120 protein-coding genes and 4 tRNA genes (2 of these 124 cut by a window edge) are annotated in these 115343 nt (G+C 46.9%); 57 read left to right on the top strand and 67 right to left on the bottom strand.

Going from position 1 to position 115343, the window contains the following annotated elements:
* From GUA87_RS12120 to GUA87_RS12220, 21 genes are all read right to left on the bottom strand, one after another.
* Nucleotides 1-334, bottom strand: the 5' portion of a protein-coding gene (locus GUA87_RS12120; RefSeq protein ID WP_193716809.1) for an NADH-quinone oxidoreductase subunit J. 281 nt of this gene lie to the left of the window's left edge; the window shows 334 of its 615 coding nt (coding positions 1-334); its start codon is at nt 332-334; the stop codon falls past the left edge of the window.
* Between the two features lie 65 nt (nt 335-399).
* The gene (gene nuoI, locus GUA87_RS12125; RefSeq protein ID WP_193716810.1) at nt 400-888 is read right to left on the bottom strand and encodes an NADH-quinone oxidoreductase subunit NuoI; all 489 of its coding nucleotides are present in this window, start codon (nt 886-888) and stop codon (nt 400-402) included.
* Nucleotides 889-923: 35 nt separating this feature from the next.
* Nucleotides 924-1949, bottom strand: a complete 1026-nt coding sequence (nuoH, locus tag GUA87_RS12130) for an NADH-quinone oxidoreductase subunit NuoH (RefSeq protein WP_193716811.1) — start codon at nt 1947-1949, stop codon at nt 924-926.
* Nucleotides 1942-4005, bottom strand: a complete 2064-nt coding sequence (gene nuoG, locus GUA87_RS12135; protein WP_193716812.1) for an NADH-quinone oxidoreductase subunit NuoG — start codon at nt 4003-4005, stop codon at nt 1942-1944. Before nuoG ends, nuoH begins: the two co-directional genes overlap by 8 nt.
* 26 nt (nt 4006-4031) lie before the next feature.
* The gene (nuoF, locus tag GUA87_RS12140) at nt 4032-5312 is read right to left on the bottom strand and encodes an NADH-quinone oxidoreductase subunit NuoF (RefSeq protein ID WP_193716813.1); all 1281 of its coding nucleotides are present in this window, start codon (nt 5310-5312) and stop codon (nt 4032-4034) included.
* The gene (gene nuoE, locus GUA87_RS12145) at nt 5312-5914 is read right to left on the bottom strand and encodes an NADH-quinone oxidoreductase subunit NuoE (RefSeq protein WP_193716814.1); all 603 of its coding nucleotides are present in this window, start codon (nt 5912-5914) and stop codon (nt 5312-5314) included. The genes nuoF and nuoE overlap by 1 nt, the downstream gene beginning before the upstream one ends.
* Nucleotides 5911-7089, bottom strand: a complete 1179-nt coding sequence (locus tag GUA87_RS12150) for an NADH-quinone oxidoreductase subunit D (protein WP_193716815.1) — start codon at nt 7087-7089, stop codon at nt 5911-5913. The genes nuoE and GUA87_RS12150 overlap by 4 nt, the downstream gene beginning before the upstream one ends.
* A complete protein-coding gene (locus GUA87_RS12155; protein WP_193717043.1) occupies nt 7089-7697 on the bottom strand; it encodes an NADH-quinone oxidoreductase subunit C in 609 nt (202 codons plus the stop codon). Before GUA87_RS12155 ends, GUA87_RS12150 begins: the two co-directional genes overlap by 1 nt.
* A gap of 20 nt (nt 7698-7717) precedes the next feature.
* A complete protein-coding gene (locus GUA87_RS12160; RefSeq protein ID WP_193716816.1) occupies nt 7718-8290 on the bottom strand; it encodes a NuoB/complex I 20 kDa subunit family protein in 573 nt (190 codons plus the stop codon).
* On the bottom strand, nt 8260-8625 hold the full coding sequence (locus tag GUA87_RS12165; RefSeq protein ID WP_193716817.1) for an NADH-quinone oxidoreductase subunit A: 366 nt from the start codon (nt 8623-8625) through the stop codon (nt 8260-8262). Before GUA87_RS12165 ends, GUA87_RS12160 begins: the two co-directional genes overlap by 31 nt.
* Nucleotides 8626-8881: 256 nt before the next feature.
* Nucleotides 8882-8958 (bottom strand) — tRNA-Asp (locus tag GUA87_RS12170).
* Between the two features lie 551 nt (nt 8959-9509).
* Nucleotides 9510-9586, bottom strand: a tRNA-Val gene (locus GUA87_RS12175).
* A gap of 117 nt (nt 9587-9703) precedes the next feature.
* Nucleotides 9704-9979, bottom strand: a complete 276-nt coding sequence (locus tag GUA87_RS12180) for an HU family DNA-binding protein (protein WP_193716818.1) — start codon at nt 9977-9979, stop codon at nt 9704-9706.
* Nucleotides 9980-10138: 159 nt separating this feature from the next.
* Nucleotides 10139-12550 carry an endopeptidase La gene (lon, locus tag GUA87_RS12185; protein WP_193716819.1) on the bottom strand — a complete coding sequence of 804 codons (2412 nt, stop codon included), beginning with the start codon at nt 12548-12550 and terminating at the stop codon, nt 10139-10141.
* A 109-nt stretch (nt 12551-12659) separates the two neighbouring features.
* Entirely contained in the window at nt 12660-13925 is a 1266-nt protein-coding gene (gene clpX / locus GUA87_RS12190) for an ATP-dependent Clp protease ATP-binding subunit ClpX (RefSeq protein WP_193716820.1), read from the bottom strand.
* 227 nt (nt 13926-14152) lie between these two features.
* Nucleotides 14153-14794: an ATP-dependent Clp endopeptidase proteolytic subunit ClpP gene (gene clpP, locus GUA87_RS12195; protein WP_321575911.1), complete on the bottom strand. Its 642-nt coding sequence runs from the start codon at nt 14792-14794 to the stop codon at nt 14153-14155.
* A gap of 164 nt (nt 14795-14958) precedes the next feature.
* Nucleotides 14959-16416 carry a trigger factor gene (tig, locus tag GUA87_RS12200; protein ID WP_193716821.1) on the bottom strand — a complete coding sequence of 486 codons (1458 nt, stop codon included), beginning with the start codon at nt 16414-16416 and terminating at the stop codon, nt 14959-14961.
* A gap of 76 nt (nt 16417-16492) precedes the next feature.
* Nucleotides 16493-16576, bottom strand: a tRNA-Leu gene (locus GUA87_RS12205).
* A 226-nt stretch (nt 16577-16802) separates the two neighbouring features.
* Nucleotides 16803-17033, bottom strand: a complete 231-nt coding sequence (locus GUA87_RS12210) for a hypothetical protein (RefSeq protein WP_193716822.1) — start codon at nt 17031-17033, stop codon at nt 16803-16805.
* 106 nt (nt 17034-17139) lie between these two features.
* A complete protein-coding gene (locus tag GUA87_RS12215; protein ID WP_227711846.1) occupies nt 17140-18618 on the bottom strand; it encodes an NAD(P)H-hydrate dehydratase in 1479 nt (492 codons plus the stop codon).
* Between the two features lie 16 nt (nt 18619-18634).
* A complete protein-coding gene (locus tag GUA87_RS12220; RefSeq protein ID WP_193716823.1) occupies nt 18635-20062 on the bottom strand; it encodes an amidase in 1428 nt (475 codons plus the stop codon).
* A gap of 155 nt (nt 20063-20217) precedes the next feature.
* Here GUA87_RS12220 and GUA87_RS12225 point away from each other — a divergent pair, with 155 nt between their 5' ends.
* From GUA87_RS12225 to GUA87_RS12240, 4 genes are all read left to right on the top strand, one after another.
* The gene (locus GUA87_RS12225; protein WP_193716824.1) at nt 20218-20517 is read left to right on the top strand and encodes a hypothetical protein; all 300 of its coding nucleotides are present in this window, start codon (nt 20218-20220) and stop codon (nt 20515-20517) included.
* Between the two features lie 69 nt (nt 20518-20586).
* On the top strand, nt 20587-21027 hold the full coding sequence (locus GUA87_RS12230) for a thermonuclease family protein (RefSeq protein ID WP_193716825.1): 441 nt from the start codon (nt 20587-20589) through the stop codon (nt 21025-21027).
* A 172-nt stretch (nt 21028-21199) separates the two neighbouring features.
* Nucleotides 21200-21391, top strand: a complete 192-nt coding sequence (locus GUA87_RS12235; protein WP_193716826.1) for a type II toxin-antitoxin system HicA family toxin — start codon at nt 21200-21202, stop codon at nt 21389-21391.
* Between the two features lie 13 nt (nt 21392-21404).
* Nucleotides 21405-21788, top strand: coding sequence for a type II toxin-antitoxin system HicB family antitoxin (locus tag GUA87_RS12240; protein ID WP_193716827.1), 384 nt, complete (start codon nt 21405-21407; stop codon nt 21786-21788).
* Between the two features lie 41 nt (nt 21789-21829).
* On the opposite strand, the gene GUA87_RS12245 is transcribed toward GUA87_RS12240, so the two are convergent.
* Both GUA87_RS12245 and GUA87_RS12250 read right to left on the bottom strand, forming a co-directional pair.
* Complete coding sequence (locus GUA87_RS12245; RefSeq protein WP_193716828.1) at nt 21830-22657, bottom strand: DUF2145 domain-containing protein; 828 nt, start codon at nt 22655-22657, stop codon at nt 21830-21832.
* Between the two features lie 4 nt (nt 22658-22661).
* Nucleotides 22662-23066, bottom strand: coding sequence for a hypothetical protein (locus GUA87_RS12250; RefSeq protein WP_193716829.1), 405 nt, complete (start codon nt 23064-23066; stop codon nt 22662-22664).
* A 132-nt stretch (nt 23067-23198) separates the two neighbouring features.
* Between GUA87_RS12250 and GUA87_RS12255 the strand changes: the two genes are divergently transcribed.
* Together GUA87_RS12255 and GUA87_RS12260 are read left to right on the top strand one after the other, a co-directional pair.
* On the top strand, nt 23199-23804 hold the full coding sequence (locus tag GUA87_RS12255; RefSeq protein WP_193716830.1) for a TetR/AcrR family transcriptional regulator: 606 nt from the start codon (nt 23199-23201) through the stop codon (nt 23802-23804).
* 39 nt (nt 23805-23843) lie between these two features.
* On the top strand, nt 23844-24530 hold the full coding sequence (locus tag GUA87_RS12260; protein WP_193716831.1) for a VOC family protein: 687 nt from the start codon (nt 23844-23846) through the stop codon (nt 24528-24530).
* 49 nt (nt 24531-24579) lie between these two features.
* Here GUA87_RS12260 and GUA87_RS12265 read toward each other — a convergent pair.
* A tRNA-His gene (locus tag GUA87_RS12265) sits at nt 24580-24656 on the bottom strand.
* A gap of 50 nt (nt 24657-24706) precedes the next feature.
* A complete protein-coding gene (locus GUA87_RS12270) occupies nt 24707-25876 on the bottom strand; it encodes an aminotransferase (protein WP_193716832.1) in 1170 nt (389 codons plus the stop codon).
* Nucleotides 25877-25971: 95 nt separating this feature from the next.
* Between GUA87_RS12270 and GUA87_RS12275 the strand changes: the two genes are divergently transcribed.
* The 6 genes from GUA87_RS12275 to GUA87_RS12300 all read left to right on the top strand — a co-directional run bounded on the left by GUA87_RS12275 (nt 25972) and on the right by GUA87_RS12300 (nt 30261).
* Nucleotides 25972-27150, top strand: a complete 1179-nt coding sequence (locus GUA87_RS12275; RefSeq protein WP_193716833.1) for a pyridoxal phosphate-dependent aminotransferase — start codon at nt 25972-25974, stop codon at nt 27148-27150.
* A 2-nt stretch (nt 27151-27152) separates the two neighbouring features.
* The gene (locus tag GUA87_RS12280; RefSeq protein ID WP_193716834.1) at nt 27153-27356 is read left to right on the top strand and encodes a SlyX family protein; all 204 of its coding nucleotides are present in this window, start codon (nt 27153-27155) and stop codon (nt 27354-27356) included.
* Nucleotides 27357-27437: 81 nt separating this feature from the next.
* Nucleotides 27438-27755 (top strand): DUF3253 domain-containing protein, encoded by a 318-nt coding sequence (locus tag GUA87_RS12285; RefSeq protein WP_193716835.1) that lies wholly within the window; start codon nt 27438-27440, stop codon nt 27753-27755.
* A 255-nt stretch (nt 27756-28010) separates the two neighbouring features.
* Entirely contained in the window at nt 28011-28349 is a 339-nt protein-coding gene (locus GUA87_RS12290) for a P-II family nitrogen regulator (protein ID WP_193716836.1), read from the top strand.
* A gap of 72 nt (nt 28350-28421) precedes the next feature.
* Nucleotides 28422-29828, top strand: coding sequence for a type I glutamate--ammonia ligase (glnA, locus tag GUA87_RS12295; RefSeq protein WP_193716837.1), 1407 nt, complete (start codon nt 28422-28424; stop codon nt 29826-29828).
* A gap of 148 nt (nt 29829-29976) precedes the next feature.
* Entirely contained in the window at nt 29977-30261 is a 285-nt protein-coding gene (locus GUA87_RS12300) for a 2TM domain-containing protein (RefSeq protein ID WP_193716838.1), read from the top strand.
* 35 nt (nt 30262-30296) lie between these two features.
* Here the strand turns inward: GUA87_RS12300 and GUA87_RS12305 are convergent, their stop codons facing one another.
* Nucleotides 30297-30677, bottom strand: a complete 381-nt coding sequence (locus tag GUA87_RS12305) for an acyl-CoA thioesterase (RefSeq protein WP_193716839.1) — start codon at nt 30675-30677, stop codon at nt 30297-30299.
* A 120-nt stretch (nt 30678-30797) separates the two neighbouring features.
* On the opposite strand from GUA87_RS12305, the gene parE reads away from it, so the two are divergent.
* Nucleotides 30798-32759: a DNA topoisomerase IV subunit B gene (gene parE / locus GUA87_RS12310; RefSeq protein ID WP_193716840.1), complete on the top strand. Its 1962-nt coding sequence runs from the start codon at nt 30798-30800 to the stop codon at nt 32757-32759.
* 13 nt (nt 32760-32772) lie between these two features.
* Here parE and GUA87_RS12315 read toward each other — a convergent pair whose 3' ends face one another.
* Nucleotides 32773-33477, bottom strand: coding sequence for an alpha/beta fold hydrolase (locus GUA87_RS12315; RefSeq protein WP_193716841.1), 705 nt, complete (start codon nt 33475-33477; stop codon nt 32773-32775).
* Nucleotides 33478-33717: 240 nt separating this feature from the next.
* Between GUA87_RS12315 and GUA87_RS12320 the strand changes: the two genes are divergently transcribed.
* On the top strand, nt 33718-35127 hold the full coding sequence (locus GUA87_RS12320) for a DEAD/DEAH box helicase (RefSeq protein ID WP_193716842.1): 1410 nt from the start codon (nt 33718-33720) through the stop codon (nt 35125-35127).
* A 65-nt stretch (nt 35128-35192) separates the two neighbouring features.
* Here GUA87_RS12320 and dksA read toward each other — a convergent pair whose 3' ends face one another.
* The gene (dksA, locus tag GUA87_RS12325; RefSeq protein ID WP_193716843.1) at nt 35193-35609 is read right to left on the bottom strand and encodes an RNA polymerase-binding protein DksA; all 417 of its coding nucleotides are present in this window, start codon (nt 35607-35609) and stop codon (nt 35193-35195) included.
* Nucleotides 35610-35742: 133 nt separating this feature from the next.
* On the bottom strand, nt 35743-36159 hold the full coding sequence (locus GUA87_RS12330) for a flagellar assembly protein FliX (RefSeq protein ID WP_193716844.1): 417 nt from the start codon (nt 36157-36159) through the stop codon (nt 35743-35745).
* Between the two features lie 265 nt (nt 36160-36424).
* Here GUA87_RS12330 and GUA87_RS12335 point away from each other — a divergent pair, with 265 nt between their 5' ends.
* Genes GUA87_RS12335 through GUA87_RS12345 form a run of 3 tightly spaced genes read left to right on the top strand, consistent with a single transcriptional unit; the run spans nt 36425 to nt 38382 of the window.
* Nucleotides 36425-37585: a flagellar basal body P-ring protein FlgI gene (locus tag GUA87_RS12335; RefSeq protein WP_193716845.1), complete on the top strand. Its 1161-nt coding sequence runs from the start codon at nt 36425-36427 to the stop codon at nt 37583-37585.
* The gene (locus GUA87_RS12340) at nt 37585-37893 is read left to right on the top strand and encodes a rod-binding protein (protein WP_193716846.1); all 309 of its coding nucleotides are present in this window, start codon (nt 37585-37587) and stop codon (nt 37891-37893) included. The genes GUA87_RS12335 and GUA87_RS12340 overlap by 1 nt, the downstream gene beginning before the upstream one ends.
* Complete coding sequence (locus GUA87_RS12345; protein WP_193716847.1) at nt 37894-38382, top strand: hypothetical protein; 489 nt, start codon at nt 37894-37896, stop codon at nt 38380-38382.
* A gap of 83 nt (nt 38383-38465) precedes the next feature.
* Here GUA87_RS12345 and GUA87_RS12350 read toward each other — a convergent pair whose 3' ends face one another.
* On the bottom strand, nt 38466-38843 hold the full coding sequence (locus tag GUA87_RS12350) for a flagellar protein FlaG (protein ID WP_193716848.1): 378 nt from the start codon (nt 38841-38843) through the stop codon (nt 38466-38468).
* Nucleotides 38844-39376: 533 nt separating this feature from the next.
* On the bottom strand, nt 39377-39826 hold the full coding sequence (locus GUA87_RS12355) for a MarR family winged helix-turn-helix transcriptional regulator (protein ID WP_321575912.1): 450 nt from the start codon (nt 39824-39826) through the stop codon (nt 39377-39379).
* A gap of 546 nt (nt 39827-40372) precedes the next feature.
* On the opposite strand from GUA87_RS12355, the gene GUA87_RS12360 reads away from it, so the two are divergent.
* The 9 genes from GUA87_RS12360 to GUA87_RS12400 all read left to right on the top strand — a co-directional run bounded on the left by GUA87_RS12360 (nt 40373) and on the right by GUA87_RS12400 (nt 49220).
* Nucleotides 40373-41533 carry a DUF2336 domain-containing protein gene (locus tag GUA87_RS12360; protein WP_193716849.1) on the top strand — a complete coding sequence of 387 codons (1161 nt, stop codon included), beginning with the start codon at nt 40373-40375 and terminating at the stop codon, nt 41531-41533.
* A 63-nt stretch (nt 41534-41596) separates the two neighbouring features.
* Nucleotides 41597-43210 (top strand): PAS domain-containing sensor histidine kinase, encoded by a 1614-nt coding sequence (locus GUA87_RS12365; protein WP_193716850.1) that lies wholly within the window; start codon nt 41597-41599, stop codon nt 43208-43210.
* A gap of 108 nt (nt 43211-43318) precedes the next feature.
* A complete protein-coding gene (locus GUA87_RS12370) occupies nt 43319-44431 on the top strand; it encodes a DUF2336 domain-containing protein (protein WP_193716851.1) in 1113 nt (370 codons plus the stop codon).
* A gap of 92 nt (nt 44432-44523) precedes the next feature.
* Complete coding sequence (moaA, locus tag GUA87_RS12375) at nt 44524-45516, top strand: GTP 3',8-cyclase MoaA (protein ID WP_193716852.1); 993 nt, start codon at nt 44524-44526, stop codon at nt 45514-45516.
* 54 nt (nt 45517-45570) lie between these two features.
* Entirely contained in the window at nt 45571-46338 is a 768-nt protein-coding gene (locus tag GUA87_RS12380; RefSeq protein WP_193716853.1) for an NAD kinase, read from the top strand.
* 13 nt (nt 46339-46351) lie between these two features.
* Entirely contained in the window at nt 46352-47119 is a 768-nt protein-coding gene (locus tag GUA87_RS12385) for an enoyl-CoA hydratase (RefSeq protein WP_193716854.1), read from the top strand.
* A 225-nt stretch (nt 47120-47344) separates the two neighbouring features.
* Nucleotides 47345-48043 (top strand): ParA family protein, encoded by a 699-nt coding sequence (locus tag GUA87_RS12390; protein WP_193716855.1) that lies wholly within the window; start codon nt 47345-47347, stop codon nt 48041-48043.
* Nucleotides 48044-48069: 26 nt separating this feature from the next.
* A complete protein-coding gene (locus tag GUA87_RS12395) occupies nt 48070-48528 on the top strand; it encodes a hypothetical protein (RefSeq protein WP_193716856.1) in 459 nt (152 codons plus the stop codon).
* A 14-nt stretch (nt 48529-48542) separates the two neighbouring features.
* Nucleotides 48543-49220 carry a hypothetical protein gene (locus GUA87_RS12400; protein WP_193716857.1) on the top strand — a complete coding sequence of 226 codons (678 nt, stop codon included), beginning with the start codon at nt 48543-48545 and terminating at the stop codon, nt 49218-49220.
* Here GUA87_RS12400 and GUA87_RS12405 read toward each other — a convergent pair whose 3' ends face one another.
* A complete protein-coding gene (locus GUA87_RS12405; protein ID WP_193716858.1) occupies nt 49221-49568 on the bottom strand; it encodes a Spx/MgsR family RNA polymerase-binding regulatory protein in 348 nt (115 codons plus the stop codon).
* Between the two features lie 105 nt (nt 49569-49673).
* Between GUA87_RS12405 and GUA87_RS12410 the strand changes: the two genes are divergently transcribed.
* Entirely contained in the window at nt 49674-50906 is a 1233-nt protein-coding gene (locus GUA87_RS12410) for a hypothetical protein (protein WP_193716859.1), read from the top strand.
* 256 nt (nt 50907-51162) lie between these two features.
* The gene (locus GUA87_RS12415) at nt 51163-52374 is read left to right on the top strand and encodes an EAL domain-containing protein (protein WP_193716860.1); all 1212 of its coding nucleotides are present in this window, start codon (nt 51163-51165) and stop codon (nt 52372-52374) included.
* Nucleotides 52375-52376: 2 nt separating this feature from the next.
* Here GUA87_RS12415 and tgt read toward each other — a convergent pair whose 3' ends face one another.
* The 7 genes from tgt to GUA87_RS12450 all read right to left on the bottom strand — a co-directional run bounded on the left by tgt (nt 52377) and on the right by GUA87_RS12450 (nt 60421).
* Nucleotides 52377-53507, bottom strand: a complete 1131-nt coding sequence (tgt, locus tag GUA87_RS12420) for a tRNA guanosine(34) transglycosylase Tgt (protein WP_193716861.1) — start codon at nt 53505-53507, stop codon at nt 52377-52379.
* Nucleotides 53507-54544, bottom strand: coding sequence for a tRNA preQ1(34) S-adenosylmethionine ribosyltransferase-isomerase QueA (gene queA, locus GUA87_RS12425; RefSeq protein ID WP_193717047.1), 1038 nt, complete (start codon nt 54542-54544; stop codon nt 53507-53509). Before queA ends, tgt begins: the two co-directional genes overlap by 1 nt.
* 75 nt (nt 54545-54619) lie before the next feature.
* On the bottom strand, nt 54620-55102 hold the full coding sequence (locus GUA87_RS12430) for a peptidylprolyl isomerase (protein WP_227711849.1): 483 nt from the start codon (nt 55100-55102) through the stop codon (nt 54620-54622).
* A gap of 39 nt (nt 55103-55141) precedes the next feature.
* Nucleotides 55142-55654, bottom strand: coding sequence for a pantetheine-phosphate adenylyltransferase (coaD, locus tag GUA87_RS12435; protein WP_193716863.1), 513 nt, complete (start codon nt 55652-55654; stop codon nt 55142-55144).
* Nucleotides 55655-55712: 58 nt separating this feature from the next.
* Entirely contained in the window at nt 55713-58457 is a 2745-nt protein-coding gene (gyrA, locus tag GUA87_RS12440) for a DNA gyrase subunit A (protein ID WP_227711850.1), read from the bottom strand.
* 182 nt (nt 58458-58639) lie between these two features.
* Nucleotides 58640-60052 (bottom strand): TrkH family potassium uptake protein, encoded by a 1413-nt coding sequence (locus GUA87_RS12445; protein ID WP_193716864.1) that lies wholly within the window; start codon nt 60050-60052, stop codon nt 58640-58642.
* A 114-nt stretch (nt 60053-60166) separates the two neighbouring features.
* Nucleotides 60167-60421 carry a DUF6356 family protein gene (locus tag GUA87_RS12450; protein ID WP_193716865.1) on the bottom strand — a complete coding sequence of 85 codons (255 nt, stop codon included), beginning with the start codon at nt 60419-60421 and terminating at the stop codon, nt 60167-60169.
* 138 nt (nt 60422-60559) lie between these two features.
* Here GUA87_RS12450 and GUA87_RS12455 point away from each other — a divergent pair, with 138 nt between their 5' ends.
* The 4 genes from GUA87_RS12455 (at nt 60560) to GUA87_RS12470 (ending at nt 63758) form a co-directional block, all read left to right on the top strand.
* Nucleotides 60560-61012: an Lrp/AsnC family transcriptional regulator gene (locus GUA87_RS12455; RefSeq protein WP_193716866.1), complete on the top strand. Its 453-nt coding sequence runs from the start codon at nt 60560-60562 to the stop codon at nt 61010-61012.
* An 86-nt stretch (nt 61013-61098) separates the two neighbouring features.
* Entirely contained in the window at nt 61099-62136 is a 1038-nt protein-coding gene (locus GUA87_RS12460) for an ABC transporter substrate-binding protein (protein WP_227711851.1), read from the top strand.
* A 61-nt stretch (nt 62137-62197) separates the two neighbouring features.
* Nucleotides 62198-62965 (top strand): ABC transporter ATP-binding protein, encoded by a 768-nt coding sequence (locus tag GUA87_RS12465; RefSeq protein ID WP_193716867.1) that lies wholly within the window; start codon nt 62198-62200, stop codon nt 62963-62965.
* Entirely contained in the window at nt 62958-63758 is an 801-nt protein-coding gene (locus GUA87_RS12470) for an ABC transporter permease (RefSeq protein WP_193716868.1), read from the top strand. Before GUA87_RS12465 ends, GUA87_RS12470 begins: the two co-directional genes overlap by 8 nt.
* A 19-nt stretch (nt 63759-63777) precedes the next feature.
* Here GUA87_RS12470 and GUA87_RS12475 read toward each other — a convergent pair whose 3' ends face one another.
* From GUA87_RS12475 to ssb, 4 genes are all read right to left on the bottom strand, one after another.
* Entirely contained in the window at nt 63778-64278 is a 501-nt protein-coding gene (locus GUA87_RS12475; RefSeq protein ID WP_193716869.1) for an SRPBCC family protein, read from the bottom strand.
* 3 nt (nt 64279-64281) lie between these two features.
* Nucleotides 64282-64683, bottom strand: coding sequence for an ArsR/SmtB family transcription factor (locus GUA87_RS12480; protein ID WP_227711852.1), 402 nt, complete (start codon nt 64681-64683; stop codon nt 64282-64284).
* A gap of 47 nt (nt 64684-64730) precedes the next feature.
* Nucleotides 64731-66608 carry an acyl-CoA synthetase gene (locus GUA87_RS12485; protein ID WP_193716870.1) on the bottom strand — a complete coding sequence of 626 codons (1878 nt, stop codon included), beginning with the start codon at nt 66606-66608 and terminating at the stop codon, nt 64731-64733.
* Between the two features lie 143 nt (nt 66609-66751).
* Nucleotides 66752-67270, bottom strand: coding sequence for a single-stranded DNA-binding protein (gene ssb, locus GUA87_RS12490; protein WP_193716871.1), 519 nt, complete (start codon nt 67268-67270; stop codon nt 66752-66754).
* A 196-nt stretch (nt 67271-67466) separates the two neighbouring features.
* Here ssb and uvrA point away from each other — a divergent pair, with 196 nt between their 5' ends.
* The 3 genes from uvrA (at nt 67467) to GUA87_RS12505 (ending at nt 72850) form a co-directional block, all read left to right on the top strand.
* On the top strand, nt 67467-70388 hold the full coding sequence (gene uvrA / locus GUA87_RS12495; protein ID WP_193716872.1) for an excinuclease ABC subunit UvrA: 2922 nt from the start codon (nt 67467-67469) through the stop codon (nt 70386-70388).
* Nucleotides 70389-70413: 25 nt separating this feature from the next.
* Nucleotides 70414-71754 (top strand): methylenetetrahydrofolate--tRNA-(uracil(54)-C(5))-methyltransferase (FADH(2)-oxidizing) TrmFO, encoded by a 1341-nt coding sequence (trmFO, locus tag GUA87_RS12500; protein WP_193716873.1) that lies wholly within the window; start codon nt 70414-70416, stop codon nt 71752-71754.
* A 127-nt stretch (nt 71755-71881) separates the two neighbouring features.
* Entirely contained in the window at nt 71882-72850 is a 969-nt protein-coding gene (locus GUA87_RS12505) for a hypothetical protein (protein ID WP_193716874.1), read from the top strand.
* Between the two features lie 4 nt (nt 72851-72854).
* On the opposite strand, the gene GUA87_RS12510 is transcribed toward GUA87_RS12505, so the two are convergent.
* Nucleotides 72855-73703 (bottom strand): squalene/phytoene synthase family protein, encoded by an 849-nt coding sequence (locus GUA87_RS12510; RefSeq protein WP_193716875.1) that lies wholly within the window; start codon nt 73701-73703, stop codon nt 72855-72857.
* A 201-nt stretch (nt 73704-73904) separates the two neighbouring features.
* Between GUA87_RS12510 and GUA87_RS12515 the strand changes: the two genes are divergently transcribed.
* The gene (locus GUA87_RS12515) at nt 73905-74498 is read left to right on the top strand and encodes a superoxide dismutase (protein ID WP_193716876.1); all 594 of its coding nucleotides are present in this window, start codon (nt 73905-73907) and stop codon (nt 74496-74498) included.
* Between the two features lie 72 nt (nt 74499-74570).
* Here the strand turns inward: GUA87_RS12515 and GUA87_RS12520 are convergent, their stop codons facing one another.
* Genes GUA87_RS12520 through yajC form a run of 4 tightly spaced genes read right to left on the bottom strand, consistent with a single transcriptional unit; the run spans nt 74571 to nt 77864 of the window.
* Nucleotides 74571-74948, bottom strand: a complete 378-nt coding sequence (locus GUA87_RS12520) for an Mth938-like domain-containing protein (protein WP_193716877.1) — start codon at nt 74946-74948, stop codon at nt 74571-74573.
* 9 nt (nt 74949-74957) lie between these two features.
* Nucleotides 74958-75917 carry a protein translocase subunit SecF gene (gene secF, locus GUA87_RS12525; protein WP_193716878.1) on the bottom strand — a complete coding sequence of 320 codons (960 nt, stop codon included), beginning with the start codon at nt 75915-75917 and terminating at the stop codon, nt 74958-74960.
* A gap of 12 nt (nt 75918-75929) precedes the next feature.
* Nucleotides 75930-77510: a protein translocase subunit SecD gene (secD, locus tag GUA87_RS12530; RefSeq protein WP_193716879.1), complete on the bottom strand. Its 1581-nt coding sequence runs from the start codon at nt 77508-77510 to the stop codon at nt 75930-75932.
* A gap of 15 nt (nt 77511-77525) precedes the next feature.
* Nucleotides 77526-77864 carry a preprotein translocase subunit YajC gene (gene yajC, locus GUA87_RS12535; protein ID WP_193716880.1) on the bottom strand — a complete coding sequence of 113 codons (339 nt, stop codon included), beginning with the start codon at nt 77862-77864 and terminating at the stop codon, nt 77526-77528.
* A 243-nt stretch (nt 77865-78107) separates the two neighbouring features.
* Here yajC and GUA87_RS12540 point away from each other — a divergent pair, with 243 nt between their 5' ends.
* A complete protein-coding gene (locus GUA87_RS12540) occupies nt 78108-78968 on the top strand; it encodes an ATP-binding protein (protein ID WP_193716881.1) in 861 nt (286 codons plus the stop codon).
* Between the two features lie 11 nt (nt 78969-78979).
* Here GUA87_RS12540 and GUA87_RS12545 read toward each other — a convergent pair whose 3' ends face one another.
* The 15 genes from GUA87_RS12545 to GUA87_RS12615 form a co-directional block, all read right to left on the bottom strand.
* Nucleotides 78980-80209 (bottom strand): LysM peptidoglycan-binding domain-containing M23 family metallopeptidase, encoded by a 1230-nt coding sequence (locus tag GUA87_RS12545; protein ID WP_193716882.1) that lies wholly within the window; start codon nt 80207-80209, stop codon nt 78980-78982.
* Between the two features lie 59 nt (nt 80210-80268).
* Nucleotides 80269-80880 (bottom strand): protein-L-isoaspartate(D-aspartate) O-methyltransferase, encoded by a 612-nt coding sequence (locus GUA87_RS12550; protein ID WP_415774796.1) that lies wholly within the window; start codon nt 80878-80880, stop codon nt 80269-80271.
* A gap of 48 nt (nt 80881-80928) precedes the next feature.
* The gene (surE, locus tag GUA87_RS12555) at nt 80929-81684 is read right to left on the bottom strand and encodes a 5'/3'-nucleotidase SurE (protein WP_193716884.1); all 756 of its coding nucleotides are present in this window, start codon (nt 81682-81684) and stop codon (nt 80929-80931) included.
* Nucleotides 81685-81708: 24 nt separating this feature from the next.
* Complete coding sequence (gene serS, locus GUA87_RS12560) at nt 81709-82980, bottom strand: serine--tRNA ligase (protein WP_193716885.1); 1272 nt, start codon at nt 82978-82980, stop codon at nt 81709-81711.
* A 133-nt stretch (nt 82981-83113) separates the two neighbouring features.
* Entirely contained in the window at nt 83114-83998 is an 885-nt protein-coding gene (gene tatC, locus GUA87_RS12565; RefSeq protein WP_193716886.1) for a twin-arginine translocase subunit TatC, read from the bottom strand.
* Nucleotides 83998-84378, bottom strand: a complete 381-nt coding sequence (tatB, locus tag GUA87_RS12570; RefSeq protein WP_193716887.1) for a Sec-independent protein translocase protein TatB — start codon at nt 84376-84378, stop codon at nt 83998-84000. Before tatB ends, tatC begins: the two co-directional genes overlap by 1 nt.
* A 49-nt stretch (nt 84379-84427) precedes the next feature.
* On the bottom strand, nt 84428-84655 hold the full coding sequence (gene tatA / locus GUA87_RS12575; protein ID WP_193716888.1) for a twin-arginine translocase TatA/TatE family subunit: 228 nt from the start codon (nt 84653-84655) through the stop codon (nt 84428-84430).
* A gap of 175 nt (nt 84656-84830) precedes the next feature.
* Nucleotides 84831-85874 (bottom strand): ABC transporter ATP-binding protein, encoded by a 1044-nt coding sequence (locus GUA87_RS12580; protein ID WP_227711853.1) that lies wholly within the window; start codon nt 85872-85874, stop codon nt 84831-84833.
* 4 nt (nt 85875-85878) lie between these two features.
* Nucleotides 85879-87540, bottom strand: a complete 1662-nt coding sequence (locus GUA87_RS12585; RefSeq protein WP_415774797.1) for an ABC transporter permease — start codon at nt 87538-87540, stop codon at nt 85879-85881.
* Nucleotides 87541-87691: 151 nt separating this feature from the next.
* Nucleotides 87692-88291 carry an SMC-Scp complex subunit ScpB gene (gene scpB, locus GUA87_RS12590; RefSeq protein ID WP_193716889.1) on the bottom strand — a complete coding sequence of 200 codons (600 nt, stop codon included), beginning with the start codon at nt 88289-88291 and terminating at the stop codon, nt 87692-87694.
* Nucleotides 88292-88295: 4 nt separating this feature from the next.
* Nucleotides 88296-89102, bottom strand: coding sequence for a ScpA family protein (locus GUA87_RS12595; protein WP_321575913.1), 807 nt, complete (start codon nt 89100-89102; stop codon nt 88296-88298).
* Between the two features lie 38 nt (nt 89103-89140).
* On the bottom strand, nt 89141-89818 hold the full coding sequence (locus GUA87_RS12600) for a site-2 protease family protein (RefSeq protein ID WP_193716890.1): 678 nt from the start codon (nt 89816-89818) through the stop codon (nt 89141-89143).
* An 8-nt stretch (nt 89819-89826) separates the two neighbouring features.
* Nucleotides 89827-90873 (bottom strand): beta-N-acetylhexosaminidase, encoded by a 1047-nt coding sequence (nagZ, locus tag GUA87_RS12605; protein WP_193716891.1) that lies wholly within the window; start codon nt 90871-90873, stop codon nt 89827-89829.
* Nucleotides 90860-91825, bottom strand: a complete 966-nt coding sequence (locus GUA87_RS18235) for an SPOR domain-containing protein (protein WP_193716892.1) — start codon at nt 91823-91825, stop codon at nt 90860-90862. Before GUA87_RS18235 ends, nagZ begins: the two co-directional genes overlap by 14 nt.
* Nucleotides 91825-92823 (bottom strand): hypothetical protein, encoded by a 999-nt coding sequence (locus tag GUA87_RS12615; protein ID WP_193716893.1) that lies wholly within the window; start codon nt 92821-92823, stop codon nt 91825-91827. The genes GUA87_RS18235 and GUA87_RS12615 overlap by 1 nt, the downstream gene beginning before the upstream one ends.
* A gap of 104 nt (nt 92824-92927) precedes the next feature.
* Here GUA87_RS12615 and erpA point away from each other — a divergent pair, with 104 nt between their 5' ends.
* From erpA to GUA87_RS12640, 5 genes are all read left to right on the top strand, one after another.
* Entirely contained in the window at nt 92928-93278 is a 351-nt protein-coding gene (gene erpA / locus GUA87_RS12620) for an iron-sulfur cluster insertion protein ErpA (RefSeq protein WP_227711855.1), read from the top strand.
* 14 nt (nt 93279-93292) lie between these two features.
* On the top strand, nt 93293-94060 hold the full coding sequence (xth, locus tag GUA87_RS12625; RefSeq protein ID WP_193716894.1) for an exodeoxyribonuclease III: 768 nt from the start codon (nt 93293-93295) through the stop codon (nt 94058-94060).
* A 111-nt stretch (nt 94061-94171) separates the two neighbouring features.
* Entirely contained in the window at nt 94172-95821 is a 1650-nt protein-coding gene (locus GUA87_RS18240; protein WP_193716895.1) for a PAS-domain containing protein, read from the top strand.
* A gap of 58 nt (nt 95822-95879) precedes the next feature.
* Nucleotides 95880-96392 (top strand): PAS domain-containing protein, encoded by a 513-nt coding sequence (locus tag GUA87_RS12635; RefSeq protein ID WP_193716896.1) that lies wholly within the window; start codon nt 95880-95882, stop codon nt 96390-96392.
* A gap of 125 nt (nt 96393-96517) precedes the next feature.
* Entirely contained in the window at nt 96518-96880 is a 363-nt protein-coding gene (locus GUA87_RS12640; RefSeq protein WP_193716897.1) for an MmcQ/YjbR family DNA-binding protein, read from the top strand.
* 2 nt (nt 96881-96882) lie between these two features.
* Here GUA87_RS12640 and GUA87_RS12645 read toward each other — a convergent pair whose 3' ends face one another.
* On the bottom strand, nt 96883-97281 hold the full coding sequence (locus GUA87_RS12645) for a gamma-glutamylcyclotransferase (RefSeq protein ID WP_227711975.1): 399 nt from the start codon (nt 97279-97281) through the stop codon (nt 96883-96885).
* Between the two features lie 30 nt (nt 97282-97311).
* Nucleotides 97312-98091 (bottom strand): DUF169 domain-containing protein, encoded by a 780-nt coding sequence (locus GUA87_RS12650; protein WP_193716899.1) that lies wholly within the window; start codon nt 98089-98091, stop codon nt 97312-97314.
* Nucleotides 98092-98324: 233 nt separating this feature from the next.
* Here GUA87_RS12650 and GUA87_RS12655 point away from each other — a divergent pair, with 233 nt between their 5' ends.
* From GUA87_RS12655 to GUA87_RS12690, 8 genes are read left to right on the top strand one after another with little or no spacing between them, the layout of a single operon-like run.
* Entirely contained in the window at nt 98325-98792 is a 468-nt protein-coding gene (locus tag GUA87_RS12655; RefSeq protein ID WP_193716900.1) for an SUF system Fe-S cluster assembly regulator, read from the top strand.
* 3 nt (nt 98793-98795) lie between these two features.
* Entirely contained in the window at nt 98796-100265 is a 1470-nt protein-coding gene (sufB, locus tag GUA87_RS12660) for a Fe-S cluster assembly protein SufB (RefSeq protein ID WP_193716901.1), read from the top strand.
* A gap of 45 nt (nt 100266-100310) precedes the next feature.
* Nucleotides 100311-101051 carry a Fe-S cluster assembly ATPase SufC gene (gene sufC, locus GUA87_RS12665; protein WP_415774798.1) on the top strand — a complete coding sequence of 247 codons (741 nt, stop codon included), beginning with the start codon at nt 100311-100313 and terminating at the stop codon, nt 101049-101051.
* 39 nt (nt 101052-101090) lie between these two features.
* On the top strand, nt 101091-102365 hold the full coding sequence (gene sufD / locus GUA87_RS12670) for a Fe-S cluster assembly protein SufD (protein WP_193716903.1): 1275 nt from the start codon (nt 101091-101093) through the stop codon (nt 102363-102365).
* Nucleotides 102366-102374: 9 nt separating this feature from the next.
* Nucleotides 102375-103607, top strand: coding sequence for an aminotransferase class V-fold PLP-dependent enzyme (locus tag GUA87_RS12675; RefSeq protein WP_193716904.1), 1233 nt, complete (start codon nt 102375-102377; stop codon nt 103605-103607).
* The gene (gene sufU / locus GUA87_RS12680; RefSeq protein WP_227711856.1) at nt 103607-104062 is read left to right on the top strand and encodes a Fe-S cluster assembly sulfur transfer protein SufU; all 456 of its coding nucleotides are present in this window, start codon (nt 103607-103609) and stop codon (nt 104060-104062) included. Before GUA87_RS12675 ends, sufU begins: the two co-directional genes overlap by 1 nt.
* 5 nt (nt 104063-104067) lie before the next feature.
* Complete coding sequence (locus tag GUA87_RS12685) at nt 104068-104433, top strand: SUF system Fe-S cluster assembly protein (protein ID WP_193716905.1); 366 nt, start codon at nt 104068-104070, stop codon at nt 104431-104433.
* Nucleotides 104434-104445: 12 nt separating this feature from the next.
* A complete protein-coding gene (locus tag GUA87_RS12690) occupies nt 104446-104781 on the top strand; it encodes a HesB/IscA family protein (RefSeq protein ID WP_227711857.1) in 336 nt (111 codons plus the stop codon).
* Nucleotides 104782-104786: 5 nt separating this feature from the next.
* Here GUA87_RS12690 and GUA87_RS12695 read toward each other — a convergent pair whose 3' ends face one another.
* Nucleotides 104787-106088 carry a diguanylate cyclase gene (locus tag GUA87_RS12695; RefSeq protein WP_193716906.1) on the bottom strand — a complete coding sequence of 434 codons (1302 nt, stop codon included), beginning with the start codon at nt 106086-106088 and terminating at the stop codon, nt 104787-104789.
* 164 nt (nt 106089-106252) lie between these two features.
* On the opposite strand from GUA87_RS12695, the gene GUA87_RS12700 reads away from it, so the two are divergent.
* Entirely contained in the window at nt 106253-107395 is a 1143-nt protein-coding gene (locus GUA87_RS12700; protein ID WP_193716907.1) for an acyl-CoA dehydrogenase family protein, read from the top strand.
* A gap of 81 nt (nt 107396-107476) precedes the next feature.
* Nucleotides 107477-108181 carry a pseudouridine synthase gene (locus tag GUA87_RS12705; protein WP_193717057.1) on the top strand — a complete coding sequence of 235 codons (705 nt, stop codon included), beginning with the start codon at nt 107477-107479 and terminating at the stop codon, nt 108179-108181.
* Here the strand turns inward: GUA87_RS12705 and GUA87_RS12710 are convergent.
* Nucleotides 108168-109067, bottom strand: a complete 900-nt coding sequence (locus tag GUA87_RS12710) for a GGDEF domain-containing protein (protein WP_193716908.1) — start codon at nt 109065-109067, stop codon at nt 108168-108170. The two genes, GUA87_RS12705 and GUA87_RS12710, sit on opposite strands and share 14 nt — an antisense overlap.
* A 418-nt stretch (nt 109068-109485) precedes the next feature.
* On the opposite strand from GUA87_RS12710, the gene GUA87_RS12715 reads away from it, so the two are divergent.
* The 5 genes in view from GUA87_RS12715 to GUA87_RS12735 are tightly spaced (at most 26 nt apart) and all read left to right on the top strand, a layout consistent with a single transcriptional unit that may run on beyond the window.
* Nucleotides 109486-109785, top strand: coding sequence for an STAS domain-containing protein (locus tag GUA87_RS12715; protein ID WP_193716909.1), 300 nt, complete (start codon nt 109486-109488; stop codon nt 109783-109785).
* Between the two features lie 2 nt (nt 109786-109787).
* The gene (locus tag GUA87_RS12720; RefSeq protein ID WP_193716910.1) at nt 109788-110153 is read left to right on the top strand and encodes a response regulator; all 366 of its coding nucleotides are present in this window, start codon (nt 109788-109790) and stop codon (nt 110151-110153) included.
* Between the two features lie 26 nt (nt 110154-110179).
* Entirely contained in the window at nt 110180-112321 is a 2142-nt protein-coding gene (locus GUA87_RS12725) for a chemotaxis protein CheA (protein WP_193716911.1), read from the top strand.
* Between the two features lie 5 nt (nt 112322-112326).
* Nucleotides 112327-112896, top strand: coding sequence for a chemotaxis protein CheW (locus GUA87_RS12730; RefSeq protein ID WP_193716912.1), 570 nt, complete (start codon nt 112327-112329; stop codon nt 112894-112896).
* 18 nt (nt 112897-112914) lie between these two features.
* A protein-coding gene (locus GUA87_RS12735; RefSeq protein ID WP_193716913.1) for a methyl-accepting chemotaxis protein crosses the window boundary here: on the top strand, nt 112915-115343 show its 5' portion. The gene runs 355 nt beyond the window's last position; only the first 2429 of its 2784 coding nucleotides appear in the window; its start codon is at nt 112915-112917; the stop codon falls past the right edge of the window.

A 115343-nucleotide genomic window follows, 5' to 3' on the forward strand; every position in this document is an offset into this window, starting at 1 on the left:
CACCTACTACCAAAATCAGTTCAACTAGTAGGATGAAGCCGATCAAGGCACCGATAGGCAAATATTCAAGGAAGCCCTGACGCAGTTCGGAGAAGTTGATGTCCAGCATCATCACAACGAACAGGAACAGCACTGCCACCGCACCCACATAAACCACCACAAGGATCATGGCGATAAATTCAGCGCCCAGCAGCAAGAACAAAGCCGCAGAGTTAAAGAAGGCCAGGATGAGGAACAGAACCGAATGAACCGGGTTCTTGGAGGCAATCACCATAAAGGCGGATGCAACCGTCAGAAGGGCAAACAGGTAGAAAGCTAGTGATGCAACTATCATGACTTTCCTCCTCTTAGCGTTGTTGACGTATGTTTGATTACAGGGGTCACTCTTCTCATCCCATCTTATCGATAAGGCGTATCAGCGATCAGGTTTTGGGCAATCTCTTGCTCCCACCGGTCACCGTTGGCCAACAATTTATCTTTATCGTAGAACAGCTCTTCACGTGTTTCCGTTGCGAATTCGAAGTTCGGACCTTCTACAATGGCATCCACCGGGCAGGCTTCCTGACAGAAACCGCAGTAGATGCATTTGGTCATATCGATATCATAACGGGTCGTCCGACGGCTGCCGTCTTCACGTGGTTCCGCATCAATGGTAATCGCCAATGCAGGGCATGCTGCCTCACATAGCTTACAGGCAATACAACGTTCTTCACCATTCGCATAGCGACGCAAGGCGTGCTCACCACGAAAACGTGGGCTAAGTGGCCCCTTTTCGTATGGGTAGTTCACCGTTGCTTTCGTCTTGAACATGTAACCGAAAGTTTTCGCCATACCAACGACGATCTCTCCCAGCAACAGACTGCGTGCTTGTTTGTCAATTAAGCCCATAATATTTACAGCCTTCTACCTTTAACCATTCATTCTTAAGCAGGAACCATGTCGAAAGCGACAAGGAAGCCAGCCGTTGCAATCACCCAGAAAAGGGAGATCGGCAGAAATACTTTCCAACCCAGACGCATCAGCTGATCGTACCGGTAACGCGGTAATGTTGCGCGTACCCAGATAAAGACGAACAGCAATGCAGCCACTTTAATTCCGAACCAGATGATGCCTGGGATCCAGTTGAAAGGTGCAATATCCACTGGAGGCAACCAGCCGCCCAAGAAGAGGATTGTGCACATACCGCACATCAGGATCATGTTCATGTACTCACCCAGGAAGAACAGGGCGAATGTCATGGAGGAATATTCGGTCTGATAACCTGCAACCAGTTCCGCTTCAGATTCTGGCAAGTCAAATGGATGACGGTTTGTTTCAGCCAGGATCGACACGAAGAAGATCACGAACATCGGGAATAATGGAATGAAGTACCAGTTCAAAATGCCAAGATCACCTGATTGCGCGCGAACGATATCACTGAGGTTCAGGGAACCTACACAAAGAAGAACGGTGATAATCACAAAACCGATGGAAACTTCGTAAGAAACCATTTGCGCCGCAGAGCGAAGTGCGCCCAGGAACGGATAACGTGAGTTGGATGCCCAACCAGAAATGATAATGCCGTATACACCGAGTGACGAAATAGCAAACAGATACAGAATACCGACGTTAATGTCAGCCAACACCCATCCATCATCAAAAGGAATAACCGCCCAAGCGATCAGCGCCAGGAAGAAAGTGATCATTGGCGCCAGTACAAACAGGAACTTGTTTGCGCCGGTTGGAATAATCGTCTCCTTGAAGAACAGCTTCGCACCATCGGCAAACGGTTGCAGCATACCGAAGATACCAACAACGTTGGGACCACGGCGAAGCTGCATGGCACCCATAACTTTACGTTCGTAAAGCGTCAGATACGCCATCGCGATCAGCATTGGTACGACAATTGCCAAAATCTGCGCCAAAATGATCACAGTTGGCAGCAAGTATGTTTCCCAAAACTCAACCATTTGTGCCTGTTCCCTCTACTGCACCAGAAACGAACTGCTGGCTGCATTCAGCCATAATGCCGCTGGCACGTGAAATTGCGTTGGTGAGGTAATTGTCAGCAATCGGGTTTTTGAACGGTGCATCGCTCAAGTCACCTGCTGTTCCAAATGCGCCCCACTCGGCTGATGTCAGCATGTCCACATCAGCAAGATGCGGCGCGACCTCAACCATTTTTGCGCGAAGCTCATCAATGTTGTTGTAAGGCAGTGTTTTGCCTGCGACTTCGGACAGGGCCCGAAGGATTGTCCAGTCTTCGCGGGCATCACCCGGACCAAACACTGCGCGGTTACCAAGCTGCGGGCGACCTTCTGTGTTGACCCAAATGCCATCTTTCTCGGTGTAGGCAACACCTGGCAGAATTACGTCTGCAACATGTGCCCCTGCATCACCGTGACTGCCCTGATAAATCACAAAGGATTTTTCCAGCTTGGAAGTATCCAGTTCATCAGCACCCAGCAGATAAACAACATCCACGTCACCGGCTTCGGCGGCTGCCAGAATGCCTGCAACATCTTTTCCGCCTTCACCCGGCACCAGACCAAGGTCGAGACCGGCAACACGTGATGCGGCTGTATGAAGAACGTTAAATCCGTTCCAGCCATCGTTCACCACACCAAAGTCATCTGCCATTTTCTTGGCAAGAGCCAGAACTGCAGCCCCGTCTTCACGGGAAAGCGCGCCCTGTCCGATGATGATCATTGGGCGTTCAGCTTTTTTGAGGACGTCAGCGAAAGAATGTTTACCTTCTGCGACTTCCTGCAGGGATTTTGTGCCCGCACCAACATATTCGTGCTTGTAAGTCAGATCAGCTTCCTCACCGATCAGTGCGATCGGGAAGTTGCCTTTCTTCCAACGTTTACGAATACGTGCGTTGATAAGGGAAGCTTCCTGACGTGGGTTAGATCCGATAATCAGAAGCGCGTCTGCTTCATCAATGCCAGCAATACCGGAATTGAAGATGTAAGCTGCACGGGAAGATGCATCCAGTTTCGCGCCGTCCTGACGACAATCGATGTTCGCAACCTCGTAGGCGTCCATCAGATCTTTCAACGCTTTCATGCTTTCCGCACAAACAACATCACCTGAGATTGCTGCGATCTTGGAAGCTTCCGTTGCGTTTAGCTTGTCAGCAACCACTTGCAGGGCTTCATCCCATCCAACTGCCTGTAACTTACCGTCTTTACGAACATAAGGTGTATCGAGGCGCTGACGCTTTAAACCATCGTAAGAGAAACGGGAGCGGTCAGAGAGCCACTCTTCGTTGATATCTTCGTTAAGGCGTGGAAGGATACGCATCACTTCCTGACCTTTACTGTCGATCCGGATGTTAGCGCCAACCGCATCAAGGGCATCAACACTTTCTGTCTTACGAAGTTCCCAAGGGCGTGCTGTGAAAGCGTATGGCTTTGATGTCAGCGCGCCAACCGGGCAAAGATCAATGATGTTACCGGAAAGTTCTGAGTTCAGAGCTTCTTCCAAATAAGTCACAATTTCCGTGTGTTCACCGCGATTTAGCGCACCCAGCTCATCCACACCGGCAACTTCAGTGGCAAAACGCACGCAACGTGTACAGTGAATACAACGTGTCATGGTCGTCTTGATGAGCGGTCCCATGAACTTTTCTTTAACGGCACGCTTTGATTCAAGGTAACGGCTGTTACCGGAACCATATGTCATGGATTGGTCCTGAAGATCACATTCACCGCCTTGGTCACAGATCGGACAATCAAGCGGGTGATTGATCAGCAGGAATTCCATGGCGCCTTCGCGCCCGTTTTTAACTTTTTCGGTGTTTGTATGGATGACCATGCCATCGCCCGCAGGCATCGCACAGGAAGCAACCAGCTTTGGCGCTTTTTCCATTTCCACAAGACACATGCGGCAGTTCCCCGCAATGGAGAGCCGCTCGTGATAACAAAAGCGCGGGATTTCTGCTCCTGCTTCTTCACAGGCTTGCAGAATGGTTGCGCCATCTTCAACAGTGACTTCTACACCATCAACCGTAAGTGTCGGCATTCTTCGCTCCTCAAGTAGCGTGCCAATCAGGCCGCGTTCACGGCCTTACCGTTTTTAATTCGCTCTTCAATCACAGGACGGAAGTGACGAACCAGACCCTGGATCGGCCATGCAGCTGCGTCACCGAGGGCGCAGATTGTATGACCTTCAATGCGTTTGGAAACGTCGATCAACATATCGATCTCTTCCAGATCCGCATCACCCGTTACAAGACGCTGCATCACACGCCACATCCAACCCGTTCCTTCACGGCAAGGCGTGCACTGACCACAGCTTTCATGTTTATAGAAGTGTGAAAGACGCTCAATCGCGGCAATCACATCAGTGGATTTGTCCATAACGATCACAGCCGCCGTACCAAGGCCACTTTGAACCTCGCGCAGACTGTCAAAGTCCATCAGGACATCATCACAAATGCTTTTTGGAAGCATGGGAACGGAAGAACCGCCCGGAATAACCGCAAGAAGATTATCCCAACCACCACGAACACCGCCGCAATGCTTTTCGATAAGTTCCCGAAGCGGGATACCCATTTCTTCTTCTACGTTACATGGATTGTTTACATGTCCTGAAATACAGAACAGTTTTGTTCCTGTATTGTTTGGACGACCAATACCGGCAAACCACTCAGCACCACGGCGCAGGATTTCTGGACCTACTGCAATGCTTTCCACGTTGTTTACTGTGGATGGGCAACCCCAAGCACCAACGTTAGCTGGAAACGGAGGTTTCAGACGCGGCTGACCTTTATTGCCTTCAAGGCTTTCGATCAGGGCTGTTTCTTCACCACAAATGTAAGCACCTGCTCCGCGGTGAACATAGATATCGAAATCATATCCACTGCCACAGGCATTCTTACCGATCAGGCCATCTGCATAAGCTTCCTGAATGGCTTCATTCAAATGAATTGCTTCGTTGACGAACTCACCACGAATATAGATGTAAGCTGCAACGGCGCGCATAGAGAAACCAGCGACCAGACAACCTTCAAGAAGACGGTGAGGATCAAAACGCATGATCTCACGGTCTTTACAGGTACCTGGCTCAGATTCGTCGGCGTTGACGATCAGGTAATTTGGACGACCATCAGATTCTTTAGGCATAAAGGACCATTTCAGGCCTGTCGGGAAACCCGCACCACCGCGACCACGAAGGCCACTGGCTTTCACCTGCTCAATAATCTCGTCCTGACCAATTTCCAGAAGCTTTTTGGTGTTATCCCAAACTCCGCGGCGCTTGGCACCTGCCAGACGCCAGTCATCCTGACCATAGAGATTGGTAAAAATACGATCCTGGTCTTTCAGCATCAGGCGTCTCCCGTTTTCTCTAGCAGAGTTGTTGGACCGCCTTCTGGCGCTGAATTGATACGATCAATCTGCGGACCATGTGGAGGCACATCATCTTTCGCCAGCTTGTCCAGCAATGCTGAGAAATTATCGGCGTTTAGATCTTCATAGAAATCGTCGTTCACCTGAACGACCGGTGCGTTCACACAAGCACCCAGACATTCAACTTCAAGCAATGTGAACTTTCCGTCTTCGGAAGTCTCCCCATTGTGAATGCCCAGCTTATCTTCACATACCTTTACAAGGTCGTCGCAACCACGAAGCCAGCATGGTGTCGTCCGGCAAAGCTGCAGGAAGTATTTACCAACTGGTTTGAGGTTGTACATTGTGTAGAAAGACGCGACCTCGAGAACACGCATATACGGCACATCAAGATATTTGCCGACATATTCAATGCACTCTTTAGAAAGCCAGTTTTCATTCTGTCTTTGCGCCAGATCCAGCAGAGGCATAACAGCACTTTGCTGGCGACCTTCTGGATATTTAGCAATAAAGACAGCTGCCTTATCTTTGTTTTCTGGGGTAAATTCGAATTCTTTACCCGTTGCAATAACCTGACTCATCGGTCCACCTCACCGAACACAATATCCAAACTACCCAGGATGGCTGAGGCATCAGCCAACATATGTCCGCGGGTCAGGAAGTCCATTCCCTGCAGATGCGCAAACCCTGGCGCCCGGATTTTACAACGATATGGCTTGCTGCTACCGTCTGCGACCAGATACACACCGAACTCACCTTTTGGCGCTTCGATGGCGGTATATGTTTCTCCTTCAGGGACACGAACACCTTCGGTGTAGTGTTTAAAGTGATTGATCAGCGCTTCCATAGAAGTCTTCATGTCTGTGCGACGTGGCGGTGCAATCTTTGGATCTGTTGAAAGAACAGGACCTTCTGGCATTTTATCCAGACATTGTTCCATAATTTTCAAAGATTGACGCATTTCTTCCATGCGCATCAGATAACGGTCAAAACAGTCACCGTTCAGGCCAACAGGAACGTCAAAGTCCAACTCGCCATAAACATCATATGGCTGGGCTTTACGGATATCCCATGGCAAACCTGTCGAGCGAAGCATAACGCCTGAGAAGCCCCAGGCCATCGCTTCTTCCTGCGTTACCACACCGATATCAACATTACGCTGCTTAAAGATACGGTTTTCAGTCAGCAGCGTGGAAATATCTTCCAGAACTTTCGGGAAGTCTTTGATGAAGGTACGAATATCTTCTTCAAGGCCTGCTGGCAGGTCCTGATGAACACCGCCCACCCGGAAATATGCAGCATGCATACGGGCACCGCATACACGCTCATAGAATTCCATCAGAGTTTCACGTTCAACAAAGCCCCAGAGCATTGGTGTCGTCGCACCAACGTCCATGGCCTGAGCACAAACGTTCATCAGGTGGTTCATAAGACGGGAAATTTCCGCGTAAAGAACACGGATGAACTGACCGCGGCGCGGCACTTCACATCCAAGCAGTTTTTCCGCTGCCAAAACAAAACCATGCTCCTGCGCCATTGGCGCGGAATAGTCGAGCCGATCGAAATACGGCATAGACTGCATATAAGTTTTGTTTTCGATAAGTTTTTCTGTACCACGGTGAAGAAGGCCAATATGCGGATCAACGCGCTCAACCAATTCACCGTCCAGTTCCAGCACCATACGAAGCACACCGTGAGCGGCTGGATGCTGTGGACCAAAGTTCAGGGTATAGTTTTTAATCTCTACTTCAGCCATTAGCCCTGCTCCGTCGCTTTTTCATCGCCAGGAAGAACATATTCAGTTCCCTCCCAAGGGCTTTGGAAATCGAATTTACGGAATTCCTGTGTCAGAGAGACCGGCTCATAGACCACACGTTTTTCTTCTTCGCTGTAACGAACTTCCACATAACCCGTAAGCGGGAAGTCTTTGCGAAGCGGATGGCCGTCAAAACCGTAGTCTGTCAGCATACGGCGAAGATCCGGGTGACCGGAGAACATGATACCATACATATCCCAAGCTTCACGTTCGAACCAGTTCGCCGCAGGATAAATAGACACAGCGCTGTCTACAGGTGTACGTGCATCTGTCTGCACTTTCACTGTGATGCGCTGATTTTGTTTCAGACTAAGAATATTGTAGACCACATCGAAACGCTTTTCGCGTTCAGGATAATCCACACCGCAGATATCACACAAAACCTGGAACTTGCAGCTGGGATCATCACGAAGGAAAGTCAGAACCTTTTGAATGGCTTCTGCTTTTACATCAACAAACAATTCGCCATGAGCGACCGTTGTGCCTTCTACGTCCGATGCAAGCTCACCCTTGATGTGGGCTGCTAATTCATTGAGAGCATTTTCCATGAGATTACCGATCACCGCTGCTATCTAACGAAAGTACCGGTACGGCGAATCTTCTTCTGCAATTGGAAGATACCGTACACCAGTGCTTCCGCTGTTGGTGGACAACCTGGAACGTATACGTCCACTGGCACAATCCGGTCACAGCCGCGGACCACTGAATAGGAATAATGATAATAACCACCGCCATTGGCACATGACCCCATAGAGATCACATAACGAGGCTCAGCCATCTGGTCGTAAACTTTGCGAAGCGCTGGCGCCATCTTGTTGGTAAGCGTACCTGCTACAATCATCACGTCAGACTGACGAGGAGAACCACGAGGCACAACGCCAAGACGTTCCATATCGTAACGAGGCTGCCATGCGTGCATCATTTCAACCGCGCAACAGGCAAGACCAAATGTCATTGGCCATAACGAGCCTGTGCGAGCCCAATTTACAAGCTTATCGACCTGAGTAACGACAAAACCTTTATCGTCTAGTTCCTGGCTGATGCCGCGGAAGAAATCGTCTTGATCTCCGCCCAGCTCAATACCACCTGCAGCAGGCACGTTTGAAGGACTTACTCCCATTCCAGGGCTCCCTTCTTCCATTCATAAACAAAACCGATGGTCAGAATTCCAAGGAAGACAACCATTGACCAGAAACCGAACATACCTATATCCCCAAGAGACACAGCCCACGGGAAGAGGAAGGCAACTTCAAGGTCGAAGATGATAAAGAGGATCGCAACCAAATAGAAGCGCACGTCAAACTGATTACGCGCATCATCAAAAGGTTCAAATCCACATTCATAAGGAGACAGTTTTTCCGCATCTGGATGCTGTCTTGCCACAATCATGGAGGCTAGAACGATAACGGCTGAGAGACCGCCCGCTACGCCCAGGAAGATAAGAATGGGCAGGTATTCAAGTAGCAATGCTTCCATCTTTATAGACCATAGCGACAATACCGCTCACAGGACGTGACCGGACTGCGCTACTCCCTTTAGCTCAGTTCATCTGCATTATAGTGTGGGTTATAAGGAAAAAAAGCCAATTAGCAACCAAATTTAACCAATTTTTTTTACCTGTAACCAATTGGCACACGTATAGAAAAATAGACTTAATTTCTGATTAACTTTGAAATTTCAGTGGGGAAGGTTTTGAAGCCTAGGGGCTGTACAGCGGGGCTTCTAAAAGAAGTGGCGGGAGTGACGGGACTCGAACCCGCGGCCTCCGGCGTGACAGGCCGGCGCTCTAACCAACTGAGCTACACCCCCGCTGTGAGGCCGTGTTTTATTGAAGGAGCCCCAATCTGTCAAGCAACATAAATGCTTTTTTTTCAGTTTTTTTTCGGAGCCTTTAAAAGGCTAGAAAAACTGCCAATCTGACGGAAATTTTTATCCCCATTTTGAGGAAATTTAGATGACCTTCGGTAAGTTTTAAAAAAAATGTCACCAGCACTTTCTAAAATTCGTCGATTTAGATTCATAATCTGAAGATTGAATCGTTTTTCTCACGCTTAAACCATTACCCTGAATTCATATTAATCTAATAGAATCAATATTTTATATTCCACAAACAAAATTATATGATTCATTGAAAGTGGAATCTCTTCAAATCAGGAAAGACCGATTCATCTTAAAAAACACTCACCCCCTCCCCCTTCCCTGAGGCCGTATTAAGATAGTCAGAAAGTGCACCTTATTACCCTGCTGTAAAACCACTGTCATAGGAGACAGATATGGTTCAATGCATCTGTGATTTACTGGGTGGCGGGAGATTGGCTAGGAAAGCAAAAAGGCTCGCAGAAGCGAGCCTTTTGAGATGATGGTGGGTGATGAGAGATTCGAACTCCCGACCCCTTCGGTGTAAACGAAGTGCTCTAACCAGCTGAGCTAATCACCCATCGTTGTTGTTGCGAGGCAGTGTATAACAGGCCCTTTTGACAAATGGAAGTAAAAAAAACGGGTCAGACCATTTTTTTTGATCTGACCCGAATATTAGGTAAAAAGCCTATATAAATTAGCTATTTACTGCGTCTTTCAGAGCTTTACCAGCTTTGAATTTAGGTTGTTTTGACGCCGCGATCTGGATTGTTTCACCAGTACGTGGGTTACGTCCCTCAGAGGCTTTACGTTCAGACACACTGAATGTGCCAAAGCCGACGAGACGAACGTCATCACCGCTGGATAACGCGTTAGAAACAGCTTCTAGGACTGCATCAACACCTTTAGCGGCATCTGCTTTACCAAGGCCGGAAATTTCAGCCACTGCGGCAACGAGATCGTTCTTATTCACTTTAAAGCCCCCTTCGAATTAGGATAACACATTTTCAAAATTCCAAAATATGTCCAACAAAAGACCTGTGAATACTAGTAGCGACATTCCCTGCGGTCAAAGAGAAAATTGAGGTTATCCCCAGCTTTTCTGCGCATTTCAGACATATTTCAGAAAATTTTAGTGAGTTGTGACCCCATCCGTTACTTTTTGGCCAGATGCTGCACTTGCGAGCTCTTGCGCAACACGCTCTTCACTCCAGTCAAGTGGCTCCAGAGGCTTGGTCAAAGCAATTTTCAACACCTCTTCAACGTCAGAAACAGGTATAATTTTCAATCCCTCTTTCACATTGTCGGGAATCTCTGCCAAATCCTTTTCATTCTCTTTCGGAATCAGGACGGTTTTGATACCACCGCGCAAGGCGGCCAGAAGTTTTTCCTTCAGTCCACCAATTGGAAGTACTCGACCACGAAGTGTTACCTCGCCAGTCATCGCAACATCATTGTGAACCGGAATGTTGGTCAATACAGAGATGATAGATGTCACCATTGCAATGCCAGCAGAAGGACCATCTTTCGGAGTTGCCCCTTCCGGGACGTGAACGTGAATATCATGACGATCAAAATCGGTGGGTTTCACGCCCATTTCCAGACAGCGAGATTGGACAAAGCTTTTCGCAGCCTGAACAGATTCCTGCATCACATCACCGAGCTTACCGGTAATCTGCATACGTCCTTTACCGTATAGCTTGACGGCTTCAATATTCAAAAGCTCACCGCCCACTTCGGTCCACGCAAGTCCTGTGACCATGCCAACTTGATCATCTTCTTCGATTTCACCAAAGCGATGACGACGAACTCCAGCGTAATCTTCAAGATTCTTTGGTGTCACCTCAATTGTTTTGGCCTCGCCAGTAACAATTTCCTTCACCGCCTTACGCGCCAATTTTGCAATTTCGCGTTCCAGATTACGAACACCAGCTTCTCGGCAGTAATAACGGATCAAGTCACGTATTGCGTCATCAGTTATAGACCATTCGTCTTTTTTCAGGCCATGATTCTTAACCTGTTTTTGAACCAAATGACGTTTGGCGATTTCAACTTTTTCATCTTCCGTATAGCCGGACAGTTGAATGATCTCCATACGATCCCGCAGCGGACCCGGCATATTCAAAGAGTTTGCCGTACAGATAAACATCACTTCTGAAAGATCATATTCGACTTCCAGATAATGGTCTGCGAAATGCGTATTTTGTTCAGGGTCCAAAACTTCCAGCAATGCGGAAGATGGATCACCCCGGAAATCATTACCCAGCTTGTCGATCTCGTCAAAGAGGAACAATGGATTGATTGATTTTGCCTTCTTCATGGACTGAATGACTTTACCTGGCATTGAACCAATGTAAGTCCGGCGGTGACCACGAATTTCTGCTTCGTCGCGCACGCCACCCAAGGCAACGCGTACAAAATTACGCCCAGTTGCTTTCGCAACTGATTGGCCAAGAGATGTTTTACCCACACCAGGAGGGCCTACGAGGCAAAGAATGGAGCCCTGATTCTTACGAACACGCTGCTGAACAGCAAGATATTCAAGAATACGCTCTTTCACCTTCTCCAGACCATAATGATCATCATTCAGCACAGTTTCAGCGTGGTTCAGATCTTTCTTCACGCGGGTACGCTTTCCCCAAGGAATGGTCAGCAACCAATCCAGATAGTTACGCACAACTGTCGCTTCCGCTGACATGGGACTCATATTGCGAAGTTTTTTAAGCTCCTGCTGACATTTTTCTTCAGCTTCTTTAGTCAGCTTGGTCTTAGAGATTTTCTCTTCCAGTTCGGAGAGTTCATCTTTGCCCTCTTCCCCTTCGCCGAGCTCTTTCTGAATGGCCTTCATCTGCTCATTCAGATAATACTCGCGTTGAGTTTTCTCCATTTGCCGTTTCACGCGACTACGGATTTTCTTTTCAACCTGCAGAACGCCTATTTCATCTTCCATAAGACTGTAAACGCGCTCAAGACGTTCTGACGCGGTATCGATCTCCAAAAGCTCCTGCTTTTCGGTGATTTTAAGCGCCATATGAGACGCCATTGTGTCTGCAAGTTTTGAAGGCTCGTCAATCTGGTTCAAAGAGACAAGAACCTCAGGCGGAACTTTGCGGTTCAGCTTCACATATTGCTCAAACTGCGTAATCACTGACCGTGCCAAAGCCTCAAGCTCAGGTGTTTCCTGATCTTTTTCCTCAATCAGTTCAGCATGAACCTGAAAGAATTCTTCGTTATCAATGAAGCTGTCGATACGGGCGCGCTCAACACCTTCAACCAGAACCTTGACGGTTCCATCAGGTAGTTTCAGAAGCTGCAAAACTGAAGCGATCGTCCCCACACGATGAATATCATCTTCGCCTGGGTCGTCCTGACTAGCATTCTTCTGTGCAACAAGCAGGATTTGCTTGTCATCCTTCATTACATCTTCCAAAGCACGAACGGATTTATCCCGGCCAACAAAAAGCGGAACAATCATGTGCGGAAAGACAACAATGTCTCTCAACGGAAGAACAGGGAAAATCTGAGTTTGTGGTGTCTCGAGCATCGATAGAACCTATCAGACCTGCGCCACCGACCGAATAACTCCAGTAATGTGGACACAGGTCCTGTATTTGGAAAGTACGGGGTGACGAACACCCCGATAAAAATATTAACTACGCGCTATTGCCGCTGGCATCTTTGCGATCAGCATAAATGTAGAGCGGTTGCCCCTCACCTTCAACAACGTCTCCATTAATAACAATTTCTTCAACGTTTTCGACGGTAGGTAGATCATACATAGGATTTAGCAGGATCGCTTCAAGAATAGAACGAAGACCACGGGCACCTGTCTTACGCTCAATTGCTTTTGTTGCAATGGCTGAAAGCGCATCTTCGGTGAAGGTCAGTTTCACTTCTTCCATCTCAAACAGACGTTGATATTGCTTCACCAGAGCATTTTTCGGCGCCGTAAGAATTTCGATCAGGGCCTCTTCATCCAGATCTTCAAGTGTCGCCAAAACAGGCAGACGACCAACAAATTCTGGAATCATACCAAATTTCGTCAGATCATCAGGTTCCACACCTTTCAGCAACTCACCTGTTTTGCGATCGTCTTCAGACTGAACATCCGCACCAAAACCGATGGAGGAATCCCGACCACGTGAAGAGATAATCTTATCAAGGCCAGCGAAAGCCCCGCCGCAGATAAACAGAATGTTTGTTGTATCAACTTGCAAGAACTCTTGCTGTGGATGTTTACGGCCACCTTGTGGTGGAACGGACGCAACTGTCCCTTCCATGATTTTCAGCAAGGCCTGCTGTACCCCCTCACCAGATACATCACGTGTGATGGATGGATTATCAGATTTGCGGCTGATTTTATCCACCTCGTCAATATAAACGATACCGCGCTGAGCGCGTTCAACGTTGTATTCAGCAGACTGAAGCAATTTCAGGATAATGTTTTCAACATCTTCACCAACATAACCAGCTTCGGTCAGGGTTGTCGCATCAGCCATAGTAAATGGCACATCTAGGATACGTGCCAATGTCTGCGCCAGAAGTGTCTTACCACAACCAGTTGGACCGATCAGAAGGATATTGGATTTTGCCAGTTCTACATCATCTGACTTTGAACCGTGATGCAGGCGCTTATAGTGGTTGTGTACCGCAACAGACAGAACTTTCTTCGCGTGCTTCTGACCAATCACATAATCATTGAGAACGTCATTAATCTCAGAAGGTGTCGGTACACCATCACTGGATTTCACCAAAGTGCTTTTATGTTCTTCGCGGATAATATCCATGCAGAGCTCAACACACTCGTCACAGATAAAGACAGTCGGCCCTGCGATAAGTTTGCGCACTTCATGCTGGCTTTTGCCGCAGAAGGAGCAATACAGGGTGCTTTTTGAATCTCCGCCACTTAATTTGGTCATAGATACTCCAATATCTCGATGGACTTTCCATATTAGCCGCCGACCGGCGGACCGACAACAAGAATGTGAACCTCTTCTTTTACGTCGTAGCCGAAAAGCAGATTTCAACGCCCCTTGGATCAAATATTACAATCCATGCAGTCAACATTCCGTTAACAACGCAAATGGGGCTGCGAATTTCTTCGCCGCCCCACCTTGACTAATTGATCAGTGAATCAGTCAGAAGATCAGGATTTGCTCCCTTCCCCTTCTGCTGCTTCTGGACGGCTTGAAACCACTTCATCAATCAAACCAAATTCCTTGGCCTCATCAGCGGTCATGAAGTTATCGCGCTCCATGGAGCGTTCAATGACGTCCAGTGGCTGGCCTGTGTGTTCAACATACAGGTCATTCAAGCGGGCACGAATTTTCAGGATCTCACGCGCCTGAATTTCGATGTCTGTTGCCTGCCCCTGCGCACCACCTGAAGGTTGGTGGATCATCACCCGCGCATTTGGCAATGCAAAGCGCTGACCTTTCGTTCCTGCTGTCAGCAGGAATGACCCCATAGAGGCGGCCTGACCAACACAAACTGTGGAAATTTCAGGTTTGATATACTGCATTGTGTCATACATCGCCAAACCGGACGTTACAACGCCACCGGGAGAGTTGATATACATGTAAATCGGCTTGTTAGGATTCTCAGCTTCAAGGAACAGAAGCTGGGCAGTAACAAGGCTCGCCATCCCATCATGGACCTGCCCGGTCACAAAGATGATACGTTCCTTCAAAAGACGTGAAAAAATATCATATGAACGTTCGCCTCTAGCTGTCTGCTCAACAACCATCGGGATCAGTGTGTTCATATAAGTATCAATCGCATCAGCCATAGTGCTGTTTCCTCAGTTGAATTTGTATTATTTCCAATGTGCATATGATTTGGAAAATTACCACCCAAAAACGAATTTTCTTCGATTTCTTGTTCATTTAAATCAAAAAAGGCGACCGTTATTCTAGCAACGGTCGCCTCTTTAGAATTGTTTAGATGACTGAATTAGTCGTCTTTTTTCTTCGCTGCTGCTTTCTTTTTAGGAGCAGCCTTTTTCTTTGGGGCTTCTTCCTTGTCTTCAGCCGCTTTTTTCTTTGGAGCAGCTTTCTTTTTAGCAGGAGCTTTTTTCTTTGGCTCTTCTTCTGCGTCCGGATCAGCAGTCAGTTCTTCGAAAGAAACTTTCTTTTCTTTCACGTCAGCCAATTCTGCGATGAAATCAACAACTTTGTCTTCAAAGATTGGTGCGCGAAGAGAATTCTGCATTTCAGGATTTTGCTGGAACATCTGGAAGATTTGCTGTTCCTGACCTGGGAAGTTACGTGCCTGAGCCAGCATTGCTTGCTGAACTTCTTCCGTTGTCACGTCAATGTTGTTGATGCGACCAACTTCTGCAAGCAACAGACCAAGACGAACACGCCGCTCGGCAATTGAGCCATATTCTTCACGAAGCTCTTCTTCGCTCTGATCTTGGTCTTCCAGTTTTTCGCCAGTGCGTTCAAGTTCTTTCTGGAACTGCTCCCAGATACTGTCAAACTCAGCTTGCTTCATTCCTGGAGGAACTTCAAAATCGTGGTTGTCGGACAGAGCGTCAAGCATGTTGCGCTTCAATGTCTGGCGTGAAAGCTGACCATAATCGGCTTCAATACGTTCGCGTACAGCTGTTTTCAGAGCTTCCAGATCATCAAGGCCAAGTTTCTGAGCGAACTCGTCATCGATTTCGACGTCAGCAGCTTCCTGAACTTCATGGATCTTCACTTCGAAAACCGCATCTTTACCTGCAAGGTGCTCTGCACCGTAGTTTTCAGGGAAAGTGACGTTCACTTCAACTTCATCGCCACCTTTTTGGCCGATCAACTGATCTTCAAAACCAGGAATGAACTGACCGGAGCCAAGTTCAAGCTGGTGACCTTCAGCAGCACCACCTTCGAATGCCACACCGTCAACTTTACCGAGGAAGTCCATAAGAACGGCATCACCGGCTTTCGCTTTACGGTTACGTGCAACTTTTTTGAAGTTTTTCTGTGCACCTGCGATTTCAGTCAGAGCTTCGTCAACTCTGCTGTCTTCAACGTCAGCAACCAGTTTTTCGAGCTTCAGTTTGGAGAAATCCATTGGCTCAAATTCTGGCATCACTTCAACTTCGATTGTAAATTCCAGATCGGAACCCTGATCGAATTTTGTGATTTCAATTTTTGGCTGCTGTGCTGGACGCAGATCGTTGTCGTTCAGCGCTTTCTGGCTACACTCGTTTACGGCTTCTTCCAGAACTTCGCCCATTACCTGGTTACCGAAACGCTGACGTAGAATTGACATAGGGACTTTACCAGGACGGAAACCTGGAAGTCTTACCTGTTCGCCTACAGTTGTCAGTTTTTCTGTTACCTTGGAGTCGATTTCCGCGGCTTCAACTACAACTGTGAAATCCCGCTTCAGCCCTTCAGAGCTCGTTTGTGTAACCTGCATGAACGATTGCCCGTCATTTATCGTTAAAGTTCTTAAAACTAAGTCGCAAGCGGCCGGTCGCCGATTGCAAGAATTATGGTGCGGGTAGAGGGAGTCGAACCCCCACACCAAAGGTACTGGTACCTAAAACCAGCGCGTCTACCAATTCCGCCATACCCGCATAATGTAGCCCATCCGGACACATGTGCTAACTTGATGTTTCACACCGTTTCCCTCAGGAGCGGCGTTCTATAGCACATGATTTCCGGCTATGCCTAGACTATTTCTGGCAACTTTTGAAGAAAAATTCTCAATTCAGATAAATTAAATACAAAAATGGCAGAAAACTAACGTTTCTGCCATCGAAAATAATTTGAAATCTGACCTCCCCCATGGCCGAAATTTCTCTAATTTACATGAAAGTCTTTTGCAAAGGCGTCCAGAGCCAGAACACGAACACCTTGAGGATCTTTAAAACAGCTGCCAACAAGAGTTCTCTCAAATCGTACATGTGGGATGCCTTGCTCGTCATCCATGATACTCAGAACTTTTGCTTCTTCACGTGCGTTCACACGCATATTACGATGATAAATTTCGCCGCAGGAAATCTTCTCTTTAAGGTTAGCCCGTTTAAACATAATTCTGTACCTAGATCCTTCAAATACCCCTTCAATCTATTGGAATTTAACGTAAAAAAGTAAATAAACTCTTTACAGTAGAATAAGGCACAACTTCCTTCAAAATTTACGAATAATCTACATAAAGTTTTTGAAAAATATAAGGAATTTGCTGCTCTATATCTTCGGCAACAAGCCCCTGTCCAACGACCGCTCCGGCCTCTGAGTGGATCCATACGGCGGCGCAAACAGCCGCAAAAGGATGTTCCGCCCCAATGACTTGGCCTCCAATAATACCTGCAAGCGCATCCCCTGATCCGGCTGTTGCCAGATAAGGTGGCGCATTTGTGTTTAAGGTCGCGCGGCCGTCAGGCGCCGCAATAACCGTTGTCGCCCCTTTCAGCAAAACAATAGCCCCGGACTTGGCCGCTGCTTCACGGCATCTCTCCAGCGCGCTTCCCTCAACATCAAAAAGTCGCGCAAATTCCGCTTCATGCGGGGTGAGGACAACAGTACCGTTCGCCTTCTCCCAGATCGCATTAAAAAGCGTGTCTGGATCTTCCTGAAATACTGTAATGGCATCGGCATCCAAAATAACGTCGGCATTACTGGCGAGGGCTTTTAAAACAAAGCTGCGGGTGCGGTCATTCACACCATTGCCCGGCCCAATAATAACCGCTCCAATACGCCGATCAGCTATCCAGCTCTCAAAGTCATCCTCACTGTCAATGGATTTCACCATCACAGCTTCCAGCGCGGTGGCATAAACCATTAATGCTGACGGCGGTGTTACAACAGTGACAGCCCCTGCTCCAGCGCGCAGACCAGCCCGCGCGGAGATACGAGCCGCACCGGTGGAGCTGACACCGCCCCCATTTACTGCCAAATGCCCACGTGAGTATTTGTGTCCGTCCAGTACAGGCTGAGGGATCAGATCAAACCAGTCGGCCGGATTATTTTGCCGTACATCAATGGCGATCTCATCCAGAACTTCTTCGGGGATGCCTATATCGGTTACCACCAATTCCCCCACATAGGCACGACCCGGCAACAGATAATGCCCGGTTTTGGGACGGAAAAACGTCACCGTAAGATCTGCTTCCAGTGTGCCAGCGGAAGCTGTTCCATCTGTGCCCTGCACCCCGCTTGGGGTATCTACAGCAACCACGTGGGATCCTTGAGAGGAAATTGCATCGAACAGATCCCGGATAGGCTCTGGCAGGTCCCCCTTAAATCCAGCGCCAAAGATCGCATCCACGATAAGAAGCTCATCTTCGAGATTATCTGCGCCTGCTAAAGCCTCAATGTCACCGGTGTAGCGACGATACATTTCCAGCGCATCGCCCTTTAATTTCTCAGGGTCGCCAAACACCACAACACGAACGGGCCAATCTTTCTCTGCCAAGGCGCGGGCGATGACATATCCATCGCCCCCGTTATTACCGGGACCGCATAAAACCAATACAGGCTCCGGTGCCCAGCGGGCTTCTATCTCCCGAACGATACTTTGACCGGCATTTTCCATCAGGGTAAGGCCGGGAACACCGCCTTCCATGGCGGCTTTGTCCGCCGCATACATTTGCTCTACAGAAAACAGCTCGGTCAAAATATACCTCTTTTACTTATCCCAGCTTGGAAAGGTCCGGACGTTTGCCCGTTGCTGGTGATATTTTTTCAAAGGCCGCCGCCGCACGCAAGACCATTTCGTCTTTATGCATTGGGCCTACGATCTGCAGTCCGATCGGCAGGCCCTCTGGAGACAATCCACATGGCACGGAACAGGCCGGTTGCTGCGTTAAGTTAAATGGATAAGAGAACGGGGTCCAATCTACCCAGTTTTCATCCTCTGGCTTTCCATCACGATCCCCCGGTGCCATCTGCCCGGCTGTAAAGGCCGTGACCGCCAAAGAAGGTGTCAGCAACAGATCATACTTTTCATGGAAGGCGCGCATATGTGCACCAAGTGCCGTACGGCGAACGCTTGCATCAAAGAAGTCGGTCATCGTGAACTCTTCCCCTGATTTCACAACTTCCTGCAAAGCCGGATCCATCAATTTCCGTGTTTCTGCTGGAACGTCTTTCACTGCGTAAGCTGCCCCCGCATACCAAAGCACACCAAAGTCCTTTAATGGGCTCTCAAAACCGGGATTGACCTCCTCCACGTCACCGCCTGCGTCCCGGATCAGCTCAATGGCTTTATCAAACGCCTCCAGAATGGCGGGTTCAATATTGTCTACATATCCAAGATCACGGCTATAAGCGATTTTCAACCCCTTGAAGCCGCCTTCCAGATTATTGCGATACTGCATATCCGTTGATGGAAGCGCGTACCAGTCGCGGGCATCAAAGCCCTTCATCACATCCAACATAAGTGCCGCGTCCGCGACGCTACGGGTCATTGGCCCTACGTGAGACACCGTTCCGAAAGCTGAGGCCGGCCAAACCGGCACACGCCCGAAACTTGGTTTAATGCCGAAGATACCGGCAAAGGCTGATGGAATACGAATGGACCCACCACCGTCTGAACCCGTATGGAAAATCCCCATACCCGCAGCACAGGCCGCGGAGGCACCGCCGCTTGATCCGCCCGGTGTGCGATCTGTATTCCATGGGTTGCGGGTGATACCGGATAGCGGACTATCGGTTACCCCTTTAAAGCCGAACTCAGGTGTGGTGGTTTTGCCCAAGAAGACAACACCACTTTCACGAAGGCGTTCCACAGCAGGGGAATCATCTGACCAATCTCCCTTGGGGTCCACAAGCTTTGATCCTTTCAAAGTGGGGAAGCCTTTCATCAACATGATGTCTTTAACTGTGGTCGGCACACCATCGACAAGCCCCATAGGCTCACCCTTCATCCAGCGGGCCTCTGACGCGCGTGCCGCCTCCAGTGCGCCTTTATGATCCACAAAGACAAACGCGTTCAGATACTGGTCATAGGCATCAATTTGATCCAGCGCCGCTTGGGTCGCTTCGACCGGAGAGATTTTCTTGTTCTTATAAGCCTCTAACAGATCCGTTGCTGAGATATAGGCGAGTTCCTGGTCCATTCTGTCCCCCTTGGTTTTCTTTTCAGGTTATGAGAGCTTTTGTTGGTAATCAACCTTTCTAAAGCCGTGACTTTGTGAAACCTTGTTTACAATGCTGCCACAATTGTCACATATGTGGAAAATTCAGTGATTTAACAGGGCACCCATCAGCCGAGATGATCAAAGATATCGATTTCAGTAATTTAAAAAGCAAAATCAAGATCCCGGCGAAGAAATGGCAACGCACATTGCTTGGATGGGCGCTTATATTCGGGGGAATCTTCTGGTTCTTACCTGTAGTGGGTTTCTGGATGCTCCCCTTGGGCATTATGGTCCTTGCTATTGACAGCGCGTTCTTCCGCCGCCTTCGCCGTAAGATGGAAGTTTGGTGGGGCCGCAAGAGACAGAAGAGCCGCCGAAAAGATCGACCGAGGGCCAAAGGCAAACGCACCCTGCCCCGATCTTTTCGCGATTAAATAATAATATTTGTCACAGTTTCTGGTCTATACTCGTCTATACATCATCTAACGACAGAGAGATGACTTATGCGCGTAACGATCCTTGGCTTATTGATCCTCCCCCTCACATTTTTCAGCGTCCACGCTGAAGAGATCACCAATAAATATGCGGGCATCGTCACTGATGTGTATGACGGCGACACGGTGACCATGGAAGTGCTCATCTGGAAGGGACAGCGCGTCGAAGCAAAGATCCGTTTAAAAGGGATCGACACACCTGAAATACGCGGCAAATGCGAGGCAGAGAAAATCCTGGCAATTGAAGCCCGTGATCTGGTCAGAGAAAAAACCTTAAACAAACTCACCATTCTGGAAGCCATCCCTTACGAAGGTAAAGCCGACGGCAAATACGGCCGTATCATCGGCGTGCTTTATACCCCCACCGGGGAGAATATAAACGATCTCCTTGTCACCCGCGGCCTCGCCCGTTCATATGATGCAGGTGCACGTCAGGGATGGTGTGAATAACTATAGCGATAAATAAAAAGACGCTTTGGATCTACAAAATTAAGATTAATTAAGGGCTTAGATGAATATCGTTGCTCTTCTCTGATTCAATCCGCTTTTCTTCTGCTTGTATGAAAACATTGACAATACACACTAGTGTGTATAAATTCACATCAAAGAGACAAGCACGTTTATGAATAGTCGTGATATTCTGAAGGCTCTACTTGCAGATGGATGGTATGAAGTGGCGCGGCGAGGGTCTCATATGCAGTTGAAGCACCCCACAAAGAAGGGCAAGGTGACTTTGCCCCATCCGAAGAAGGAGCTTCCCAAAGGCACTGTCAAGAGTATCGAAATTCAAAGCGGCCTTAAGTTACTGAATTGAGTGCGGTGAAATCATGAGCTTAACAAAATACCCCGGTGTCATTCATAAAGAAGACGACTCCGCCTTTGGTATTCACTTCCCTGACTTTCCCGGTTGTATCTCCGCTGGAGATACCATTGAAGAAGCGCTGGAGATGGGAGCGGAAGCCCTGCAACTTCATGTGGAAGGCATGGTGGAGGATGGCGATGACATACCAACTCCGTCCCCTATGAAAAAAGAAATGGCGGATGATGACGGTATTCTTGTTTTTGTCTCTGTCACTATTCCTGGGAAAATGAAGCGATATAATGTGATGTTGGATGAAAAGCTTGTATCAGACATAGACGCCATCGCCCCCAATCGAAGCGCTTTCCTGAATGAAGCCGCCCGCGCCGAACTGGAACGCCGCACGAATTAGTGTGGTGAATAAAAAAGCCCCGCAAATTGCGGGGCATAATATTATCCAGCGAGTTCGTAGTTTCGTTCGATTTGACCGCTTTTCATCAGGTATTCGACAACTGACTTCACACTGACAAATTCAAAACGCCCCTGCTCTTTTGAAGCGGTGGGATGATCTTTGAAGGTCACGTTTTCCTTGAATAGTCCGCCAAACAGAGCTTCAAAAAAACGCACCCGAATAACGGACCCTTTAAAGGCATTTTCTTGCAGAACATCCTGGGCATCTTTCCGATCCATAATTTGCCTGCCGTTAAGCCGCCCCTGAGCCATGCCAATCATTTCCAAAATAAACTGATTTGAATTGGCATATGTCTCGCTCCTTGGGTTGGCGATCATATTGTATTTTTTAACAACGACTGTTTTGTAATCCCCCGTGCGGATAATCTCATGCAATTCTTTACGCAGTTTTTCCTGTGGGATGGTAATCAACGTGTCGTACTTAAACGGATCATCCATATAGAAATCAAGAATTCCCTGCTCATAAATATCGGAATTTGAGCTTTCACAGAAATTCAGCAGATGAGTGACTTTCCAACTGTCTGAAACGTCCCCCCGCCAAAACACACCCATATGCGTGTATTTCAAACCTTTGCTGCTGATATCACTTCCGATACGAGATACGAGCACCAGATTGGTGTTGGAGTTGTTCAACTCCTTTAAAAGCGATTGCGATTGCTTATTCGCCTTTAAGAAAGCTTCTGTCTTGATTTCAGGTGGCTTACAGGGAGCTTCATTCGCCGCGGCGGCTGAGGCCAACCCTATAAATGAGATAAAGAAGAGAACAATCATTTTGCCCAAAAGGGACGATCTGGATTTCAAATAAGCCATCGACTTAGTCCTTCGCCGTTGTCAGGGCTTTACCAACTTCATTTGGAATAAAGGCAATTACCTGCCCCGCTTTTTCAAGCAAATATCCTGTGGATAGGGTTATCACCTTGATAACCTGCCCCGCCGCGAGGGAGGCATCTTCCGCGACCTTGCCCGAGATTTTAACAGCAACCGAAGCCGCCTCACCTGAACCTTTGAGGACAACAACCGCGCCTTCACCTACGGCTTTGACACTTTCAACTACTAACTCAGAGCTGGCCTCCAATAGCTTTGAAGTACCATAAACAACCAATGAACCTGTTAGAACGGATGCTTCTGATGCACCGTTTGAAGCCTGAGAGGCGGACGCCTGCACTGGCTGCATTAACAAAGCTGACAAAGAAATCACTGCAAATAGTTTTTGAAACATCTTGTGTCTCCCCATTTTTAATTTAACAGCGCTCAATTAAAGTTTAAATGAACACTGCTCATTTGCAAACATATTGACTTCTTCGACGAAGTCAAGCATTAATTGATCACTGTTCAATAAAGAGTAAAAGTTATGGCAAGACGTTACGATCACAGCCGCGAAGAACTGCGGCAAATGATACTGGATAAGACGCAGGCGCATATTGCCGAGTTTGGCGTACAAAACTTGTCTCTTCGAAAAGTGGCCAAGGAAATAGGCTACTCCGTCGGTACCATATATAACTTCTTTAAGGATCTTGATGATTTGGTGATGCAAATGAACGGTGTAACACTGGATCGTCTGCGTGACCATTTGAAGTCAACAAAGATCACTGGAACATCTGAGGCAAAGCTTATCCAACTTGCCCGCGCCTATGTGGATTTCACGCGATCCAATATGAATTTGTGGAACAGCGTTTTTGAACATCATCTCCTCCCCGGGGAGGAACAACCAGACTGGTATCAGACAAAAATCCAGAACCTGCTTGCCATTATTCAAGAAGTCATCACCCCTTATTTTGATGATCAGGAAGCGGATATGCTACGAAAATCTACCTGGTTACTGTGGAGCTCCTTTCACGGCATATGTACTTTCACCAATTTGCAAAAGGACGATAAGGTTGCCAAAGCAGAGGCCTATGATCTTTCAGAATTACTGATTTCGAATTACCTGTCTGGCATTTCTTCAGAAAAAAGATAAGACAAAAAATAAAAACGAGCCAAAAAAGAAAGAAAAACAATGAAACTCGCGAAGCAACATCTGGATATCGGCCTTTATACAAATAACAAGGATGCCATGCTTGAGTTCTGGCAAACAGTTGTTGGGCTTGAATTTGATCATTTAGGCAAGCTGGGGGGTGGTATTCATCAGCATCGTCACTTTCTGGGGGATGGTCCCACCGGTCCCATTTTAAAAATCAATCACAGCCGAGGCGAATTGCCTGATGTTGGCCCAAGTGGGTACCGTCGCTTGTCCATCGTCCGCGACGGAATAGATGAAGCCAAATTGCTTGTCGATCCTGATGGGAATGAAGTGGCACTTATCCCCCCTACTCCTGATCACCCAAGCGGGATTGCGATTGAAATGGGGGTTCGTGATCTTGCTGCCTTTGACAGATATTTTTCTGAGGCGCTGGAGTTTACCCCGGCGGGAGAGCATCGTTGGAAATGCGGTGACACAGTGGTTATCGGGGTGGCAGATCCGGCTGCGAAAGATGATGTTCCTCTACTGGGTTTGGGGTATCGGTATCTAACAATGCAGATCTTTGATGCGGATGGATGCTATCAGCATGTGCTTGAAAATGGGGGTCAAGGCGGTAAGGCACCAGAAACATTGGGAACGACAGTGCGTTACGGTTTTGTTCGTGATGCAGATGGAAACTGGATAGAGCTTTCACAACGGGCGACCCTGACAGGCGCGCTCTAACCTTTCATCCCAGAAACAAAAAAGCCCCGCAAACTGCGGGGCTTTTTGATGGGGCGAATGACCGGGATCGAACCGGCGACCTCCTGAGTCACAGTCAGGCGCTCTAACCAACTGAGCTACATTCGCCACAAGAGGCGCCCTATTTACCGCTCTAATTTCGCTCGGTCAAGGCGCTTTTAATCATTTCCGTTAAAAAATTCTTCCAAACGGCGGATCGCGGTGGTCAGCACGTCCTCGCGTTTACAGAAACAGAAACGGACAAAATGGTTTACCGCTCCTTCTGTCGCGTAAAATGCACTTACCGGAAGGGCCGCAACACCGGCCTTTGTGATGATTTCCTGACAGAACTCCACATCGGTGCCTTCATATCCAATGGACCGGATATCCGCGTTGATGAAATAGGTTCCATCGCAATCGGCCGTCTCAAACCCAATGTCATTCAGGGCATTTCTGAAGAAATCCCGTTTGGCCTGCATACTATCCTGCAGGTCATTATAGAACTCGTCATCTTTCTCAAGACCAAAGGCCACCGCATTTTGAAGCGCAGGCGGTGTTGTAAAGGTGACAAACTGATGAGCTTTGGCGATTTTGCCAATAAGCTCTGTGCAGCCGGTGATATAACCCACCTTCCAACCCGTCAGGGAGAATGTCTTACCTGCCGACCCAATACGGACGGTACGGTCTCCCATCCCATGCAAGGTGCACAGGGGAATATGACGGGCCAAACCGAAGGTAATATGCTCATACACCTCATCACAGACTGCGTAAGCATCATATTTCTGAACATAGTCAGCAAGAAGCTGCAATTCTTCTGCGGTGAACACTTTACCCGTTGGGTTCATTGGGGTGTTCAGTAAAAGAAGTTTGGTCTTCTCTGAAAAAGCGGCATCCAGGCGTTCTTTTGACAATTCCCAATGGGGTGGGTCCAGTCGGACGAATTTTGGAATGCCCCCCGCCCTCAACACAAGGGGCAAGTAACAGTCATATAAAGGCTCAAGCAGAACAACTTCATCGCCCGGGTTAATAAGGGCCATCAGGCAGTCATTCAGCGCCTCTGTGGCACCTGAGGTGACAATGATATCTGTATCAGGCTCCACCGCGATCCCATAAAAGCGATGATTGCTGTGGGCCACGGCATTTCGAAGCTCTTTTGTACCCATCATGGGAGGATACTGATTTGGTCCTTCAACAAAGCCTTTGGCCGCCATAGCGCGCACATCTTCCGGCCCGTCCTCATCCGGAAAGCCCTGCCCCAGATTAATCGCCTTGTTCTCCATCGCCAGTTTGGACATCACTTCAAATACAGTGGTTCCAAATCTGCCCAGCACCTCATTTGTCTGCTTCACGCGTCTATCCTCAGTCTTGACTTGCAGTACCGTTATTGTTGGGCATATCTTCTGATGGCCTCGCGCCGAAGTAAAGGGAAAAGGAAAAGCAATAAATGAGTGTTTCTGCAAAAATGTCCAAACTGGGAACGGAAACCGCCTTTGATGTTCTGGCCCGGGCCGCCGCACTTGCAAATACGGGAATGGATGTGATCAATCTTGGTATTGGCCAGCCCGATTTCCCAACCCCTGCCCCCATTGTTGAGGCGGGAATTCAGGCGCTGAAAGACGGTCATCATGGATATACAGCCGCGACCGGTATTCCGGAACTTCGCGAAGCCGTCGCCGAGGATATTGCCGCCCGCCGGGGTGTTTCCGTAAACCCGGATCATATTCTGATCATGCCGGGCGGTAAAATGACCATGTCTTTTGCCATCGAAATGTTTGGTGAAGAGGGTGCAGAAATCCTCTACCCCAATCCGGGGTTTCCCATTTATGAAAGCATGATCCGATACAGTGGCGCGACACCTGTTCCGATCCCCCTCCTGGAAAGCGCGGACTTTTCCTTCAAGGCGGAAGATGTTCTGACGCTTGTGAATGAAAATACCCGATTGATCATCATTAATACGCCCGCCAACCCGACTGGTGGCGTTATCCCCCGAGAAGAACTTGAAAAGCTCGCCAAGGGTCTGAAAGACTGGCCTGGTGTATTTATTTTATCTGACGAGATTTACAGCCGCATGACCTATGACGGGCTTAACCATTGTAGCCTTCTGGAATTTGCAGAAATCCGCGATCGCTTGATTTTATTGGATGGCTGGTCCAAAACCTATGCCATGACTGGGTGGCGCCTTGGGTGGGGCTTGTGGCCGGAACAATTGATCGAATATGCCAAACGGCTTTGCGTGAATTATCATTCCTGTGTCAATTCATCCGCGCAATATGCAGGCATTGCCGCCCTTAAAGGGGATCAGTCCCCGGTTGATGAGATGATGACCGCCTTTAACAGACGCCGAAAACTGATTGTGGCGCGTCTGAATGAAATGGCCGGTGTATCGTGCGTAATGCCAAAAGGTGCGTTTTACGCCTTCCCTAACATCACCGGCACTGGCCTTACCGCCAAGCAGATGCAGGATCTATTGCTTGAGAAAGACGGCATCGCCACCATTGCCGGCACGAGCTTTGGTAAAGATGGCGAAGGATATATCCGTTTTTCTTACGCCAACTCAGAAGAAAATATCGAGCGGGCCATGGACCGTATGGAAAAGCGAATGCGAGAGATTATGGGAGCCTGAGCATGAGTGAGGAAAGACTGGTCAAACTGGAAATGACCATTGCCGAACAGGATCAAACCATCCAGGACTTAAGCGACATGGTCAATCGACAGTGGCAGGAAATTGAAAAGCTGCAACTTAAATTGAAGCAAACCCATTCCAGAGTAGTTTCTTTGGAAGAAAATATACCTACGGGTGGTCAGGACGAAAAGCCGCCCCATTATTAAGGGAATGCTTGCCAATTCGGTGGCAACTGGATAAAAGCCAAACAGCTTACCTCCGGATAATCCGGACTTTAAGGATACCATATGACTAAAGACGTCAAAGCGAACAATAAACCTGAAAATGATGACAACGAACGTGATGACGATCCTGTTGTTGGTTACATCATGCGCGCCCTGCAATATGGTGACGAGGTTTCCCCAAACCATATCGCGCAGGCAATTGCCCGCGACCGAGCCAAAGAGCACTCTCCGTCTGACTTCTGGCGCAAGTTCATGACAGCTGTTCGCCAGCAGGCCATCCACCTTGCCCGTAAAGGAGAGATCGAAATCGTTCGTAAAGGTAAAGTTGCCGATCCTAACGACTTTAAGGGCCTGTATAAACTTCGTCTGCCTAAGAAATAGCCAAGAAAAAGCGGTTTTAATCAGTGGTGTGAATTAGCATTTTTCCTAATTCGTCCATTTTTTAGTCATTTGATTAAATTTTAGGCATTGTTTTTGATCATTTTTTTAGCACTTTCAGATATGTACTCTGAATTTTGCGCAGAAAAGCTACTTTTCAGAACAAGCCAACTGCAAATTTGAAACTGGCACGACTTATGCTTTATGAGAAGCGGACATCAATGCCACGATCTGACGCAGCAACTGAAGAAGTGACACATGAAGAAAATTGAAGCCATCATTAAACCGTTCAAACTGGACGAAGTTAAAGAAGCCCTGCAGGAAGTTGGCCTGCAAGGTATTACAGTTACCGAAGCCAAAGGCTATGGCCGCCAGAAAGGTCACACGGAACTTTACCGTGGTGCCGAATATGTTGTGGATTTCCTGCCTAAGGTGAAAATCGAAATCGTTCTGGAAGACGAAATGGTAGAGCGCGCTTTAGAAGCTATTCAAAGTGCTGCCCGTACAGGACGTATCGGTGATGGTAAAATCTTCATTTCTACCGTTGAAGAAGTGATCCGGATTAGAACAGGTGAAACCGGCGCTGACGCCGTTTAAGCCAACCCAACAATAACTAATTGGGTGCGAAGAGCACCCCCCCTTTGAATTCTAGATAACAGAGAGACTGAAATGACAATTGCAGACGTTCTCAAACGCATCAATGATGAAGAAATTGAATATGTAGATCTTCGCTTCACTGACCCTAAAGGTAAGTGGCAGCACCTTGCGATGCACGCTGACGCGGTTGACGAAGACATGTTCGAAGACGGCATTATGTTTGATGGCTCATCCATCACAGGCTGGAAAGCAATTAACGAATCCGACATGACACTGATGCCAGATGTGACAACAGTGACTGTTGATCCGTTTGCAGCTCGCCCAACATTGGTTATCTTCTGCGATATTCACGACCCAACCAGCGGTGAGCGTTACGAGCGCGACCCACGCTCCGTTGCGAAAAATGCTGAAGCGTATCTTGCAAGTACAGGTATCGGCGACACTGCATACTTTGGTCCAGAAGCTGAATTCTTCATGTTCGATGATGTACAGTTCAGCAATGACAGCCACCACACATTCTTCAAACTGGACGACGTTGAAGCCCCACACAATACTGGCGGCGAAATCGAAGGCGGCAACACAGGTCACCGCCCAAGAGTTAAAGGCGGTTACTTCCCTGTACAGCCAGTGGACAGCGGTGCGGATATCCGTTCTGAAATGGTTTCCATTGCTAAGGAAATGGGTCTGCTTGTTGAAAAGCACCACCACGAAGTGGCACCTTCTCAGCATGAACTTGGCTTCAAATTCAAAACTATGGTTGAAGCTGCTGACGACATCCAGCGTCAGAAATATGTGATCCACAATGTGGCACACGCTTATGGCAAAACAGCGACATTCATGCCAAAACCAGTTGCAGGTGACAACGGCTCCGGTATGCACGTTCACCAGTCCATCTGGAAAGACGGCAACCCAACATTCGCAGGCTCCGGCTACGCAGCGCTTTCTGAAACTGCTCTTTACTATATCGGCGGTATCATCAAGCACGCGAAAGCCATCAACGCCTTCACAAACGCTTCTACAAACTCCTACAAGCGTTTGATCCCAGGGTTCGAAGCGCCAGTTCTTCTTGCATATTCTGCGCGTAACCGTTCTGCTTCTTGCCGTATTCCGTTTGCACCATCACCAAAAGGTAAGCGTGTTGAAATCCGCTTCCCAGACTGTACAGCAAACCCATACCTCGCTTTTGCTGCAATGATGATGGCTGGTCTCGACGGTATCCAGAACAAAATTCACCCAGGTGATGCGATGGATAAAGATCTGTACGATCTGCCACCAGAAGAATTGAAAGACATCCCAACAGTTGCAGGTTCTCTGCGCGAAGCTCTACAAGCTCTGGACGCTGACCGTGACTTCCTGACAAAAGGCGACGTATTCACAAACGACATGATCGACGGATACATTGCAATGAAATGGGAAGACGTATACCGCTTCGAACATGCTCCACACCCAGCAGAGTTCGACATGTACTTCTCTTGCTAATTATGTTTTAGTATCAAGTACAAATCAGGGTCGCTTCGGCGGCCCTTTTTTGTTGCCCCTTTTTCGTAAGCTTGGTCACATTATCTTATTCTGAACAAGACATTGGGCGTTTCCTGAATATATAAAAAAGAACAAAGGGGTGACGAAAATGACTGACTTTGATCCGAAAGAAGAAAAGGCTGCCCGCAGAAAAGTGCGGGAAATGCGGCATTTCTATTATCACTTGTCGATGTATGGAATTATCATCGCGTTCCTGCATATTCTGAACTGGATGACTTCTTCATATTATTGGGCGATTTGGCCTACTCTCGGTTGGGGTGTTGCCATCGCCATGCACGCCGTCCGCACCCACGGCATGCTCAACTTCTTCGACGAAGAATGGGAGGAGCGAAAAGTGCAGGAACTTTTGGCCAAAAAAAGAGAGCAGCACTAAGTACCGCCCTGCTTCACTTATCAAAATTTCTAGAATTAATCTTCTGCAGGAACTTCTCTTGGGCGGCCTTCTTCGTCGATCGCCACGAAAATATAGGTTCCTTCTGTCACCTTGATTTCTTCTGGATCCAGCTTGCGCACCACAATGGTTGTGAGTTTGACATGCATGGAAGTGCGCCCTACTTTTAAAATCTCACCGTAAATACTGACGATATCACCAACCTTAATAGGTTGATGGAAAGTCATCGCCTCAACGGCAACGGTAACAACACGGCCCTTCGCGCGGCGGGCAGCCATGACGCCACCGGCGATATCCATTTGCGACAGCACCCACCCACCAAAGATATCACCGTTATTGTTTACATCCCGCGGCTGCGGGGCGGTGCGGATGATAGGATCTCTCTTGTCGTAACTCATGGGATACTCACCTTTTAAAAACATTGGAAACTTATAGAAATAATACACGTTCCTTGGTAATAAAGTATAGCAATCTATAGATTTTAATTACGCGTGTTTATCAGGGGCCGTCTTTAGTTCATGTCCGACCTATTTCAGCAAAACAATCCAGAAAATACCGAATACTCCGCTAAGGATATTGAAGTCCTTGAAGGGTTGGAGCCGGTTCGCAAACGCCCCGGCATGTATATCGGCGGCACAGACGAGCGGGCCCGCCATCACCTTGCCGCGGAAGTTCTGGATAACTCCATGGACGAAGCCGTCGCCGGATTTGCAAACAGGATTGAGGTCGAGCTTTTCGCTGATGGATCTATCTCTATTCGCGATAATGGCCGTGGAATCCCCGTTGATCCGCATCCGAAATTCAAAGATAAATCCGCGCTTGAAGTGATTCTGACAACCCTTCACTCAGGCGGTAAATTCTCTAACAAGGTCTATGATACCGCGGGTGGTCTTCATGGTGTGGGTGTTTCCGTTGTAAACGCCTTGTCTTCCAAGACCATAGTAGAAGTTGCCCGAGATAAAGTTCTGTGGCGTCAGGAATACTCCCGCGGCGTTCCGGTAACTGCGCTTGAAAAAGTGGGTGCGGCCCCTAATCGCCGCGGCACCATGATCCACTTCCGCCCAGATGATGAGATCTTTGAAGAAGGAACCGTTCTCCGCCCGGCCCGTCTTTACAAGATGGTGCGCTCCAAGGCGTATCTTTATCGCGGTGTAGAAATTCGCTGGAAGGCAGCGCCAGAACTTATCAAGGACGACACGCCCGCAGAAGCCACCCTGCACTTTCCGGGGGGGCTTGTTGACTTCCTTGCAGCCGCGACGGATGGCAAACAAATGGTGACTGCTGAACCATTTGCAGGACGCGTTGAAAATGAAGGCAATAAAGGCCGTATTGAATGGGCCATTGCCTGGCCTGCGGATAATTCCACCTTCTTAAGCTCCTATTGTAATACCGTTCCCACACCAGAGGGTGGCACCCATGAGAGCGGCTTTAGAACAGCGCTTGTACGCGGCCTGAAATCCTATGGTGAGATGGTCAACAACAAGAAGGCAGCCCAGATCACTGCCGATGACATCCTTGGCGGCGCAAGTGGTGTGCTTTCCATTTTCATTCCTGAACCGCAATTCCAAGGGCAGACTAAAGAAAAACTTGCAACCCCTGAGGCCACACGCCTTGTGGATACAGCCATTAAAGATCACTTTGATAACTGGCTGGCCTCCGCCCCGGATCAGGCAAATAATCTCCTTAACTGGATTATCGCCAAATCAGAAGAACGCCTGCGTCGCCGCGCTGAGAAAGAAACAAGCCGGAAAACAGCAACCAACCGTGTTCGCTTGCCTGGTAAGCTTGCTGACTGCAGTAAGCACGGCACAGAAGATACTGAGATTTTCATCGTTGAGGGTGATAGTGCGGGTGGTTCGGCAAAACAAGGCCGAGACCGCAAAACACAAGCGATCCTTCCTCTTCGCGGTAAAATTCTGAACGTGGCATCAGCGGTAAGTTCAAAAATCAAGGCCAATCAGGAATTATCCGACCTGATGCAGGCACTGGGGTGCGGGACGCGGGACAAATATAGTCGTGATGCGCTCCGATATGACAAAGTTATCATCATGACCGATGCGGACGTGGACGGCGCGCATATCGCAACGCTCCTGATGACCTTCTTCTATCGGGAAATGCCCCAGCTTATTCGGGATGGTCATCTATACCTTGCGCAGCCACCGCTTTATCGTATTACACAGGGCGGCAAGACGGCCTATGCCATGGATGACGCCCACAAAGATCGCCTTCTGGAAACTGATTTTAAGGGGCGCGGTAAGATTGATATAAGTCGCTTTAAAGGGTTGGGTGAAATGCCACCTGCTCAGCTCAAAGAGACAACGATGAACCCCAAAAACCGCACCCTTTTACGTGTTCAAATTCCAATGGAAGAATTTGGGGAAACAGCTGACCGTGTTGAAAGCCTGATGGGTAAAAAGCCGGAGCTTCGCTTCACCTTTATTCAGGAAAATGCCAAATTTGCGGATAATCTGGATATCTAATCCAGGTTATCCGCTACCAGCTTAACCATTCCCGCAAAATTGTATTTGTCTCGAACGGGCGCTCCATTGTCGGAAGATGGCCACATTCATCAATGATGTGAAACTCCGCATCCGGGAAATGGGATGCCATTTTTTCCTGATGTGGTGCTGGGATCAATGCATCTTCATTCCCGGAAAGAACAAGAGTTGGACAAGTGATTTTTGACAACTCATCTGTTCGATCCTTGCGGTTCATGATCGCTGTTTCCTGTCGAATAAATCCTTCTTTTCCAATATCTTGCGCCATTTTATAAATGCGGCTTGTAAGCTCTACATCTTTGAAACGGCTTGGATGAATTAAGATTGGTAGCAGGCTTTCGGTTACCCCTTTAAAGGTTGATCCACGCTGTACCAGGCGAATAAAATCCTGTCGTTTCTTCTTATCAGAGGGACTGTCCGGATCGGCACGCGTATCCAACAACGCAAAATGCGTAATTCTTGAGGGATCCCGAAGCGCTATTTCTAACGCGATATATCCCCCCATAGAAAGACCAGCCAAAGCAAATTTTTCTGGCGCATCTTTAAGGATATGGTCCGCAATCTCTTCAATGTTATCGTGCAGATGATGCTCCGGTACAGTCATGTCAGCAATATCAGACAGGGCCAGCAATTGATCACGCCAAAGCTCATCTGTACAAAGAAGGCCAGGAACAAGAATAAGCGGGATTTTTTCAGACATGGAACTTAACGCCTAGAGACAGAAAAGAAGAATCTCAATTACTTAAAAACAAAGAAAATAAATATGGGTTGAAACAATTGAAATCGTAAAGACACATTTTTGTAAAAATAGACCACTAAATATAGTCCAGCCCTTGATTTCAAAGGCGAAACTAAAGGAAAAAATTGACAGAGCAACATATTTCACTAAATTGCCTCTGGATTTTGAGTATTGAAGATTATTGGTGGTAATACACACAGCATGACATTTGCAGATCTTGGCTTAAGCCCAGAAGTACTGAAAGCCGTTGAAGATTCCGGCTATACGCAACCGACTCCCATTCAGGAAAAAGCTATCCCGACAGTTCTGATGGGTCGCGATGTGCTGGGCACTGCTCAGACTGGCACAGGCAAAACCGCCAGCTTTACTCTTCCAATGATTGATATTCTGGCTTCCGGTCAGACTAAGTCCCGTATGCCGCGCTCTCTCATTCTTGAACCGACACGTGAACTGGCTGCACAGGTAGCAGATAATTTCGAGAAGTATGGTAAATACAGCAAGCTCAGCATGGCATTGCTGATTGGTGGTGTTTCTTTTGGTGACCAGGAAGCAAAACTTGATAAGGGTGTAGATGTTCTCATTGCAACACCGGGGCGTCTTCTGGATCACTTTGAACGTGGCAAGGTTCTTTTGAACGGTGTTAAAACACTGGTGATTGATGAAGCGGACCGGATGATGGATATGGGCTTCATTCCGGATGTAGAGCGTATTGTTTCATTGATGCCCCCTCTGCGCCAGACTTTGTTTTTCTCTGCTACCATGTCAAAAGACATGCGCAAACTGGCAGACAAGTTCCTTATGAACCCAAAAGAAATTGAAGTTGAATCCCCCTCGTCCACAGCGTCTACTGTAACACAGGGTATGGTCCGGGTGTCACGTCATGAAAAGCGCCCTGCCCTTCGTGCAATGTTGAAAGACGAAACAGTTAAAAACTCCTTCATTTTCTGCAACCGAAAAAAGGATGTTGATATCCTGCTGGGATCCCTCAATAAACACGGTTTTAATGCAGGTGCCCTTCACGGTGACATGACGCAATCTTCCCGTATGGAAACACTGGCAAAGTTTAAAAGTGGTGAAATTGCCCATCTGGTTTGTTCTGATGTGGCGGCCCGCGGCATTGATATTTCAAATGTCAGCCACGTCTTTAACTTCGATGTACCCATGCATAGCGAAGACTATGTACACCGTATTGGCCGCACAGGACGCGCAGGCCAAGAAGGTCACGCCTACATGCTGGCGACAAAATCTGACGAGAAGTTCCTCGATTCCATTTATAAAACAATCGGCAAAGAAATTCCGGTTATTACGCTGGATGCTATGGACGACATCAAAACGGAAGCAAGAGAAATTGCAGAACGCTCCCGCAATGGTAAAAGAGGCACCAGTAGCCGTACTTCCCGTCGTTCAGATAGCAAAGAGAATGAAGGTCGTAGTAGCGAGCGTAACCAGACAGAAAGCAGGCGCGCGATGAGTGAGAACAAAACTCCAAGTAATCAAAATCGCAGACGCCGTAATAAATACGACAGAGACGAAGATGATACACCTGTATTGGGTTTGGGTGATCACGTCCCGGCATTTTTCAACATTCAATTGAAAAAAGCATCCTCATAAAACTGAACAACAAAAAAAGCCCTCACAAATGCGAGGGCTTTTTTCATGACTATTTCAACAGGGCTTTAATCATCCCGATAAACTTTTTCGCGGCGCTCATGCCGTTCCTGCGCCTCAAGACTTAGAGTAGCAACGGGACGAGCTTCCAACCGTCTTAAAGAGATCGGTTCACCCGTTTCATCACAGTAACCATAGTCACCTTCATCAATCCGACGAAGGGCAGCGTCAATCTTGCCAATTAACTTACGCTGACGATCTCTTGTTCTAAGTTCCAGTGCACGTTCTGATTCTGTAGATGCACGATCGGCGATATCCGGTTCTTTCACCGTTTCTTCCTGAAGATGTGCAATTGTCTGGCTTGCGTCCGCTAAAATTTCAGACCGCCACTGTGTTAGCTTCTTTCGAAAATACTCCAGCTGACGAGGGTTCATAAACTCTTCGTCCTCAGAAGGGCGATAATCTTCAGAAATATGAACATTCATTACGCAACTCCGGTTAGCGCATTAAATTTAGTTAATAGATTATAGTTGTGCCGCCAAATATGGGCAACATTAGTTTTAAGCATTTTGTAGAAACATCAAGAAAGATTTATGACTGTTCACGTGACGGGGCGCACTAAAATCCGAGCTTCGCCAGTTCTACCGCCGCACGCACTTCAATATCTTTAATAATTTCCGCCAGTTTCGGGTCTTCCACCGTACTATCAAGCTGCTCTAACGTTGCTTGAAGGTTCCGCAAGCCATCTATAGGGATGGCACCGATCAGCAAACCATGACGAATTTCTTCTAGTCTCTCTAGAATATCCATCCCTTTTTGCAGGGCTTTTTTATTGCTGGAAACGGAATCATCCATTCCCTGCAACGCAACAATCGCATCAACAGACGCAATGGGAGAGGCGGAAGCCACATTAGTTGGGGTTGCAACTTCCGGCATCTGATTTGGAATTGAAAATTTCGCGCCCGCGCTTGAAGCAGACTTGGTGCCTTTGCTTTTCTGGGTTGTGCTAACGCGACCTGGACCGGTTACTCGCATATTCAATCCTGTAAAGGTGTGTATTCATTCCCAAATGGGGCGCTACAACTGATTGTGGCAGCATTTTCCCGATTTTCAAGAGGTTATTATTGCCCACTCACCCGGTACATTCTACCCACGAGGCACTTTTTCACTTCTTCACTAACATTATTTCTATGTTTTTCAATAACTTAGATGAACTGCATTTTTGGCACAGTTTTCGCATTAACTACAGCAAGACGATCCACGCCTTTAAAGAGAAGGCACAAGATACGGGTGAAGCAGTATGAGATTTGATACCATTCAAAAGCTTGTCAGCAACAAAAGCAGCGTTATTGTGGCCGCCAAAAAAACACTGGCTGCCATAACACTCCTTTGCTTTACATTCAGTAATGCGCAGGGCGCATCTCGTATTAAGGACATTGCAGATTTTGAAGGTGTTCGCGACAATATCCTTGTGGGGTATGGATTGGTCGTTGGCTTGGATGGTACAGGCGATGGCCTCAACAACTCCCCGTTCACACAACAAAGCCTTGAAGCCATGTTGGAACGCCTTGGTGTCAACACCCGAGGCGCAGATGCTAAAACAGACAATGTGGCGGCCGTTGTCGTAACGGCTACACTGCCTCCGTTCGCCCGACAGGGAACTACCATTGATGTCGCTATCAGTTCCATAGGTGATGCGGAAAGCCTGCTTGGCGGCACATTGATCGTCACTCCTCTTATGGCTGCTGATGGTGAAGTCTATGCCGTCGCACAAGGTTCGGTGAATGTTGCCGGTTTTAGCGCTGGCGGCGAAGCTGTTACAGTTACAAAAGGCGTACCAACTGCCGGACGTATCGCAAATGGCGCCATTGTGGAGCGTGAACTAAGTTTCGATTTGGCAAGTATGTCTTCTTTGCGCATCTCTCTGCGTAATCCTGACTTTACAACGTCTCGCCGTATTGAGCAGGCCATTAACAAGTTCGCAGGCAACAATATTGCCAAATCAACTGACCCTTCTACTGTGGTGCTTAACCTGCAAGGCAGCAAACGCAAAGATATGGTGTCGTTAATCACGGACATTGAACAACTAAAAGTTCAACCGGATCAAATCGCCAGAGTGGTAATTGATGAACAATCCGGGATCATTGTCATCGGTCAGGAAGTGAAAGTCGACACGGTGGCAATTGCTCAGGGAAATCTCACCGTCAAAATCACCGAAACACCCCAGGTCTCTCAACCCACTCCTTTCTCTGAGGGAGGTGAGACAGTTGTTGTCCCTCGAACAGAGGTTGAGGTGACAGAAGATGAGGATCGGAAATTAACCGTACTCAGCTCAGGTGTTCGCCTTCAGGATCTCGTTGATGGTCTTAATGCTCTTGGCATTGGCCCACGTGACATGATTTCAATACTGCAAGCCATCAAGGCTGCAGGCGCCCTCCAAGCAGAAATCGAGTTGATGTAATGACTGATCAAATTCACACTACTGGTCAGATAAGCCTTGTGAAGACGCAAGGCCCTACTGGCACTAAACAAAATGATCTGCAAGCCCGCAAAACGGCAGAAGAATTTGAAGCCTTCTTCCTAAGTCAGGTCCTCAACAGCATGTCAGCGGGCATCGAAACCGATGCAACCTTTGGCGGAGGCGAGTCCGAAAAGATTTTCCGCTCAATGCTCAATGATGAATACGCAAAATCAATGAGCAGATCAGGTGGCGGCGTGGGCATTGCAGATGCGGTCTACCGTGAAATCCTTGCACTGCAGGAGGTTTAAATGAACCAGATTATTCAACAACAGCACACTCAACAAAGAGCACCTGCTCTTTTGCCCCCAAAAGAACTTGCTGAAAAAATTGCGCGTTTGAAACAAATCCTGGAGTTTGAAAACGAACTGATTTCCTTGCGAAACGCAAAAGCAATGACTGAACACCAGTCTGAAAAAACAAGATTGGTCGGCATTTACAATCAGCAGATGACGCTCATCAGCCGCAACCCGGAACAATATAAACGCTTTCCAAAGTCCGATGTGGATTATTTAAAAGAGGTAAGTCAGGAGTTTTATGAAGTTCTGGATACTCACTTCAGAAAGCTGTCTTCAGTGAAGAGTGTAACAGAAGGTATTGTTAAAGCCGTGGCAGAAGAAGCCGCCAAGAAAAAAGCGCCGCCGCCAACGTACAATGCTTCCGCGGCCATTAATAGTACCGTGTCCTCTACCAATCGACGAACTCTTGGCAGTGCCATTTCATGCAATGAGGTTGTATGAACAATATTTATGAAAGCTGCTCAAGCCATCAAAAAGGCGAGCACAAAGAAAGATGTGTGAGAACAGTCAGCTAACTGCTGTTCTCACACTTCGCTATCTACAGCAATTCCTTCGAGCTCACGATAGTAAGCCACACGGCGAAGCACATAATCGCCAGGAAACTGCTTAACAACTTCACCAGTTTCAGAATTAACCAATCTGTAAACAAAGCGACCGCTGTCTCTATCTCTATCAATCGAAAACCGGCTATTAGGCTCACTCTCTTCTTCAAAGAAAACCCCAATAGCTTGCTCCGCACGACGAACAGGATCCTCAATCTGAGTTTCAGATGCCTGTTGTTCTATCGCCTGCAAAGCGCCTGCTTCACCCTCTCGACGACTTCCGAATGCCTGGGTTCGACCCTCAGAACTCTTCACCTCGATCGGAGAAACCCCCGGTTTTGAAATCGGGGCTACGTCCATTATCGCAACTCCTCTCTTCAAATAAACGCGTAATTATACGCAGGATTTCGTTACCAAATGGTAAAAGTCACGGTCCCCCGCTCCTTTCCCCCTTAAAACAGGGCCATATTTAGCAAATTCACGAACAACACACAATATACTGTCTTGTCACATAAATAATGCAATTTGGTAACAACGATTGGGAGAAATATCTGAAACAAGTCAGACTTAAGGAAAGGAATAGCCAGACTAGATAAATAATCTGCCTCGGTACAAACAACTTTAAGAAACTTCCCTATTCTTAGGTCAAAGCTACAGCTTCAGGTATTTTACCCGGTATACAATTTGCAAAAATAGTGCCAATTTAGAAATCAGCGTAAACTATTGTTTTTATTGAATTTAACACTTAATTAACCGCACCTCATCTAGGCAATATTTGCCTATATCGGCAAATATTGCCGAGGCATATCCAAAAAGCAGGCAATAATTGCCACAAAAAACCCGGCTGATCCAATGATCAAATACCGGGTTAGGTTCTGCTGTTTTAGGAACTTTTAGATGCCGAAATGAATCTGATCTGCCCAAATTCTTTCAATTTGCCTCAACGCACTCCGAATAAGCTTCATATCAGGTGCCGGATCCGAATTTGCCAGTTTTTGCGCCTGAGCTTCTTCGGACTTGTTCAGACGCTCAATAAGATCTAATCCTTTTTCAGAAAGACGGATCATTGTCGCTCGGCGATCTCTTTCAGATTTTTCCTGAATGAGATAGTGTTTCTGCTCCAACTTCTTAAGGTTATATGAGGCATTAGATCCTTGATAATAACCCCGTGCCATCAACTCACGCACATTTACTTCTTCTTCACCGATATTAACCAGAAGAAGCGCTTGCACTGCGTTAATATCCTTCACACCGATCTGATCTAACTCAACGCGTACCACATCAAGAAAACGTCTGTGAAGACGTTCAATCAGCCGTGTCATTTCGCGATAATCTTCTACCACTGGATCCCCTTCGCAATCTTTCTTTGGGCATCAGCCCGCAATAAGTCCCTCGTAACTTCTCTCAACAACATTAAAGAATAGTAAAACAGAACTGTTTTTCGCGAGAAAAGAGTCATGAGTAGAGAAAAACGAAATTACCCTAATCAATTTTCATCTAAAAATGCATTTCTAAGGCCACACATTAAGCAGTTAATTAATATTCAAATATAAAAGGGTTTTCTATTACCCAAAAACAAGACAACAAAAACAATATCTAGATTGCCCCGTTAACCATACCACTAATCATAGTGCTGTATTCACATTTATCTCCAACACGCGTCTAATTTCTGATGGTTAATTCACACGAATCAACTGTGGCATTTTCGCACACATTTCGCGATAAATTGATTAAAATTGAAATTTGAGTTGCAAAAACAAGCCGTTCAAAGGGTTAATGATTCTGCAAGAAAATTATGAATCACAACGGTTTATTAGCTTTTGCAATATAAATCTGAGGGGTCGATTCGCATAAAACTGCGACAAATGCCTCCAGAAGGAAGTGGTCTTATGGCTTTGAGTGAAGGTTTAGGTTTGAACGATCTGATCGCGCTATCCCGTAATGATAGCCGGGCCGCTCGTAGACGCCTTTTCGAAGATATGGGAAGTTTATTCCTCTCTGAAGAAGAGCGCATGACCGAGCAAGAACGCGCACATATTTCAGACATCATGACCAAGCTGATTAAGGAAGTAGAGATGTCAGTCAGACTATCTCTTTCAGAGAAACTCTCTGACCTTGAGGAAGCCCCAGAAGAACTTGTCACACTGCTTGCCAATGATGAAATTGACGTCGCCCGTCCGCTTCTAGTCAAAAGCCGCGTCCTTAAAGACCCGGATCTCCTCATGATTATCGAGCGGCGCAGCAAGGAACATATGCTTGCCATCACTGAACGGGATAGCATTAGCCCCCTTGTGAGCGACATGCTGATTGAACTGGGTGATGAAGATGTTATGGAACAACTTATCCGTAACAATGATGCAGAGATTTCTGAAGAGGCGCTCGCCTTATTGGTTGAGGAAAGCAGGCGTGTCGACGGTTTTCAAGAGCCCCTACTCGCAAGACACGACTTACCAACCGAACTTGCTCACAAAATGTTCTGGTGGGTATCCGCTGCTCTTAGAAGGCACATTATTGAGAATTTTAAAATCAATCCGGATTTCCTGGATCGGCAAATTCATAGATCAACTCAAGCAATATTGGACGACGATAGCATTCCGGAATTTGGGGAGACACACGCTGATAGGCTGGCAGCACATCTTGAAGCACGAAATGATCTGACAGAGCGTACCTTGATCCAATCTCTCAAAAGCAATCAGATCAGGTTGTTTCTTGCGGGGCTTGCGATCAAATCAGGGCTGCCCCCGCAAACTCTGGGAGATTTCGTCCATAACCGAAATGCTGAGTCCATGGCGGTTGTCTGCAAGGCATTGTCATTTGATAGAAACAGTTTTTCGGCAATTTTTCTGCTCACTCGCCGTGGTGGAGCATCAACGTCAGATGGACGCGCCGCGATCCAGCCGGCCGAGGTCGAGGCAGTTATGAAATTTTATGACAATCTGAATGTGGACAATGCACAGCTTGTGCTGGAACACTGGCGCATGAACACAGGATATTCAGAGGCAATAGATCAAATCAACGGTAACGACAATGATCAGATGGTTTATCTATGAAGGCTGTTTTTAAGGTGAATTTGACAGGTGGGGAGTAATCAGCAGAAGCTGGTTGAAAACTAAATGACAAAGAAAACATCAGGAAGTGTCGTATCATTGCGCGGTAGTGTTAAAAACACTGACAGTGCAACGATATCAGGTATACAAAGCGCCATAAGCAGGGACTTTTTCGATGCTGTATTCGATCAAGCACAGGCGATGTATATTGCACGACCAGATGGATCAGTCCTTTATGTAAACTCCGGTTATCAGGAAATCTTCTCCACCTCTTCCAACAGTCGCGCTAAAGACAAGTTATTCCCTTCCCTAAGCTCCGATCACCTTGAAATCATCAATCGCATTGCCGTCAGTAAGGAAGCGGAAACCAAACAGGTCGCTATAGAGACCGTAAAAGGGACGGAATATTATCTTTCTCGCCACTTCCCAATTACTGACAATAACGACAACTTTATTGCAATTTGCGGCTCGTTTATTAATTCAACGCGTCAGGTAAATGCCGAAATACGTCTTCGCCTTGAAAAACGGCGTTTCTTGGATATTACTCGGGCAGCATCCGACTGGATTTGGGAAACAGATGCTGATGGCAGCCTCACCTATGTTTCCGATCGCGCTGTACAAGCCGTGGGCCTCCCTCCGCTTCTTCTGAAAGGGAAACAGCTTACAGATCTTGGTACCTTTAACGCAGAAACCGGCCGCTTGAGTAAGGCAGAAGCAGCTATTGCAAAGCATATCCCGTTTCGCGCTGTCCCCATGACAATCATAGGGCGTGAGGGAGATAAAAAAATCTTCAATATCAGCGGTGTACCTGTCTTCAACGAAAAAGGACGTTTTGTTGGCTACCGGGGAACAAGCGATGATATAACAGCGCGGCTTGTGGCGGAAGACGAAGCATCTTCTTCAAAAGCCGACCTTGAAATGGCCATAGCTGAAATTACCCGCAAAAACATGCAGCTGGAAATGACCGCCAAGAAAGCTGTCGCGGCTGCACGGGCCAAAGATGAGTTTCTGGCAACCATGAGCCATGAGCTTAGAACACCTTTAAATGCAATTATTGGTTTTGCAGAGGTGATGGGCATGGAGACCTTCGGCCCTCTTGAGGGGAAATACAAGGAATATGTGAGCGATATTCTTAATTCTGGCCGACATCTGCTGTCGTTAATTGAGGACATCCTCGACATCGCACGTATTGAGAGCGATCGTATTCCAGTGGAAATTGAGAAAACATCTCTGCGCCAAATGATCGAAGACGCCACTTCTTTGGTCAGCAAGCACGCCGATGAAAAGTCCATCGATATCAGTGATTTTGTCGTAAATGAAGACTTTGACCTTAAGGTAGATCCGACACGCTGCTTACAGATTATCGTCAATATTTTGGGGAATGCTGTTAAATTTACCCAAAGCGGAGGAAGTGTCGGACTCGAAACACGTATTGATGGTTCTAGCATTCTTCTAACTATTTGGGACACCGGTCCAGGTATCGATGCGTCTGAGCTTGATAATATCTTTGAAGCCTTTAGACAGGCGCATAACGGCATCTACAGCCGAGGAGAGGAAGGCGTAGGCCTGGGCCTAACTCTTTCCCTTAAATTGGCACGTCTAATGGAGGGCGACATCACCGTCGAAAGTGAAGTTGGTGTAGGAAGTCGCTTTACAATTCGCTTACCACTAATGCTTTAATTCAGCTTAATTCTACATTGCCCGAAATTCATCTCGTCGATTTATCATTTATTAAGATTACGGGGCGATCATCGGGGAATGGTATGATTTAAGTATTAGGCAAATAAATTGAGTGCTCAAGGCTCTGATAACATAAACCAGATTTTGGGTCTGGTAGAACTAGCTGAGGACAGGTCTCCGACACAGCGAAAGTTCTTATACGAAAAAATCGGAAATTTTCTGATCGAAGATACTCACTCCTTCTCAACTGCAGAAAAGGAGTTGATGACGGATATTCTATGTAGAATCACGTCAGATGTTGAACATTCTATCCGTGCTCATTTTGCAAAACACATCGCCAACAAGGAAGGTATTCCTCATGACCTTCTTGTTTTCCTGGCTAATGATGAGATTGAAATTTCGCTCCCAATCTTGAAAGATTGCGGATTGTTAGATGAAACTGATCTCATTCAGGTAGTGCATACACGTTCAGTTCAGCACCAGTTAGCAATTGCTGCACGATCCAACATAAGTGGAACAGTATCAAAGGCTCTTTGCGATACTGGAAATGAAAAAGTCTGTATTGAACTTTTGAATAATCATACAGCAACCATCAACGAGAGCGAGCTCGAGTTTCTTGCGTTAAAATCAGAAAATATCGTCCCCTATCAACGCCCCCTTCTAAACCGACCATTTCTACCAGAACATATCGCCATCAAAATGTATCGTTGGGTATCGATCGCCCTGAAAGAGTTTATTAGTGAACATTTTGACATCGATCCCAGCCTTCTCCAAGTTGATCAAGCGGAACGTGAAGAAACCATTCGCTCTATTTCTGCTGAAAGCGACCCTTCGCAAATGCTTGTCAACAAATTGCACCGTGCAGGCGAACTCTCAAATGGTTTCTTGATGAAATCTCTCAGGCAGGGCGAAATTGACCTGTTTGAAATAGGCTTTGCAAAATTGCTGGATGTAAGCAGATCAGAAATTCAAAAAATCCTATATAGTGAAGATATGCAGGTTATAGCTGTGGCATGCCGCGTTATTGAGCTGGATAAAGCCGTCTTTTCGACCCTGATTGATCTGGTATCAAGCATCCATGAGGAGAGCGCCCCACTTGAGACAGAGGAGAAACAGGATCTGATTGCATTCTTTACGCTTCTCAAGCCGGAAGCCGCCGCGCGCGCCATTGTGAATAAATCCTTCATCAATGGTGATATCCGTTACTACGAGACAAATTAGCCAGCAGCATTCACTTGCAAAAACCACATTTGATTGTACCTTGTATTTAGTCCGTATTGAATCGCGACTTAAGAATGTAAGGGAAAAACAACGTGATTGATCCGTTTGGCAGAGAGGTTTCATATCTTCGGGTATCCGTAACAGACCGTTGCGATTTCCGTTGCACCTACTGCATGGCGGAAAATATGACCTTCCTGCCAAAAAAAGATGTCCTTTCACTTGAAGAATTAGAAGCCATTACCGCTTCCTTCATCCGCAAAGGGGTCAAAAAGGTACGCCTGACCGGTGGAGAACCTCTGGTTCGAAAAGGAATTATGGAGCTCATCAATAATTTGGGTCGCTATATCGATAGTGGCGAGTTGCATGAACTCACCCTTACAACAAACGGCAGCCAACTTTCCAAATATGCGAAAGATCTCTATGCTGCCGGTGTACGCCGAATTAACGTCTCTGTAGACACGCTTGATCCTCATTTATTCACGATGGTAACGCGATGGGGAGACCTGAGTAAGGTTCTAGAGGGACTGGATGCCGCTCAAGAGGCAGGATTAAAAATTAAAATTAATACGGTTGCCGTCAAAGGGGTGAATGATCACCAACTTGACGAAATGGTTGAGTGGGCTGGCGGCAGAGGTATGGATCTGACATTTATCGAAACAATGCCAATGGGTGCAATAGATGAGCTGAGATCAGAGAAATTCCTATCGCTTGAGGAAGTAAAAAAATCACTTTCTCAAAACTGGACTTTCCAAGACACTGACTACAAAACAGGTGGTCCAGCCGATTACGTCATTGTTCAGGAAACCGGTCAGCGTTTAGGATTTATCACCCCCCTCTCCCATAATTTCTGCGAAAGCTGTAACAGAGTGCGCCTGACCTGTACCGGAATGCTGTATATGTGCCTCGGGCAAAATGACAATGCAGACCTTAAACAGGTTATTCGTAGTACAAATGGATACGAGAAACTGGATGCGGCGATTGACGAAGCCATTGGCCGCAAACCTAAAGGCCATGACTTCATGATCGACAGGAAAAATGATCAAAAGCCAGCTGTGGCCCGTCACATGAGTGTCACTGGGGGTTAAACACCTAAATCAGGTTCGATACGCAACCCGCCCAGATGGCAGGGAATAATAAAGATGCAAAAACACCGTATTCATTTTACAGCCAGTGACACTGATGATGCCCAATCGGCCTGTAGACGCCTGATCCATCAGTATGGCCAACATCGCTCTAATGAAGCGTCTGTTATCGTCGCCTTGGGTGGTGACGGCTTCATGCTGGAAAGTATGCACCGCTTCATGGAAAGCAAATTGCCTATTTATGGTATGAACAAAGGCACAGTTGGCTTCCTGTTGAACAACTATGCTGAAGAAGACTTGTTCGACAAAATTGAAACAGCAAAAATTACGCGCCTTCACCCTTTGAGAATGATTGCAGAAGACACCCGAGGCGAAATCACTGAAGCTTTGGCTATCAACGAAGTGTCCCTACTAAGAGAAAGCCGTCAAACAGCAAAAATTCAGATCTCAATTGATGGAAATGTGAAGGTCGACGAATTAACATGTGATGGCGTACTGGTGGCAACACCGGCCGGCAGCACAGCATATAATCTGTCTGCACACGGTCCCATTCTCCCAGTTAATGCCGGTGTCCTTGCCTTAACCCCCATTAGTGCCTTCAGACCCAGAAGATGGCGTGGGGCAATCTTACCGAGGGAAGCACATATCCAGTTCGACATTCAGGATAGCCTTAAAAGACCAGTAAGTGCTGTGGCTGACGCTGTAGAGGTTAGAGATGTCAAAACTGTGAAGGTGGAAGAAGCGCCTGAAATAACGATAAATCTGCTGTTCGACCCGGAACATAATCTGGAACAACGGATTCTTGATGAACAGTTCATGCTATAAAAAGGAAATAAACATGAGCCAGTATGTAGATGTAAAAACAGAAAATGGCATTCAACTCATTACACTGAACCGCCCTGATAAGAAAAATGCGCTTCTACAAGAAATGTATGCAGTAATGGCAGACAGCCTGATTGCCGCGGATGACGATCCTAATATTCGTGTTACGGTGATAACTGGAACAGCAGATAGTTTCACTAGTGGTAATGATCTGGGAGATTTCTTGAATAATCCCGCTCAGAACGATGAAACTCCAGTCGCTCGATTTATCCGTTGCCTGGCTGAAATCAAAAAGCCCCTTATCGCTGCTGTGAATGGCCTTGCCGTTGGCGTGGGAACGACCATGCTGATGCATTGCGATCTGGTTTACGCCTCAACAAATGCTAAATTTTCGCTTCCATTTGTAAATCTGGCGCTCGTCCCAGAAGCATCCTCGAGTTATTTGATGCCAAAAATGCTCGGCCACCAGCGTGCATCGGAATTACTATTACTTGGGGAACCCTTTGACGCTGAGAAAGCGCAACGCTATGGCGTCATTAATGAAATCACGTCAACTGAAGATCTCCTTCCCAAAGCAATGGAAGCTGCTGCGAAAATCGCCTTGAAGGCCCCCGAAGCTGTGCGCTTGGCAAAAGCTCTGCTTAAGAACGACCAGGAAGCGGTTTTGAATCAGATGAATGTAGAGAGTGAAGTTTTCCGTGATCGCCTTCATTCTGCAGAAGCCAAGGAAGCATTTATGGCATTTATGGAACGTCGCGCCCCGGACTTCAGCAAATTCAACTAACCGACTTATTCAAGTATAGAGACAGGAAGGGCCTTAACCGGCCCTTTTTTATTGCCTTTATTGAAAATTTTATATTTTATTTATTAAAAAAATACTCAAGTAATTGTACATTTTTACTTTATAAATATTTACTTTCTAAATCTAAATTAATTTTTTTATTTAATACTCATCGGATAGTTCTAAAAACAACTGCTGTATCAGCGGTGAACATATTGGAGAAATTCGATGAAAGTCATTGCAGTTGCGTCACAAAAAGGTGGATCGGGTAAAACGACACTTGCAGGACATCTTGCCGTTCAAGCTGAAGCCGCTGGCGCAGGTCCGGTAGCCCTCGTTGATACAGATCCTCAAGGTAGTTTGTCAGAGTGGTGGAACGAAAGGGAATCAGAAACACCTCTATTCGCCAGAACCACAATTGATAAGCTGCAAGGTGATATCGCCCGTATGGCACAAATGGGCATCAAATTGCTGATCATTGACACACCACCAGCAATTACAGACACAATTGCAAATGTCATTCGACTATCAGATCTACTGATTATTCCAACCAGACCCAGCCCACACGATTTGCGCGCTGTTGGGGCAACTGTAGAGCTTGCTGAAGGATTGGATACCCCTCTTGTATTTGTTGTCAATGGTGCAACGCCACGTGCTCGCATCACCGGAGAAGCCGCAATTGCCCTGTCCCAACATGGCACCCTTGCCCCTTCCATTCTGCATCAAAGAGTGGACTTCGCCGCCAGTATGATTGATGGCCGCACTGTTATGGAACTTAATGCGAGTTCTCGTTCTAGCGAAGAAGTTGTCAAACTGTGGGATTACATCAGAACACGAATTGATCGTCCAAATCGCGGTTGGCACGATCAGAGATCACCTAGCATGAAACCTCAAACTGCTTATGGCCACAGCATGGCACAAGCTTAAGTTTCAAGTTCAAGAAAGCAGGTACCATGAAAGAAGCAGCATTTCTATCTAGCTCACTTATAAGTGCTAAAGGCATGGCCGGTCCGGCAACAAGGGCTCAGCCGCCGCAAGAAATTTTAGCTCGGAAAAGTCATCTTTCGCCGTCAACTATGGCAAAAGAAGTTCGTCCTTCTTCAAATGTAATAGAAACGCCTTCCAGAAAGCCGGTGGCCCAGGCAGCACCGATTGGCAAGTCAGCGTCAGAGCAAAATGTAAGAAAACTCCAAGCTGAGAATAAAAAGCTCAAACGAGATCATCTGGGGCGCGTCCGTATGAGTTTGCGCCTCTCACCCGATGAACATTTGACGCTCAAACTACTGAGCGCCTACGCAAACGAATCCGCACAGCATATTCTGGAAGAGGCACTGAAAGAATATGTCATCAAACATGGCGATAAAATTCTTCCACAAACATGCCATTGCATACGTGATCGCGTATTCAAATAACCGAGGGAAAAACCATGCAGGAAACAGTCAGAGGAGATGAGTACGAAGTTGCCAGTAATGCTGCATCCCTGGCCCGTATCCAAGTGCGCAAATCCAAAGGAATGGAATTTGGATCAGTGCGCAAAAAAGCAGGAGACATTACCGATAGATTGGCAATCCTCGCCAATGAACTGGAACAACAGGTCTCTCAGCCGGATCCTTCTCCAGATTTAAAGGGGTATTATCATGCAGAAGCATCGACTGTAGCTCCCCTACCACGGCAAATTGGTCCTGTACCAAAGGATATTCTAGAATATTGGATGCAAATCAGGGATGGGCGCAGATACCCGTCTTGGTCTGCCTTGAACCCAGATATTATTGGCGCCAACTGGCCCAATTGTGTGCTGATCCACATAAACAAGGAAATTGGCCGCCTGCAGGTCAAGTACGAATTTACTAACGCAATCAGGAAAGCAGCTACCGAATTGGTGCCCGAAGAAGCCATTCTGGGCCACATCGAATTTACACCCATGGTAATAGACTGGATACTCGCCCAAAGCCGGAGCGTGGCGGCAAACGGGAAACCCTGTCATGATACAGACTATTTCCCGTCGCTCACCGGTGAAGATCCCCTGAGAGTGATTGCACTGCCGCTTAGTGATAACAACCGCTCAGTGGATCATGTTCTCTGCTATTTGCAGAAATTAAACTAGTCAGCTTTCCAGCAAAGCCTGCTTCTCAATTTCTGTAAACCCAACCATAATAGACGTCCCGTCGTCAAAAACGGGACGTTTCATCAATGTCGGGTTATCGGACAACATCTGAAACGGTGTATCACCTTCCAAAACAGATTTTTCATTCTCCGTTAGCTTTCGATAAGTTGTGCCGCGTTTATTAATCAACTTCGCACGCCCAATAACCTTCTCCCATCGTTGGATGTCTTCCGAAGCAACAGGGTCCTTCCTGAAGTCCTGAAATTCAAAACTAAGGTTGTTTTCTTCTAACCATTTCAGAGATTTGCGAACCGTATCGCAGTTCTTAATTCCATATACCTTTAGCATCAACCTACCCTGTTTTTTTCCTAGTTTATGTTTATTCCCTAAGGATTTGCAACGCAATCAGCTTTCACAAACTTTAAACCCTGGCGTCCACAAACTGGAGGCGCCATGAAATTTTTACATCTTCTTCTGTCAAAATTTGATCATTCAATTGATGAAGCCAGTATTGAAAAGCTAAACCTATCTACCGCATTTCAAAATATTCGATTGATTGTTATTTCTTCCTCTGAGAACAGCATTCATCTGAACAAAGAGGATCTGTATATACTTATCAAGGCCCAAAAAAAATACGAGGACGGCTCTCTAACACCAGAAGAAGAAGTTGAGTTCTGGATTGCTTATCGGCAAGTGTCCGCTCAGTTGAAACCCATTACCATCAGCAGCATCAAAGCGAATTTCGAGTCCGGCGTAGCTCAGAGCAAGTTTTTCATCCCCTTTATTTATGATAAACGTCCATTGTCGCGAAAATGCGCTTCCAACTACAAACTCCTCTCTCTGGTGACTTTGGTTCTTTTAATAGGAATTCAAATCTATTGGTATATCGGTTGGACACTGACCAATGACATTAGCGCACAGGCAAATTCCGTCCTCAAGATGCAACGTCAGTTGGCACAAATTGAGTCGGAATATGAGGCCTCAAAAGCAGTTAGTGAAAGAGTTGTCCCTGACGCCCGTGTTCAACAAATTGCAGAATTGAGACAAAGAATCAAAGAGCATAGTGATTGGAAAGACGCTGCCTCAAACCATTTGGAAAACTGGAATGAGGTCTGGTCAAACCTTGATCTTCTTACGTTGCAGCCATGGCAAGTCGATCAGTATCTGACATTACCTGAAGAGGTTCAAAGGCGCATCCAGTTTGTAGCTGCGGACAACATCTTGGCAGCTATCACAAGCTATATTCTGCCTATATTGTATGGATTAATAGGGGCGTGCTTCTATATCTTACGGCAATTACCAAAAGAGATAGAAAACCTGACCTTCTCCATGAATTCCTATATTGAATACAGTCTGCGCATGGCCCAAGGCCCGCTGGCCGGAATGATGGTCAGTTTCTTTTTCGCCTCTGAGGATGCGGACCCTGCAACAATAACGAACAGTATACAAACGCATTCTGTAGAGACGAATCTCTCTACGCTAAGTCCGTTGGCTCTGGCCTTTTTAGCCGGGTATAGTGTGGAGTTCATCTTTAAACTGATTGACCGAATGCTTTCGACAGAAGAAATACAATCAGAAAAATCTGCTAGCACAGCCGTAAATAAAAATTACTACAGCATTGAAAACAATACCAAAAAAGAAGGTATCAAACCTCGCTCGAATAGCGAGAAAGAGAGTAATACTTAAGTAAGCCATTGTATTACATTTTAATAATTTTTTAAGTTTTTGCGTTGATTATGAAAACTGTCCAAGGTTGATCGAAGTCGTTGCTACCTATTTCCAAGCCCCCCCTACTGGAGTAGCAGCGGCTTCGGTTGCTTTTTTTCAGCAGAAAAAACCTTCCAACATTTTCCACTTCTAACTTAACGAAATGGTAATAGTAGCAGTGCAAGTATACCGTCACATTATTGTTTTATGAACGCCACGAGTGGAATAAAAAAAATTGCATCGCATTGAAATCAAAAAAGGGGATTTGGTTTTAGCCGATCAGGATAACGCTACATGTGCGTATATTGTGGAAGCTGGAAAAATTGCGATTGATGATCGCGCATCCAGCACTCCCACCTATTCGGTTGGTCCCGGTGAAATGTTTGGAGAATACGGCATCATTGGAGATGCGGTACATTATTCCACGGCAAAAGCGCTTGAGGACAGCATTCTCATGGTTGTCACTCAGGAAGAAATCGAAGAGAAGAGCGAGCAAGCCGATCCAATGGTGCACCTCTTCCTGAATTTCTTTATGGATCGTTGCCACAGTTTAACGGTTCGTAGTTTGGGAAGTGACGATCAAGTCCAACATTTCACATCTCGCCGTAAACACTGGCAAAACAACATTCAAACAATCCAAGAACAACTTCTTGAGCAGTTCAAGTTGAAAGACGAACTTGAACGCGCTCTCGCAAATGAAGAATTTGTTCTGCACTTTCAGCCGATTATTTCCCTAAGGGGAGGCTTTACGGCAGGCTTTGAAGCCTTGATCCGCTGGCAACATCCAGATCGCGGGCTTCTTTCGCCTTTTTTCTTCATCGACACAGCTGAAAACACAGGGATGATAAACGCGATCGGTCAATGGGTTTTCAAAGAATCATGTCGTTTCAGTCGCATTTTTAATGAAAAAGCTGCCAATAGCAGAAGCCCTGAAATCTTTATCAGTGTGAATATTTCTGCGCGTCAATTCGAAGAAGACGACATGGTAGAAAATTTTAAAGCTAGTCTGGAAGAAACCGGTGCAGATCCGGCAAAAATTCAGCTGGAAATCACGGAAAGTGTCTTGATGACAGATACTGACCGTGCGCAAAAAATGTTGTACGAGCTGAAATCAATGGGCTTTCAGATTGTACTTGATGACTTTGGAACAGGGTACTCTAGCCTCAGCTACCTCCACAAGTTCCCTATCGACAAATTGAAAATCGACAGGTCTTTCACCCATTCCATGCTGGATGATCAGGACAGCCAGGAAATTGTCCGCGCGATTGCTGGCCTTTCCCATAACATGGATATCGAAGTCGTTGCCGAAGGTATCGAAACCATGGAGCAACTTTCAATGTATCGGGATCTTGACTGCCACTATGGGCAGGGCTTCTTGATCGCGAAACCGCTGCCAGTGGACGAAGTTTATGGCATTCTCGGTACAAGAATGAAACTGAACGGATAAGATTATAGGGGATCTATATCCCCTTGCTCTTGCGCGGCATGAAACTCCAAAGCGAAATCCGCCAAAGCCCCCGCCTCAATTGCATTTCTCATACCTTCCATCAAATCCTGATAGTAGTGCAAATTATGCCAGGTAAGTAGAACCGAACCTAGTATCTCCTTCGCTCGGAATAGGTGATGCAAATAAGCCCGTGAGTAATTCGTACAGGCAGGGCATCTACATTCCGCATCTAACGGCCTTGGATCTTCCTGATGGCGTGCATTGCGCATATTAATAGTGCCGTAACGTGTAAAGGCTTGTGCATTTCTTCCAGAACGTGTCGGAAGAACACAATCGAACATGTCTACGCCCCGCATAACACCACCAACCAGATCGTCCGGTTTACCAACGCCCATCAGGTAGCGAGGCTTGTCAGTCGGCATATAAGGTGTTGTGACCTCAAGGGTACTGAACATATTATCCTGCCCCTCACCCACTGCGAGACCACCGATTGCATAGCCTTCAAAGCCGATATCTGTAAGGGCATCAATGGATTCGCTTCGAAGGTCTTCATAAATGGATCCCTGCACGATGCCAAATAACCCATAGCCAGTACGATGTTCAAACGCATCACGTGATCGCTTTGCCCACCTCATGGAGCGTCGCATACTATCAGCGGCAACCTCATGGGTGGCTGGAAACGGCGTACATTCGTCAAACGCCATGGTAATCGTCGCATCCAGATCATTTTGGATCTGCATCGAACGCTCTGGTGTCAGTTCAAATTTCCTACCGTCAATATGGGATTTGAACGTCACACCATTTTCATCCAATGTGCGCAACTCATTAAGGGACATAACCTGAAATCCACCTGAATCGGTCAGGATAGGCCGTTCCCAATTCATGAATTTATGAAGACCGCCCATTTTGCGTACCCGCTCAGATCCTGGGCGCAGCATCAAATGGTAGGTATTCCCGAGAAGGATATCCGCGCCTGTCTGACGAACAGCTTCAGGTGTCATGCCCTTCACAGTCGCAACAGTACCGACCGGCATGAAGGCTGGCGTACGGATATCACCGTGAGCAGTCTTCAAAACACCGCGTCTTGCCGCGCCATCCTGTGCCAGTACATTAAATTTGAATTCCTGCGTCATTATTCCGGGTCTTTCTTGAACAATAATGAACTATCGCCGTAGGAATAAAAGCGGTAGCTGTTATCAATGGCGTGCTGATAGGCATCTTTCATTTCAGATAGGCCACTAAAAGCAGAGACCAACATAAACAAAGTTGACTTAGGCAGATGGAAGTTTGTCATCAGGACATCTACTGCTTTAAACTGATAGCCCGGGGTGATGAAGATATCTGTCTCCCCTCTGAAAGGTTGAACAACGCCTTCGTCATTTGTTGCGCTTTCCAGAAGGCGTAAACTTGTTGTTCCAACGGAAATAATGCGCCCACCGCTCTGACGGATTTCATTTAGCTTTGCCGCAGCCTCTTCTGTGATCTCACCATATTCGGCGTGCATTTTGTGATCATCAGTATTGTCCGCCTTCACAGGAAGGAACGTCCCTGCCCCTACATGCAACGTTGTCGCAACTGTTTGCACCCCTTTTTCAGCAATGCGTGCCAACAATTCAGGTGTAAAATGCAGTCCCGCAGTTGGCGCAGCTACCGCACCTTCTTCACGCGCAAACACGGTTTGGTAGTCTTCTTTATCCTGCTCATCTACAGGACGGATCGAACTGATATAGGGTGGCAGCGGGATCTCACCATAGGTAACCAGATTTTCCATGAGTTTGGCACCGGCAACATTAAAGGCAAGGACAACCTCCCCGCCTTCCAGTTTCTGAGAAACCATTGCATTAAAACCATCTGCGAACTCAATAACATCACCAGCTTTCAGTTTCTTAGCAGGCTTTGCAAATGCGTGCCATGTATCCAAACCAACATTTTTATGAAGTGTCACTTCGATTTTGGCGGTTCTCCGCATCCCCCGAAGCCGGGCAGGAATTACCTTTGTGTCATTAAACACAAGTACATCCCCTTCTTCCAGAAAGTCTGGAAGATCACCAACGGTTGAGTCAGATAGTCCCCCATCCACGATAAGCATCTTCGCTGCTTCGCGGGGAGTTACAGGACGATCCGCAATTCGTTCATTTGGAAGATCGAAATCAAATTCTTCAACAAGCATAGCTTTAAACAGCAAACGAACGGCGCTTCAAAAATGAAGGCCGTTCGCTGCATCCCATTATGGAAATTTCTATAGTTAAGCTACGTCAGCCGCGACTTTCATGCTGACAATTTTGTCAGGATCAGTCACAGAACCATTCATCATACCATCACCTTTTTTGATGCTATGAACATGTTCCATGCCTTCTGTAACCTGACCCCAGATTGAATACTGGCTATCCAAATGAGGAGCAGGCGCGAACATGATAAAGAACTGGCTGTCAGCACTGTTTGGATGTGCAGCACGCGCCATAGAACACGTACCTTCTACATGTGCTTCACCTGAAAACTCTGCATCCAGATTCTGACCGGAACCTCCAGTACCATTTCCAAGCGGGTCACCAGTTTGAGCCATAAAGCCGTCGATCACACGATGGAAAACAATTCCATCATAGAAGCCTTCACGTGCCAATTCCTTGATACGTGCGACGTGATTTGGGGCCAGATCGGGGCGCATTTCGATCACAACACGTCCATCTTTCAATTCAAGATACAGCGTGTTTTCAAGATCTGCAGACATTTCGTTGCTCCTGTTTGCCATTAACGGGCAATGTTTAACTTAACCTTTTTCGGTGCGGATTTTTGCCACCCGCTCCACAATACTCTTGGCTGTCTCAGGCGAGACAAATTTTGTAATATCACCATCCAGAAATGCGATCTCTTTCACAAGGCTGGAGGCAATAAACTGATGTTGATCAGATGCCATCAGAAATACTGTTTCAATTTCAGAATTCAAGCGGCGGTTCATTCCGACCATCTGAAATTCATATTCAAAATCTGAGACAGCCCGCAGACCACGGACAATAATGCTGGCGTTGCATTCCTCCGCAAAATGCATCAGCAGATTATTGAAGGGTCTCACTTCAAAGTTAGTTCCTGGAAATTCCAAGGTCATTTTCTTGACCATCTCAACCCGCTCTTCGACAGAGAAAAGTGGGTTTTTTCCAGGGTTCATGGCGACACCGATAACCAATGTATCGACCAATTTCGCCGCCCGTTTGATAATATCATAATGTCCCAAAGTTATGGGATCAAAAGTACCGGGGTACAGTCCTACGCGTTCTGTTGACATGAGGGGGTTCCTTTCAGATTCGCTATTTCTATGCTAGCTTCAATCAAATTCGCACCAATTACTCTTCGGCAGTATCGCCATTATCAGGGGCTTCTGTCATAGCCCCATTTTCCTGCTCATAATCGTCCCCATTTTCATCATCAGAGTCAGATTTCGCCTCTTCCAATGCGGTTACAGATACGACTTTTTCTCCCTCGGCAGTCTTGAACAGGGTTACACCCTGTGTGTTACGTCCCGCAATGCGGATGTCTGTTACAGGTGTCCGGATCAACTTGCCACCATTTGTAACAAGCATGATCTGATGGTCCTCAGTGATCGGGAATGTCGCGGCAACCTGTCCATTGCGCGCGGATGTTTCAATATTGATAATCCCTTGACCACCGCGGTTTGTCACCCGGTATTCATATGCATTTGTTCGCTTGCCATACCCATTTTCAGTAATGGACAAGAGAACCTCTTCTTTTTCCAGAAGTTCCTGATAACGCGCTTCATCAAGGCCTGCGTAATCAGTGACGTTACCGTCTTCATCGACGGAGCGGCGTGCCTTCAGATATGCATCACGCTGTTCTGTTTCCACGTCAACATGCCCAAGAATAGACATGCCAATAACACTGTCGCCAGCGGCCAGCTTCATGCCGCGGACACCAGATGAGTCGCGACCTTTAAACAAACGAACATCGGTAGCCTGGAAGCGAATACACTTACCGCCCTGAGCCACCAGTAGAACGTCTGATTGATCCGTGCAAAGTTGGACGCCGATAAGTTCGTCATCATCATCCAGCTTCATCGCAATCTTACCGTTGGATTTCACGTTAGAGAAATCACTCAGACGGTTACGACGGACACCACCTTTGCCTGTAGCGAACATAACCTCGTAATCATTCCAAGTCTCTTCATCTTCCGGCAACGGCATCATGGTGGAGATGACTTCACCATTTTCAAGCGGCAACAGATTGATAATCGCTTTGCCAAGGCTCTGCGGAGAACCAAGTGGCAGGCGATACACCTTCATCTTGTAGACGCGACCGAAGGAGGAGAAGAAAAGAACAGGTGTGTGAGTATTCACCACAAAGACCTGCGTTACAAAATCCTCATCGCGGGTCTGCATACCTGCCCTGCCCTTACCACCACGGCGCTGTGGACGATATGTGGAAAGTGGTACACGCTTGATATAACCCTTGTGGCTCACTGTCAGAACCATATCCTCACGCTGGATCAGGTCCTCAATATCATGCTCGAACTCGTTTTCTTCGATAACTGTCCGACGAGGTGTTGCGTACTTCTCTTTCATTTCGAGAAGCTCATTTTCAATAATGCCAATCAGTCGGGCACGGCTTGACAGAATATCAAGATAATCCAGGATCTTGGTTCCAAGACCTGTCAGTTCATCACCAATTTCATTCTGCCCAAGAGCCGTTAGGCGTTGTAGACGCAGATCAAGAATGGCACGCGCCTGAAATTCAGACAGACGATATGTTCCATCATCATTGATAGGATATTCTGGATCATCTACAAGACGGATCAGGCTTTCAATTTGAGTTGCCGGCCAATCTCGGGACATCAATTCCGCACGCGCTGTCGCCGGATCTGGCGCACCGCGAATAACCTTGATGATCTCATCAATATTGGCAACTGCAATTGCCAAACCGATCAATACATGGGCCCGCTCCCGCGCTTTGCGAAGGAGGTATTTTGTACGGCGAGTTACAACTTCTTCACGGAAATCAATAAAGGCTTCCAGAAGCTGCTTCAGGTTCATTTGTTCAGGTCTGCCGCGATTAAGCGCCAGCATATTAACGCCAAATGATGTTTGCAGTGATGTGAAACGGTAAAGTTGGTTCAAGACAACTTCAGCAACCGCATCACGCTTCAATTCAACAACAACGCGCACACCATGACGATCAGATTCGTCACGAAGGTCCCCAATACCTTCCACTTTCTTGGAGCGCACCAGATCGGCAATTTGCTCTACAAGACGGGATTTGTTTACCTGATACGGAATTTCAGTAACAATCAGGGCATGGCGGTCTTTGCGGATTTCTTCGATATCCACTTTGGCGCGCATAATTACTGAGCCGCGGCCCGTTGTCAGACCACTGATAGATCCTGAACGTCCAAGAATTGTACCGCCTGTTGGGAAATCTGGCCCTGGAACATATTCCAGAAGATCTTCTGGTGTGAGTTCTGGTTTTTCCAGCAAAGCAACACAGGCATCCACCACTTCACCCAAGTTATGAGGTGGAATATTTGTTGCCATACCAACCGCAATACCGCCTGCACCATTTACCAGAAGGTTCGGATAACGCGCTGGTAGAACTGTGGGTTCTTGTTCGGAATCGTCGTAGTTATTTGCAAAATCGACAGTTTCCTTGTCGATATCATCAATCAGGCTTTCCGCAGCTTTCTGAAGGCGTGCTTCAGTATAACGCATGGCGGCGGCTTTATCACCGTCCATGGAGCCGAAGTTACCCTGCCCTTCGATAAGGCGAAGGCGCATGGAGAAGTCCTGCGCCAAACGAACCATTGCATCGTAAATCGCGCTATCACCATGAGGATGATAACGACCCATTACGTCACCGACGACACGAGCAGACTTGCGGAATGGCTTATCAGAAGTATAGCCGTTCTCATACATCGCATAAAGAATACGGCGGTGAACTGGCTTAAGACCATCACGTGCATCCGGAAGAGCACGTGAGACAATCACGCTCATGGCATAATCCAGATAGGATTTGCGCATTTCCTCTTCGATTGTGACAGGAACGATATCTTTATCGGTAGGTGTCGCGGTTGTGTCGTTCAAAGCAAACTTCCAGATCGTTAAAAAGACCCGGATCTCCCTCGACCGGATCTTGCATTTCTACTCTTTAGTCTTTTTCCGCCATGTGGCGTTTATTGACCTTAACTTCTACAAGATATTGAACGGCATCGCAACCTATTGCAAGTGCGAATAGCCCATCCGAAAGGGGCTTTTTACTGTCAAGGTTATTCGCGCCAGAAACGGGGCGTTAAAAAGATGAGAAGCGTGAAGATTTCAAGTCGTCCCAAAATCATTTCAAGGGATAGTATCCATTTGGCTGCCGTAGGAATATCTGCAAAATTTCCGGCGGGGCCGATAATGTTACCAATTCCCGGCCCCACGTTGGTAATCGCAGCCGCGGACCCGCTAACCGCTGATTTAAAATCCATCCCCAATGCCATCAGGATAACGGCAAACACCGCAAAAGTTGCGATGAATACGAAAACAAAACTAGCAACACCCGTAAAAACGCCGGTTTCAATTTTCTTACCCTCATATTTCTCAGCAAAAATACCGTTTGGGAAGACTTGCTTTCGAATGATCTGACGGATCATTTTTGCACTGATAATAAAGCGTAGAACCTTAATACCGCCCGTTGTCGAGCCGGTACACCCGCCTGAGAAAATCAGGAAAAAAAACAGCAACGCAGAGAAACCGCCCCATGCAGAGTAATCAGAAATACCGAACCCGGATGTTGTCACCACAGAAATGACACTAAATGTGGCATGCAATAGCGCATCATAGAAAGTGAAATCTTTGCGAAACACCAACCAAAGCACCAGCATCGTAATGATGATGACAAGTGAAATGGAATAAAGTTTTAGCTGTTCACTATTGAAGCGTCGCACCCGAATGGCCCGGATATACCAAAGGAAAGGCACGCTTCCCAAGAACATAAATAAAATACAGGTCCAGTAAATCCAGTGATTTTGGAAATACCCGATTGACGCATCGTGGGTAGAAAAGCCGCCCGTTGCCACCGTTGTAAACGAATGGGCAATGGCATCAAAAACAGTCATACCTTCGACCAAGTATGCCATCGCACAGGCAACTGTCAGGCCTATATAGACCCATAATGTGGTGGACGCGAGTTTCGCCGCTGACGGCAGCTCTTTTTCAGAGCTTTCGGAGCTTTCAGTCCTGAAAAGCTGCATACCACCGATACCCAGAAACGGCAGCATGGCAATGGCTGTCACAACGATACCGATGCCACCCAGCCATTGCAGGAAAGCGCGCCACATCAACAAACTATGGGGAAGGTAGTCCATCCCCTCAAGAACGGTTGCCCCTGTTGTGGTGATCCCTGATGTCGCCTCAAACACGGCATCCGCCAAAGGCATACCATACATATAAAAGGGCAAGGTTGCGGCGGATGTAAGGACCAGCCAAATTGAAGCCGTGAGGATAAAGATCTGTTTGTGGGAGAAGTTGACCTGCCCACCACGCGCGGCGAGCATCAGACCAACACCGACAAAAATGATAACCGTAAAGGCCTTGAGGAACGGCAAATCCGCCCCTCTGTTCAGTGTTTCAATCAGCAACAAAGGCAGAGATATGATTGAAAGAACCGCGCCATTTACAAAAAGGATAGGTCGCATTGACTGTTTATCGATCCAATGGATTTAGGATCGATTAATCCCCCATTTAATTCATTTCCATGGGCGATTTATGCGATGTATGCCGCTGCAGGTCAACGGCTTTCATCTTGAGCTTTAAGAGCTGACGACTTTACCGCGCTCTTCAAATGGCGCTTTTACAACGCGGTTTGTCACCATTCTAGCGTGCAGTTTGTTGATGATTCCACTTGCAGTTTTCTCAAACATAAATGGAAGTATAGCATGAACCGTTGCACAAAATGCGGCGGCGAAAAGAGAGATCGCAAAGCTGCCTGACATATACATGTGCTCAGTATAGGTCTCATTTACAGAATTTGGGTGCTCGGTAAAAATATTTTTAAGACCAGACATTTTACGCTCCATCACGAGATAATTTCTAGAATTAGTTTCCCGCATCTCATCTGAAATTATTTCCTTATTCTTGACAAACAACACACCTAAATGGGAATATTTTCACAATATATTTTAATTATTAGGAACAAACGTTTCATGGATGCACTTGATAAGAAAATTCTGAGACAATTGCAGACCGATAACAGAACACCCGTCAATGATCTTGCGGAAATTGTCGGTTGTTCCCGTACTGTTTGCTGGAGGCGGATCAAATCTTTAGAAGAAGCAGGCATCATTCGCGCCAATGTTGCTCTGCTCTCACGGGATAAGGTTGGGCTTCCCGTTACAGTTTTTGTAAACGTCAAAACAGCGTCTCATGAAACGGGATGGCTTGAGAAATTTGCCCGCGCCGTTGAAACCTTTCCGGAAATTACCGAATTTTACCGCATGAGCGGAGACGTAGATTACCTTCTGAAAGTCGTTGTGCCAGATATCGCATCATATGATGAATTTTACCGTCGGTTGATCACTGCTATTCCTTTAAGTGATGTCAGTTCCAACTTTGCCATGGAAGAAATCAAATTCACGACTGCCCTGCCCGTACGTTGATCCACCTCCGCCCACGAATTTAATTGATTGACCTCCACCTATTTCGTAGGCTCGGGGAAAATTAATCGAAGTATCGGGAGGAAAAAATGAACCCCTTAAAATCTATCTCAATGACACGCCGCCTTGTTTTGGGTGCCGCCGCTGGCGCTGCAACAATGGTTGGCTTGATGAGCGGTGCAGTTGCCGCTGATAAAATCACCATCGGTGCCCTTCGTTTCACATCACACTCGCCTTCTTTTATTGCCGTTGAAAAAGGTTACTTCAAAGAAGAAGGACTGGATGTTGAACTGAAATTCTTCCAAGCTGCTCAGCCAATTGCCGTCGCTATTGCATCTGGTGACATTGATTTTGGTGTGACAGCTCTTAGCGGTGGTTTTTACAGCCTGGCGGACAAAGGCGCACTTAAAGTTATTGGCGGACTGATGTCAGAGAAAAAAGGTGCCCCTGGCAACACCATCATCGTATCGAACAAAGCCTATGATGAAGGCGTTAAAACACCTGCTGACTTGAAAGGTCGTAGCTGGGCCATGACCCAGCAAGGATCATCCTTCCACTACATGGCAGGTATTATTTCTGAAGCAAATGGCTTTACCACGAAAGACATGCAACTGAAACCACTTCAAAAAGTGGGTGCCATGATCGGTGCCTTGAAGTCTGGTCAGGTTGACGGCATGGCGATCGTTCCGCATATCGCATCCGCACTTGCTCGTGGTGGAGCCGTAAAAGTTATCGGCAAAATTCAGGACATGAGTGACTATCAGGTGACAACGATCTTTACTTCCACGAAAAATACAACAGACCGTAAAGACGTTGTGCAACGTTTCTTGAAGGCCTACTCGAAAGGTATCGCGGATTATCACGCTGTTATGCAAAATCAGGATAAAGACCCAGCCGCGACCGAAGCAATGGTCGATCTGATCCACAAATATGTATACACAAGCCGCCCACGTGAAAAAGCAGCTCCATCCATTAAAGCAGGTGCAGTTTACCTGAACGAAGGTGCGGCCTTGAACGTTAAAGATGTAGAACGTCAGCTTAAATGGTTCCAGGACAACAAACTGGCACCTAAAAGCCTAACAATCGACAAAATGGTTGATGCAAGTTTCGTAAAAACAATCAACTAATCCAAACTCCAAGGGGGCTATCAGCCCCCTTCTCCTTACCAAGTAAAGCGGCAGTTTTTCCATGGATCTTCGGCTTGACCATATTACCCATCGTTACGATACGACGGATGTACTTAGCGATATCGAACTTGATATTCAGTCTGGGCAAATTGTTTGCATCATTGGGCCTTCAGGCTGCGGAAAATCGACGCTTCTCCGGTTCATTGGCGGCCTTGAACAGCCAACTGAAGGAAAGGTCTTTCAAATCGGTGACGCGCCCGAGGATAGTTTAAACCCCCTCACCTACATATTTCAGGACTTCGCGCTTCTACCGTGGCGAACCGTTTCCGGGAATATCAGCTTGGTGTTGGAAGATCATGGGATCAAGGGGAGCGCCGCAGATGACATTATTTCTGATGTCCTGAAACGCACAAAGCTCTCAGATTTCGCGAACGCCCTTCCCAAACAACTCTCCGGCGGAATGAAACAACGTGTTGCCATTGCCCGCGCTCTTGCTGTTCGCCCTGCATGTTTGCTGATGGATGAGCCCCTTTCCGCCCTCGACAGCCAAACACGTGAACTCTTGATGGATGATCTTGTCGATCTATGGCTTAAAGAAAAATACACGGCCGTTTATGTCACTCACAATCTGAATGAAGCCGTTCGCTTGGGCCATAAAGTTGTTGTTCTGTCACGCCGCCCAGGTCGCATCCGGGAAATTGTGGATATCGACATCCCACTTGATCAGCGCCAAGACAATGAAGCCTTGTTGAGCGACAAACAATCCTATCTTTGGGAACTCATGCGCGAAGAAGCCATCGCCGCAGATCAGGAGCTGACGAATGCCTGACACAAAACACTCCAAACCAGTTCCCTATCGGGGTGGTGGCTTTAATCCGCGCCAATCCAGATGGGTTGCGCCAGTTGTTTTTGCGTGTCTACTCACCTTTTGGGAAACAGGGTCCAGACTTGAATGGATCAGCCCCTTGATTCTGCCCGCACCTTCTTCTGCCTTTATAGCCTTTATGGATCTGGCAGAAAGTGGTGATTTGGGAAAACATATTAGCGCGTCATTGCAACGATTGATCATAGGCTGGTTTTTCGGAACCCTCCTTGGTGTCACATTTGGTGTCGCTGCAGGGCTTTTTACCCTTGCTCGCGGGGGGATCGTCCCCTTTGTAGCCGCGATCTTCCCGATCCCAAAAATTGCCCTTCTGCCGTTATTTATTATCTGGTTTGGGATCGGTGAAGAATCGAAGATCGCAACCATTCTGTTTGGTACGTTCTTTCCAACTGTGATTGCTGTTTACGGGGGCGTAGATAACGTTGACCGCGGCCTCATTCGGATGGGTCAGTCTTTTAATCTTAGCTGGTGGTCGATCGTCAGGAAGATCATCTTACCAGGTGCCCTGCCCGCCATGTTATCGGGTTTCAGGATTTCCGCCTCTATCGCCATTATTCTTCTGGTAGCCGCAGAAATGATTGGTGCTGAGTATGGTATTGGCGCCTATATTCTGCTTGCAGGTAACCTGATGGCTATGGATCAGTTAGTGGCTGGCGTGACCATGCTTTCCATTATGGGACTAACCGTCAGCTGGCTTATTGGGCGCGCAGAGAAGTATCTACTGAAATGGCGTGTATAAAACCCGCCACCTCAAATAGTTATTGTCCAATTTTCATCTCTTCCAACAACTCATCTATAAGGGAATAACCTGCCCCCCAACCGCCTTTCATGCCTTCTTTCATTTGGGCAAAGCATTCTATTTCACCAGGTGTCGCATCCACCGGCACCTGAGACAAGGTTACAGATGTTTTGCCTTCTTTTTCGGCAAAAGTAACTGTTGTCAGAAGAATACGCGGCCAATTTGGCATCATGGGGTTTGCAGTCACGTTCCAGTTTTCATCCGCAGAACAATGATGCCAAACAAGTTTTTGTTCAGGCACTATTTCTTTGAAGATCACTTTTTGAAAGTTTGACCCATTTGGAAACTTCATTTCGTTCAGCCATTCCCCATCCGGCTGAAGATCGAATTTGTGGATAACAGTTTCCAGATTTGGGCCATACCATTTTGCCAAATACTCAGCTTCGGTCCACACTTTCCATACCAGCGAAACCGGAGCATCAAAATCCCGCGTAAAACTGAAAACAGGCAAGTCATTCATAGTTTATTCCCCCTCATTTTGTTTCGAGTTCATTTGAATAAGCAGTTCATCAAGTTGGTCGAAACTGGTCCCCCATAACGGTCTGAAATCTACAAGCCAGCCAACCGCAGTTTTCAAGTTCTCAGCCTTCAGTTTAGCGGGACGCCGCTGCTCGTCGATATTCCGCTCAACCAAACCTGCTTTTTCCAAGACTTTTAAATGTTTTGAAATAGCAGGCTGACTAATATCAAAAGGCTCCGCAATTTCGCTTACGGACGCTTCCCCGTTCATAAGACGAGTTAAAATTGCCCGCCTCGTTCCATCCGCCAGAGCATGAAATACAGCATCTAGATTTACAGATGCCTCTACATAACCATTTTGTTCCATAACCATATGGTTATTATTAATTGAAAATTCAGTCAACAAATAAAAAGGCCCTTCTAGTGAAGAGCCTTTTCAAAGAAAGTCGCTGATTAAATCCAGTCTATCTCGTGGTGGAATGTGTAGGCGCCAATTTTATGGTGGATTTCCTTTTCCAACTCTTCATTTTTCCCACCGCTGACTTTAAGGCGGGCGGTTAGGCCAAAGTTTGGATGGTTTTCCATTTCCACATCGATATTGCCGCTACTATTTTCGAAATTCGCAAGCTCTAGCTTTACAACACGTTCTGTAGCCTCCATCCGCAAGGCGGGCTTAAATATTTTACCAACACCTGTAAGCGGCATTTCATCGATGATGTTGATCTCAGCTGGGTTGCCGGCACGCTCAACAATGCGTTCTCTCGCAAATTCTTTCAGCTCATCTTCCGTTACAGACATGCCCGGTTTTAACTGAACATAAGCAATGGGCATCTCACCAGTGTAGTTATCAGGGCGACCGATAGCCGCTGCAAGTTCAACTGCTGGATGCTCATGTAAAGGCTCTTCAATCAAAGCAGGGTCAATGTTATGACCGCTTCGAATTATCAGGTCTTTGGCGCGACCGGTCAGCCAGATGTAACCATCTTTATCAACACGCCCGAGGTCACCACTATTGATCCATCCGTCACTGGTAAAGGCTTTGGCATTGTGCTCTGATTGCACGTAACCCGGCATTACAGTCGTGCCTTTCATAACGATAACACCAATTTCGTCCACATCTGCATCACGCACAATATTGCCAGCATCATCAAGAATGACAGCTTTGACATCTACATAAGGTTGGCGCACACCGATGGAACCAAATTTTGGCTCTGCATCACGTGGCATAAGGGTGGTGAATGACGTCACCTCTGTCATGCCATAGCCTTCAGCCATCATCACACCAGATTTTTTAGTGATTTCTTTCAAGACTTCAACCGGCGCGGCGGATCCGCCTGTTGCGCCAATACGCAAAGTACTGACATCCGCATCCCCAACAGGAATATTCAAAAGCGCCGATAGTACAGTCGGGACTGCTCCTAAGACAGTAATCGAAAACTTATCAACCAGATTCCAGTAGTTCCCTACGACAAGAGGATCCCTAAATCCAATAGGGCTTGGTACCACAAGGGTAACGCCGATAAGTAATGGCACCATGCCAACGACAATTGATCCACTGATATGGAACAGTGGAAGGGCCCCGATCATGGTGTCCTTCTCGCTATATCCAAGAAGGAAACCCGTACCAGCCCTTTGCAGCAGTTGCATCCGGTTGGTATGCGGAGCCAATTTTGGAACCCCCGTTGTTCCTCCTGTGTGATAATATCCAACAATGTCATCCAGACTGCGGGCTGGCAGACCTTTTATCCTTTCAGATCGTTGAACTTCCATTGTTTGGGTAAATGGCTTGATAAACTCGCCATCACATTCAGAACTTCCACCCAGCAGGATCACAGCTTTCAGCTCAGGAAGATGCCTAATGATATATTCAACTTTTTCCCAGATCTCTGCGCTAAGGGCACGTCCTGGGGCGACCAGAATACGGCTTTTGGCCGCTTGCATAATGCCAACAATATGTTCTGGCTCCAGCATCGGATTAACAGAATTGATAATCCCAACACTTTCGGCCGCGAATAGGGTGTAATACGCCTCAGCAGTCAGGGGGAGGAGGTTTGTTACAGACTCATCTGGCGCCAAGCCAGCTTCCAAAAACATGTTGGCGGTCTGATGAATTTTACCCTTCAGTTCCCTAAAAGTAATGTGCTTCCCCTCTCCTAAGGGATCACCCATTGGCTGAATGATCAACGCATCCTTTGTTGGAAACCTTTCTGCAGTTTCACAAAACGCATCATAAACAGTGTTGTTTCTCAGCCAGTTTTCCTCTGGAATTTCCTCGAACTTTTTGACGTCCTCAATTCCACGAAAGGGAATATCCAGTCGTTGTGAAGCCATTTTATCCTCCCCTAATTCTGCTGATTACCCCGTTTGTCTCAGTCGGGATTTTCTTTTTATTATGAGGATAGAATAACAAGGATCAGATCAAAAAAAAGCCCGCATTGAAGTGCGGGCTTTTCTTTTGTTTTCTATACAAAATCCTAAAACGGGATATCGTCGTCGAAATCGCCGCCTGATGGGCCACCACCGAAACCGCCACCTTGACCGCCGCCGCCAAAGCCACCGCCCTGATTACCACCACCAAAACCGCCGCCCTGGTTATTGTTATTTCCGCCGCCGAAGCCGCCGCCCTGGCCACCACCTTGCCCCCCCGCACTGTCAAGCATGGTAAGGTTTGAATTGAAGCCCTGCAGAACAATCTCGGTTGAGTATTTAGTAATGCCATCCTGTTCGTACTGACGGGTCTGAAGTTGCCCTTCCAGATAAACCTTGGATCCTTTACGCAGGTAGTTTTCTGCTACACGGCACAGGCCTTCGTTGAAGATAACAACACGATGCCACTCTGTTCTTTCTTTGCGTTCACCCGTTGCCCGGTCATTCCAGTTTTCAGATGTGGCAATTCTCAAATTACAGACAGGTTTCCCGTTCTGCATGTGCCGAACTTCCGGATCTGCCCCCAAATTACCAACCAGAATTACTTTATTGACGCTGCCTGCCATATCTTTCGTGCTTTCAGTTTCTGAATAAACAAATTTTCGCCTACTTTACCTTGTGAAGGACAGACTGACCAGCCAAAATTGACCCGTTTGTAGCATAGAACAAAATAGAAACTTTTTTTAATGTAGAGACTGGAAATTTGCGCCGAACAAAGCTACATTCCCCGTCAAATAACATTAAACCCCAGGCTCATCCATCATGCTTAAAGAAATCAGTATCCGCGGCGCAAGAGAACATAACCTGAAGAATGTGAACGTGGATATCCCACGGGACAAGCTGGTTGTGATTACCGGACTTTCAGGATCAGGTAAGTCGTCCCTCGCCTTTGATACGATATACGCTGAGGGTCAACGCCGGTATGTGGAAAGTCTCTCTGCATATGCACGTCAATTCCTTGAGATGATGCAAAAGCCGGATGTAGATCATATTGATGGTCTGAGCCCGGCAATTTCCATTGAGCAGAAAACCACATCGAAAAATCCGCGTTCTACGGTTGGTACTGTTACTGAGATATACGATTACTTGCGACTGCTATACGCACGTATCGGTATTCCATACTCCCCTGCGACAGGGCTTCCTATTCAAAGCCAAACAGTGAGCCAGATGGTGGATCAGGTGATCGCGTTGGGTGAAGGAAAACGTCTATATTTGATGGCCCCAATTGTCCGGGGACGCAAAGGCGAATACCGCAAAGAATTTCTGGATCTTCGTAAAAAAGGTTTTCAACGTGTCAAGGTAGATGGAGAAATCTACGACATCGAAGACGTTCCAGAACTGGACAAGAAACTGAAACACCACATCGACGTTGTTGTAGACCGAGTTGTTATCGCAGAAGATATACAAAGCCGTCTTGCTGATTCCATTGAAACTGCGCTTGAACTTGCTGATGGGTTGTTTGTTGCGGAAGATGCAGACAGCAAGGAACGCAAGATGTTCTCTGCCAAGTTCGCTTGCCCGGAATCAGGCTTTACCATCGAAGAGATTGAACCACGTATTTTCTCCTTCAACAATCCTTATGGTGCATGTCCGGCATGTGGTGGTCTTGGAACAGAAATGATGTTTGATGCGGAACTTATTGTTCCGGATGTAACCCTATCCCTTCGCGAGGGTGCAATTGCCCCTTGGTCGAAATCTGCGACACCGGCCCCCTATTATATGCAAACGCTGGAAGCATTGGGTCGTCACTACGGATTTAACACCACAACACCATGGGAAAAAATACCGGAGGAACACCAAGATAAAGTCCTCCACGGTACAGGTGATGAGAAAATTCAGATCACCTTTGATGATGGTATGCGTACCTTTAAAACAAACAAACCTTTTGAGGGTGTTATTCCGAATGTGGAACGTCGCTATCGCGAAACTGACAGTAGCTGGGTTCGCGAAGATCTCGAGAAGTATCAAGATAAAACCCATTGTAAGACCTGTAATGGCCATCGCCTCAAAACTGAGGCCCTTGCAATCAAGATTGATGGTTTGAATATTGGTGAGGTGGTTTCCAAATCCATTCTGGATGCACAGAAATGGTTTGATAATCTCAAGAGTACACTTTCATCCAAAGATCTTTCAATTGCTGAGCGAGTTCTAAAGGAGATTAACGAACGCCTGGGGTTTCTGGTTGATGTGGGACTTGAGTATCTGACATTGTCCCGCAACTCGGGCACGCTATCTGGTGGTGAAAGTCAACGTATTCGCCTTGCCTCGCAAATTGGATCAGGTCTTACAGGTGTTCTCTACGTTCTGGATGAACCTTCTATTGGTTTGCATCAGCGGGATAATGCGCGACTATTGAAAACGCTCGTCAACCTTCGAGATCAAGGCAACACTGTGATTGTGGTTGAACATGATGAAGAAGCCATGACTATCGCAGACCATGTTATTGACATGGGGCCGCGCGCAGGCGCACTTGGTGGTCGTCTGATTGCACAAGGCACGCCTGAAGACATTATGAAGGTCGAGGAAAGTATCACCGGCAAATATTTGTCTGGAGAAATGGAAGTTCCTCTTCCTGAGAAACGCCGTAAAGTCATTGACGCCCGTCAGCTTCGTATTGTTGGTGCACGCCACAATAACCTCAAACGTGTTAATGTAAATGTTCCACTCGGCACATTCACTTGTGTTACTGGTGTATCTGGCGGTGGTAAATCTTCTTTGATTATTGAAACCCTCTACAAGGCGATTGCGAAAAAACTCAATAGAAATCGCAACCATCCGGGGCCACATGATCGTATCGAAGGCATTGAATGGCTTGATAAAATTGTTGATATTGACCAAAGTCCAATTGGCCGTACACCACGCTCAAACCCTGCCACTTATACCGGTGCCTTTACGCCAATTCGTGAGTGGTTCGCGGGTCTTCCAGAAGCCAAAGCCCGTGGATATAAATCCGGTCGTTTCTCTTTTAACGTAAAGGGGGGCCGCTGCGAAGCTTGTAAGGGTGATGGCGTTATTAAAATTGAAATGCACTTTCTGCCGGATGTTTATGTTCAATGTGATGTCTGTCAAGGTAAGCGCTATAACCGCGAAACTTTGGAAGTCACCTTTAAGGATAAAAGCATTTCCGACGTTCTGGATATGACCGTTGATGAGGCTGCTGAATTCTTTAAAGCAGTTCCTGTTGTTCGCGAAAAGTTTGAAACGCTACAACAAGTGGGACTTGGCTACATACATGTGGGCCAACAGGCAACGACCTTGTCAGGCGGTGAAGCACAACGTGTAAAACTCGCCAAAGAGCTTTCAAGAAAAGCGACAGGCCGTACCCTCTATATTTTGGATGAGCCGACCACAGGTCTTCATTTCGAAGATGTCCGGAAATTGATGGAAGTGTTGCAAGCGCTCGTTAATGCCGGAAATAGCATTCTCGTCATTGAACATAATCTGGAAGTTATCAAGACAGCTGACTGGGTTATCGACATGGGACCAGATGGTGGCGATGCCGGTGGATATTTAGTGGCAGAAGGCACACCAGAGCAAGTCGCCGAGGTTGAAGCAAGCCACACAGGACGTTATTTGAAAGAAATCCTTTCCAGACGCCCTGCTGTCCCTGTAGAAGATGGCAGCGATAAACCTGCCAAGAAAACAGGCAAAGCAAAAACTACACGGAAAAACAAAGTGGCCTAGTGGCCACCTCTGATTGGTAAAAGTTATGACTGAGAAAACAGCTCCGGTTCACGTAATTGGTGGTGGCCTTGCAGGCACCGAAGCCACATGGCAACTGGTATCAAAAGGCATCCCTGTCATTTTGCACGAAATGCGTCCTGAAAAGGGAACCGATGCCCATATCACCAATACATTGGCGGAACTGGTCTGCTCCAACTCTTTCCGATCAGATGACGCAGAAAATAATGCGGTCGGTCTCCTCCATAAGGAAATGAGAGAACTTGGATCTCTCATTATGGAGAGTGCAGATATTAACAAAGTGCCTGCGGGCGGTGCTCTTGCTGTCGATCGACATGAATTCTCCGGTTACATTCAGAACAAACTGGAAAACCACCCATTGGTTACCGTGGAGCGCGGTGAAATTGCGGGTCTTCCACCAGAAGAATGGGGTAATTGCCTGATTGCAACCGGTCCCCTCACCTCAACACCGCTTGCCGAAGCAATCCACAGTGCCACCGGTGCGGATGCCTTGTCTTTCTTTGATGCTATTGCACCCATTATTTACAAAGACAGCATTAATTTTGATATCGCCTGGTTTCAATCCCGTTACGACAAAGGTGAAGGCACAGACTATATCAACTGCCCTATGACAAAAGAGCAGTATGAAGAGTTCATTCAAGACCTTCTTGAGGGCGAAAAAACTGAATTTAAGGAATGGGAGAAAGACACTCCTTACTTTGACGGCTGCCTTCCCATTGAAGTTATGGCAGAACGTGGCCCGGAAACACTACGCTATGGCCCGATGAAGCCGGTTGGCCTCACTAACCCGCGGGATCCGGAGGTTAAACCACACGCGATCGTCCAATTGCGCCAGGACAACAAACTTGGAACGATCTACAATATTGTCGGTTTTCAGACAAAACTGAAATATGCCGACCAAAAGCGTGTCTTCCAGAAAATTCCTGGGCTTGAAGGGGCAGAATTTGCGCGTCTCGGTGGTTTGCACCGCAATACCTTTATCAACAGCCCCGAAGTTCTGGATAACCAGCTTCGCCTAAAAAATCTCCCACGTCTGAGGTTTGCTGGTCAAATCACAGGAGTTGAAGGATATGTGGAAAGCACAGCTGTTGGACTAATGGCCGGCAGGTTAATGGCTGCCGAAGCTTTAGGAGAGAATTTCTCCATCCCTCCACAAACAACTGCATTTGGTGCGCTGCTGGGTCACATTATGGGAGGGGCAGACGCCAAAACCTTCCAGCCGATGAACGTTAATTTCGGACTATTTCCACCATTAGAACAACGAGTTAAGAAAAAAGAACGTAAACAGGCATACACAAAACGGGCCTTTACAGACTTTGAGATGTGGAAAGAAACTATTTCCGCCTAATTCTTAATTCAAAACGTGATCTGGTAACCATTTGAAAACCATATCCGGTTTATCTTGATTCACATATTGGGCTTTTGCAAAATAGCCTTGTAGATTTGGTATCGTTGAACAGAACCTCAGGACTTATATGTCTGAAGCAGAAGAAAAAAGCAGTGAAGCTGGAGAAAAATTAGATCCAAGCACTCACTTTGCGTTCGAGCACAAGATTTTCTCCGTCCCTGGCGCGCATTTTAAGCTCACCCACGGATCGCGTGAACCCGCGCTTTATGTCAAGCTGGGCGAAATTCAGGGTGCCGTACCCGTCTCTTCGATATGTAATGAATTTAACATCGACGAAGAAAGCAACGATGCCGAGCTTCTGCGCACCATCACGGGTTCACTTAAGTTCGTCAAAGAGATTCATCCTGGCGACAGCATTCCTACAGAACTTTTGACCGGAGAAGCCTCCTGGACAATTGAAGAAGTGCACCGCATGGTCGCACGCGGACGTATTACGATGCAATTGGTTTCCTGGCTTTCAGGGTCAGAAGAAATCATCACAAATTCGGGTGAACTTGAAGCCATTGCATCAGATCCTGAAACAAAAGAAAAAGTACAATCTGCGTTCAAGGAAATTGCTAAAAAACTTGGAATTACCAAGGACGATGTTATCGAAAAAGTCGATGACATCATCCGCGAGCTCTCCTACATCGAAGCACTTAGAGATCACTACAACCTGATCCGCAAAATCAACAGTAACATTGACACCCTCAAGGTAGTTTATCGTCGAGATCGAGGCATGATGGAAGATCTGAGCCGCATTCACGCCCTCATTACGCCTGTCATACAGGCCTTTGACAGATCCTTTGACGAGGTTGACGCGCAGACTTGTGAAGTTCTGACGATCCTGAAAAATTTTGACCCAACCGTTGAATTTGTTCGTCGTACTCGCGATGATCTACACCAGCGTTTTATGGTTTGGGATGAGATGGTCAAAGGGTGGAAAAACCTGATGCCAGAAGAAGGTCCTCAAGTGGAACGCCAACTGAAAGAAACGTATCGCTTCTTGGCTCAGAACTTTATGCAAGGCCAATCCTGGCGCCTTGGCAATATGTGATCCATTAAAATCCGAAAGTACGGTATCGGTACAAGGCCAGAACTTTACGTGTTGGCCCAAGCCTCCCTGCAATCTTTTCTGGATCAAAACCATGCTTTCTGAACATTCCAAGGAGCAATGGCCCATAGGCGTTTGGTAATAGGGCTGTTCTGCCCACCCCTTCTATGCTTTTGGCAAGCCTTCTGGCGTCTGACAACTCGGAGGCCGCGAGATCCGTCATGCTCTCAACAATGTTATATAAACTGCTGGCATGCTCTTTGGTCAGCAGACTGTTTTCAGTAACCCCATATTTCGCCATCCGTTGCTTTGGAACCAATACAAGGCCATTACGGCCATGAAAAGGGATTGCCTGTAATATTCCAAAAAGCCCATAAGCGCGGCCAGCAAGCGAAACAGCTTCGATAGACTTGCTATCCTCACAACCGACCAATGCGCGGTATAAAAGACGCTGCACAGCACCGGCTGTCATATCAACATAAATGATCAACTGTCCGTCTGTCGTGTTGGGGACAGGATCAAGGTCTTTTGCCCGCATATCGACCATCCCCTGCATCAGGGCAAGATCTAAGGGTATTTCCTGGTGAAGGCGATACAAAGCTTCGACGGTTGGATGTTTCTTCACCGCCCCTGTGTCAATACCGGCAAGCGCATCTCGCCACCATTGCAGGCGTATATCCCCAAGTAGAGGCTCGCTGACTGTTTCGCGAATACGTGAAATCTCGCTATTGAAAGATAGCAGAGCAAATAGATGCTCTCGCTTTTCTGCAGGAGCAAAAAGGCAGGTCAGCCAACGGTCATAATCATATTGTTTCACTTCTTTTGAAAGCAATGATTGGTCGTTTTCGGTTGCCACGTTGCCTATCCCTACAATAGCACCAGATGAGTATAAGGACTGTCTTAGCAGAAAGCTTCTTTGGAATAATTAAAAAAATGGGTGAACGGCGAACAAAAGTTGCTATATAAATCTCATTGTAGTCACGGTGATTAACATCACGGGTGCAGGCATACATAAAAATATACGGTTTGAGACTGTAATTACAGGCAAGAGGATAAAATGGCTTACGAACTTCCAGATCTTCCATATGCAAAAGACGCATTGGCTCCACACATCTCAGAAGAAACTCTGAACTTCCACCATGGCAAACACCACAACACTTATGTTGTGAACCTCAACAACCTTCTGGATGGCGATGACAGCAAATCCTTGGAAGAGTTGATGAAAGAAACAGCTGGCGATGCTTCAAAAGCGGGTATCTTCAACAACGCAGCTCAGGTTTGGAACCACACATTCTATTGGAACTCCATGTCTCCAAATGGCGGTGGTAAACCAACTGGCGCGATCGCAGCAAAAATCGACGAAGATTTCGGTTCTTACGAAAAATTCGCTGAAGAATTCAAAACAGCCGGCGCAACTCAGTTCGGTAGTGGCTGGGCATGGCTGGTTCTTGACGGCGGTAAGCTGAAAGTGACAAAAACACCAAATGCTGAATGCCCACTGACAGATGGTGCCACACCACTGATCACAATGGACGTTTGGGAACACGCATACTACCTGGACTTCCAGAACCGTCGTCCAGACTACATGGGTGCCTTCCTTGAAAGCCTCATCAACTGGGACTTTGCCAACGAAAATCTGGCAAACGCTTAAGTTTCAGATCTAATTGATCAAAAGAAAAGGCGCCGATTTCGGCGCCTTTTTTATTACCTGAATGAAAGACCGTTATACGGCAATCAATGCAGCTGCAACGCGGCGCCCTTCAAGAAGAAGGACATTATATGTTCGCATGGCCGCCCCACTGTCCATACTGTCAATGACGATACCCGCAGCACGGAAATCATTGCGAATAGCTTCATCAATAAAGGCCATATTCGCGCCACAACCGATCAGAAGGATTTCAACGGCAGGGTCCGCCTCCTTCACCGCCTTAAGGTGATCTAGCGTCAGCTCTTCAATAGATGTCAGATCCCACGCTTGAGTTTCCTTTGGGAATACCAGAACACTTCCTTCATGCCGAACACCACTGATCCGGAAACCACCGTCCCCATATCCATTGATCAGTTGTTGCCCGGCTTCGGGAAGGCCTGAAATATCCTGCATGACGTTACCTTATGCCTTCGTTTCAAACGCATCATCATCTGATGGTTTGAACCCGTCCTCTTCTTCGTTGTGATGGTCCAGACCAACTTGCAGCAGAATTGGAGCCGCCACAAAGATGGAGGAATATGTACCAACAACAACACCAAAGATCATTGCGGCTGCGAAACCACGGATAACCTCACCACCGAACACAAACAGAGAAACCAATGCCAGCAATGTGGTGACAGAAGTGATCACTGTACGGGACAGGGTCTCGTTAATGGAAAGATCCAGAAGGTCTTTGACTTCCATTTTCTTGTAACGGCGGAAGTTTTCGCGGATACGGTCATACACAACCACCGTATCGTTGATGGAATAACCGACAATGGTCAGGATCGCCGCAACGGAAGCAATGTTAAACTCAATACCCGTAATGGCAAACATACCGATCGTCAGGATGACGTCGTGCACCAAGGCCGCAATCGCACCAATGGAATAGTGCCATTCGAAGCGCAGCCAGATATAGATCAGGATTGCGAGAACCGCGACTAATACCGCTTCAAAAGCTGTTTGAACAAGTTCACCTGAAACGGTTGGTCCTACAAATTCAATACGGCGATAGGAAATCTCTTTTCCATATTGGCTTTCAAGCTGCACTTTGACCTTCTCCACCGCCGCAGTCTGGGCTTCACTGCCCCCTTCCTGACGCTGTACGCGGATCAGAATATCGTCTGGTGCACCAAATGTCTGAAGGTTAACCTGACCAAGCCCCAAGCCACCAAGTGATGACCTCATTTCACCAAGATCAGGGGATTCAGGGAAGGCAACTTCCAGCATGATACCGCCTTCAAAGTCGATGCCCTTATTGAGACCTGGCCCAAAGAACATAACCGCAGACAAAATCATCAGAACTGCTGAAATGCCAAATGCGATAAATCTGCTTTTCAGGAAAGGCAGGTTTGTACGCTCTGGAATAATTTTGAACTTCATCCTCGCCTCCCCTTATACGTTTAATGTCTTTGGACGTGTCTTCAACGCCCACATGGAAATAAGCATGCGTGACAGCAGAATTGCTGTGAACATGGAGCAAACAATGCCGATCCCCAAAGTGACGGCGAAACCCTTAATCGGCCCAGTACCCATGACAAACAGGATTACAGCGGCAATACCGGTTGTCACGTTCGCATCCACAATGGTGGTAAAGGCACGTTTGTAACCCGATTCAATGGCGTTAAATGGCGTCTTACCATTTCGCGTTTCTTCACGGATACGTTCAAAGATCAAGACGTTAGCATCTACCGCCATACCAATGGTCAGGATAATACCGGCAATACCTGGAAGAGTGAGAGTTGCACCCAACACAGATAACAGCGACATGATCATGAAAATATTCATGGTAAGCGCTACATTGGCAACTAAACCAAACAATCCGTATGTCACGATCATAAAGATCACAACTGCGACCAGACCAATGATACCCGCGATCTCACCAGCGGCAATACTGTCAGCACCCAAGTCCGGGCCAACTGAGCGTTGCTCCAAAACGGTAAGAGGTGCAGGCAATGCACCTGCCCGAAGCAACAATGCCAGGTCTTGCGCTTCCTGCACAGAGAAGCCGCCGCTGATAACTGCGCTACCTGTCAGGATCGGCTCGTTAATGCGTGGTGCGCTAACGACTTTACCGTCCAGAACAATGGCAAAAGGACGTCCTACATTTTCCTGTGTTACACGAGCAAACTGCTTACCGCCGAGGCTGTTAAAGCGAATAGAGACAACTGGCTGTCCTTGCTGGAAAGTCGCCTGTGCATCTTCCAGATTTTCACCAGAAACCATCACGCGGTTTCGAACCGCAACAGGGCGCTCTCCTTCGGTATGGGGTGGTAAAATCTTCGTTCCCGCAGGCGCGTTTCCTTTAAAAGGATCAACCGAGTTATTGACAAGATGGAAAGTCATCTGCGCGGTTTTACCGATCAGATCGATTACACGCTGAGGATCACCAAGGCCTGGAATCTGGATCAGGATCCGATCCTTGCCCTGCCTCTGAATGGTAGGCTCGGTGAGACCAATCTCATTCACTCGGTTATTCAGAATTTCAATCGTCTGATCCACCACCGAACTGATACGATCCGCGACCGTTTGCTCACTAGGTGTAATTGTGATCCGGCCATCATCAAATGTTTCGATAAGATGGCTCCGTTGGCCTGTTGGAGTAATTGACGAAATAGACGCAAGTTTTTCACGCGCAATTTCACGGTCAGCGATATTTCTAAGCGTTAAACTCACAACACCATTTGTTGCTTTCAGATTACGATAACCAATACGGTCGTTACCGCTTCTGAGGTTGGAACGAACGGAATCAATGAGGCTTTCACTCATTTTTTCCTTCACACTTTCCGTTTCAACCTGCATCAACAGGTGAGAGCCCCCCTGCAGGTCGAGCCCAAGGGTAATCTGATCTTTGGGTGCCCAGTCAGGCAGCCCTTCCATCGATTTCTGGTCCACAAAATTGGGGATGGTGTAAACCACCCCCAATAGGCACACCAGAATTACCAGTGCGCTCTTCCATTTCGGGAAGCTAATCATCTAAAAGCCTGTAACTTATTTCTTGAATTTTCCGAGGAAACCGCCGGACTCTTTTTCTTTGTTGTCAGCCACGCCGTCTGCTGGCTCGCTTTTACTGCGAACATCAGAAAGCGTAGATTTAACAACATCAACACGCACATCAGGGGCAATTTCCACCTGAACCATGTTATCATCGCGAACTTTGATCACTTTACCGGCGATACCGCCTGCGGTAACAACGCTGTCGCCACGGCGTACGGCTTCAATCATCGCCTTATGGTCCTTAACACGTTTCTGTTGCGGACGGATTAGCAGGAAGTAAAAAACCACACCGATCAGGATCAGCGGCACGAATTGCGCAAATTGTTCGTTCATCAAATAAACCCTTAAACTTATGCCTGATAAATCAAGCTGTATGGCGGGGATTTCCTGTCATGATAGCCCCCGCAAAAATCATGAAGAACTTTTATAGTTGACCTGTCTGTCAATGCAAGTGCCAATCAGAACAGCCCGTACGCCAACTTCAAATTCAATGTAAAAACATCCGGAATTTTATGTTGGGCATTTTCCTCAAGCCAGATAGATTGGGATTCAATTCTTACTTTTCAATCAGGTCTCATGAGTACAAAAAAAGAAATTCTTGCCCAGCTAACACGCATTGCAGATACACTGGATCGTATCGCCCCGGAAGATCAGCATGATATTGACCTTTCTACCGGAACAGCCTTCGTTTGGCATGCAGAGGAAAATTCACTTCGCGACATTCCAAAAGTCAATCACGTCGACATGGGAATGCTCAAGGGTATCGATCAGGTCAAAGATATTCTGATAGATAACACCATGCGGTTTGCCAAGGGTTTTCCTGCGAATAACGCCCTTTTGTGGGGCGCGCGCGGTATGGGGAAAAGCTCCCTGGTGAAGGCGGCACATGCGCTTATCAACGCAGAACTTGGCGACAGCTTGGTGCTTGTTGAAATTCATAGAGAGGACATTCCCTCCCTCCCCGACCTGCTACGTATCCTTCAGGTGAGCGATCGACGGTTTATTCTTTATTGTGATGACCTGTCTTTTGATGGCGATGACGACACATATAAGTCCCTGAAGACTGTTCTGGATGGCGGTCTGGAAGGCAGACCTGATAATGTTATATTCTATGCAACATCAAACAGACGTCATCTTATGCGCCGCGATATGATTGAAAATGAGCGGTCAACCGCTGTTATGCCGTCAGAGGCCATAGAAGAAAAAGTCTCTCTCTCCGATCGTTTCGGGCTTTGGCTGGGCTTCCATAGCTGTTCTCAAGATGAATATCTGGATATGATTCGTGGCTATGTCGCCCATTTCAGCATCCCCATTGAAGAGGAAGAGCTCAAACGTGATGCTATTGAATGGACACGGACACGCGGCTCTCGTTCAGGCCGTGTGGCGTGGCAGTTCGTTCAGGAGCTCGCAGGGCGCACTGAAACACACATCAAATAATCTTTAGAGAATTAGCGTTGCGCCAAATGCAGGGTGGGGTTTTTGGCGCGACCATTTTTTCTGATTTCAAAGTGAAGCTGCGCACGATCCACATCGCCAGTAGCACCCGCCACGCCGATCACATCTCCTTTTAAGACCTGATCGCCTTTTTTGACCCACGCCTCCCCCAAATGGCCATATGTGGTCACATATCCATCAGCGTGTGAAATCAAAACCAAGTTGCCAAAAGAACGCATTTCATTCCCAACATAGGAAACAATTCCGTTTTCAGCGGCATGAATTGGTGTGCCAGGATTCAGTTTAATATTAATACCGTCATTCTGCAGTCCGCTGTCTTTTTTACCAAATGACGACAGCAAGGGCCCTTGCGCAGGCCATCCGAAAATCTTACCAGCCCGCGCAGGGGGATGTTTGATACTGTATTTGTTTCTCGGCAGCGGCGGCAACTCTGCGGTTGGAATTGCGTCCCCACCCAACACTATTGGTGTTTCTTTTGGTAAAGAGGCAACAACGGTTTCTTTCGGGGAAGGTGCAGGTGGCTCAACCGCCCTGACGATTGGTTTAGGAGCCGGTGCGGGTGCAACTACTGGAGGTGCTGCCAACTCACTTTTGGCGACACCAGCTTTTGACGCCCAATCTGTTTTACCCTGAGGGGTAGAAGATATTTTTGGTTCTTCTTGAGCTTTGGGAACAACCCACCCGCTATTCCCAATGGACGCAACCCTTGTTGTACCTTGATCGATATCCGACGGGATACGCAAGGCAGTACCGGGTTGCAGTGAATTAAGTGAAGCGATCTGATTGAAATGCAAAACCTCGTTCACTTCCACATCATACAGGCGAGAAATTGCATACAGTGTCTCCCCTGATTTCACCTTATGCTGACGGAAAACAGGAACTTTGATTTGCTGGCCCGGGTAAATCCGATTTGGGGAAATAGAAGAGTTAAGTGACAGTACTGCTTCAACAGGAATGCCGTGACGACCCGCGATAAGGGACATACTGTCCCCCCGCCTCACAGTTACATGAGTATATGACAGCTTCTTGTAATAACCGCTCTCCATAGGAAGAGACGCTGTGCGAAGAGTGTTATCTGTCTTAGGTGAGGCCGTATTCACTACAACCGGTTTAGCGCTTTGAGATTGATTGAGATAGCGATCATACATGCAGCCTGAAAGGCCCAGTGACAGAGCACTAGCCATCAAGACGGGCCGACCAAATTGTATCAATACCGCTTTCATAATCGGAATCTTATACCAAAAAACAGGAGAATCGCAAGGATAATCGTTTCAGCAAAGACTCAAGACTCTACTGCAAGCCCTTGAAGTAGTGGCACGAATCTAACAGGAATAAGTTCTTCCTCCGCCATCATACCGTGATGATCCTTTGTGATTTTGAGGATTGTCTGATCCCCCGACTCAGGGCCAACAGGAATTATCATGATGCCATTATCATCTAGCTGATCAACGAGCGCACCAGGCACATCTTCAGCGGCTGCTGTGACAATTATGTGTTTAAACGGTGCCTGTTCTTCCCACCCTTTGTAACCATCCCCCAGCTTGGAGGTGATATTGGTTATCTTAAGTTTTTCAAAGAGTTGCATGGCTTCAAGATGAAGAGATCGGTAACGTTCAATCGAATATACCCGGCGGAATAATTTGGAGAGGACCGCCGCCTGATAGCCTGAACCGGTCCCCACCTCCAGCACTTTATGACGCTGGTTAGGTTCCAGCATTTGAGTCATATAAGCGACGATGTAAGGCTGGCTAATTGTTTGCCCATTATTAATTGGCAATGCCGAATTTTCGTAAGCATGTTCCCTGAAAGGGCGCGGTATAAAAGCCTCACGAGGCACACGCTCCAGTGCCGAAAGAACTTCCGTATCAGTAATTCCCAGGCGCCGAAGCTCCATAATCAGTTTTATTTTTTGTGCCGAGTAATCGTTCACACCGCAATCGCCTTAGCTTAGCGCCTCATTCAGATCGCCCATAAGACCTTTATCAGTCAAGTTCAGGTTAAGGGGGGTAATGGCCACTTTACCAACACTGACCGCATGAAGGTCTGATCCCTCCCCAGGCTCACCCAGTGAAGGGCGATATCCCAACCAATAGTAATCACGCCCCCGCGCATCCACACGTGAATCAATCAATAGATTGGAAAGGTCACGTTGTCCTTGAACAGTAACTTCTGTTCCCCTCACTTCCTCGACCGGTACGGGCGGGAAGTTAATGTTGATCAAGGTGCCTGCACCCCAATCTTTTTCGAGAAGCTTTTTAATAATTTCTGGCGCCAGTTTCTCGGTTGTTTCCCAATAGATCTGTTCAGCATCCAAAATGCACTGACTGATAGCGATGGATTTTACCCCAAGCAAAGTGCCTTCACTGGCAGCGGCAACAGTTCCGGAATAAAGAACATCTTCACCCAGATTGGCACCACGGTTTACGCCAGACAGGATTAGATCCGGCGGATTATCTTTAAACAAATTGTTGAGCGCCATCATAACACAGTCAGTTGGCGTTCCTTCAACAGCATATTCAGTATCAGAGAATTTCTGTATTCTGATCGGGTCATGCAGTGTAAGAGAGCGCGATGCCCCACTTTGCTCTTTCGCCGGAGCAACAACAATCACATCGTCAGACAATTTCGCAGCAATGTTGCGAAGGACCTGCATACCCGGAGCGTCATACCCGTCATCATTACTAAGCAGAATTCTCAATTCACTAATCCTATCTTTTTGTTTTTATTTACTAATTTCTTCCAAACCGCCCATATATGGACGCAATGCCTCAGGAATAACGATAGATCCGTCTTCCTGTTGATAATTTTCAAGAACAGCAATCATGGTTCGCCCTACAGCAAGCCCAGATCCGTTCAATGTATGGACGAATTTGTTTCCTTTGCCTTCTTCCGGACGGTAACGCGCTTTCATGCGGCGGGCCTGAAAATCACCACAGGTGGAACAGCTTGAAATTTCGCGATACTTGTCCTGACCCGGAAGCCATACTTCGATGTCGTAAGTTTTGCGGGCGCCAAAACCTGTATCACCGCTGCATAGGGTGACAACACGGTATGGAAGCTCAAGACGTTTCAGAACTTCTTCGGCGCAACCGACCATACGCTCCAGCTCATCATCTGAAGTCTCTGGTGTCGTGATAGAGACCATCTCGACTTTGGCAAACTGATGTTGACGTAACATACCAGCAGTATCTTTACCTGCAGAGCCCGCCTCAGAGCGGAAGCAAAGAGTGTGCGCAGTAAAACGAAGCGGCAATTCTGCTTCCGTCAGAATGCTATCTGCCACAAGATTAGTAAGCGGCACTTCTGCTGTTGGGATCAGGTAACTTCCTGTATCCAACTGATAGAGATCTTCAGAGAATTTCGGAAGCTGGCTGGTACCAAATAACGCCGTATCACGAACAATCACCGGAGGTGAGACTTCCTGATACCCATTTTCCGTAGTATGCAGATCCACCATGAAAGCAGCCAATGCGCGCTCAAGACGGGCCAACTGACCGCGGTTTACGACAAAGCGGCTACCGGATAGTTTGGCTGCACGCTCAAAATCCATAAGGCCTAGATCATTGCCAAGCTCATAATGCTCTTTCGGCTTGAAATCAAAGGACTTAGGTGTTCCAACTTTACGAACCTCAACATTATCTTCTTCGTCAGCACCATCAGGCACTTCATCTTTCAAGATGTTAGGAATGGAGGCAAGTTCCTGATCCAGTTTCTCCGCCAGCTCCCGATCGAGCGCTTCCATCTTCTGAACGGCACCCTTAAGATCTGCGACTTCCTTAATCAGCGGTTCTGCATCCTCGCCAGAAGATTTTGCTTTACCAATGGCTTTGGCGGCTTCATTTCTGCGGGCTTGTGCCGTTTGCAATTCTGTCTGATTTTCGCGTTTCTTTTCATCCAGTTCCAGCAGGGATGAAGACAAAGGTTCCACACCGCGGCGCGCAAGCGCCTTATCGAAGTCTTCGGGGTTTTCGCGGATCCATCGTAAATCTAACATTTTCCAATATCCATCAGGATTAAAGAGGTTGGTGGTTGATGTATAAGCACCAGGACCACTGGCGTCCAGTGGTCCTGTGAATTGAGGAGAAGTAATTGGTGATCAAACGGTATTTTGTTGCTTAAAAGCCCGTTTAGTCATCATCTTCCGCGTCGAGTTCTGCCTGGCGCTCGGCCCGTTTCTTCTCGACCACCTTCACGCTTAAGATCGACAGTCCGTAGAGAATGATAATTGGGATCGCCAACGTGATCTGCGACAACGGATCAGGTGGGGTCAAAATGGCCGCCGCGATAAAGGCAAACACCACGGCATATTTAAATTTGGCCTTCAAACCGGCAGAGGTCACAAGCCCAACACGCCCAAGCAAAGTGAGTAGCACAGGCAACTGGAAACAGAGACCAAAGGCAAAGATCAGCTTCATGGAAAGACTTAGATATTCCCCTACCCTTGTCTCCGCCTGAATAGGCAGTGCCACTTCAGCTGAAGGCGCTGGCAGATAATTTTCCATTGCAGGCCATTGAGCCACCAGAGAGCTGAAAGCCTGCGAATAAAGAGATGCTTCCCCATTGCTTTCAAAGCTGAGCAAAAACTTCCAAGCAAGTGGCATTACCAACTCATAAGCCAAAGCACCGCCAAGGAAAAACAGAATAGGTGTCATCACCAAAAATGGCAGGAACGCTTTCTTTTCATGCTTGTAAAGCCCCGGCGCGACAAATGCCCAGATCTGGGTTGCTATCAACGGGAAGGAAACAAATAGCGCTACAAAAAACGCAATCTTGATATAGGTAAAGAAGGCTTCGTGCAGACCCGTAAAGATCATGCGGCGCCCTTCTACATCATCACCAAAAGCCTGTTCCAATGGCCTGACTAGGAACGCGAAAAGCTCTGCTGAAATGAGATAACAAAGAATGAAGGCGACGAGTAGCGTAACAACCGAGTAAACCAAGCGGTTTCGAAACTCGATAATATGCTCCATCAAAGGAGCCTTGCTGTCATCAATTTCACTGTCAGAATGCATCAGGATGGAACTTTTGTCTCAGATGAACCGGTCTCGCCGGAGGAAGAAGTTCCTGAAGTTTCTGCATTTTCCACCTGATCTGTAGAGGTTTTCTTTTTCTCACCATCAAACACAACGCCAAAGTCGCCGGTTGGATCAACCGCGTCTTCAACCTGTTTTTTGATATCAAAATCTTCACCTTTGATGGTCTTTTTCAGATCATCCAGATCGGCTTCGCGAGCGATGTCATCAATGCCTGACTGAAATTCCCGTGCCATACCGCGCAACTTTCGCACATATTTGCCGACAGTCGCGATTGCACGAGGAAGATCTTTTGGGCCAATCACCAGAACGGCAATGATGGCCACGAACACCATCTCTGACCAGCCAATATCAAACATGGCTCACCATTAACTTCATAAAATGGAACTAAACGATATAGCAGCCCGATTAGCTCTGGGCTGCTTTATCCTTATCGTCGGCCGTTTCTTTGGCAGACGCATCTGAGCTGATTTCCTTTTTCTCTTCAGCAGCGGCGGTATCTTCGTCATTCATACCTTTTTTGAAGTTCTTGATACCTTTTGCCAGGTCACCTGCAACCCGTGGCAATTTACCTGCGCCGAAAATAATGAGCACAATGACAAGGATCAAGACGATCTGCCAAGGACCAATACTCATGATAACACTCCTGGTCTCAATATAAGAGACATCGAAAAACTAAAATCTCCGCAGCGCCCCGGCTCCCAGCCCGTATTTGAGCGCATGCGACTCCCATGGACTTATATAACCATGAATTACCGAAGATACGACAGTTATTTTTTTTATTAGTTGGATATATTGACGCAGAAAAAGATCAAAACAGGAAAATCTGTTTTCGATCAAGGGAAATAGCGCATTTCTCACCCACTTCCGGGGTTAGAATACTTGCAGCTCGTGCGGTCACTAACGCGCCGGACGGCATCCGCAAATCAATAATGGAAAATGGCCCGAGATTCCGAGTTGTTTCCACCATACCAAAACTTTCCCCCTCATCTTTGAAAGGAGACAGACGAATAGCTTCAGGGCGCACCAGAATATCGGCAGTTGCCTGAAGATTATGGGTATCTGGCCAGGCTATTTGTCCAAGTTCGGACACCAAGATCCCCTCTTCCACTTTTGCAGGCACTTTGTTCACGTCACCTAGGAACGAGGCCACGAATTCATTTTTGGGCTGGCTATACAGTTCTGCGGGCGTTCCCTGCTGGACAACTTCACCATCCTTCATCAGGATAATTTGGTCTGCCATGCGCATGGCTTCTTCCGGATCATGGGTCACCAAAAGAGTTGTCGTGTTTTGGCTTTTCAATATCCGAAGGGTCTCATCCCTAACATGATTGCGAAGCACTGTATCCAGGCCTGAAAAAGGCTCGTCCATAAGAATAACACTTGGATTGGGTGCCATGGCTCGGGCCAGGGCAACGCGCTGCTGCTCACCGCCTGAAAGTTCATGGGGGAATTTCGCGACATAATCGGCAAGACCCAATTGTCTCAGGATCGCAACCGCTGCATTTTCTTTCTCTGTCCGATCACCAGACCTGAGCCCAAACATCACATTATCCAGAACATTCAAATGCGGAAAAAGTGCATAATCCTGAAATACGAGGCCTACATTCCTGTCTTCTGCCGGTACAAATGAACTGCCGCCTGCGACTTGTCTGTCGCCGATCTTAATCTGGCCAGCGTCTGGCATTTCAAGCCCTGCGGCAAGACGAAGTGTTGTAGATTTTCCGCAGCCCGATGGCCCCAACAAACACACGATATCACCGGATGCCAGATCCAGCCTGTCGATTTTGACGACAAAATCCTCGCTATTTCGATGCAGGATATTGGTTAGTTGGAGCGTGTTCATCATCACCATTGAATTATTTTGAACCCGGCCGTGAGCGGCTAATGGCCCGGCTTAATATAATTACGGGAATAATACCAGCCAAAACAATAGAGATGGATGGACCCGCAGCCTCCGCAAGTCTTTCATCAGAGGCAAGTTCATAAGCACGTACCGCCAATGTTTCAAACCCAAAGGGTCGCATGATGAGGGTTGCCGGTAATTCTTTCAGCACGTCCACAAAAACAAGAAGCAATGCGGTTAAGACACTTCCTGACATAATGGGTATATGCACTCTGAACAGGGCTTTCAGGCCAGTTACACCCATTGTCTGCGCAGCCCGCTCCATATTTGGCGTAATTTTTTCTGCGCTCGCTTCAACGGTGTTCAACGAAATAGCTAAGAACCTAACGACATATGCAAAAATCAACGCCACCATTGTACCGCTCAAAATGAGCCCGGTTGAAACGCCGAAACTTTCTCGCATGAAATGATCGACACTGTTATCGATAAATCCAAACGGAATCAGAATACCAACCGCCAGTACTGGCCCCGGTATCGCATACCCCATCGCAGCGGTACGAATACAGAAATAGCGAATTTTTGAAACTACTGCACTGGCCGCTTGGCGCTGTGCAAAAACTAGGAATATCGCGACCACCAACGCAATGAAACTTGCCGCAACAGCCACACTCAGACTGCTTGTAAGTAAAGCCGGAAATTCAGAGTTGAGAACTGTTTCGGGGTACAAAAAGCTTTTGCTGAGAAGCCACATGACAGGCAACAAAAACCCGAAAAATACCGGCAAAAAACACCCAACAAAAACTGCGAGGCTTTTTAACGGAGGCAGTTTAACGCGCCTGATTTCCTGATATCGGCTTCCTGTATGATAGAATTTTTTCTTACCGCGATATCGGCGTTCCAGCATTACCAGAAAAAACACAAATGCCATCAGGACACCTGCCAACTGAGCTGCAGCAGCAGGCTCCCCGAGGCCTAACCAAGTTCGATAAATGCCCGTAGTAAAAGTATCCACTGCAAAATACTGAACAGTGCCGAAATCCGCTAGCGTTTCCATTAATGCTAAGGCGAGGCCTGTCACGATGGCTGGACGTGCAAGCGGCAGGGCGATCTCAATAAACACCCTAAACGGGCTCCGCCCCAATGTACGGCCTACTTCCAAAGCAGCCACTGATTGTTCCAAAAATGCAGCGCGAGAGACCATGTAAACGTAAGGATATAAAACCAATCCGAACATAAGTGCCGCACCGCCCACCGATCTCACTTGTGGGAACCAATAATCCTGCCGTCCCCAATCAAAGGTTTCCCGCAAAAAAGTTTGCACCGGCCCGGCGAAATCAAACATTCCTGTATAGGTATAGGCAATGATGTAAGCCGGCATGGCAAGGGGTAGGAAAAGCGCCCACGTGAATATTTTTCTGCCCGGAAATTCATACATGGTGACGAACCATGCAGCCCCAACACCGATGGACAGTACCAAGAAAGAGACAGCGACCATCATAAAAGCTGTATTGGAAAAATATCGCCACAGAACAGTATCTATTAGATGGGACCAGATTTCCGTCGCGGGAATAAACATGAAACCAGCAACCACCAAAATAGGTGTGGCGACACAAGCCGCGACGATAAGTGCGCCTATTGCAGTCGCCCAGCCACCACTTTGTCTCCGGATATCAATCCAGCTTTTGCTAACTTCAATATTTTCGGTGACTGCCAATTAAGTGACCCACTGGTAATTTACTTCTTTCCCTGAAATAAGGCGGTCAAGCAAAGATGTAAATAATAATCACTCGCATGGGCGAAAATGACGCAGATTCATACGTGAACTATTAATCTTCGTTTTCTTCAACATCCAATGGTGTCGCTGCATCTTCTTCGAAAGTATCAAACAAACCTGTAGGTTCAGTATTTAGAAGCCCACTTGCCTTCATCTCATCAAAACCAGGCAAATCACGCACATCATCAAGGCCAAAGTGGATCAAGAACTCTTCTGTTGTTCCGTAGGTGACCGGCTTGCCTGGTGTTCTACGCCGCCCCCGCGGACGGATCCAGCCAGCTTCAAACAAGACGTCCATCACCCCTCGGCTTAGGCCTACGCCCCTGATCTCTTCAATCTCGGTTCTTGTTATGGGTTGGTGATAGGCAACAATCGCAAGGGTCTCCAACGCCGCTCGGCTAAGTTTGCGGCTGGTTTCTTTCTCCTCCTGCAGCAGCCAGGATAAATCCGGCGCTGTCATAAATAGCCATTTCCCTGCCACTTGGGTCAGATTAAACCCTTTATGCTGATATGTTTTCTGAATTTGCTCCAATATTTCAGGAAGTTCCGCATCTTCAGGAACTCTCGCGGCGATGGATTGAATGTCCAGAGGTTCCTTTGCGGCAAACAGCAATGCTTCCACCATTCTCATATGTTCGGGGTTAATACTCATAACTTTAATCCTCCCGATGCCTTGCACGTACCTCAATAGGGCCGAAAGTAGTCGCCTGACGCAACTCCATCTCCCCCTCTTTCACTAACTGAAGGCTTGCAAGCAATGTGGACGCTTGAGCGGACCGAATTGAAAAAGGGTCTTTCAGGTTTGCGGGTAAATATTCCCGAAGGTCCGACCAGTCAGGGATTTTACCCAGCATATTCTCCAACCGCTCCAGCGCAGCTTCAACGGAATAAACAGCAGCCCGCATCAATCGCAGCGGATTTGAGATCCCTTTGCGCTCCTCATGCTGAACGTATGCCTGCAACAGCTCACGAAGGCTGCAATCGTATTTTGAATGACGGACAACGGTCACGCCCTCCGGCATACCCCGCCGAACTCGATCACGCCCTGTCACGATACCATTGATGAGTTTTTCGGCTGCACCTCGCATGGCTTCCAGCTTTCTAAGCTGAAACGCCAATCTATCAGCAAGCTCCTGCCCCGATGGACCTTCAGCCTCTTCTTCAGGGGGAAGCAATAATCTGGATTTCAGATAAGCGAGCCACGCCGCCATAACCAGATAGTCAGCAGCTATTTCGAGGCGAAGTTTTCGAAGCTCCTCGATAAACGCGAGATATTGTTCAGCTAGCTCCAGGATAGAGATTTTTAAAAGGTCTACTTTTTGGTCTCTTGCAAGCACAAGAAGGATGTCCAACGGCCCTTCAAAACCATCAAGATCAACCACCAAGGCATTTTCAGACGGGATTTGAGAAACCTCGCCGGCAAATTCACTCTTCTTATCAAACAGACCTTTTTCTGATGTCACTCCTCGCCCCTTGAGCAGTCAGATTACGTGCCGAAAGCCTAATTCAATCCCGCCATTTTCGCAATGAAAGATACAACAGAGGAAATGGGGCCTTCAAAAAGCCAATCCATAATACTCACGTTATACCCTAGTTGCCGGCCGATCATGGGGATTAGAAAAATTGCAGCGATCAAAATCAAAAATCCATACTTTTCAAGTCTTGCAAGTGGCAGTGCAAGTGCGTTGGGCAAAATACCAACCGCAATACGCCCTCCATCCAATGGTGGGATTGGCAGCAAATTGAAAACACCAAGCACCACATTGAGCAGGATCCCCTTGTAGAAGCACTCAATTGCCCATTGTCCCACCTCGAAGGGGAGCAACGGAATAATGTGCATTGAAAGCGCAAAGAGAAATGCCAGCAGGAAATTCATGGCGGGACCGGCGAGTGCCACCCAAACCATATCTCTTCGAGGCTGATGAAGTCTGCCAAAATTGACGGGAACAGGCTTCGCATATCCAAATAAGAATGGGGCCCCAATCAATAGCAGTGCGCCAGGGATAAAAATTGTTCCCATAGGATCGATGTGCTTAATAGGGTTCAGTGTCACACGTCCTAAAGACTTTGCTGTAGGATCTCCCAGTTTCCATGCCGCGTAAGCATGACCAGCCTCATGCAGTGTGATACCCAAAAGGGCGGGAATGACCCATGTTGACGCGGTATACAAAATTTCCATATTGAGACCTAATCAAGAAGCTCTAGCAGTGAAGCAAGCTCATCTTTTTTCTGAGAGATGTTATTCAGCACAGGAATACTATCCTCATCAGGAAGTTGAGCAGCACCCTGCTTAACGCGATATATAACTTTTTCGCTCATTTGCGGAATAGCAGATGCAATGTCCTTCATTTCGTCCATCTTACCTGAGCAATGAAGAAGAATATCAATGCCCGCATCGAAGGCTCTCACCGCCCTCTCCCTCAAACTTCCCTTGAGGGCATTCATATTCAGATCATCTGATAGCAAAAGACCATCAAAACCGATTTCACCGCGAATAATCTCTTCAATTACTTTTTGAGATTGCGTTGCAGGGTTATCAGGATCGATCTGATCAAAGACAATATGTGCCGTCATCCCCCAAGGCGCCGCCGATAGCGACTTAAATGGCTTAAAATCAGATGCTTTTAGTTCTTCGAGCGTTGCGCTGACCGTAGGTAATTCATGATGGCTATCAACGGTTCCCCGCCCATGCCCGGGAATATGTTTAATAACCGGCATGATGCCATTTTCGACATAGTAATCCATGATAGTTGCAGCCAATTTGACAAGAACATCATTGTCCTGATGCAGCGCGCGGTCGCCTATTACATTGGATGTTTCTGCGCGTGGCAGATCAAGACACGGACTGCAATTCACATTAAATCCGACAGATTTCAGATCATTGATAATCAGTTCAGTTGCTAGAACTGCTGCTCTTTCCGAAATGGCAGGATCTATATCGTAAAGTGCACCAATTTTCCCGAGAGCAGGTGCCTGAAACCAATGGGGCGGACGCATGCGCTGCACCCTACCCCCTTCCTGATCCACAAGAACCGGGGCGTCACTTCGCTCTACGCAACTGCGCAAGTCTGAAATCAACTGTCTAAGTTGATCTGGATTATCAACACTTCGGGCAAACAGAATAAAGCCGAAAGGCTTCTCTGACTGAAAGAACGATTTCTCCTCCGCCGAGAGTTCTGTCCCCGCAACGGAGAAAATGATCGGCTTTACACCTGAAAGATCAGTTTCGTGCAATGAGGCAGTCCTGTTTAACTTTTTTCAGGTTTGTACAAAGCTCATTTGCTCCGCCGCGATCTGCGTATGCACCTGCCTGCAATCTATAGAACATGCCCTTGCCGGAGATTTCGATCGACTGAACTTTGTGCGGTAGCCCTTGAAGCAATGCATCATGTTTCTTTTGCAAGTCCAACCATGCTTTTTCTGCGGCATCAGTGGATCTGAAAGCCCCAAGCTGAACACGGTATGCAGGGCCCTTAATCGCAGGTTCTTTTGGAACTGCGACAGCTACTTTCTTCGCTTCTTTTTCAGCCTCGATTACTTTTTCAACTTTTGTCTCAGAGGTCGGGGTAGAAGAAGATGAAGTACCTGTTACAGCTGTGGCAGTGTCTGTCACTTCTTTGACGACATCTTCCACCTTCTCCTTGGCAGTGGTCGCGACGCTTTCTGTTGCTTTTGCAACTTCGGTTACTTTTTCTTCAACAGCAGAATTTACTTCTTCTGCTTTCTTCTCTACCGATTTTGCAACATCAGCGGCTTTTTCCTCAGCCTTCTTCATAAGATTTTCTGCTTTGCCTACCAACGAAGATGCAGGTTTCTCATCTTCCGAAATCTCAACAGGTGCAGGATCTTTCACCGGTGTTTCCGGAGCCTTCATCAGTTTTTCAACCTTCTCTTCTTCTTTTTCAGCATTGAGAACGTTAAAAACCTTTTTATCCTGATGAGGGATTTCCATACCGCCGGGATCTTCAGGCTTTTCCTTTACCGGGCTTGTGTCAGCCTTAATAATGGGCGGGGCAAGCTGTACGCCTTTTTTGACACCTTGGTCATAAGCATACCAAATCCCGATACCAAACCCGGCAACAATTAAGACCGCCAGTCCCGCGCCAAGCAGTTTCCAGCGATTTACAGTCGGCACATATTCATCTTCGAAGAAATCGCCATCATCAAATTCCTGATTATCACTCACTAAATGAACTCCTCGCCCCTGTCGTAGCCCAAAATCTCCAGACCGCCAATTAGCAATGATCTCAAAGATTTAAACAATTGTCTTCGCAACAAACCATGTTCCTCATCTAGGAGATACTCCGAAGATTCCGGTCGTTGGGTTTTGTATATTTCAAAAAATAGCAGGCTTGCCCGTTGCAGGAAACCCGTCAAATTAACCATGTCTTTCTCAGTGAAGCATTTTTCTGCGGCGATAGGCCAGGAAACAAGATGCTGGCAAAGCGCCTTCTCTTCCTCAAATAGCAACGCACCACTTGAGGCTTTTTGCACCACGCCGCCCAGATGGAGCACACCTTCCGCTTCTGCTTTGTTCAATAAGCGCTTAATCGTGGCTTCCGCATAGGGAAGCGAAAAAACCGGATTTTCATAGGACCGGTCCAGCGCTTTTACTGAGCTAAAATGGATTGCAAATTCATCATTATTGGAAAGTAAGGCAATTTTGAGGGACTGTTCTCCGCATTTGGATATGGCAGCATCACTTCTAAACCCCTTTAGCTCGCTCGCCTGATCTGCCACTGCAGTAACTTTGACCCCAAGAATTTTACCAAGCTGTTCGAGGGCTTCCCCATTCCACCGGCTTTTTAAAGACAATAAATCCTCTTTGGAGCTTGCAACACAAAGAGAAACATTATCTGTTGTTATTAAATCCTGGCCATAATGCAGACCATTTTTTTCGATACTCTCCAATTCCCCACTCCAGAAAGAGGGTCGAAAATGAATATTGAGATCAAGACTGCTTGACACCTCAATTTTTTGCACTTCTGATATTTCTTCCAGGCGCTTAATCAGATCTTCTGCTTTAGAGACATTATGTGGAAGAAGTTGCAACACATTGCTGCATACATCTCCCCACTTAAGATCTCGCGGCGTGCGGAGTTTTAATTGGTCCGGATCCCCTCCGTTTTCTTGCAAAAACTCAGATAATAAATTGCGAAGCCGGTCTGCAGTTTGGGTTTTCATTCTTGATCTTAAAATCCGCACCAATTGACAAAAGACGTGATGATAAATACATCATTACTACATATGGTGTTCCGAAACAGTTTTATTTTGATGGATGGGTTTAAATGACATTGCAGATGACAGAAGAGACACCGGTTAAATTGACCGACTCAGCTGCTGATCGGATCAATGCGATCGTCGATGAGCTCAAAAGTGAGAAAAAAATGCTGCGTGTTGCCGTAAACGGTGGTGGCTGCTCTGGTTTTCAATACAGTTTTGATCTGGAAGACACTCAAAATCCAGATGACCTAGTGGTGGAAAATAAAGGAGCGACTCTGCTGGTTGACAACATCTCCCTTATGTATCTCGCTGGATCAGAGGTAGATTATGTGAGCGACCTGATTGGCAGTGCTTTCCAGATTAAGAACCCAAATGCCACGGCATCCTGCTCTTGTGGCTCCTCCTTCTCCATTTAGGGAACGAAATTCACATGAAAATTGCAAGCTGGAATGTGAATTCCGTGAAAGCCCGCCTGCCTATCCTGCTGGATTACTTAACGACAACTCAAATTGACGTGCTTTGCTTGCAAGAGCTCAAATGTATTGACGAGAATTTCCCTCGCGAAGAGGTAGAAGCCCTTGGGTATAATGTCGAAACCCATGGGCAAAAAACATATAACGGTGTTGCTATCCTTTCTAAGCACCCCATTGAAGATGTGATGCGCCGTCTTCCGGGGGATGATGCAGATGAACAAGCCCGCTATATTGAAGCCACTATTAAAGGCGTCCGTGTTGCATCAATTTACCTTCCAAATGGCAATCCAATTAACACTGAGAAATTCCCCTACAAGTTAGGTTGGATGGAACGCCTGTTTGATCGCGCGACCCATCTTCTTTCGCAACAAAAACCTGTGGTTCTGGCGGGAGACTACAATGTTATCCCTCAGGATGAGGATTGCTATGATGTAAAGGCATGGGAAGGTGATGCCCTGACCCAGCCTGAAAGCCGTCAAGCGTTTCGAAAAATTCTGAATGCCGGATATGCGGACGCGTATCGAACCTTTACGCCCGAAGTAAACTACACTTATTGGGATTACCAGCGTGGTGCCTGGCAAAAAGACAATGGCATTCGCATCGATCACCTATTGCTATCTCCACAAGCGATGGACTGCTTGACCGAAGTTGGCATCGACAAGAAGCCACGTGGTATGGAAAAACCTTCTGATCACACCCCAATCTGGGTGAACCTCTCAGATTAAATAATAATCACTTTAGTAATTCATTAGCTTTTCCTAGGTATTTTGCGCTGCTAAGCAAAGTACAAGGTGGATGTATGTATCGTCGATTATTGTCTTTGGGATGGGGGATAAGTGATAAACAAGCCGCTAAATATCAACAGCTTAACTGCAAGCTGTTTCGATTATCTTGACCAAGGCATCAGCGTGACTGATGCTGAGTTCAAACTTGTTTTCTGCAACAAGCAATTCATGGAAATTCTTGAACTACCGGAAGAAATGTTCCTGTCAGGCGATACCACACTTGAAGATGTGTTTCGGTATAACGCATTGCGCGGTGAATATGGTGAAGGTAATATCGAAGATCAGGTAAAAGAGCGATTAGACCTTGCGCGATTGCGCAAAGCCCACTCATTTGAACGCATTCGCCCAGACGGAACCGTCATCAAGGTAGTAGGCAACCCTCTTCCCGATGGTGGATTTGTCACCACTTATACCGACGTAACTGACAACTACAATGATCGCCACGCCTTGGAGATTGCAAATCGATTGCTGGATGAGCGAGTACGGCAAAGAACTGAAGAGCTTAACAATAGCAAACAAGAGCTTTCAGACAAAGCGATGACTCTAGAAATGGTAATGGCTAACGTTACTTCGGGATTGGCGTTATTCGACAAGGATCACAAACTATCTGTGTGGAATGATCAGTTCTTTGACATGACTGATTTCCCTTCCTATTTAAGCATTAAGGGCACCCCAGCGCGAGAGTTTATACAGTTTGATGTAGACAAGTATCAATATGGATTGAACGCGACCATCGATACGACTGACAAGATCCTTGAACATTTTGATACAGATATACATCTGCAATTTATGCACCATCGTAAAAACGGGCGCATCTTTGACATTCACTATTTGCCAATCGCCGCAGGTGTTCTGGTTTCTTTGACAGATATTACAGACCAGAAAAAGGCGGAGGACTTTCTGCGCCGTAACAACGAAATTCTGGAAGAGCACGTTCAGGAAAGAACGGCTGCTTTGCAAACTGCAAAAGAGCAGGCAGAAAATGCCAGTGCATCAAAATCTGCATTCCTTGCAAATATGAGCCATGAACTTCGGACACCTCTCAACGCCATTATTGGCTTTTCCGAACTGCTAATGATGAATGACTATGAGTTGATCAATAAAGAAAAGCGCCACGAATATTCTGAAGGTATCAATTCCGCAGGTGTCCATCTTCTGCAGGTGATCAACGACATTCTTGACGTTGCAAAGATTGAGGCCAATCAGGTTAACCTGATGGACCAGGAACTGGAACTTCATTCCCTCCTTGAAAGCTGTAAGCAATTGGTAAGTGTCGCTGCTGAAAAGAGGAACCTTTCCGTAACCACGATAATGCAGGAAGGTCTGCCCTATATACTGGGTGATCCGACTCGCTTGAAACAGATCATTGTAAACTTACTATCCAATGCCGTTAAGTTCACTGACCCCGGTGGTGAAGTTAAGATCGATGTGGGCAGGTGTGATCGCGGCGGTGTCCGAATTAGCGTTATTGATAGCGGTATCGGTATTGCTAAGGAAAATATCGCCCATGTCCTGACACAGTTTGGGCAAATCCATTCTGCATATAACCGCGAACATCAAGGAACTGGTTTGGGCCTTAGCCTGGTACGATTATTGACCGAAGCGCATGATGGTTTTTTCAAACTGGAAAGCGAATTAGGCGTTGGAACGCGCGCGCATGTTCACCTTCCGGCTGAACGGCTATGTATACAACAGGCTTGATTTAAACATTAGAAATTTAATATCCTAAGCTTGTGTGTCTGGTGTAGAGATTTGAGTTATGTTGCATTTCAAAGGGTTCGAAAATTCGTCATCTCTGATTAAGGAGGGATATGCGTATTGGAAGTCTAAATGCACCAATAATCAAATCCCAAGCTGGTCAGATATAAATCCTTCGGAAATTAAGGCCCTGCTGCCGAATGTGGTCATTATTCACGTAAGCCATGAACCACTTGATTTTGTGGAGAGAATTACCGGCGACGCGATCCTTTCCCGTAGCGCTCAAAACAGTATGGGAAAAAGCTGGCGCGAATATGAAGGCCGCGGCCCTGACAGCCAGATCTGGAAAGTTATGGAAGAGGTAATCAACTTGGAACAACCAAGTTTCCATAGTATTCCGTATGTAGGTCCCCATCAGGAATTTATGAAAGTTGATACTGTCGCCTGCCCCCTAGGAGGTAAAGATGGTCAAATCACGCGACTTTTGGTCTTTGTAGATTATTTACCAACAGACGATTCTGACGATATTTCCAAATTTTTTGTTCCTGAATCAACCAAACGTTTTACTATTTAATTTTCTATTCCACCCCAAATCACGACATTCAGTAGAATTAGTATGATCAGCGGTTGATTTCGCTCCCACGTACAAGTTTAATCTAGGAACTCAACTCCTCAACAAAAAAGCTCGATTTTCCAGAAATGACACGTGAAGAATTTAACGCTTTTTGCGACCAACTAACCGCAACAACAAATGTTGTTCAGTGGGGAAACTCAAGCGTATGGAAGGTGGGCGGAAAAATCTTCGCTATCTGTACCACATGGTCTGATGACCGAAGCGATTGCATATCGTTCAAATGCAGTGATTTATCTTTTAGTATATTGACTGAACAGGACGGCATTATCCCTGCCCCTTATCTCGCCCGTGCCAAATGGGTTCAGCTAGAAACTCCTACTGCCCTGAAAGATGAAGATATCAGAGATTATGTTCGTGAAGCCCACCGTATAATTTCTGGAAAACTTACAAAAAAGCAGCAGAAAGAGCTTGGCCTGTTAAGTGCTTAACCTCAACGTTTACGCGCCAAATAGTCTATATAATCACCCTCAGGAATAAATGTGGCATCCGACACATCTCTATTGTAAATGTAAACCCATGCCTTCCCCTTACCGCCATTAGGAAAATAAACATCCAGAGCTTCGCGGATGTATAGATGTGGTTTGGGAAAATCGTCTGAGCATTCCTCGTAATAATCAAACTCAGAGAGAACTTTCCGCTCGTCTTTCAACAGAAACAGCTGTCCAAACACTTTTCCTGTATACTCATCACCCGTTATGACACCGGGATATGTCCCAAGATCGTACAGACTGCCGTGAATGTAGGCCTCACCAATAAGGTCGCAATACTCGTCGATTATGTGTGCCATTGGTGAGGTCGAGTCTTTTCTCAATGTCCCATACACAAACATTACATTACTGGGCAATTCAGGATCCTTTGTTTATTTCTTGCCATAGCTGAAACCTAACCCTGCTCTTGCATCATTCTGAACCCCATAAGGTGGGATCGGATAACGCAGGCCATTGGCGCTCAGCTTTGCAAGTCCTTCAATGGTCTTGGGAAGAAATGCTGGCGGAATAGCCATCAGTAACTCATCCTCCATAACCCCTCCATAACGTCTTTCAGCGAAACAAGGAAGAGACAAACTAGGCTGACCTGTGGAGAGAGCCCTTCCCCAACTATCGGCACAGGAACTTTCTCCAACGACGGAGAAATCAAATTTCTTAAATCCAGCCCATTGAAGCCCATTGATAAACAATATCATCTGCGCTGGTGTCATATAGAGCAGGCAAATATCAGGCGGATCCAGGCGTCCAGTAGCCAACGGAGAAACAGCCATCGCTTTATATTGCCCATAAGGAACAACTGACATTTCTTCCTGATGCTTTTTTGTATCCTCTGGTGTTTCCCACCAGACGCCAACATAACGTTCGCCTTTTTGCCATTCTTCATCTTGAGGATGCAGGCCAAGAACCGCACCACATTGAGAACCGACAAAATCTTCTGCGGTTGCGCCAACAGTCCATCCCAAGCGGCACGCCTGCCCCACGATCTGATCCGCCGTATGAATATCTGAGGGCCGTCGAATTTTTGGAATGGCTTCCATTTCTTCTACTGTTTCAAACAGTTTCATGCCAATGGGTGTTGCGCGTACCCGCAAATACTTATTCAGTCCATCCAAGATCGCTTCCCAGTCGTAATGACCTTCCAAAATGCTCATGCCCCGCTCCCTAGCTTTGTTATTCTCATTGATCAGCGTTTCGCTGCTTGGGTATGTCTCACATTGTACTTTTCTTTTTAAGAGGCGCCAGTCCTATAAAAAAATACAATCAGATACACCAATTGGCATATTCGCTGTTGCAGCAATTTAGTGGAGTTTGTATATACAAGACCAAATTTGTCTGTTATAAATTCTTGAAATCAGACTGAATTAGTACGATATAAATTGTCATCATGTTTAAAATCAGCAAAATGACAGATTATGGCGTTGTTATTATGAGTGAAATGGCCAGAATACCGGGCCGCACCATGACCGCACCTGATCTGTCCCTACATACCGGCTTGACTGTCCCGACCGCAGCGAAAATCCTGCGCCTCTTGGCAAAAGGAGATTTGCTGACGTCCATTCGTGGTGCGCACGGCGGTTACCGACTGGAAAGAGACCCGGGTGAGATTGTTATCGCTGAAGTTATTCGCGTTCTGGAAGGCCCCGTCGCGGTGACCTCCTGCGTAGATGACAGCCATGAAGACTGCTCTGTTGAAACCTGCTGCCCGATGAAGGGTGGATGGGAGAAAATCAATCGAGCAATTAATCTGGCACTGGAAGAAGTAACCTTAGCGGATATGCTTCAAAGTGTACCTGCAACCGGAACGCCATCTCCGATTGTTGCTGGTAATGAAGAACATATAGTAGCGGAGTAGAAAATGGCCGTTCAGCAGGAAACCATTAATCAGGTCAATTCCGTTTCGGAAAAATACAAATACGGTTTTGTCAGTGATATTGAATCTGAAACCGCCCCTATTGGCCTAAGCGAAGATATTGTTCGCTTTATATCCGCCAAGAAGGAAGAGCCTGAATGGCTTTTGGAATGGCGTCTGAAGGCGTATCGTTATTGGCTTAAAATGGAAGAACCCGATTGGGCCAAAGTGAATTATCCTAAGATCGATTATCAGGATATCTATTACTATTCTGCTCCAAAGGTGAAGGAAAAACTGAAAAGCCTGGATGAAGTCGACCCTGAAATTTTGGAGGTCTATAACAAGTTAGGCATTCCTTTGAAAGAACAGGAAGTTCTAGCCGGCGTTGAAGGCGCAGCAAACGTTGCTGTGGACGCCGTTTTTGACAGTGTCTCTGTTGCGACTACATTCCGTGAGCGCCTTGAAAAAGAAGGAGTGATTTTTTGTCCGATTTCAGAGGCCGTCAAGAACCACCCTGAATTGGTGAAGAAATATCTAGGGTCTGTAGTCCCTTATACAGATAACTTCTTTGGCGCCCTCAATAGCGCCGTCTTCACAGATGGCTCATTCGTTTACATTCCAAAGGGTGTTCGTTGCCCAATGGAGCTGAGCACCTATTTCCGCATCAATGCGGCGCAAACAGGGCAGTTTGAACGCACATTGATCATCGCTGACGATGAAAGTTATGTTAGCTATCTGGAAGGCTGCACGGCACCAATGCGTGATGAGAACCAACTTCATGCTGCCGTCGTTGAACTTGTCGTTCTGGATAATGCTGAAATCAAATACTCAACCGTTCAAAACTGGTATCCCGGTGATGAAAATGGTGTTGGTGGTATTTATAACTTCGTGACAAAACGTGCTGCCTGCCGCGGCATTAATTCGAAGGTTTCATGGACGCAAGTTGAAACAGGGTCTGCGGTAACATGGAAGTATCCTTCCTGCATTCTGCAGGGTGATAATTCTGTTGGTGAGTTTTATTCCATCGCCATTACCAACAACCTGCAGCAGGCCGATACCGGCACCAAAATGATCCACTTGGGCAAAAACACCTCAAGTACGATCATTTCAAAAGGTATTTCCGCCGGTAAAGCGCAAAGCACCTATCGTGGTTTGGTTCGTATGGGACGCAAAGCCGATAATGCGCGTAACCATACCGTTTGTGACAGCCTGCTGATTGGTGACAAGTGTGGTGCGCATACAGTTCCGTATATCGAGAACCAAAATCGCAGTGCCAAAATTGAACATGAGGCAACGACCTCTAAAGTAAGTGAAGAGCAACTGTTCTATTGTCAGCAACGGGGACTTTCCGAAGAAGAAAGCATGGCGCTGATCGTGAACGGTTTCTGTAAGGAAGTCTTGCAGAAACTCCCAATGGAATTTGCTGTTGAAGCCCAGAAACTGGTAGGGATCAGTTTGGAAGGCAGCGTCGGGTAACGCTTAAGCAGCTACAGTATTATTTAAGACAAGAGCTAGACAATGTTGGAAATCAAAAACCTTCACGCCACAGTTGGCGGCAAGGAAATTCTAAAAGGGATTAACCTGACAATTAACCCAGGTGAAATCCACGCGATTATGGGACCAAACGGTGCCGGTAAAAGCACGCTGTCTTATGTGCTGTCGGGCCGTGATGGATATGAAGTGACCGAAGGGTCCGTCACTTATAAAGGCGAAGATCTGCTAGAGATGGATCCGGATGAGCGTGCCAATGACGGGATTTTTCTGGCCTTCCAATATCCTGTTGAAATTCCAGGTGTTGCGTCAGCGACTTTCCTGAAAACAGCCTTGAATGCAAAACGCAAATATCAGGGTAAAGAAGAACTGGACGCAATGCAGTTCCTGAAACTGGTTCGCGAAAAAACCAAGGAACTTGGCATTAAAGATGACATGCTGAAACGTGCGGTCAATGTGGGCTTCTCTGGCGGTGAGAAGAAACGGAATGAAGTCTTGCAGATGTCTCTGCTTGAGCCAGATCTGATGCTTCTGGATGAGACGGATTCCGGTCTTGATATTGATGCCTTGAAGGTCGCTGCGGAAGGTGTGAACCGCCTTCGCAGCCCAGAGCGATCTGCGTTGGTAATCACGCATTATCAGCGCCTATTAGACTATATCGTTCCTGATTTTGTCCACGTATTGGCTGATGGTAAGATCGTTAAGTCCGGTGATAAAAATCTGGCACTTGAGCTTGAGGAGAAGGGTTACGCAGAAATCAGTGCAGCATAGCACCGAGCCATTTCTGCCCCTCTTAATGAAGGAATTAAGATGAATTCTCTCTCTCCCCTCGCCCAGCATTATGTAGAAGGCTTTGAGCAGGCCCTGGAAAACCTTCCGGGTGCGGATGACCGCAGCATTTCAACACTGCGCAAAGCCGGTATTGATAAATTCTCAGTATTGGATTTTCCGACCAAACGAATTGAAGAGTGGCGGTTTACAAATCTTGCCCGCCTCACCAAGGGCGGACCCGAAGAAGATCAACCATCAACACCGAGCCTGCAGCAGGACAGCTTTGATGCAGCTTATGAAATGGTGTTTGTAAATGGCCACTTCTCTCTAGAAAAAAGCAATTTGGATAGTCTTCCTGAAGGTGTTCATCTCGCTCCGCTTTCACAAGCGCTTGGAAATGGTGCCGTTTTCTTTCTGGACGAGGCTGAAAACCGCTCTCTGATGGCGCTGAATACAGCGTATATGCAAGATGGTGCGTGCCTGTATGTTGATGAAAATGTGAGTGTTCCCGGCATTCTGAAAATTCGCTATGAAACTGATGGCGATGAAGGGGAAAATATTCACCTTAGAAATCGAATTTCCATGTCTTCAGGTGCTGAGCTTACCATTCTGGAAGAATTTGAGGGGCACGGCACATATTTCATGAACCCGGTCACTTTGCTGTCTCTCGAAGAGGGAGCAAAGCTGAACCACTATCGTTTTCAAAATGAAAGCCAGTCAGCCTTCCACGTTTCCCTAACGGATGGTGAGATTGCAAAAGGTGCGGAATATAAAAACTTTACGCTCTCTGTTGGCGCTCGCCTTAGTCGCAATGAGCTCAAAACAAGCATTCTTGGCGAAGAGGCCTTGAGTAAACTGGACGGCGCCTATCTGATTGATGGACATCAGCATTGCGACACAACAACCCTTACTGAGCATAAGCATGCCGGTAATGTCAGCGAACAGGTTTACAAGGGTGTTTTGGCAGGCAAATCCCATGGCGTTTTCCAGGGAAAAATCCATATCTTCCCCGATGCACAGCAAGTAAACGGGGATCAATTGAGTAAAGCATTGCTTTTATCTGATGACGCACAGATTGACTGCAAGCCTGAGCTTGAGATTTATGCAGATGACGTAAAATGTAGCCATGGCGCCACATCAGGTGAATTGGATGATGACGCCCTCTTTTACATGCAAGCCCGCGGTATTCCAACGGACGAAGCCCGGAAAATGCTCGTCGGAGCTTTTCTCGGTGACGTGTTGGAAGAAATTGGCAACGACACAATCAAAGAGTATTTCACCAAACTAAGTACAGCCTGGCTGGAGCGGGTATAAGGTGCTGGAATGAGCGAGCTGATGACATTCGACGTAGAAAAAATTCGCAGCGATTTTCCTATCTTCAAGGAAAAGATCCATGGCAAGCGCCTGACATTTTTGGATAGCGGTGCCTCCGCCCAGAAGCCACAGGCCGTTCTGGATGCCGTCCAAAGCGCCTATAGCAAAACCTATGCAAATGTTCACCGCGGCGTTCACTATCTCAGCCAAAAGTCGACGGAACTGTATGAAGGAGCCCGTGAGACAGTTCGCGCGCATCTGAATGCTGAAAGCGTGGATGAGATCATCTTCACCAAAAGCACAACAGAAGCAATTAATCTGGCAGCTCAGTCATTTGGCCTAATGGCCCTGAAGCCTGGCGATGAGATCTTGCTTTCTTATCTGGAACATCATTCCAACATCGTTCCTTGGCAGTTGATTGCTGAACGTACTGGTGCGACTGTGAAAGCGGTTCCCATCAATGAAGCTGGTGAGCTTTTGATGGACGAGTATGACAAGCTCCTGACAGACAAGACAAAAATTGTTGCGATCACCCACGTCTCTAACGCCATTGGCACCGTTACACCGGTTAAAGAGATTATTTCCAGGGCTCATGATAAAGGCATCCCAGTTCTGATTGATGGGTCGCAAGCTGTTCCACATATGAAAGTGGACGTGAGAGATCTAGACGCTGATTTCTATGTCTTCACAGGCCACAAAATTTTTGCGCCTACAGGTATTGGTGTTCTGTATGGCAAAAATGAATGGCTTGAAAAAATGCCGCCCTATCAAGGTGGCGGAGACATGATCAATCGCGTCACGTTTGACAAAACCACATACGCCACTGGCCACAGCAAATTTGAAGCGGGCACCCCACCGATTGTTCAGGCCATCGGCCTTGGTGCGGCCATTGACTATGTGAACAGTATTGGATTTGATGACATCGGCGCACACGAACAGTCCTTGCTGGCATACGCAACTGAAGAAGTTCGTAAATTGAACAATGTTCGCATCTTGGGTGAAGCCTCGCATAAGGCAGCGATCGTCTCCTTTACAATGGATGGTATTCATCCGCATGATATTGGAACCATCATTGATCAAGCTGGCGTAGCCGTTCGGGTGGGGCATCACTGTGCCCAGCCATTGATGGATTTTTACGATGTCCCTTCAACTGTTCGCGCTTCTTTTGCCATGTATAATAACAAAGAAGATGTGGACGCACTGGTGGATGCCATTCAAATGGTTCAGAGGTTCTTTGCCTAATGATGGATGATTTGAAGGAACTGTATCAGGAAGTTATCCTGGATCACTCCAAAAGTCCCCGGAATTTTGGAGTGATAAACCCACATGGCCATGAAGGTCATGGGCACAATCCACTGTGCGGTGATACGGTAACCCTCTACACAAACATCGACGAAAACGGCATAATCATTGACATTTCTTTTGAAGGAAAAGGATGTGCGATTTCAATAGCTTCCGCCTCACTGCTAACACAACTTGTTAAAGGCAAAACCGTCCAGGAAGCAGAGAAGCTATTTGAAAAATTTCACACCATGCTGACCGAAGATGGTAAGGAGCCAGCGAGTATTCCAGAAGAATTACGTGTATTGGCCGGCGTTAAACAATTTCCCATGCGCGTCAAATGCGCAACGCTTTCCTGGCACGCCTTGAAAGAGGCAATGCCAGCGAAAAAAAATCTTGTAACAGAACAAGAGTAGTCAACATGACAGTATCTGAAATTGATCGCCCCGTAGCGACAGGCCCGTATCAGGAAGGCACTTGCACCTCTTCATTTGAAGGGGCTGTGATCGATGCCTTGAGAACAGTGTTTGATCCGGAAATTCCGGTTAGCATCTATGACCTTGGACTGATTTATGTAATTGATATCAAGGACAATGGGCATACATATATAGGGATGACCCTGACAGCACCGGGATGCCCGGTTGCTGGAGAAATTCCAGGATGGGTGCGCGATGCCGTCATTCAGGTTGAAGGGATTGATGAGGTGGAGGTTGAGATCCTTTGGGATCCGCCTTGGACACCTGAGAATATGTCTGAAGCTGCCAAACTTGACCTAGGTATGTTTTAAGGGTGATGGAAAATGAGTGAAAACACGGTTATGACATTAACGGACAAAGCCGCCGCGCGCCTTAAGTCCCTCCTTTCAAGTTCCGATAACGCTATTGGGCTTCGCATTGGTATCACCAATACAGGCTGCAACGGCCTCAGCTACACTATGGATTACGCCAGTGATCAACGGGACGATGACATTATCGTAGAGAAAGACGATGTCAGACTTCTGATAAATGCTGATGCGCTTGAATATGTGGAAGGGACCGAGATGGATTGGGAAGAAAAAGGTCTCGAGTCTCGCTTTACTTTCGAAAATCCAAACGAAAAAGGCCGCTGTGGTTGCGGCTCTTCTTTCCACGTTTAGAGTAATTAATCGGCGAAAATCACCCGATCTCGCCCCTGCTCTTTCGCTTGATAAAGCGCACGATCAGATGTTGTCAGCATGTGGTCAATACCTTTGGAAATATTAGATGTCACCCCAATACTGGCGGTGACATTTATTTTTTCGCCATTGAACACAAACTCTTCCTCTGAAATAGCGTTGCGTAACTTGTCAAAAAACTGTTCCCTGAATTCTGGGTCCAGATCAACCGCGACGAGACAAAATTCCTCCCCTCCCACGCGCGCTAACAAATCTGATTTTCGAACACTGTTAAAGAGTTTATTTGAAATCCTGGTTAGGACTTGATCTCCCGCGTCGTGTCCGTATGTGTCGTTGATCCGTTTAAAGTGATCAATATCCAAGGTTGCCAAGCTCACAGGAATGGATTGTTTGCTAGCCGTATTTAAAAGAATGGGTCCCTGCTCGTGGAAATAACGACGGTTCCAAAGGCGTGTCAGTGGGTCTGTTGTTGCACTCACTGAAAGCTCGTTCAGCATATCCATTTTGTCCATGCACATGGAGACACGCGTTGTAAATTCTTCTTCACTTAGGGGTTTATGCAAAAAGTCATCGGCCCCATATCGCATAAAGTTGACAGCAAGTTTCGCTTCACTATCCGAAGACATCCCAATAATGGTGAGGTCTTTGGGATTACGGATCCCTCGCAACTTCTGAACAAGTTCATAACCGTTCATTTTTGGCATATGATAATCCGTAATCACCAATCTAATCTGAGGATCTTCTGCAACCATTTCTATGGCTTGCCCACCATGCGTTGCTTCTTCCACGGAAAATAGTTGATGTTCCAGAATTTTGCGCATTTGGAACCTAAAAGAACTGCTATCATCAACGACCAGCGCTTTAACACGCCTGTTTTGATCAAGTCTTTTGATAAGTTTGCTCACCAACCCCAAATTGGAAAGACTTTCCTTGATGATATAATCCGTCACTCCAATCGACTTGTATTCAGTGATTTTCTCTTCGTCCGAAGAACCGGTAAAAACAATTGTTGGAATGTCATTTTCGCGCGCGTACCTGACACCTTTTCCCTCTTCCACATCAGGCAAAACAAGGTTTGAAAGTGTCAGGAAATATTCCTCTTTATGTTCACCGACGAGACGTTCCAGGTCGGCAAATGTATATGCCAGATCAATTTCACCCTCAAAAGTCTGGCGAACTTCATTCATAATCAGGCTGGCATAGAACAGAGAGTTTTCAATAATCAGGATCCTATTTTTTTCAGACCAATTTTGATCAGGCTGAAAATCTCCGGCCACAGTCTCCAACATTTATGTCACTCTCCAACAAGAAACGGTTAAGGTACACCACCTTAATATTAGAATATTGTTAATTTTGCATTATTCAATTTTGATTTTAATGAGCTTGCTTATTATTTAATCAAAGGATACCGTTGATTGACCCCAACAAAGAACAAAAATCAGGGTGGATTTTAATGAAACGCACCATTTTTAATGAAGAGCACGACATCTTTCGCGCCTCTGCTAGAAAATTTGCAGAAACAAGAATTGCTCCTTTTCATGACCAGTGGGAAAAGGATGGGCAAGTCCCGAGGGAAATCTGGAAGGAAGCCGGCGAAAATGGCTTTCTTTGCTGCACTGTTCCTGAAGAATATGGAGGTCCTGGTGTAGACTTTCTCTTTAGTGCGATCTTCTGTGAGGAAATTGCGCGAGTTGGCGCAACCGGCCCTGCTTTCCATCTTCATTCAGAAATTGTCGCGCCCTACCTTATCCACTACGGTACTGAGGAGCAGAAAACCAAGTGGTTGCCCAAGCTCGTTAGCGGCGATGTCATTTCAGCTGTTGCCATGACGGAGCCCGGTGCAGGTTCAGATTTACAAAGTATCAAAACCACAGCCATTTCCGATGGTGATGACTATGTTATCAACGGCCAGAAAGTATTTATCAGTAATGGTCAGTTGGCAGATCTTGTCGTTGTTGCCTGTAAGACGGATCCATCCGCCGCTGGTAAGGGCGTCAGCCTTATTCTAGTGGAAGGGGACCGAGAAGGCTTTGATCGAGGACGAAATCTTGAGAAAGTGGGTTACAAAGCTCAGGACACTTCCGAGTTATTCTTCAATAATGTTCGTGTTCCAAAATCAAACCTCCTAGGTGTGGAAGGGCGCGGATTTAAGCAACTTATGGAACAACTTGCGCAGGAGCGTCTGGTAATTGCCCTGCGCTCCGTCGCCGTTATCGAGGCGGCACTTGAATGGACTGTGGAATACACAACGGGCCGCAACGCTTTCGGCAAAAAGATTTCAGACTTTCAAAACACCCGTTTCAAATTGGCAGAGGTTAAATCCCAAGCCGTCATGCTGCGAGCCTTCGTCGACAGATGTCTTGCGGATCATTTGAAAGGCGAATTGGACGCGACCACTGCTGCCATTGCCAAACTCCAAACCACTGATCAGCTCTGTCAAATTCTGGATGAATGCGTTCAGTTGCATGGTGGGTATGGTTATATGTGGGAATATCCCATCGGCAGGGCATGGGCAGACAATAGAATGACCCGCATTGCTGGTGGTTCCTCGGAAATCATGAAACAAATCATTTCAAATGAATTGTTAGGCCGCTAGGAGTTCGCAAATTTAATTTCAGTCTGGCACTGCTCATTTTAAGGCACTATAAGGGTGACAAATGAGAGTGTCCGACCTGAAATGAACCCATATAATCCTCCCAAAACGCCAAACCTTGAAATCTTTTACAAAGATCAGGCAATACTGCTTGCCATCAAGCCCTCAGGATTGCTCACGGTACCAGGACGGGAGGCCCACAAAAAAGATTGCCTGATCAACAGAATTACCCCTCATTTTCCAACGGCCACAATTGTGCACCGCCTGGATCTTGAAACGTCAGGACTTGTCGTGATTGCATTGAACAAAGTAAGTCAAAGCAGCCTTGGGCGTTCTTTTCAACAGCGCAAAGTCGAAAAACGGTATTTGGCATGGGTGGATGGAAACCCCATCAACGACGGCGGTACCATAGACATCCCGCTTTTCCCCGATTGGCCCAACCGTCCGTTGCAGAAAATTGATTATGAAAACGGCAAAGCCGCCCTCACCCATTGGAAAGTTCTTGAGCGGCGCGAAGATCGGGCATTGGTGATGTTAATGCCGGTTACAGGTCGTTCTCATCAGTTACGGGTCCATATGAAGGCTCTGGGTCACACTATCCTTGGTGACCCATTATACGCTGATGAACGGGTACGCGGAATGGCAGATCGTTTAATGCTTCATGCCGGTTACTTGGCATTCCCTCACCCAGATACAGATGAGATGATTTCCTTCAGCCTGCCTCCAGCGACTAAACCGGCAGCAGAAGCAAATGCAAACATCGGCAATTTTTTTGCTACAGAATGGTAATCTGATTTGCGCCTTTTTCCCTTGATGTGAAGAGAGCCAATTCAGCTTTGTTCAACATGGCCTCGATATCATCTCCAACATCACGGGTCCCACCGATTGACGCTTTGATATCAAGCGTTACAAGCCCTGCTTTCAAATCACTTGAAAGAAAAGACAATAATATATCGTCCAGATAGGTCTCCATATAGGAGGGACGCATATTTACTGTTACGACCCCAAAAGAACGCCCGCTATATCTGCAGGCGTAATCTGTGGTCCTCAGACGATTGACAATAACCTCTGCCAACCTTTTGAGGACCTGATCACCCACCTTCTGACCAAAACGGCGGTTAATCCCGTCAAGACGTTCTACCGAAATCAATGAAAAACTGAGAGAAAGCTGTTGCCTTATAGCACTGGAATAGGCTGGCATCACACGTTCGATAAAGGACTGGCGGCTGAGAAGAGAGGTGAGCGGATCTTTATCAGACAAAGTAGCGGTTGTTCGAAACAAGAGTGCGCGGCTATTCAGTGCTTGCAGCCTGCACCGGAGTATTTCGGCACTAAATGGCGGCACCAAAAAATCCGCTTGCCCTGACGCGAAAAGAAACCGATATGTCTCTAGCTGGGTTTCCTGAACGAGCAGAAGAACTTGCAACCTTTCATTTTCGGCTAACATCCTAATTAGCGTTTCAATTATTTCTTTTTTTGAATTTGAAAGATCTACAATCAATAGCTGGTTGCCGGAATTTTTTAGATCAAGGCTTTCCAAAGCACTATCAGAAGGTAATGTTGCAGCTACTTTCACTGTGTTATTGATTTGATCACATATTTCTTGGGAGCCGGTAAGGTCAAGGCTCGCCAGATAGATTTTGTCAAAAACCAGATTTTCATGCCAGTTAGTCATCTTTGAACCAACACCTTTTAGTGAATGAATTTTTGAGTTGAACGGAGCAAATGCCGCTGTAACGTCTCGTTAAATATTTCTCACTTCTCCGTTTTTAAACTTTCTCGCTTCTCCTTATGGTAGAAGTGCGTCAGATCATCAATTGCAATAATAATATTTTACTAATCTTGCACTTTACCTATTTGTCATATTAGTAGGGCGCAAAACTCAAGTCTCACCCTCACAATTACTGAGATTTTTTCTTACGCAAAACAGTTGAACGTGCGGTAATTACATTGTTTATATATAACCTAATCGTGCATAAGCAAATATGATTAACTCTAAATTAGTATATTTGAACTTATCTTAAAAATAGTTCAAAAAAAAGTTGCTTTCTCCGTTGTTTGATACCTCCTGAAAACAGAGAGAAAATGGGTACATGGGCACAAAAAATACTGATGCGGGTACAAATTTAATTCTGCCAGAAATTCTCAATCTTGGCGTAGCAGAAGAATTAAGAGAACAATTTGTAGGCACCATCGTCCCTCATGATGATCTTACGATTGATGCGGGCAAGGTGGAAACGATCACAACCCCCTGCCTTCAGGTCCTGATCGCCGCCGGACTATTTGTTGAAAATGATGGCGGTTCCGTTCGAATTACCAATCCCACCGAACCATTCACTCTCGCCTTTTTAGATTTGGGATTAAACGACATTTTCGAAAAATGGAGTAGCTAGAGATGGCTAAAAAAATTCTCGCAGTTGATGATTCCAAGACCATGCGTGACATGGTCAGCTTCACGTTAAAAGGCGCCGGATATGAAGTTGTTGAGGCCGAAGACGGTCTTGTCGCATTGGATACGATTGGCTCAAACAGCGTTGATCTTGTCATTACAGACATAAACATGCCCAACATGGATGGTATTGGCCTGGTAAAAGCCTTAAGGCAAAACCCAATCCATAGCTCTACCCCTATTCTTGTTCTCACAACAGAAAGTGATGACAACAAGAAAAATGAAGGACGTGCAGCCGGTGCTACCGGATGGATAGTGAAACCGTTTGAACCTGAGAAGTTACTGAAAGTTGTGCAGAAAGTGTGCGGATAGTCAGGACATAAAAAAGGGTTCTTCAAATGGATGATTTTGACCAATTTAAGGTGACCTATTTCGCTGAATGCTCTGAGCTGCTTTCGGATGTGGAAACTCAATTATCTGAACTGAGTTCAGGTTCGAGCGATCCTGAGGTATTGCACGCAATCTTTCGCGCTGTACATACAATTAAAGCAGGAGCTGGCGCATTTAAGTTCACTCAACTCGCAGAGTTCTCCCACGAGTTTGAGGCGCTGCTTGACCGCATGAGAACTGGAAAAATTGCAGTTACAGAAGATGGGGTCAGCCTCTTGTTTCGCGCAGCAGACATTCTGGCCGCCATGGTTGAGTCGGCAGAAAATGAAGAAACCTTATCTGAAGACTTCGGACGTCAGGTGCTAGATGAAATCCTTAAAATTGTAAAAGGAGGTGCTGCACCACAGCCATCTACACCAAGTCCCACCGAAACTGCGGATGAGCCCGAAGACAAACCAGAAGGCAAAACCGCTTACAAAATCATTTTCGCCCCAAAAGCGGAATTGTTTAAACATGCAAATGAACCACTGCTCATCGTCCGTGAACTCAAAACACTAGGGACACTAACATCAACTGCCAGCCTTGAAAAACTCCCTGCCTTAAAGGCCATGGACGGTGAAGAAGCCTATATTTCCTGGATTTTCCACCTGACAACTGAGGCCTCATTAGATGACGTTGAGGAAGTGTTCGAGTTTGTTACGGAAGACTGCGACCTATCTATTGAAGCCGTTGAAGCTGATCTTGAGGAACAGACTTCAGTCGAAGATGAAAAACAAACCGATCAGCAACCTGAGAAAGTATCTTCACAACAAAACACTCCTACAGCAACCGTACCTGCCGCAAGCAAGGGCGCTGCAAAAGTATCTTCCATTCGTGTGGATCTGGATCGCATTGATCGCCTTGTAAACATGGTAGGCGAGCTCGTTATCACTCAGTCAATGCTTTCTCAGCAGACCAACGATCTACCTACAGAGAAAATGCCCAACATGATCAGAGGGCTGGAAGAACTTGCGCTGCATACACGTGAATTGCAGGAAAGCGTAATGGCAATTCGGATGCAGCCAGTGAAATCTGTTTTCTCAAGAATACCAAGGTTGGTTCGCGATCTTTCAAACAAGTTAAACAAGAAAGTCGTCCTGAATACTGTTGGAGAAAACACGGAAGTCGACAAAACCGTTATCGAAGAGATTAGCGACCCCATTACTCATATGATCCGCAATTCTTTGGATCATGGCTTGGAAGGTCCCGAAGAGAGGGTAAAAGCCGGAAAACCCGAAACAGGGGTAATTACCTTATCTGCAGAACACCGCGGGGGCCGAATTGTCATAACTATTGCTGACGATGGGCGCGGCATTAACAGAAAAGCCGTGCTCAGCCGCGCTCTCGAACGCGGGCTCATCTCCGAAGGGGCGCAACTGTCTGATGATGAAATCGACAATATGATATTCGCGCCGGGTTTCTCTACCGCCGAACAGGTAACTGACATTTCTGGTCGCGGTGTTGGCATGGATGTTGTCAGGCGGAACATTCAAGCCCTTGGCGGTCGTGTCTCCATTCAGTCAACACCTGGTCAAGGCTCTCGGTTCACCATGACACTACCCCTTACACTGGCGGTTATGGATGGCATGATTGTTGAAGCTGGCGGTGAAAAATACGTCATCCCTATTCCGAATATAGTAGAAAGTTTGCGTCCAGAACGCGATGCTCTGAAACGTCTGCCAAATGGCCAAAAGCTGGTGCGCATTAGAGGACATTATATCCCGTTATGCCCCCTATATCAGGTCTTCAATATTCCCAACGCGCGGAAAGACCCAGCTAAGGCGCTTGTGGTTCTTGTCGAGAGTGAAGAATTTGGCACTGTCGGAATTGTGGTTGATCAACTAATAGGCCAGCAGCAAGTTGTGATTAAAAGCCTTGAGAACAATTACAGGCCCGTCAACGGTATTTCCGCGGCAACGATCCTTGGGAACGGTAAGGTTGCCCCAATTCTTGATATCGAAGCCGTCTATCGTATAGCCCAATCAAGCACCTCTTTCGCTCATGACGAAGAAGAACACGTCTTCTCAGAATTGGATGAGCAACATCATGGCATTGAGCAAGTTGTACAGGCAACTGACAATGCAACCTTAGAACAACCAACTGCAGGATAATTAATATGGAAGTTGAGCAAAACATCTCCCCGGCTTCTTCTGCTCCAGCAGATGCCCCTCCACAGATTGCAGAGGGCAGCGATACCGCAAGTGAAATTCAGGGTATCCAGCAATTTGTAACCTTTGCCATTGGTAACGAAGAATATGCTGTAGACATTATGAAAGTGCGTGAAATTCAGGCATGGAGCGAAGTGACCATTTTGCCGAACCAGCCTAGCTATATGCGTGGGGTTCTAAATCTGAGAGGAATTATAGTACCGATATTTGATCTTCGCTGCCGGTTTGGGCAAGGCGTTACTGATGCAACATCCATCCATGTTGTTGTGATCGTCGCTGTTAAGGATCGGATTATTGGTATCCTAGTTGATCGTGTTTCCGACATTCTAACAGTTGAGGGGAGCGAAATTTGTAAAGTTCCGGATCTCGATGACCGTCAGGATGAGGAGCATATTCTTGGCCTTGTAACAGCAGGGGAAAGAATGGTTGCCTTGCTGGATATTGCCAGCCTTTTCCATTCAGAAATCATTGAAACTTCAATCGATGTGGCGGACGCCAATGGCGCGCCCCAGAGTTAATCCGTGAGGAAAATTAAAATGACAGATACAACATTTCAGTCACCCCCACAGATGGATCAAGGACGCTCGGCGGGCAAGTTCGCTATACCGGAGCTCACCATCAAGTCTAAACTGTTTGCAGGCTTTGCCGTGATGCTTGCCATCCTGCTTATTGCTGTGGGTGTTGGCGTAAATGATGCGTCCCTTACCAAATCTCACGTTGAAATAGTGGATCGCGACACTTTTCCAACCACAATGCACCTTTCTGATCTTGAGAAAAATGTATTCGAAAGCATGGCGCATGTTGGTGCCTATGCGGTGACAGGTGCTTCTAGTGAAAAAGCAGCACAAGCCAAAAACTGGAAAAATATCGATAAACTGGTCGCCAGTGTTGATAAAGACGCAACTAAATGGAACGAGGCTGAGACAAACAAATGGGGAGATATCAAAGACCTGATTTCTCAATACCAGAATGCTCAAGAAAATGTACTTGCTCTGGACCCCTCATCTGTTCAATGGAACTCTGATCGTTCTCTTCGACTGGCCGAAGCAACAGACATTAGCAAAGAGTTATTTGCCCTGTTATCCGGAGCCGACGGCCTGAAAACCTTTACCGTGAATGAAACAAAAAAATCCATGCAAGTTTTGATTAAGGATGCAAATGCTTTAATGCGCGATCTTTGGATCTTGCTTGCCATTGGATTAATCGCGGGCATTGCACTTGCCGTCCTGATTTCACGTTCAATTACTAAACCAATGGGTGTTCTTGTCTTCACAATTCAGGCCATCGCGGAAGGCAAAAAAGTCGACGTCGCTGGTACAGAACGCAAAGATGAAATCGGTAATATCTGTCGGGCACTTCTGGAAATCACCAGACAAGCTGCGGTAAACCTGCGCACAAAAGCAGCACTTGATAGCTGCCGAACAAATGTAATGGTCGCCGATGAAGACTACAATATCGCCTATGTCAACGAAACGATGCAAGAAATGCTGGAAGCGAATGAGGCAGATCTCAAAACCGACCTTAAGAACTTTGAGGCCAAGAAAGTGGTTGGAACTAATATTGATACCTTCCACAAAAACCCTGCACATCAACGCAACATGCTCGACAATCTAAGAGACACTTTTGAAACCGACCTACTAATTGGCGGGCGCAGCTTCAATCTAGTTGTCTCACCGGTAATGAATGACATTAATGAACGCATAGGTACCGTTGTAGAGTGGGCCGATGTTACAGAAGAAAAAAAACGCCTTGAGCAGGAACGCCGTGTTGCGAATGAAAACTCCCGCATCAAATCAGCACTGGATAACTGCACCACAAATATGATGGTGGCAGATGCAAACTACAATATCGTCTATATCAACGATACGATGAAAGCCATGCTGCATCAAAATGAGAGCAATATGAAGAAAGACCTGCCTCAGTTTGATGCTGCCAATATTATTGGTGTCAACATCGACAGTTTCCACAAAAACCCAGGTCATCAACGTGGTATGTTGGACCGCCTGACACATGCTTATAATACGAACATTGAGGTCGGTGGCAACTTCTACAATCTGATTGCAAGCCCGGTTCTTTCCGACGATGGCGAACGCATTGGTACAGTTGTGGAATGGGCAGATGTAACTGCTGAAAAACTGATTGAACAGGAAATCGACGGTGTCGTTTCCGCGGCTGTTGCTGGTGACTTTAACACCAAACTGCAACTGGAAGGCAAAGAAGGCTTTATGCTCAACCTTTCAGAAGCAATCAACAGCTTATCAGACACGGTTTCAAGTGCGATGCAAGATGTTGGGAGTGCCCTTTCATCTCTTGCTGAAGGTGATCTCACCAAGCGAATTGATTCCGAGTATCAGGGACTGTTTGAAGAGCTTAAGAAAAACACCAACGGCACATCTGATCAACTCACCAGTATCGTGAGTGATATCGCAACCGCCGCTGCAGAAGTTGCCAGCGCTGCCCAGGAAATCAATATGGGTACGATGGATCTATCACAGCGGACTGAACAACAAGCTTCCAATTTGGAAGAAACTGCAGCTGCAATGGAACAAATGGCATCCACGGTCAAACAAAATGCTGAAAATGCCCAGCAAGCAAATCAGCTTTCTGTTTCTGCAAAAGATGTTGCCGAAAAAGGTGGTGAAGTGGTGAGTGAAGTTGTCGATGCGATGTCTCGTATTGAGGACTCCTCCCAGAAAATCTCCGACATTATCGGTGTCATCGATGAAATTGCCTTCCAGACCAATCTCCTCGCTCTCAATGCAGCAGTTGAAGCTGCAAGGGCCGGGGATGCGGGTAAAGGCTTCGCTGTTGTCGCGGCGGAAGTTGGTACTTTGGCTCAACGCTCCTCGCAAGCTGCCAAAGACATCAAGGGGTTGATCAATGACAGTGGCAACGAAGTTAAAGACGGTGTTCGCCTTGTTGGTAATGCAGGTGAATCCCTGACAGAGATCGTAGATTCCATCAA

The organism is Sneathiella sp. P13V-1 (assembly GCF_015143595.1).
Lineage (GTDB): Bacteria > Pseudomonadota > Alphaproteobacteria > Sneathiellales > Sneathiellaceae > Sneathiella.

Excerpts from the sequence above, each read along its gene's own strand:
- GUA87_RS12675 (WP_193716904.1), top strand. The coding sequence starts at position 102,375 with ATGAGCGAGCTGATGACATTCGACGTAGAAAAAATTCGCAGCGATTTT.
- GUA87_RS12320 (WP_193716842.1), top strand. The coding sequence starts at position 33,718 with ATGACATTTGCAGATCTTGGCTTAAGCCCAGAAGTACTGAAAGCCGTT.
- GUA87_RS12150 (WP_193716815.1), bottom strand. The coding sequence starts at position 7,089 with ATGGCTGAAGTAGAGATTAAAAACTATACCCTGAACTTTGGTCCACAG.
- GUA87_RS12260 (WP_193716831.1), top strand. The coding sequence starts at position 23,844 with ATGAAACTCGCGAAGCAACATCTGGATATCGGCCTTTATACAAATAAC.
- GUA87_RS12430 (WP_227711849.1), bottom strand. The coding sequence starts at position 55,102 with ATGTCTGCAGATCTTGAAAACACGCTGTATCTTGAATTGAAAGATGGA.
- GUA87_RS12715 (WP_193716909.1), top strand. The coding sequence starts at position 109,486 with ATGGGCACAAAAAATACTGATGCGGGTACAAATTTAATTCTGCCAGAA.
- nuoE (WP_193716814.1), bottom strand. The coding sequence starts at position 5,914 with ATGAGTCAGGTTATTGCAACGGGTAAAGAATTCGAATTTACCCCAGAA.
- xth (WP_193716894.1), top strand. The coding sequence starts at position 93,293 with ATGAAAATTGCAAGCTGGAATGTGAATTCCGTGAAAGCCCGCCTGCCT.
- GUA87_RS12465 (WP_193716867.1), top strand. The coding sequence starts at position 62,198 with ATGGATCTTCGGCTTGACCATATTACCCATCGTTACGATACGACGGAT.
- yajC (WP_193716880.1), bottom strand. The coding sequence starts at position 77,864 with ATGAACGAACAATTTGCGCAATTCGTGCCGCTGATCCTGATCGGTGTG.
- GUA87_RS12405 (WP_193716858.1), bottom strand. The coding sequence starts at position 49,568 with ATGCTAAAGGTATATGGAATTAAGAACTGCGATACGGTTCGCAAATCT.
- GUA87_RS12390 (WP_193716855.1), top strand. The coding sequence starts at position 47,345 with ATGAAAGTCATTGCAGTTGCGTCACAAAAAGGTGGATCGGGTAAAACG.
- GUA87_RS12485 (WP_193716870.1), bottom strand. The coding sequence starts at position 66,608 with ATGGCTTCACAACGACTGGATATTCCCTTTCGTGGAATTGAGGACGTC.
- GUA87_RS12685 (WP_193716905.1), top strand. The coding sequence starts at position 104,068 with ATGACAGTATCTGAAATTGATCGCCCCGTAGCGACAGGCCCGTATCAG.
- GUA87_RS12275 (WP_193716833.1), top strand. The coding sequence starts at position 25,972 with ATGAGTGTTTCTGCAAAAATGTCCAAACTGGGAACGGAAACCGCCTTT.
- GUA87_RS12400 (WP_193716857.1), top strand. The coding sequence starts at position 48,543 with ATGCAGGAAACAGTCAGAGGAGATGAGTACGAAGTTGCCAGTAATGCT.
- queA (WP_193717047.1), bottom strand. The coding sequence starts at position 54,544 with ATGCTTGTTGAAGAATTTGATTTCGATCTTCCAAATGAACGAATTGCG.
- GUA87_RS12160 (WP_193716816.1), bottom strand. The coding sequence starts at position 8,290 with ATGGAAGAAGGGAGCCCTGGAATGGGAGTAAGTCCTTCAAACGTGCCT.
- GUA87_RS12695 (WP_193716906.1), bottom strand. The coding sequence starts at position 106,088 with ATGTTGGAGACTGTGGCCGGAGATTTTCAGCCTGATCAAAATTGGTCT.
- GUA87_RS12520 (WP_193716877.1), bottom strand. The coding sequence starts at position 74,948 with ATGCAGGATATTTCAGGCCTTCCCGAAGCCGGGCAACAACTGATCAAT.
- GUA87_RS12345 (WP_193716847.1), top strand. The coding sequence starts at position 37,894 with ATGAACCAGATTATTCAACAACAGCACACTCAACAAAGAGCACCTGCT.
- GUA87_RS12235 (WP_193716826.1), top strand. The coding sequence starts at position 21,200 with ATGAATAGTCGTGATATTCTGAAGGCTCTACTTGCAGATGGATGGTAT.
- lon (WP_193716819.1), bottom strand. The coding sequence starts at position 12,550 with ATGCTCGAGACACCACAAACTCAGATTTTCCCTGTTCTTCCGTTGAGA.
- GUA87_RS12470 (WP_193716868.1), top strand. The coding sequence starts at position 62,958 with ATGCCTGACACAAAACACTCCAAACCAGTTCCCTATCGGGGTGGTGGC.
- ssb (WP_193716871.1), bottom strand. The coding sequence starts at position 67,270 with ATGGCAGGCAGCGTCAATAAAGTAATTCTGGTTGGTAATTTGGGGGCA.
- coaD (WP_193716863.1), bottom strand. The coding sequence starts at position 55,654 with ATGTCAACAGAACGCGTAGGACTGTACCCCGGTACTTTTGATCCCATA.
- tig (WP_193716821.1), bottom strand. The coding sequence starts at position 16,416 with ATGCAGGTTACACAAACGAGCTCTGAAGGGCTGAAGCGGGATTTCACA.
- secD (WP_193716879.1), bottom strand. The coding sequence starts at position 77,510 with ATGATTAGCTTCCCGAAATGGAAGAGCGCACTGGTAATTCTGGTGTGC.
- GUA87_RS12730 (WP_193716912.1), top strand. The coding sequence starts at position 112,327 with ATGGAAGTTGAGCAAAACATCTCCCCGGCTTCTTCTGCTCCAGCAGAT.
- tatC (WP_193716886.1), bottom strand. The coding sequence starts at position 83,998 with ATGCATTCTGACAGTGAAATTGATGACAGCAAGGCTCCTTTGATGGAG.
- GUA87_RS12305 (WP_193716839.1), bottom strand. The coding sequence starts at position 30,677 with ATGAGTTACGACAAGAGAGATCCTATCATCCGCACCGCCCCGCAGCCG.
- GUA87_RS12650 (WP_193716899.1), bottom strand. The coding sequence starts at position 98,091 with ATGAGCATTTTGGAAGGTCATTACGACTGGGAAGCGATCTTGGATGGA.
- GUA87_RS12155 (WP_193717043.1), bottom strand. The coding sequence starts at position 7,697 with ATGGAAAATGCTCTCAATGAATTAGCAGCCCACATCAAGGGTGAGCTT.
- GUA87_RS12710 (WP_193716908.1), bottom strand. The coding sequence starts at position 109,067 with ATGACTAACTGGCATGAAAATCTGGTTTTTGACAAAATCTATCTGGCG.
- GUA87_RS12365 (WP_193716850.1), top strand. The coding sequence starts at position 41,597 with ATGACAAAGAAAACATCAGGAAGTGTCGTATCATTGCGCGGTAGTGTT.
- GUA87_RS12350 (WP_193716848.1), bottom strand. The coding sequence starts at position 38,843 with ATGGACGTAGCCCCGATTTCAAAACCGGGGGTTTCTCCGATCGAGGTG.
- GUA87_RS12165 (WP_193716817.1), bottom strand. The coding sequence starts at position 8,625 with ATGGAAGCATTGCTACTTGAATACCTGCCCATTCTTATCTTCCTGGGC.
- GUA87_RS12460 (WP_227711851.1), top strand. The coding sequence starts at position 61,099 with ATGAACCCCTTAAAATCTATCTCAATGACACGCCGCCTTGTTTTGGGT.
- nuoH (WP_193716811.1), bottom strand. The coding sequence starts at position 1,949 with ATGGTTGAGTTTTGGGAAACATACTTGCTGCCAACTGTGATCATTTTG.
- GUA87_RS12515 (WP_193716876.1), top strand. The coding sequence starts at position 73,905 with ATGGCTTACGAACTTCCAGATCTTCCATATGCAAAAGACGCATTGGCT.
- tatA (WP_193716888.1), bottom strand. The coding sequence starts at position 84,655 with ATGAGTATTGGTCCTTGGCAGATCGTCTTGATCCTTGTCATTGTGCTC.
- GUA87_RS12720 (WP_193716910.1), top strand. The coding sequence starts at position 109,788 with ATGGCTAAAAAAATTCTCGCAGTTGATGATTCCAAGACCATGCGTGAC.
- GUA87_RS12210 (WP_193716822.1), bottom strand. The coding sequence starts at position 17,033 with ATGTTTAAACGGGCTAACCTTAAAGAGAAGATTTCCTGCGGCGAAATT.
- GUA87_RS12240 (WP_193716827.1), top strand. The coding sequence starts at position 21,405 with ATGAGCTTAACAAAATACCCCGGTGTCATTCATAAAGAAGACGACTCC.
- GUA87_RS12385 (WP_193716854.1), top strand. The coding sequence starts at position 46,352 with ATGAGCCAGTATGTAGATGTAAAAACAGAAAATGGCATTCAACTCATT.
- GUA87_RS12285 (WP_193716835.1), top strand. The coding sequence starts at position 27,438 with ATGACTAAAGACGTCAAAGCGAACAATAAACCTGAAAATGATGACAAC.
- GUA87_RS12540 (WP_193716881.1), top strand. The coding sequence starts at position 78,108 with ATGAGTACAAAAAAAGAAATTCTTGCCCAGCTAACACGCATTGCAGAT.
- GUA87_RS12280 (WP_193716834.1), top strand. The coding sequence starts at position 27,153 with ATGAGTGAGGAAAGACTGGTCAAACTGGAAATGACCATTGCCGAACAG.
- GUA87_RS12615 (WP_193716893.1), bottom strand. The coding sequence starts at position 92,823 with ATGAAAACCCAAACTGCAGACCGGCTTCGCAATTTATTATCTGAGTTT.
- sufD (WP_193716903.1), top strand. The coding sequence starts at position 101,091 with ATGAATTCTCTCTCTCCCCTCGCCCAGCATTATGTAGAAGGCTTTGAG.
- parE (WP_193716840.1), top strand. The coding sequence starts at position 30,798 with ATGTCCGACCTATTTCAGCAAAACAATCCAGAAAATACCGAATACTCC.
- GUA87_RS12290 (WP_193716836.1), top strand. The coding sequence starts at position 28,011 with ATGAAGAAAATTGAAGCCATCATTAAACCGTTCAAACTGGACGAAGTT.
- dksA (WP_193716843.1), bottom strand. The coding sequence starts at position 35,609 with ATGAATGTTCATATTTCTGAAGATTATCGCCCTTCTGAGGACGAAGAG.
- GUA87_RS12445 (WP_193716864.1), bottom strand. The coding sequence starts at position 60,052 with ATGCGACCTATCCTTTTTGTAAATGGCGCGGTTCTTTCAATCATATCT.
- GUA87_RS12230 (WP_193716825.1), top strand. The coding sequence starts at position 20,587 with ATGCGCGTAACGATCCTTGGCTTATTGATCCTCCCCCTCACATTTTTC.
- GUA87_RS12450 (WP_193716865.1), bottom strand. The coding sequence starts at position 60,421 with ATGTCTGGTCTTAAAAATATTTTTACCGAGCACCCAAATTCTGTAAAT.
- sufB (WP_193716901.1), top strand. The coding sequence starts at position 98,796 with ATGGCCGTTCAGCAGGAAACCATTAATCAGGTCAATTCCGTTTCGGAA.
- GUA87_RS12410 (WP_193716859.1), top strand. The coding sequence starts at position 49,674 with ATGAAATTTTTACATCTTCTTCTGTCAAAATTTGATCATTCAATTGAT.
- GUA87_RS12635 (WP_193716896.1), top strand. The coding sequence starts at position 95,880 with ATGTTGCATTTCAAAGGGTTCGAAAATTCGTCATCTCTGATTAAGGAG.
- GUA87_RS12645 (WP_227711975.1), bottom strand. The coding sequence starts at position 97,281 with ATGTTTGTGTATGGGACATTGAGAAAAGACTCGACCTCACCAATGGCA.
- nuoI (WP_193716810.1), bottom strand. The coding sequence starts at position 888 with ATGGGCTTAATTGACAAACAAGCACGCAGTCTGTTGCTGGGAGAGATC.
- GUA87_RS12690 (WP_227711857.1), top strand. The coding sequence starts at position 104,446 with ATGAGTGAAAACACGGTTATGACATTAACGGACAAAGCCGCCGCGCGC.
- GUA87_RS12300 (WP_193716838.1), top strand. The coding sequence starts at position 29,977 with ATGACTGACTTTGATCCGAAAGAAGAAAAGGCTGCCCGCAGAAAAGTG.
- GUA87_RS12395 (WP_193716856.1), top strand. The coding sequence starts at position 48,070 with ATGAAAGAAGCAGCATTTCTATCTAGCTCACTTATAAGTGCTAAAGGC.
- clpP (WP_321575911.1), bottom strand. The coding sequence starts at position 14,794 with ATGGCTGATGCGATTGATACTTATATGAACACACTGATCCCGATGGTT.
- nuoF (WP_193716813.1), bottom strand. The coding sequence starts at position 5,312 with ATGCTGAAAGACCAGGATCGTATTTTTACCAATCTCTATGGTCAGGAT.
- GUA87_RS12725 (WP_193716911.1), top strand. The coding sequence starts at position 110,180 with ATGGATGATTTTGACCAATTTAAGGTGACCTATTTCGCTGAATGCTCT.
- GUA87_RS12360 (WP_193716849.1), top strand. The coding sequence starts at position 40,373 with ATGGCTTTGAGTGAAGGTTTAGGTTTGAACGATCTGATCGCGCTATCC.
- scpB (WP_193716889.1), bottom strand. The coding sequence starts at position 88,291 with ATGAGTATTAACCCCGAACATATGAGAATGGTGGAAGCATTGCTGTTT.
- GUA87_RS12580 (WP_227711853.1), bottom strand. The coding sequence starts at position 85,874 with ATGGTGATGATGAACACGCTCCAACTAACCAATATCCTGCATCGAAAT.
- erpA (WP_227711855.1), top strand. The coding sequence starts at position 92,928 with ATGACATTGCAGATGACAGAAGAGACACCGGTTAAATTGACCGACTCA.
- GUA87_RS12545 (WP_193716882.1), bottom strand. The coding sequence starts at position 80,209 with ATGAAAGCGGTATTGATACAATTTGGTCGGCCCGTCTTGATGGCTAGT.
- GUA87_RS12600 (WP_193716890.1), bottom strand. The coding sequence starts at position 89,818 with ATGGAAATTTTGTATACCGCGTCAACATGGGTCATTCCCGCCCTTTTG.
- GUA87_RS12475 (WP_193716869.1), bottom strand. The coding sequence starts at position 64,278 with ATGAATGACTTGCCTGTTTTCAGTTTTACGCGGGATTTTGATGCTCCG.
- serS (WP_193716885.1), bottom strand. The coding sequence starts at position 82,980 with ATGTTAGATTTACGATGGATCCGCGAAAACCCCGAAGACTTCGATAAG.
- clpX (WP_193716820.1), bottom strand. The coding sequence starts at position 13,925 with ATGACCAAATTAAGTGGCGGAGATTCAAAAAGCACCCTGTATTGCTCC.
- GUA87_RS12245 (WP_193716828.1), bottom strand. The coding sequence starts at position 22,657 with ATGGCTTATTTGAAATCCAGATCGTCCCTTTTGGGCAAAATGATTGTT.
- trmFO (WP_193716873.1), top strand. The coding sequence starts at position 70,414 with ATGACTGAGAAAACAGCTCCGGTTCACGTAATTGGTGGTGGCCTTGCA.
- GUA87_RS12315 (WP_193716841.1), bottom strand. The coding sequence starts at position 33,477 with ATGTCTGAAAAAATCCCGCTTATTCTTGTTCCTGGCCTTCTTTGTACA.
- GUA87_RS12550 (WP_415774796.1), bottom strand. The coding sequence starts at position 80,880 with ATGGAGCTTCGGCGCCTGGGAATTACTGATACGGAAGTTCTTTCGGCA.
- GUA87_RS12655 (WP_193716900.1), top strand. The coding sequence starts at position 98,325 with ATGTTTAAAATCAGCAAAATGACAGATTATGGCGTTGTTATTATGAGT.
- tgt (WP_193716861.1), bottom strand. The coding sequence starts at position 53,507 with ATGACGCAGGAATTCAAATTTAATGTACTGGCACAGGATGGCGCGGCA.
- GUA87_RS12250 (WP_193716829.1), bottom strand. The coding sequence starts at position 23,066 with ATGTTTCAAAAACTATTTGCAGTGATTTCTTTGTCAGCTTTGTTAATG.
- uvrA (WP_193716872.1), top strand. The coding sequence starts at position 67,467 with ATGCTTAAAGAAATCAGTATCCGCGGCGCAAGAGAACATAACCTGAAG.
- GUA87_RS12340 (WP_193716846.1), top strand. The coding sequence starts at position 37,585 with ATGACTGATCAAATTCACACTACTGGTCAGATAAGCCTTGTGAAGACG.
- GUA87_RS12640 (WP_193716897.1), top strand. The coding sequence starts at position 96,518 with ATGACACGTGAAGAATTTAACGCTTTTTGCGACCAACTAACCGCAACA.
- glnA (WP_193716837.1), top strand. The coding sequence starts at position 28,422 with ATGACAATTGCAGACGTTCTCAAACGCATCAATGATGAAGAAATTGAA.
- GUA87_RS12330 (WP_193716844.1), bottom strand. The coding sequence starts at position 36,159 with ATGCGAGTAACCGGTCCAGGTCGCGTTAGCACAACCCAGAAAAGCAAA.
- GUA87_RS12335 (WP_193716845.1), top strand. The coding sequence starts at position 36,425 with ATGAGATTTGATACCATTCAAAAGCTTGTCAGCAACAAAAGCAGCGTT.
- GUA87_RS12380 (WP_193716853.1), top strand. The coding sequence starts at position 45,571 with ATGCAAAAACACCGTATTCATTTTACAGCCAGTGACACTGATGATGCC.
- GUA87_RS12220 (WP_193716823.1), bottom strand. The coding sequence starts at position 20,062 with ATGGACCAGGAACTCGCCTATATCTCAGCAACGGATCTGTTAGAGGCT.
- GUA87_RS12505 (WP_193716874.1), top strand. The coding sequence starts at position 71,882 with ATGTCTGAAGCAGAAGAAAAAAGCAGTGAAGCTGGAGAAAAATTAGAT.
- GUA87_RS12225 (WP_193716824.1), top strand. The coding sequence starts at position 20,218 with ATGATCAAAGATATCGATTTCAGTAATTTAAAAAGCAAAATCAAGATC.
- GUA87_RS12700 (WP_193716907.1), top strand. The coding sequence starts at position 106,253 with ATGAAACGCACCATTTTTAATGAAGAGCACGACATCTTTCGCGCCTCT.
- tatB (WP_193716887.1), bottom strand. The coding sequence starts at position 84,378 with ATGTTTGATATTGGCTGGTCAGAGATGGTGTTCGTGGCCATCATTGCC.
- nuoG (WP_193716812.1), bottom strand. The coding sequence starts at position 4,005 with ATGCCGACACTTACGGTTGATGGTGTAGAAGTCACTGTTGAAGATGGC.
- GUA87_RS12705 (WP_193717057.1), top strand. The coding sequence starts at position 107,477 with ATGAACCCATATAATCCTCCCAAAACGCCAAACCTTGAAATCTTTTAC.
- GUA87_RS12255 (WP_193716830.1), top strand. The coding sequence starts at position 23,199 with ATGGCAAGACGTTACGATCACAGCCGCGAAGAACTGCGGCAAATGATA.
- secF (WP_193716878.1), bottom strand. The coding sequence starts at position 75,917 with ATGAAGTTCAAAATTATTCCAGAGCGTACAAACCTGCCTTTCCTGAAA.
- GUA87_RS12455 (WP_193716866.1), top strand. The coding sequence starts at position 60,560 with ATGGATGCACTTGATAAGAAAATTCTGAGACAATTGCAGACCGATAAC.
- sufU (WP_227711856.1), top strand. The coding sequence starts at position 103,607 with ATGATGGATGATTTGAAGGAACTGTATCAGGAAGTTATCCTGGATCAC.